Genomic DNA, 113,493 nt, shown 5'->3' on the forward strand with positions numbered 1-113,493 from the left:
GGGGCACTGCCGCGGGAAGGGGCACTGCCGCGGGAAGGGGCACTGCCGCGGGAAGGGGCACTGCCGCGGGAAGGGGCACTGCCGCGGGAAGGGGCACTGCCGCGGGAAGGGGCACTGCCGCGGGAAGGTCAGGGTGAGGCGAAGGCATATCGGTCGCGGTCGGCCAGTCGCCCACGCCGGTCTGCGCGGTCTCCGGGTGGGGCCGACCGGCGCGAGGCATGGCGGCGGAGGCGTTGCCCATGTCCGGGGAGGCCCCCCACGGGCCTTCAACGCTGGGCAGGTCCGCGGCGGACCTGGTGGTCCAGGAGAAGTTGGGCCGGGAGTCGTCCACCTCTGGCTGGGGAGCCTCGTCAGGCCATGGAGACTCCGCCGCGTCGGGCGAGGTCCACCCCGAGCCGGTGCGCGGTGCCTGGTCTTCGACGCCTCGGGCGGGAGGTTCGGCCGGCCAGGAGACGTCCAGCTGCGCGGACCGGCCGGGATCACGATCCGCCGCGAAAGCAGGGGCCGCGAGGTTATGGGCCTCGGAAGCGGGCGCGGCGAGGTTGTGAGCCTCGGAAGCGGGGGCCGCAAAACCATGAGGCGCGGGCTCGCCCGAGATGGGGGCCGCGCTGTGGACAACCGTGTCGGCGGGAAGCTGCGTCTCTTGTGGATCTTGACCGGTAGCCCTGGCGTCGCTACTCGCGGTGTCCTGCGCGGGGAGGAGGCCGCCCACCCAGCCGCCGCCGGTGGAGGAGCCCGGGATCCGGGTCGGGCCGAGCGCGGGGTGGGGCATCGCCTCGTCGCCGAGGCCGCTCACCCACTCGCCGATGCTGGGCTTGGGGCGTCGGGTCGCCGGGGCGGGATCCGCAATCTGTGACGCCGTGGTTGCGGCGGGTGAGGGTCCGTCCTCAGGGGACGATGCGCGGAGCGGGCCGCCGGGGGCGCCGTCGTCGGTCTCGTCGGTGATCTTCGGGATGAAGGCCGTCTGGGCATCCCCGTCGGGGGCCCGGTGGCGCCCCGAGTTGTGCGGGACGGTCACTGTGCGGCCCGCACGGATCGGAGGTCACTCGACCCTTCGTAAGCCCGCACTGTCACGTTCCTCTCGGTGGTTTCCGAATACCCGAGGCCGAAGTCGGCGACCGCATCGCGGAACTGCTGGACGCCCTCCGCGGACTCCAACGCGCGATGCATGGCTGTGGGTTCGCCGATCGCCGTGATCTTGAAAGGTGGCGAGAAGGGCCGGCCGTGCAGAAGCAGAGTGTTGCCGACGCATCGTACCGCGCTGGTCGAGATCACGCGGACATCCATGATCGACATTGCCTCGGCCCCGCCGGCCCATAGCGCGTTCACCACGGCCTGCACGTCGCCCTGGTGAACGACCAGGTCATCGTTCTTCGGGTTGTTCGGTGAGCCGTCGCCGACGCGCCGGGGGGAGTCGTTCAGGACGACGGTGAGGCCCGGTCCGCGCAGGTCCGTGAAGCCGGCCGCCTGCTGTCCGCCGTCGGCCCTTCGCAGGGCCTCCCGGACAGGTGCGTCGACCTGGGCCAGGCGGGCCGCGTCCTGGTCTCTCTGGGTACGCAGCTGAGCAGCCCGCGCCTCCCGCCCCTGGAGCCTCTCCCGCTTGTCCGTGATGAGCTGTGTCACCTGGGGCCGCCGGTCGTCCCGGAGTGCCGTACCCCCGGCTGTTGTCGCGGAGGTGGTGAACAGCAGACCCGCCGCCAGCGCGATCAGCGGAACCCCGATCGACCAGCCTCGTTGTTTCTGATCGCGGACGCGTGGCCGCAGGCCGCCGAGCGCGCGACGCAGCACGATGCGCCACGAAGGCGCGCCGGTGGTGTACTCCACGCGCTACCCTCCGACGTCGTAAGTGGTCCAAGCGGAACGAAAGTTACCCCGGCGGGTGCCGGTTCGCGTGCCGCCTTGACTACGCTAGCTGTCGAACAGTATTCGCCACGGGCAGCATTCGGGGTTCCCGGAGCCGCTCAGCGGTGGGTTGTTCACCACTTGTTGCCCTCAGGAGAGCACCGTGCCGAAGTCACAGGTTCGCAAGAAGAAGGTCTACACGCCGCCGACGGATGTTCGTCCGGCCGCGAACGCCAACAGCAAGAAGCCGAGCCCGGTGTGGTTGCCGGTCAGCGCGGTGACGCTGATCGTGCTCGGCATCGGGTGGCTGGTGGTGTACTACCTCTCCGAGCAGCAGTACCCGGTCGAGGCGTGGCGCTACTGGAACCTGGCGGTCGGCTTCGGTGCGATGGTCGCGTCGCTCGCGATCCTCGCTCGCTGGCGCTAGACACGCCCGGCGCCGTTAAGCTGCGTAAACGCACCCTGAAGTTTTTGCACTCAGGGTGCGTTTATTTTGAACTTACCGACGGGTAACATAACGCCATGGGCACTGCTCAGATCATCGCCACCCTGCTGGCCGCGGCCGTCACGGTCGTCGCCACCGTCCTCGCGGTGCGTGCCGTCCGCCAGATGACCTCGGTCATCCGGCTCGGCAAGCCTGACCCGGCGCGCACCACCGACAAGGGCACCCGGACCAAGACGATGCTGGTGGAGATCGCCGGCCACACCCGGATGCTCAAGTGGGGCGTGATCGGCGCCGCCCACTGGTTCGTGATGGTCGCGTTCATCGTGCTGTCGCTGCTGGTGCTCGAGGCGTACTTCGAGGTGGTCGACCCGGAGCTCGGGCTGCCGGTCATCGGGCACTGGACGATCTTCGGGTTCGCCACCGAGTGGATCGGCGTGCTCGGCACGGTCGGCATCCTCTACCTCGTCTACCGCAGGCAGCGCGACAAGAACAAGAAGCGGAGCCGGTTCACCGGGTCGACGATGTGGCAGGCCTACTTCGTCGAGGCGATCATCGTGGCCGTACTCGTCTGCGGGTTCCTGATCCGCGGTTTCAAGGTCGCCACGGGGCACTTCGAGTACCCGGTCTGGGCTACCCCGGTCAGCCACGCCATCGGCAACGCGCTGCCGGACTGGGAGAACGGCGCCACCTGGGTCGCCCTGGTCAAGATCTACATCTCGATGGCCTGGCTGATCACCATCGCGTTGAACGTGACGATGGGCGTGGCCTGGCACCGCTTCCTGGCCTTCTTCAACATCTTCTTCAAACGCGCGCCGGAGAAGCCCGCGGGGTCCGGCCTGGGCGCCCTGCGGCCGATGATGAGCGAGGGCAAGCCGCTCGACTTCGAGGAGGCCGACCCGGAGAAGGACCAGTTCGGCGTCGCCCAGGTCGAGCAGTTCACCTGGAAGGGTCTGCTGGACTTCAGCACGTGTACCGAGTGTGGCCGGTGTCAGTCGCAGTGCCCGGCCTGGAACACGGCCAAGCCGTTGTCGCCGAAACTGCTGATCACGAGCCTGCGCGATCACGCGTACGCAAAAGCCCCTTATCTTCTGGCGGGCGGCGGCAAGGACCTCACGGGCGAGGAGAAGGCCACCGAGGCCCAGCTCGCACACATGGACGTGCTGGCGCTGGCCGAGGGCAACCGGCCGCTGATCGGCACCGAGGACGAGCAGGGCGTGATCGACCCCGACGTGCTCTGGTCCTGCACCACCTGCGGCGCCTGCGTCGAGCAGTGCCCGGTGGACATCGAGCACGTCGACCACATCATGGACATGCGCCGCTACCAGGTTCTGATCGAGTCGAGCTTCCCGGCCGAGGCCGGTGTCATGCTGCGCAACCTGGAGAACAAGGGCAACCCCTGGGGCGCGCCGCAGAACACCCGCGAGGACTGGACCAAGGGCCTGGACTTCGAGGTGCCGCGGGTCGGCGAGAAGGACTTCGAGTACCTCTTCTGGGTCGGCTGCGCGGGCGCGTTCGAGGACCGGGCGAAGAAGACCACCCGGGCGGTGGCGACGCTGCTGCACGAGGCCGGCGTCGACTTCGCGATCCTGGGCGAGGGCGAGACGTGCACGGGCGACCCGGCGCGCCGGATCGGCAACGAGTTCGTCTTCCAGATGCTCGCCCAGCAGAACGTGGAGACGCTCCAGGAGGCGCAGGTCAAGAAGATCGTCGCCACCTGCCCGCACTGCTTCAACACGCTGGGCAACGAGTACGAGCAGCTCGGCCTGAAGGTCGAGGTCGTGCACCACACGCAACTGCTGGCGCACCTGGTCGCCACCGGGAAACTGACGCCGGTGCAGCCGGTCGACGGCGGCGTGACCTACCACGACCCCTGCTACCTGGGCCGGCACAACCGGGTCTTCGACGCGCCCCGCGAGGTGCTGACCTCGGCGATCGGCGACGAGATCACCGAGATGCCGCGCAACCAGGAACGCTCCTTCTGCTGCGGCGCCGGCGGCGCGCGCATGTGGATGGAGGAGAAGATCGGCAAGCGGATCAACGTCGAGCGCACCGAGGAGGCCCTGGCCACCGGCGCCAAGACCATCGCGGTCGGCTGCCCGTTCTGCTACACCATGATCGGCGACGGGGTGACCGGCAAGGGCGAGCAGGACAACGTCGAGGTGGTGGACGTGGCCACGGTGCTGCTCAGGTCGCTGAAGCAAGAAGCCTGACCCGGGTGTCGAGTCGGGCGTCCTGCTGATCGTCAGTTGATCATGCGCGGCGGCCCGGCCGAGCCGGGATAACGCCGATCTGACAAGGTTTACGTCCCCGGCCGGGAGCCGCTCCGCGTACGCATCAGGTCGTGGCACCTCGAAGCGCACCCCGCGCTCGCGCAAGCGACGCTTGGCCCGGACCAACCGCTGAGCCATCGTCGCCGTGGGCAGCAGAAACGCCGCGGCGATCGCCTCGGCCGGCAGCCCCGCCACCGCGTTGAGCGTCAGCGCCATCTGGGCCGGCTCGGGCAGCTCCGGATGGCAGCACGCGAAGATCAACGCGAGCCGGTCGTCGGCGGTCGGCTCCTCCGGCGGCGCGTCGGCGAGCGCGGCCATCTTCGCCCGGCCGTTGGCCTCGCGGCGCAGGCGATCGACGGCCTTGCGCCAGGCGGTCACGACCAGCCACCCGCCAAGTCTGCCGAATCGGCCCGGCCGGGGTAATGGCTGTGTTTGCCTGAAGTCGATGATCACCTCGACCCGCCGGTTGCGGATCGTCGCCGCGGCGGCGTTCGCGCTCCTCGTGCCGGCCACCGTCACGCCCGCCCACGCCGCTCCCGGCGACGACACGTCGACGCTGGCCAAGGCGCTGACGTTGCAGGCCCAGCTGTACAAGACCAAGAAGATGGGCACCGCCGCGCTGGACGAGGGCGACGTGGGCGGCCTGCCGGTCGCGGCCGGTGGCGGCATGTCCTGCTCGGCAGGCATACAGGAGGTGTTCTGCTGGGGTTCCGGGGACGCGGAACCGAAGCCGGTGGGCACGCCGCGGCTGGTCAGCGGCCCGGTCGCCGCCGGTCGGGCGCACCTGTGCGCGGTGGAGTACTCCGAGGACAGCGACGGCGGCGACCTCTACTGCTGGGGCGACAACACGTACGGCCAGGTCGGTGACGGCACCACCACTGCCCGGACGGCACCGGTCAAGGTGCACGACGACGTGCTCCAGGTGGTCACCGGCGCCGACCACACCTGCGCGGTCCTGACCGACCAGACGCCGCTCTGCTGGGGCCGGGACGATGCCGGTCAGGTGGGCCAGGGCGCCGCCGGCCCGCCAGTGCTGACACCGCAACCGGTGGCCGGTCTGACCGATCTGACCGAGGTGGCCGCGGGAGGCGACAGCACCTGCGTGATCCAGGAATCCGGCGCGACCAAGTGCTGGGGCTCCAACTCCGACGGGCAGATCGGCGACGGCACCGCGGGGGTGACACCGGTGGCCACGCCCACCGCCGTCGACACCAGCCCGATCGGCGACGACCTGATGCAGATCGAGCTGGGCGCCCGGCACGCCTGCGCGGTGACCGAGAACCTGGACGTCTGGTGCTGGGGTGCGGACGATCACGGCCAGCTCGGCGACGGCGCGCCGTTGACCGGGCAGAACCTGCCGGTCGACACCGGGATGACGGACGTCTACGCGATCAGCGCCGGTGGCGACAGCTCGTGCGTGGTGGACGAGGACGGGCACGTCTGGTGCTGGGGCGACAACACCGAGGGTCAGCTCGGCACCGGTGACACCACCGACCAGCCCGAGCCGGTGAAGGTCGACCAGAGCGGGGTCGTCACGTCCGGGCTCTACGAGGATGCCCTCAACACGTCGGGTGGGCTCCTCTTCGCCGTCTCCATGGGCGAGCGGCACGCCTGTGCGATGGACGTCTCGGGCAACCCGTACTGCTGGGGCGACAACGCGGACGGCCAACTCGGCGACGGCACCACCACCGACCGGTACAAGCCGACCGCGACGCTGCTGCTGCCGGGCACCGCGGGTGACGTGGTCGCGCAGGCACGGGACGCCGAGATCGGCGTCGACTGGAGCGAGCCGGACGAGTTCGGCGCCGGTTCGCCGATGGGCTACCGGGTCGTCGGTCTCGCCGACAGCGGGTACGACGTGTGCTATTCGGCGAGCTCGACGGACACCGGCTGCACCATCACCGACCTGACCAACAACGCCGAGTACCGGATCTTCGTCACCACGATGACCTCCGGCGGTGCCGCCACCGCGGCGAGCGTGCGCGCCACGCCGCGGGGCATGGCGACGCCGGCGCCGGACGACGGCAGCGACGACATCGCCGTCGGACTGCCGATCACCGGCGCGGCGATCTCACTGCTGGTCGCGATCGGCGGGGTCATGGTCCTGGGCGGAGTGCTGCTCCGCCGGAAGGCCCGGGAGCGCTGATCAGCTGCTGCCGCCGGATCCGGCCGTCGCGGCCGAGCTGCTCGCGATGATCGAGGCCATGACCGCGGCCCGGACCTCGTCGATGGCCTTCTTCACGGCGACGGCCGCCCACTCGCCCTTGCCGATCTCCTTCAGCCGCGCCTTGACCTGCCGCCGCTCCAGGTCGGCGAAGACCTTCTTGTCCAGGTCGGTGGCCGCCAGCAGCGCACAGAGCGCAGCGGTCCGCGGCTCGACCTGGCCGTTGCCGGCCACCGCCGCGCGGACCCGCTGCCGGGCCTCGGTCTCGGCGACCGGCTCGGCGCCGTGGGCTGCCGGATAACGGGTACGCGGGAAGAGAAGCAGCACCTTGCCCTTCTCCTCGCGCACCACGCCCTGCGCGACGAGACCGGCCATCACCTGTTCCCGGGTGCCCTTGCTGAACTTGGACACCCAGTACTTGGGCTTGCGCGGCTTGTCCCGCGCGATGCGGTCCAGGGCGGCGTCGAGCACCGCGTTCCCGGTCGGCGCCGGATCCCGGACGACCACCCGGTTGTCGTCCACGTCGACCTTCTCGAACAGCGCCAGCTCGAGCAGTACCGCGCCGCCCAGCCCGTTGTCGAGGTGCAGGCCGTCGGTCGCCGGCCGGCCGTCGTCGTGGTAACCGATCAGGGCGAGTTCCTCGGCCAGGTTCATCAGCCGACGTTAATCCCCGGCGTGACACTCCGAAACCGGCATGTAGCGGAAAAGTAGAGTGAAGCGAGTGCCACGGTGAGGTGTCCCGGTCCGGCACAATGAGGGCCGAGGTGAACCGATCATGGACGGCCTGTTCCTGACCGCGGTGCTCCCGTTGGTGGTGTTTCTGCTGCTCACGGCGGGCAACGCGTTTTTCGTGGTCGCCGAGTTCGGTCTCGTCACCGTCGACCGGGCGGAGATCGACAAACGTGCCGAGCAGGGTGACCGCCGTGCGCGTACGGTCCGTCACGCTCTGCACGAATTGTCCTTCCAACTTTCCGGCGCGCAGCTGGGCATCACCATCACCGCGCTGCTCACCGGCTACCTCGCCGAGCCGGCCCTGTCCCGGCTGATCACCCCGCTCGTCGAGCCGCTGGCCGGCAGCGTGACCGACACCGTGGCGCACGTCCTCTCCCTGGTCCTGGCCACCTTGGTGTCGATGCTGTTCGGGGAGCTCGTACCGAAGAACGCGGCCCTGGCCCGCCCGATGCGCGCCGCCCTGGCCACCGCGGCGCCACTGCGCACCTTCGCGCGGCTGTTCGGCTGGCTGATCGGCGCGCTCAACGGCTCGGCGAACTTCCTGGTCCGCCGCCTCGGCATCGAGCCGCAGGAGGAACTGGCCAGCGCCCGCAGCCCCGAGGAACTGGGCCTGCTCGCCGCGATCAGCGCCCGCGCCGGCGCGCTGCCCACCGAGACCGCGACGCTGCTACGCCGCACCATCCGGTTCAGCGAGAAACGCGCTGCCCGGGCCATGACTCCCCGCGTCGACGTGGTCGGCCTCCAGGAGACGGCCAGCGTCGCCGACCTGCTCGCGCTGGCGCGCGAGAGCGGCCACACCCGCTTTCCGGTGTACGAGAACACGCTCGACCTGGTCACCGGTGTGGCGGCGGTGCCGGAGGCGCTGGGTGTGGCCCCGGCGCAACGGGCGTCCACCGCGGTTTCGGCGATCGCCCGCGAACCGGTCTACGTGCCGGAGAGCCTCGACCTGGACAAGGTGCTCGCCGCCCTGAGGGAGGCCGACGCCGACCTGGCCATCGTGGTCGACGAGTACGGCGGCACGGACGGCGTGGTCACCGTCGAGGACCTGATCGAGGAACTGGTCGGCGAGATCTCCGACGAGTACGACGAGGACCTCCCGGAGACCGCCACCCAGGTGCTGACCGCGCCCGACGGCGAGAAGACCTTTCTGGTCGACGGGCTGCTCCGCGAGGACGAGCTGACCGAGCTGACCGGCTTCGTGCTGCCGGAGGGCCCGTACGAAACCCTCGCGGGTTATCTCCTGGCCCGCCTCGGCCACATTCCGGTGCCCGGCGAGTCCCTGAGCTCCGACGGGTGGGAGTTCACCGTGACGCAGGTCGACCGGCACCGCATCGAGCAGGTCCGGATGGTCGCCATGGAGGAGTCGCTCGATGGTTGAGCTGCTGGTCACCGCACTGCTGCTGCTGGGCAACGCGCTGTTCGTGGGTGGGGAGTTCGCGCTGATCGCGTCCCGCCGCACCGCGCTCGAACCGCTCGCGGCCACCTCGCAGCGGGCCCGCTGGGCGCTGGCCGCGATGAGCCAGATCCCGCTCATGATCGCCGGCGCTCAGCTGGGCATCACGATCTGCTCGCTGGGCCTGGGCGCCATCTCCGAGCCGGCGCTGGCGCATCTGCTGGAGGGCCCGTTCCACGCCGCCGGCCTGCCCGACAGCGCCGTGCACCCGGTGGCCTTCGTGCTGGCCCTGGGCGTGGTGGTCTTCCTGCACACGGTCGTTGGCGAGATGGTCCCGAAGAACATCACCCTGGCCGGCCCGGAACGTTCGGCGCTCATCCTCGGCCCGTTCATGCTGGCCTTCTGCATCGCCACGAAGCCGGTCCTGACCGCGATGCGCTGGGCGTCCCGGATGGTCCTCAGCCTGTGGAAGATCGAGGCGACGGACGCGGTCAAGACCGTCTTCACCGCCGAGGAACTCGCCGGAATGGTCACCCAGGCCCGCACCGAGGGCCTGCTCGGCACGGAGCAGTACGAGCGCATCCACGCCGCCCTCGGCCTCAACGACCGCACCGCAGCCGACACCCTCCTCCCGTGGGCCCGCGTCACCACGATCGCCGACGACGTGACCCCCGCCGAACTCGAGACGGTGGCCACCAACAGCGGACGCTCCCGTTTCCCGGTGGTCCAGCGCGAGACGCGGCGCGTGCTCGGCTTCGTCCACATCAAAGACATCCTGGGGTACGACGACAGCCAGCGCCGCAGTCCGATCCCCGCCGAGATCGTCCGCCCGTTGGCGGTGGTCCCGCCGGACCGAACCCTTGCCGACCTGCTCCTGACAATGCGCCGAGACCGCCGCCACATCCTCCTGGTCAGCGACGGCCGCCGCCCCTTGGGCGTGGTGACTTTGGACGACGTCCTGCACGCCGTGGTCGGCGAGCCCCGCCGAGTGGCAACCGCCCCAGCCATCTGAACGGGTCAGGCCGTTCACGACCGCGACCGACGCCTAGCAGAGCCGCTTTCGAGAGTTGGCCCTGCCATTCCGGATTCGCTCACGTCGCGTCCGCAAGAGGACAGAGACCTCGAACAACCAGCTCGGTCGCCCCAACGGCTATACCAGCCAGTCATCCGCAGACCTACTCGGCGGCGTCAGGAAACGCAGAGAAGTAAGGTCTTACTACATCCAGGGTGACCTCCGAGCCAAGCCGCCCGATCCCTGGAGACACTTCGATGGCGGTAATAGGCGAGACGTATCGGCGCGGCCTTGCCGTACAAGATGGGGAAGTTGCTGCCGTCTAACGCTGGTGGTTGATGCTCAGGGTGGCCTGGAGTGACCTCCGTTTGCCTGTCGTAATGGCCCGCCAATGGCCCGGAATCTGGTCGGTGGATCCACTCATTCGGGGTCGGCGGTGCGGCTGATTGTCGATCATCGTCGCAAAGTGTCTGTTTGTTGTCTGCTAGGACGTCGGTGACTGGTGTAGTCAGATCTGATGGATGTCGATCTGACTCAGACTGCTGCTGCGGTCATGCCCTACATAACAGCCGCGGTGACCGCGTACGGCGTGACCACGCTGGACAAGGTCCGTGACGCCGTGGTGGATAAGGCGTCCAACGCAACCGTGGGGGTCGGGCACCGGCTGCTGAACCGGATCCTGGGCCGAGCGGAGTCACAACAGGCGATCGAGGGCGCGATTCTCGACGTCGCTGCCGGCGAGGAAGACAGCGGGGCCGCATTGAAGCTACAGATCCGCAAGGCGCTCGCTGCCGACTCGGACCTGGCCCGCGACGTGGCGCAGATGCTGCCCGTTGGCACAGTGCACAACGAAGCCTCCGGGACGAGGTCTATCGCGATCGGCACGAACTCCGGCATCGCCAACACCGGCGACGGCGCCACCTTTCACCGGTGACCCGCGCGGCCGACGGTTCAATCGCATCAGGTGAACGGCCCATCGGGATCGGAACCAACACCGGCATCGCTAACAGTGGCGACAACCCGAGGTTCGCGCACCTCGACGCGGGGGCGCTCAAATCTCCGCACCAGGTGCCGCCCGACGGGTTCTGGAGTGTGCCGAGGCGTCCGTCGCGGGTGTTCGTAGGCCGCGACACGGTCATGGGTAATGTCGCCGCGACGCTGGGCACTGGTGTCCATGGCGTGATCGGCCAAAGCTTCGCCGGGCTTGGAGGCGTCGGCAAAACCGAGGTCGCGCTTCACCATGCACACTCCTGCCGCGACCGATATACGGGAGTGTGGTGGGTCGGTGCCGACAGCCGGGCCAACCTCACCACTGGCTTAGCTGCGTTGGCGCATCGGTTGGCGCCCGTGACCAGTTTGCTTCCTGATGAGCAAGCTGAGGAGTGGGCAAGGGCGTGGCTGCATCACCACTCCGGCTGGCTGCTGGTTCTCGACAATGTCGAGGACCCGAACGACATCGCTTCATTGCTGAGCGGCGTAGTCGGCGGGCATGTCCTGGTCACGACCCGCCGCGAAGTCGACTGGGACATGCACGGCCTTACCCCAATACGGCTAGGCGTCCTTAGCGAAGCGGAAGCAGTCCAGATGATGTTCGAACGCACCCGGCAACGCGACGATGCCGCTGCAACTGCAATCGCTAGCTATCTGGGATGTCTCCCACTGGCGCTAGAACAGGCTGCTGCCTTCATCAACCATCACCACCTCTCGATGGCCGCCTACCACGACCGGCTGGAGGCCCAAACCGGCGCCCTACTGGCCGTTGTGGCGCCAGGCATGGACGCGCAGCGCGCCGTGACACGAGTCTGGGAGATCACCCTCGAAGCCCTGACCATTAGTAACCCTGCTGCCATCGAGATTCTGCGCGTTCTGGCCTGGCTCGCCCCTGACGATGTCCCCCGCGACATGATGACGGCATTGATCGGCGGCGACACCGCTGCCGACGTGGCGCTCGGCCTACTCTCCTCATACAGCATGATCACCCTGGATGCCCGTACGGTCAGTATCCATCGGCTCGTGCAAACCGTCCTACGCCTCGCACCTACACCATCCGCCGATCAACTCGCCATGACACCCAGCGACCAGGCCATCCAGCTCATCAACAACGCCATCCCTGAGAACCCGGACAGTGATCCGGTCGGATGGCCTCGCTGGCGCGATCTTCTGCCCCATGTCACCGCCCTGAGCGACCACCTGCGCTGCTCCGCCGGTACCACACTCGGCCGGCTGCTGAATCAAACCGCTCTGTTCGAGTCAGGGCAAGGTCTGTTCCAGCAAGCCGAAGTCCACAACAGCCAAGCGTTGGCGATCACGGAGGCAGCACTCGGCCCCGACCATCCCGACGTCGCTATCTGCCTCGTTAACCTTGCCGGCAGTTACTCCGCCCTGGGACGGCCCGCGGAGGCGGTACCTCACGAACAGCGGGCGTTGGCGATTACGGAGGCAGCACTCGGCCCCGACCATCCCGACGTCGCTATCTGCCTCGTTAACCTTGCCGGCAGTTACTCCGCCCTGGGACGGCCCGCGGAGGCAGTACCTCACGAACAGCGGGCGTTGGCGATTACGGAGGCAGCACTCGGCCCCGCCCACCCTTCCGTCGCGACCTGCCTCGGCAACCTCGCCAGCAGTTACCGCGACCTGGGCCGACCCGCAGAGGCCCTGCCCCTGTCCCAGCGGGCGTTGGCGATTACGGAGGCAGCGCTCGGCCCCGACCACCCCGACATCGCCATCCGACTGGGCAACCTCGCCAGCAGCTACCGCGACCTGGGCCGACCCGCAGAAGCGGTACCTCACGAACAGCGGGCGTTGGCGATCACGGAGGCAACGTTCGGCCCCGACCACCCCGACATCGCCATCCGACTAGGCAACCTCGCCAACAGCTACTCCGCCCTCGGCCGAGCCGCGGAGGCCCTGTCCCTGTCCCAACGGGCATTGACGATCGCCGAGGCAGCTCTCGGCCCCTACCATCCCACCATCGCGACCTGCCTCGGCAACCTCGCCGCCAATTACGCCGCCCTGGGCCGGCCGGCAGAGGCTCTGCCCCTGTCCCAGCGGGCATTGACGATCACGGAGGCAGCACTCGGCCCCGACCACCCCGACGTTGCCATCTGGCTGAGCAACCTCGCCCGCAGCTACCGCGACCTGGGACGGCCCACGGAGGCGGTTCCTCTGTTCCAACGGGCGTCGGCGATCGCCGAGGCAGCACTCGGGCCCGACCACCCCACCATCGCCATCCGGCTGAGCAACCTCGCCAGCAGCTACCGCGACCTGGGACGGCCCGGAGAGGCAGTACCTCACGAACAGCGGGCGTTGGCGATTACGGAAGCAGCGCTCGGCCCCGACCACCCCGACGTTGGCATCTGCCTCGTTAACCTCGCCGCCAACTACGCCGCCCTGGGACGGCCCGCAGAGGCAGTACCTCACGAACAGCGGGCGTTGGCGATCACGGAAGCAGCACTCGGCCCCGACCATCCCACCATCGCGACCTGCCTCGGCAACCTCGCCGCCAACTACGCCGCCCTGGGACGGCCCGCAGAGGCAGTACCTCACGAACAGCGGGCGTTGGCGATCACGGAAGCAGCACTCGGCCCCGACCACCCCGACATCGCCATCCGACTAGGCAACCTCGCCAACAGCTACTCCGCTCTCGGCCGACCCGCGGAGGCTTTGACGCTCTGCCGCAAAGCCGTACGGATCGCTGGTCAGGCAATGCCAAACGTCCACCCCATCGCTATGTCGCTCAATGAATTTCTGTGGCAACTTCTGCGAGAGGCCAAGGATCGAGACCGAAGTGGGTGACAGGAATCGGACCCGCACTGTCAGCTTGGGAACCGTAGAGAGCGGCACCCCTGGATGCTGGGGCTCACAGGTTGATACGGCCGCCAGCGGCCTGGAGTGACCTCGGCAAGCCTGCCGGACTGGCACGAAGTGGCCGTAGCCGGCACGAGCGACGAACTGCCTCTGACGGAGCCGCAGAGCGGTTACGATCTGGCTGATATACCAAGGGCGGTATACACTCGGCCAGGTGAGTGGCCGCTACGACATCGAGCTGGAGCCCGAGGTGCGGGACTGGCTCGACCAGTTACGGCTCAAGGACTACGCGAAGGTCGAAGCCATGGCCGACATCCTTGCCGAACGAGCCGAAACGCTCGGCGAGCCCTACTCGCGGCACCTCACCGGCAAGACTCGTGAGCTGCGATTTCATCTTGACCGGTCCGCGGTCAGGATCAGCTATTGGCTGGCGCCGGGTGCGCGGGCGGTGTTGCTGACCGTGTTTCGCAAGACTCGGCAGATCGAGCGGGCTGAGGTCGCCCGTGCGATCGCAGCCCAGCAGGTTTGCGAGTCAGGGCATGAGGTCCATGCTCCTGCGACCGAGATCTACGATCGGAAATGGCTCTGAGGAACCGGAGGGACAGCTGATGACCACACGTCACGCCCGTTGGGAACGCACCGGTGCCGACGAGCACGCGGCCGCGTACGAGGAAGCCCGCGCGGCGCTGCTGCTCGGGCAGATGGTTCACGACCGGCGCACCGCACTCGCGATGACCCAGGCCGAACTCGCGGAGCGCGCAGGTATGACCCAGCCCCAGCTCTCCCGCCTGGAGTCCGGCGGAGCCACCCCGACCGTCCCCCTGCTGGCCCGCCTCGCAGCGGCACTGGACGCAGACCTCGACATCGCGTTCCGCCCTCACAACTCAATCGCTGCCTGATCGAGCCCGAAATCCTTCAGCGGCACCATGCGGATGCGGAAGCAGACCACCCATGGCACGAAGGCAGCTGACAGTAGTCCCGAATGACGGACGCCTGGTCTCGGCATCAAACCGTGACCAGGCGTTTCTCTCTTGAGCGGGTGACGGGAATCGAACCCGCACTGTCAGCTTGGGAAGCTGATGTTCTGCCATTGAACTACACCCGCGAACTAAGGCCCCGTCACTGTACCCGATCAGCTGGGCACCAGTGAACGCCCTAAGTGGGCCGCCGGGTCGTGCCACTTCTGGGTGATCGGGGGCACTCGGGTGGCGAACGGCAGGGCGCCGGACGCGCCGTGGTGGCGGAGCATCGCGGTGTCGATGGAGAGCTCGAAGACCCGCCAGTCGATGACGGGGGAGGCGTTGAGGGCGGCGGCCAGGCGGGCGATGACCACCGGGTCGTCGACGGGTGTGGCGATGCCGCTGATCATGGCTTCGTCGTCGCTCTCCTCGGGTGGGTAGGAGTGCAGGGCGTAGCGGCCGTCGCGTTCGAGGTCGTGGCGTTTCGGGGAGGCGACGATGAAGCAGTACAGGGCGTCGTCGGTGATGACGGGTGAGACGGGGTGGACGCGGGGTGCTCCGTCGGGGCGCACGGTTGCCAGGTAGCCGAGGCCGGGACCGTACTGCTGCAGCAGCATGCGCACGCCGGCTGACAGGGCCGGCGCGGCCGCGGCGAAGGTGGACCAGGTAGCCATCGTCCGATCATATCGAACACACGTACGAGAGAACCACCGAAGTATGGTGTTGCGATGCTGCTCTCCGACCGTGACCTGGTCTCTGAGATCAAGTCGGACAATATGTCCCTCGAGCCGTTCGCACCGGAGCTGATGCAGCCGTCCAGCATCGACGTGCGGCTCGACCGGTTCTTCCGGGTGTTCAACAATCACCTCTACACGCACATCGACCCGTCGGTGCAGCAGGACGACCTGACCGCCGTCGTCGAGGTGGAGGACGGCGAGCCGTTCGTGTTGCACCCGGGCGAGTTCGTGCTGGCCTCGACGCTCGAGGTGATCACGCTGGGCGATCAGCTGGCCGGGCGTCTGGAGGGTAAGAGCAGCCTGGGGCGGCTCGGCCTGCTCACGCACAGCACGGCGGGGTTCATCGACCCGGGCTTTTCGGGGCACGTCACGCTGGAGCTGTCCAACGTGGCCAATCTGCCGATCAAGCTGTGGCCGGGCATGAAGATCGGGCAGCTGTGCATCTTCCGGCTGTCGAGCCCGGCCGAGCACCCGTACGGCTCGGCCGTCTACGGCAGCCGTTATCAGGGCCAGCGGGGCCCGACGCCGAGCCGTTCGTCGCAGAATTTCCGCACCTGGCCGACCGCCTGACCGAAAGTCGCCCGCCCCGAAGATATGAGGCGGGCGACCGGTCACGAAGTCGGTCAGCCGGCGAGGGTCACGCTGAAGCTGCTGACGTTGGCGTTGTCCGTCTGGGGCTCAGCGGCGCCGTTGGCCAGGTTGACGCGGGTCGTGGCGGTGCCCAGCGGGCCGACGGGCGCGTCGGCGGGGGCGGTGAGCAGCCACTCGAGGGTGCGGGACTCGCCCTCGTGAAGCTTGCCGTCGAACGAGCACGACGCGTCGGCGCCACCGGGCGGGGTCGGGAGGCTGGAACCGGGGACGCAGACGCCGTCCGGGGCGTAGGGGAATTCGTCAAGGCCCGCCGGGATGGCCAGTTCCGAGCCCAGGTTGTTGTGCGGGGCGTCGTTGTTGTTGCGGACGGTCACCGGGAGCGTGCCGGCGAACGTGCCGTCCGCCTGACGGGTCAGGGTGACGTCGTCGTCGGTGGTCGCGGTGAGGTTCTGGGTGGTCTGCGGGGTGTACGGCACCGGGTTGTCGACCGAGCCCGTCGTGGAGCGGAACAGGGCCGGGTAGTCCTTGGTGACGTCACCGATCTGGATGCTGCCGAGCTGGGCGGAGATCCGCGCGAACGGTTTCGGCGCCGCGGGCGCGTCGAACCGGTAGGCGACGGTCGTGCTCCCGCCGGCCGGGATCGACGACGCGAGGTCGCAGAAGAATTTCGCCCGTCCGTCGGGCAGGGCGCCGCTCGCACAGATGAGGTCGTCGGTGGTGTCGAAGATCCCGGCCACCGGCTCGGTGAACCAGATCGGACCGGAGAAGTCCTCGTCCGTACCGTTGAAGATCTTGACCTGAAGACTCCCGGTGTGTCCGACGTCGCCGGGCTCGAGGATCACCGGGCTGAGCGAGAAGTCCACGCCGGCCGTGGGCGCGGCCTGGGCGGCGACGGCACCGGTGAGCAGGACTGAGCTGGCCGCGAACGCGATGGCGCCCGCGCGCAGGAAGGTGCGCATGGAGGTGGTGGCTCCCTCTGATCGATCCCCGTTGCCGGCCGGGGCACACCTGCGTCCCGGCCATCGATGACGGTGAGAGCTTATCTCGATCTACTTCAGACGATGGCCTGGTATCGGCTCCGACCGCTTCCACCTGATCGCCATACCGGAGGTATCTCAGATACCAGCGGTATATTCGCAAGGTGAACAACAGTCGAGAACGACGACGAGCAGAGACCCATGAAGCGATCTTGTCGGCGGCGTACGACCTGTTCTGCGCGAAGGGGTATGCGGAGTGCTCGGTCGCGGAGATCGCCGCAGCCGCGGGCTTCACGAAAGGCGCGGTCTACGGGACTTACGAGAGCAAGGAAGATCTCTTTCTCGCACTCACCGAGACCCGCACGTCTCTCCTCGCCGCGGAGGCAGCCGCCATCTGGGAGGCGGCAAAGCCGCCTTTGCATCCGTTACGCGCCCTCGCCGCGTGGATGCGTGAGCGGCTCCAGCAGGACCGGGACTGGTTCCTCGTGAACGTCGAATTCTCGGCGCTTGCCGCACGGCGTCCGCACCTTCGAGCGCGCAGGCGGGCGGCACTTTCCGGCTCCGTTGATGAGATAGCGCGGATCTTTCAGATCGGATCGACGCGAGGCGGCGCCAGCGCCGCGCGGTCCGTCAGTCATGCCGTGCTCGCGCTCGCTGATGGGCTCGCCCTGCAGTACGCCATGGACGACACGATCGACGTCGAGCTCGTGTTCGCTGAGTCCGCGTGGAAACTACTTCGGGCGGAAACAGGCGCGAATGAGAGCGATCGGCCGTGAGCACGGACAGTGACACCTCAGTGGAGATGCAACCGTCCGCGGGCTTCTCGCGCAGGCAGGCGCTGACGGGCATCGGTGTCGGCGGATTGCTGGCGGCAGCGGCGGGCTTCGGTATCGCGACGTCCCCCCGACTCCCCAAGGGGGCCACAGCGGCGTTGGTCGATCATCATCTGCACATCCAAGGGCCGGCGGTCACGGCGCATTTGCAGAAGCTCCTCACCGAGGATTCGAAGCTGGATGCGTTCTCCTTGCTGAACAAGGGGGCGTTCGCTGAACGTACTGGTGTGGATGCCCTTCGCGCGCTGGATACGGCAGGGATTGGGCGTGGGGTTCTTCTGTCGGAGGCGTACATGCTGTCGTCGGCGGATCTCGTCCGCGATGAGAACGCGTTCAATGTGGAGGCCGCGCGTACCTCGCGGGGCCGCCTGAGCGCGTGTGTCGGTGTGAACCCGTTCCGTTCGGAAGCGATCGATGAACTGCGCTATTGGGTGGGGCGGGATGGCGTGGTCGGGGCGAAGCTCCACCTCGCGAACAGCGAGTTCGACCCTCGGTCGTCGGACATGGTCGATCGTCTCGCTGCGGTCGTCCGCGAGTGCCGCGCCCTGGGCCTTCCGTTGGTAATCCACCCGCGTCACGCGGCCGACTATTCGAGGGAAGACGCGGAGACCCTGATCGACCAAGTGCTTTCGCAAGCTGAAAGCCTGCCGATTCAGATCGCCCACGCCGGCGGTTGGGGCGGACTCGACGACGCAACTTTCGCCGCGCTCGGGGCGTATCAGGACGCGATCAAGGCAGGGCGGCCAGGCATGAGCAAGTTGCAGATCGATCTCGCCGTGCTCGTGCAGGCCCCATGGGCAGATGGCGCACAGCTGCACCGTCTCGTCGACCACATGCAACAGATCGGGCTCGATCGATTCCTGCTGGGATCGGATTGGCCGGCGATCGGCTCGCCCGGCGACTACAACCGGCTGCTCTTGGGGCAGCTGCCCCTGACGCACAGGGAACAAGAGACGGTTCTCACGAACGTCGCGTACCACCTCGAGGCAGACAATGGCTGAGCCGGCTCCCGCGCCGGACTCGCGGGCTCCCCGCGTCACGTTCGCACGGCCGGCTCTCCCGCTTGGCGTGGTGACGGCAGTTGTTCTGCTGGTATCGATGCCGTTGGCGGGACTGGTGTGGTTCGTCGTCGTTCAAGCTCTGTGCTCGGTGCTGATCGTCGCGATGCTTGTCGTGGTCCTTGTCCGCAGGCGATGGTCGTGGACGATCGTTCTCCTGCCTGGCCTGGCCCTGCTTCAGCCGGTATGGCCCGTGTCCGCCGACTGGACGACGCAGACGGTGACAGCACCCGTGAGCGCGCTCTTGGTCCTCGTCGTTGGGGTCATGGTTCGCGTGCCGAAACGACACCGACAGCGCGGACGGAGAGCACTGACCGACTCGGTCGCGCCCTAGGTGGCTGGTGTAAGTCAACTACCTATGTCGAGCACGGCGGTCAGCTGCCGGGTGGTTGCGGCGCGCACGCGAGGATTGGTTCTGGCGTACGCCCGATGCGCGATCACGCCGCCGGTCAGGGCGTACCCGCGCCCCCGCGCCCAGGTCGCGTCGTCGACGCCGAGCTCGGCCCGGAACACCGCACGTGCGGCCGGCGTCATCAGCGAGAACGCCATCATCAGATCGGGCGCCGGATCCCCGTAGCCGAGCCCGCCGAAGTCGATCACCGCGCTGAGCCGCCCGTCGACCGTCACCCCGGCTGCTCCCAGCGCCGCAGCGGCAGTTCCGCCCACTCCGGAAACCGGTCGTCCACAAGCTGCCGGGCAAGCGCCTCCCCGACCTCTATGGTGTCGTTATGGGCGCGTTGAAACCGTGGCATCTCCTCATCATGCTGTTCTGCCTGATCGTCGTCGCGGGCGGAGCCGCGGGCGCGGTGGCGATCATCCGCGCCACCAACAAGAAAGACCGCTAGCCGGTTCAGGCGATCGCGACGAAGACGTTGTCGACGAGTCCCGCGAACTGGTCGTTCCCCCGGTTGGCACCCTTGCCCCCCACGCGCAGCGGTTCCGCGTTGGCGATGGAGAGATTCGCAGGCACGGGTACGGCCGCACGCTCGGCGCCGTCCACGACGATGGCGAGCCGTTCCGTGCCCCGCACACACGTCACCTGATGCCAGTTGCCGTCCGCGACATCCATCAGCGGCTCGGCGCGGTAGATCCGGGCGCGGCCGGCGATCACGCAGCTCGGATGCCCCTGCCGGTGGTCGACCTGCAGCTTGAACTGGCTGACCCCGCCGACCGAGTACCCCTTCTGGAGGACGTTCGCCCCGTCCGCCAGATCCGCGTGCGTCATCAGGATCGACGCCCCGTACCGCAAAGATCGTGTCCCGGGGTTGAGCGTGTCGTCCCGATCACCCTCGAGGATGGCACGCGGGCAGTCCCGCTCCCGAGGCATCGTGCACCGATCGGGATATTCAACGGCAAGACCAAGCCCCTGCGGTACGAGACTGAGCGTCCCGCCGTTCTGCCCGACCGCCCGCAGCTCATGGCGCCCCTGCGTGTCGAGGATCGGCCGGTCGGCGCCCCCGTCGAAGGTGTACCTGACCGAGGTCGGCCGCTCGGCGACGGCAATCCGCCCAGGCTCGCCAGGTCCGTGCAGGGACGCGCTCCCAGCGTTGACGAGCACCCCCGCGGAGGGTTCGGCAAGCACAGCGGTCGCCGGCATCGGAGCGACCGCGGGCATGGCTTCAGCCCGGGACAGATGCAGAGCGCCGACCACTCCCGCGCTGAGCACCAGCGCCGCACCAACCGCACCACCCAGGCGACGAGCATGAGACATGCGGTTATTGTCCGGATTGACGAATCTGTCCGCCCAGCAGGGTCGGCATTGTCCGAAACATGCCCGCCTGCGTGCGCCGCCCGCTTGGGGTCAGGCCGCCGGGAGCTGGTTGATGCGGACCATGGTGCCCGCCGGGTCGCGGAAGGCGCAGTCGCGGATTCCGTACGGCTGGTCGGTGGGCTCCTGGACCACCTCGGCGCCGGTGGCCTGGATGGTGTCGAAGGTCTTGTCGACGTCTGAGCTGGCCAGCACGATCGTGGCGTAGCTGCCCTTGGCCATGAGTTCGGCGACGGTCTGCCGTTCGGTCTCCGTGACGCCGGGGTCGGCGTTGGGGGGATACAGCACCACCGACGTGTGGGGCTGGTCCGCTGAACCCAGCGTGATCCAGCGCATGCCGCCGTATCCGACGTCGTTGCGGACCTCGAAGCCGAGGGCGTCGCGCCAGAACGTGAGGGACTTCTCGGGGTCGTCGGCGGGGAGCAGGGTGTTCGCGATGATCAGGCTCATGTGAACCACGTTAGGACGAGGGCCGGGGCGGTGCTTCTCGATTCCTGATCGGTCTCGTCACCTTCTTGGCCATGCAGGCGGGGATGCCCGCGGCCTGGTCGGTGGCCAGCCTTCGGTATGCGCTGGGTGACATTCCCACGAGCTCCGAGAAGCGGGTGCTGAACGTACCCAAGGATTGGCAGCCGACCGTGAAACAGACGTCGGTGACGGACAGGTCGCCTCGCCTCAGGAGGGCCATCGCCCGTTCGATGCGGCGGGTCATCAGGTAGCTGTAGGGGGATTCGCCGAAGGCCGCTCGGAACTCGCGGCTCAAATGACCCGATGACATGTGTACGCCTCGGGCCAGCGCCTCGACGTCGAGGGGCTGGGCGTACTCGCGATCGATGCGGTCCCGGACCCGGCGGAGCAGGGCCAGGTCGCGGAGCCTCTTCGCGTCAACAGCGGCCACGGGCATCAGCCTGCCTGGTCAACCGGCACGATGGAAGGCATGCGGATCGATCACACCCGGGCCGGGGACGCTTTCGACGCCGGGCTGGACGCCACCTGGGCGGTGGAGCTCGCCGTGCATCATCTCGACCTGCGGACCGGCAGCCCCGATCAGAGGGCTCTGCGCCTGGCCAGGGAGACCGTCGAAGCGCTCGCCGAGGAGAACGTGCCCCGCGAGTGGGACGACATCGAGGTGGTGCTGCGCGGTACCGGCCGTACGCGGCCGGCGCTGGCTGTGGGCTGGGCGGTCTGACGGGTCCAACCAGGACGGGAGATCAGGTTGATGATCGCGATGTTGAGCAGGTAGCCGGCCAGCACGCTGGTGATCAGCATCGGGGTCGTCAGCCAGCCGTCGCCGAGCAGGTAGATCGGCGCGAAGATGATCGACACCGGCGAGGTCAGCGCGATCAGCAGGACGCCCGCGGAGCCGGGTGCGGCGAGCGCGCCGATCGCGGACGCGCACACGGCGACTGTGTACAGGCGAGTGATCCAGGTGCCGACGAAGACGTTCATGGCGACCATGCTTGTTTCGACGGCCGCCGATCGAATGAGTAGCGGTACCTAGTAGCCCGCCGTCAGGAACTCAGATCGTCGCCGGTGATCAGGCCTCGGATGCTCACGTTGCGTTCGCACTCGTTGACGATGACCGCGGTGCCCACCGGGATCGCGCCCAGCTCCGCCACCAGCTGGTAGATCGCGCGGCTCTGCGAGCCGGTGGTCGCCCAGTCGTCGACCACGAGCACCCGGTCGGTGGGACCGAGCAGGCGGGAGCGCACGCCCAGGCGTTGCGGCTCGCCGCGGTGGTCGGCCGGCACCTCCGCCCAGGTCATCGGCTCGGCGATGGGTCGGCGGGCGCCGTGCCGGTACGCCTCGACGAAACCGACACCCAGGGCCCGGGCGGCGAGCGGGCCGACCAGGAAGCCGGTCACCTCGGGCGACACGACCACGGTGGGGCGTTCGTGGGCGAACAGGGCACCCAGCGCGGGGCCCAAACCGTCCAGAATGTGCGGATCTCGCCACCAACCGGATCGATCACTGACCAGCACCTCGCTCTGCGGTCCGGGGTCGGTCCAGCGGAAGGCGGCGATCAGGCGGTCACGGAGATCGGATGTCACCGGCACATCCTGACATCGGGCCTTGGGGGTATCACCGCCGACTGAATGAGGCCGATCTACCAGGTGGTCAGAACCTCATCAGACTACGGGTCAAGTTGGTGCGGTTGCCGGGTTCGATCAGGCATGCTGTCCGCGTAACCATGGCTAATTTCTTCGCGTCGGGCCGCCGCCCGCTGAGCCCAGGATCCCGCGCCGGACTCGGCGCGGCTCTCGTGCTGCTCGTCGCCGTGTCCGGCGTGGAGCTGATCGACACCAGCCGGCCCAACTTCATCGGGCTGTTCGCGGCCGTGCCGTTCCTGGCCGCCGTCTTCGCCGGCTGGCAGACCACGCTCGGGGTGGGCGCGCTGGCCACCGTGGTCGGCATGGTGTTCGCCAGCACTGACACCGAGCACAGCGTCGCCGGGCTGGTCAACGTCGTGGGGATCATGCTGGCCACCGGCATCGCCTCGGCCGTCGCGACGATCCGGCAGCGGCAGGCCGACCAGATCGCCGAGCTCACCCGCCTGGCCGCGGTCGCTCAGCAGGCGGTGCTGCGCCCGCTCGGTCCGCAGGTCGGCGCCCTCGCGGTCGCCGGTCGCTACATCTCGGCGACGGCCGCGGCGGACATCGGTGGAGACCTCTACGAGGCCCTGGACACGCCGTACGGGGTCCGGATCATCATCGGCGACGTCCGCGGGAAGGGCCTGGACGCGGTCCGGCTGGCGAGCATCGTGCTGGGGTCGTACCGGCATGTCGCGTACGAGAGGGCCGATCTCCGCGCGATCGTGACCGATCTGGACCGTGCCGTGGCGCGGAGCGTGGGCGACGAGGATTTTGTGACCGCGGCCCTGGTCGAGGAGCGCGGCGGGACGCTGACCATCGTCAACTGTGGACATCCTTCGCCGCTGCTGTTGCGTCGCGGCGAGGTGATCCCGCTGGATCCGCCGGCGACCGCGCCGCCGCTGGGCTTCATGCCGGTCGCCCAGCCGCGTGTGGAGCGGCTGGAGCCGGGCGACCGGCTGTTGCTGTTCACCGACGGGCTCGGTGAGGCCCGCCGGGAGGGTGAGTTCTTCCCGACCGCGGACCGGGCGTGGCGGCTGCTCGGTCACGGGACGGTGGGCGACGGCCTGGCCTCGTTGGAGACCGCGCTGGTCGACTGGGTGCATGGCCAGCTGGACGACGACATCGCCCTGGTGCTGCTGGAGTACACCGGCCCGGGCGTGGAGGCGGCTCAGCCGATGCCGAGCTGGGAGGTCGGGGCGGCCGGCTCCTAGACCGTCCTCATACCGTCGCGGTCTGGGTCTCGGCGGTCGGCTCGGGGGTGGGATCGGGTGCCGGGACGGGCTCGGGCTGGCGGTGCTTACCCACGTACTTGCGCGGCTGGTCGGCCTGGCGAGGCTCCGGAATCAGGCTCTTGATCGTGGCGAACACTATGACCTCCTGGGCCGTGGGCGTACGTCCCTCACGTACAAACGGAGCAACGAGTCGATCCGGCGGTCGATACGTCACCTACGGCGCGGCAGCTTGCAAATGGCCGAACGGTTGTCCCGCTTCCCACCCGATCGGAGACGTTTAGCTCGCGGATCGACGGAGTCCGTCCCCCAGGGCGGGTCTTGGTCACAGATCGACTGGCCGCTTGTCGCCTTTACCCGTGGGTAATACAGTGTGTGTTACTGACGGGTAACTCGCGTTCCGGGAGACGGGCCAGGAGCAACATGACTCACTACTTGAGCAACCTGCGCGACCTTGAATTCAACCTCTTCGAGGTGTTCGGGGCCGACAAGGCGTTCGGGCAGGCGCCCTACGACGAGATCGACATGGAGACCGCGCGGGACATCCTGCACGAGGTCAACCGGATGGCGCGGGAGGATCTTGCTCCCAGCTTCGCGATCGCCGACCGCAATCCGCCGGTCTTCGACGCCGCGACGAACACCGCTCCGCTGCCGGTGGAGTTCAAGGAGGCGTACGCGAAGTTCATGGCGTCCGAGTTCTGGCGCCTGGACCTCCCGACTTCGATCGGTGGAACGCCGGCGCCGCGGGCGCTCTGGTGGGCTCTCGCCGAGAACGTGCTGGGCGCCAACCCGGCCATCTGGATGTACGGCAACGGCCCGTCCTTCGCGCGCGTCGTGAAGGAGGAGGGCACCCCCGAGCAGCAGAAATGGGCCGAGCTCTTCGTCGAGAAGCAGTGGGTCGCCACGATGGTGCTGACCGAGCCGGACGCCGGTTCGGATGTGGGCGCCGGGCGGACCAGGGCTATCCCGCAGGAGGACGGCTCCTGGCACATCGAGGGCGTCAAGCGCTTCATCACGTCGGGTGAGCAGGACCTCACCGACAACATCATCCATTACGTGCTGGCCCGCCCGGTCGGCGTCGAGGGCGCCGGCGGCCCGGGCACCAAGGGCCTGTCGCTGTTCATCGTGCCGAAGTTCCACTTCGACCCGGAGACCGGTGAGCTGGGCGAGCGCAACGGCGTCTACGCCACCAACGTCGAGCACAAGATGGGCCTCAAGGTCAGCAACACCTGCGAGCTGACCTTCGGCGAGCACGGCACCCCGGCCCAAGGCTGGCTGCTGGGCGACGTTCACCAGGGCATCCGGCAGATGTTCGAGATCATCGAGTACGCCCGGATGATGGTCGGCACGAAGGCGATCGCGACGCTGTCCACCGGTTACCTCAACGCGCTCGAGTACGCGAAGAACCGGGTTCAGGGCGCCGACCTGGTGCAGAACACCAACAAGGCCGCTCCGCGGGTGACGATCACCCACCACCCCGACGTACGCCGCTCGCTCATGCTGCAGAAGTCGTACGCGGAGGGTCTGCGCGCTCTGGTCGCCTACACCGCCACCTGGCAGGACAAGGTGGCCATCGCCCAGGCGGCCGGGGACATCGAGACGGCCAAGGCGGCGAGCAAGGTCAACGATCTGCTGCTGCCGCTGGTCAAGGGCGTCGGGTCGGAGCGGGCGTACGAACTGCTCAGCCACGAGTCGCTGCAGACGTTCGGTGGCTCCGGCTTCCTCCAGGACTACCCGCTCGAGCAGTACGTCCGAGACGCCAAGATCGACACGCTGTACGAGGGCACGACGGCGATCCAGAGCCTGGACCTGATCTTCCGCAAGATCGTCAGGGACCAGGGTCAGGCGCTGGCGACGCTCGCCACCGAAATGCAGGGCTTCATCGAGTCCGAGGCCGGCAACGGGCAGCTCAAGGAGGAGCGGCTGGCGCTGGGCCGGGCGCTCGGCGAGCTCAACACGATCCTGGGTGTCACGATGACCTGGCTGGCGGCCGCGCAGGGCGGCGACGAACGCGAGCTGTACAAGGTCGGCCTGACGTCGCGTCGCGTCCTGCTGGCGCTCGGCGACGTCATCGTCTCGTGGCTGCTCATGCGCCAGGCCGAGGTCGCCCTGAAGGCGCTCGGCGGCGAGGTCAAGCCGGCCGACAAGAACTTCTACGAGGGCAAGGTCGCGGCGGCCCGCTTCTTCGCCCGCGAGGTGCTCCCGCGGATCGGCGCCGACCGCCGCATCATCGAGAACACCACGCTCGACCTGATGGATCTCCCCGAAGAAGCTTTTTGATCTAGCTCTTCACACGGCTCGCGGATCTCTATCCGCGGGCCGTGTGGCGTTTGATCAGGTCCATCGACTGGGGCTGGGTCTCGGACCAGAGACCCCGATTCTGGTGTACGGCCAGGCCGCAGGTTTTGAGGCCGGTGAAGTCCAGGTCCTCGTCGTCTGGTCGCAGCAGGACGGACACATCGGACATTGTGGGGTTATGGCCCACGAACAGGACGGTGGTGACGTCGTCGGTGACTCTGCGTAGCAGGTCGATCACTTCGGTGCGGCCGCCCTCGTAGAGCCCGCTCTCGTAGTGCACCTCGGGAGAGGTCGCTGACGGCGCCGCCTGGGCCAGCGCGACGGCCACGCCGTGCCAGGTCTGCCGGGTGCGCGCGGCCGGCGAGCAGATCACCAGGCGCGGCACGATGCCCTCGTCGGCCAGCCACGCCCCGGCCGCGTCGGCGTCCGCCGTGCCCTTCTCGGTGAGCCTCCGGTCGAAGTCGAGTTGATCACCGGGAGTCTCCGCCTTGGCGTGGCGCAGAAGCACGAGCGTCCGCTTTTCCGTCATCTGATCAGCTTGCCTGATTGAGGATTCGGTCGCCGGGGTAAACACGCCATCGACGTATGACCGTGCAACACCGTGCCGCCCACCACTCCTGGCGGCATCCACCTAGGAGGGCCCGATGGGCATCGGCGGAAGCATCTTCCTACTCGCGCTGGGGGCGATTCTCGCGTTCGCAGTCAACGCGGAGATCAGCGGCCTCGACATCAACGTTGTCGGCTACGTACTCATGCTCGCCGGTTTGGTCGGGCTGATCGTGACCGTGTGGTTCTGGAACAGCCGGCGGCGGACCGTGGTGCAGCAGTCGCAGCCGGTCATCCGCAGCGACGGCCGGGTGGTGGACGAGGTCCGCACCGTCCGCCGCGAGGACCCGCCGCCGCCCCCCGGGTACGGCGCCTGAGTCACGCTGGTGCGTATAGGTAAGCAGAGCCGCTCTGCTTACCTATACGCAGCGAGCTCGTTCTACAGGGCAGCTCGGATCGCGTCGGACACCGGCGTGGCCGGGCGGCCGAGCAGTTTCTCCAGGTCGGCCGGGCTGGTCTCCAACTGGCCGAGCGCCGCGCCGCGGTCGGCGTCGGACAGGACCGCCGCGCCGCCCTCGGGCAGGCCCACCCCGATCAGGAACTCGGCGTACTTCTCCGGCGACAGGTCGGTGTACGTCACCGGCTTGCCGGCCACCTTCGAGATCTCCTCGGCCAGGCCAGGCAGCGTGAATCCGGGGCCGCCCAGCTCGTACACCCGGGCCTCACCGTTGATCACCGCGACCGCCGCGGCCTCCGCCAGGTCGGGCCGGGCCGCGGCGCTGATCCGGCCGTCGCCGGACGCGCCGAACAGGCCGTTCTCGACGGCGCCGGCGAAGTCGTAGTTCTCGTAGTACCAGCTGTTGCGCAGGAACGCGTGCGGCAGACCGGACTCGGCGATCAGCTGCTCGGTCGCCTGGTGCTCGCCGGCCAGGATCAGGTCGGAGGTGCCCGCGTTCACGATGCTCGTGTAGGCCAGCAGCGACACCCCGGCCGCCTTGGCCGCCTCGACGACGTTGCGGTGCTGCGGGACGCGCTTGCCGGGCTCGCTGCCCGAGACGAAGAGCACCTTCTCGGCACCCTCGAACGCCGCCCGGAGCGTCGCCGGGTCGTCGTAGTCGGCGTGCCGCACGCGTACGCCGAGATCTGCGATTTTTTCGATCTTGCGACCGGTGGCCACGATCTGGTCGGCCGGCACGCCGCGCGCCAGCAGCGACTCGACGGCGTGACGTCCGAATGGTCCGGTGGCGCCGGTGACGACGATGGTCATCTCGAAACTCCTACGGTCTTTCGGGGTGAACGATGTCTAGGCTGATAACCGACCAGGTCGGAGATCACTTCCCGTTGGGTAGTGGGCACCTTGAAGTGCTATACGTACCTGATGGATAGTGTGCAGGTGCAACCCGATGTGTTCGCCAAGGACTGCCCCAGCCGCCAGGTGCTCGACCGGATCGGTGACACCTGGAGCGTGCTCGTCGTCAGCCTGCTCGCCGACGGCCCGCAGCGCTACACGACTCTGCAACGCCAGATCGAGGGCATCAGCCCCAAGATGCTGACCCAGACGCTGCGCGCTCTGGAACGGGACGGTCTGGTCACGCGTACGGTGCACGCCGTCGTCCCGCCGCGGGTGGACTATGCGCTGACCCGGCTGGGCGAGAGCCTGCTGAGGCTGGTCGCCGAGCTGGAGAAGTGGGCCATGACACACATCGAGGACGTGCTGACCGCCCGCGCCGCCTACGACAGCGTCTGATCCTCGCGGGTCGCCGTCACCGCACCGGTCATCCGGCGCACCACCGCGACCGCGCGCGCCAGGTCCTCGGGCTCGAGGTCGGCCGTCGCCGCGCTCATGCGAGCCCCGAGCGGCGTGAAGAAGTCGGCCGCCACCTGCCGCGCCGGCTCATGCATGGTCACCGTCACCCGGCGGCGGTCGCGCGGATCCCGGGTGCGCCCCACATGCCCCGCCGCCTCCAGCCGGTCCACCAGCGCGGTCGCCGCGGCCGGGCTCAGGCCGAGACGCTGGGCGAGCTCGCCGACCGTGATCGGGTGGCCGGCGGCGTCCCCGGTGCTGATCCACATCACCGCGTTCAGATCGGTGCGCCCCAGGCTGTGCCGCCGGGCGAACGTGTCGACGAACACGTCGCTCTCGACCGTGAAGACGCGCAGGGCGTCGATCAGGTCTCGGAGTAACTCATCGCGTTCGGGTTGCCGCGGCACGGCCGACATCATATCTTTTCCATCATCGAATATTTCGACGGTGGAAGGGTCTGGACGCGCGCATGTGGTTCCTCAGCCGGATCGGTGCCGGGCTCATCCTGCTCGCCACCATCCTGATCACCGGGCTGGCATTCGCCTTCTCGCCCTCCCAGCCCGACGCCTCGCCCACCGACGGCCTGCCCGCCGGCGCCCAGGCGACCGAGGTCACCGCGCTCGCCGACCGCTTCCCCAGCGGCCGGGTCCTCACCGCCATCGTGGTGCTCGAGCGGAGCTCCGGGCCGCTGACCAGCGCCGATAACGCCGTTGTGACGTCGCTCAGCGCCTCCTTGAAGTCCCGGGCGGTGCCCTCGGCCGACGGCAAGGCGGTGCTCCTGCCCGTCACATTGCCGTCACGTGAGTCGGTTGACGAGATCAGAGCGTCGGTACGCGCGGCGAACCTGCCCGCCGGCCTGACCGGGCAGGTCACCGGCGGGGCGGCGTTCGGCCGGGACATCGCCGCCGCCTTCGAGGGTGCCGACGTCACGCTGCTGATCGCCACCGCCGCCGTGGTCGCGGTGCTGCTGCTCATCACGTACCGAAGCCCGATCTTGTGGGTGGTGCCCTTGATCGTCATCGGGCTGGGCGATCAGGTGGTGGCCAAGCTGCTGCCCTGGGTCGCGCGGCTGGTCGGCGAACGCACCGACGCGTCAGTCGCCGGGATCGTGTCGGTGCTGGTCTTCGGCGCGGGCACGGACTACGCGTTGCTGCTGGTCTCGCGCTATCGCGAAGAGCTCCGGCGTACGCCCTCCCGGCGCGAAGCGTTGACCGCGGCGTGGCGTGCGGCCGCCCCCGCCATCGTCGCCAGCGCCGGAACCGTCGTTCTCGCCCTGGCCACGCTGCTGGCGGCGGTGCTGACCAGCAACCGGACCCTCGGCGTGGCAGCGGCGACGGGCGTACTCGTGGCCCTGGCCTTCGGGTTGTTCGTGCTGCCGGCCGCGCTGGTGCTGCTACCGCGCGGGGTGTTCTGGCCGCTCGTGCCGCGGGTGGGCAGCGCGGACCCGACCGAGACCGGGGTGTGGTCGCGCGTCGCCCGGTTCGTCGGCAACCGCCCCGGCGCCGTCCTGCTGGCCGCGATCGCGGTGCTCGGCGTGTGCTCGCTGGGCCTCACCAAGATCGACATCGGTTTGGCGCAGACCGAGCAGTTCCGTACGAAAGTCGAAGCGGTGACCGGCCAGGAAACGCTGTCCCGGCACTATCCGGCCGGCGCCGCCCAGCCCGTGGTGATGGTCGTCGACTCGCCTGACCTGGACGCGGCGTTAGGTACGGCCCGCACGGTGCCCGGCGTGGCGGCGGTGCTGCAGCCGGAGAAATCCGACGACGGCACGCTGACCAAGGTGACGGTGCAGCTCACCGACGACGCCGGCACCCCGGCGGCCGACACCGCCGTCAAGCGCCTGCGCTCGGCGTTGCCCGATGCGCTGGTCGGCAGTCAGCCGGCGGCCGACCTCGACGAACGCACCGCCAACCTGCGCGACGACCGGGTTGTGGTGCCGCTGATCCTGGGCGTGGTGCTGCTCGTCCTGATCCTGCTGCTGCGGTCGCTGGTGGCGCCGGTCCTGCTGCTGGTCACGGTGGTGGCGAGCTATGCGGCCAGCCTCGGGGCGGCGGTGGTCGTGCTGCGAACGTTCTTCGACCAGCCCGGGTTGGACAGCAGCGTGCCGTTGCTGAGCTTCCTGTTTTTGGTCGCGCTGGGCGTCGACTACAACATCTTCCTGGTCACCCGCGCCCGCGACGAGACGTCCGCCCGGCGCGATACCCGGGCCGGCACCCTCCGCGCGCTGGCCGCGACCGGCGGGGTGATCACCTCGGCGGGCATCCTGCTGGCGGCGGTATTCGCCGTTCTGGGAGTGCTGCCGGTGATCGTCCTCACCCAGATCGGGGTGATCGTGGGCCTTGGTGTTCTGCTCGACACGCTTCTTGTCCGGACGATTGTGGTGCCTGCTCTGGCCCTGCTGCTCGGGGATCGGTTCTGGTGGCCCGCCCGGCCTGCCGTGCCCTCGCCGACGACGGCTTCTCCCGCCGCGCCGGATCTCGCCGACGCCGAGTCCCGCTGAGGCTGGCCGCTTTTGGCCCGCCTGACCTGGAAGGACAGGTTGATCATGGAGGTGGGTTGCCGTCAGGGCTTGACTTTCACCTTCGGTGAGGGCCCAGCGTGATCCGTGCCGGTCGCCACGACCGGCACGGGCACGCCTCGTCGTGCACGTCGGATTCTGGGCGAGGGACTGCGCATGAACAGCGAACTCGAACGACTGGCCGAATCGCTCAACGGCTCTGCAACCCACCGCCGCCGGCGCGACGCGCGGCCACGCGGATCGCGTGAGGTAGCCCGTCGCGTGCGCCAAGCCGAAGAACGCCGTCTCCTGCTCGGCGGCGACCGGTAAGGCATGCGAGCCGATCAGCAAAGCCGGCACGGACGACGGGTCAAGCCCCGCCGCACCAGGCTTGACCCGAGAAGGCGTCTCGAGACGGCCGAGCGGCCCGACGAGATGAGGGCGACCCGTTCGGACCGCGATCCCTGGCCAGGCCAGGGGAATCCGGGTTGGGCTACGAGGAACCGGGGCAGTCAAGGGGACCGGCGCCGCGCCTCGGGATCCGAGAGAGGCCAAAGGGATCCGGTGAGGCCAAAGGGATCTGGGTCGCGCCGAGGTTAGGCGAGGGGTTTGGGTCGGGCCAGGGATCCGGATCACGCCGGGGGCAGGCGGAGGGATTCGGTCGGGCCAGGGTAGGCGAGCGGATTCGGGTCAGGGCCGGGGGATCCGGGGATCGCTGTGGTAGGCCTCTTGCGCCCGCTCCAACGGCCCGCCGGCAGCGCTTACCGCGGCGAGTGAGTCCAGCAGGGTGACATCAGCGGCCGGCAACTCGTCGTAGTGGATCGGGATGAGGCCCCAGTTGTCCCAGGGGAGGGATTCGACCGAGTTGAGGGCGGCCAGGTCGCGGATCACGTTGCCCTGGATCTCCCACATGCCGCTCAGGCCGGCGGAATGGACGCCCAGCGTGGACGAGTCTCGGGTGCCGGCTCGGCACTCCTGCCATGCCTGGCCGCCGACCAGGAAACCGTCTCGGGGCACATCCAGTGGGTCGACCTTGTGGTCGGTGTAGGTGCCGGGGTCGGCGCTCAGGATCTGCGCGTCGACCAGGCGCCACTCGTCGTCCGCCCAGATCTCGGCGACCCAGTGGTCGTCCGCGAAACCGTCGGCGAAGTAAGTCGAGAAGCCGGCGCGTGCGCGAGCGGGGCGGCCCTGGGAACGCAGGATCGAGACGAGCAGCACGGCGAAGTCGCGGCACGTCCCGGCGAACCGTTTCTCCGGCGCGCGGGGCGCCAGCGTGCCCAGGTGGCCGAGAATTGCCGCCACATCGCGGGTGTCCGCCTCGGACCGGCGTGACGACGGCAGCGTGAAACCGAACGCCGCCGTCCAGTCGCGGTGGACCATCACGCCGCCGATCACCCTGGCCAGCTCGGTGAGATCCGACGGCAGACCCTGGAACAGGGCGCTGCGTGCGCCGGGGTCGGTCACCGCACTGTGACGTCGATAGAAGTCCATGCGACGACCCTAGGACAGAGGTACGACAGTTCAGGCGTACAGCGAGAAGTAGATCGCGATCTGGTGGCAGATGGCCGCGATGAGCGTGCAGGCGTGGAAGAACTCGTGGTGGCCGAAGACCGTGGGCCACGGGTTGGGGCGGCGCAGGGCGTAGAAGACCGCGCCGGCGCTGTAGGCCACGCCGCCGGCGCAGAGCAGGACCAAGGGGACGACGCCGCCGTTCCGCAGGACCTGCGGCATGATCGCCACGGCGCCCCACCCCAGGGCCAGGTAGAGCGGCGCGCTCGCCCAGCGGGGCAGGTGCGGCCAGATCGTCTTGAGGGCCACGCCGCCGAGGGCCCCGCCCCAGATCAGGCTGAGCGTGAGCACGGCCTGCGAGGTGGGAAGCAGCAGCACGCAGAACGGTGTGTAGGTGCCCGCGATGAAAATGAAGATCATCGAGTGGTCCATGCGGCGCATGATCTGGTAGCCGCGTTCGGACCAGACACGGCGGTGGTAGAGCGCGCTGATGCCGAAGAGGCCGCACACCGTGATGCTGTAGATGAGGACGCTGACGAACGGGGCGATGCCTGGCCGGGTCGCCGCGATCGAGCAGAGCACGATGCCGCACACCAGCGCGACGAAGAAGGCGTACTGGTGAAGCCGGCCGCGCAGCCGCGGCTTGCCGAGGTCGGCAGGCTTCATCCGGAAGGGCGCGGAAGTGGTCACGCAATCCAGGTTACGTTGGCGTAGGTTACCTGCAAGTAGGGCTAAGTCACATAGTCATGCGTCAAGGCCGCGCAGGACCAGTGGCAACCGGACATCGCCGTCGGAACCGACCACGATCGGCACACCCCAGTCCTGCCGGGTGAGGTGGCAGGCGGCGTGTTCCACGTCGGCGTCGCAGGTGGCGGCCTGGGCCACGACCTGAAGCACGCCCGTACCCTCGGCGAGAACGAGGCGGCGGTTCAGTTGCGTCGTCACGCCTCCGCCCTCGACCAGCAGGGACGGCGGCGAGGCCGAGACGGTCAACCGGGTGGACGGGCCGAACTGCTCGTCCAGCTTCTGGCCGGGCGCCGGCGTGAAGATCACGTCGAGCGTCACCGGGCCGGCCGCCAGGTACGACGGTGGACGCTCGGTCTTGTGCCGTTCGCCGCTGACCTGGCTGCTCACCGCGCCGGGCGCCAGCCGCACGAGGCGGTGCGCGCCGGACTCGACGACAAGCACCTGACCGGCCGTCGTGACCAAGATGTCGCTGGGTTCGGAAAGGCCGGAATCGATCGTGGAGACCGCCTTTGACAACGGGTCGTAACGGCGGATCGCCCCGTTGTAGGTATCGGCGATCAGCACGTCGCCGTCCGGCAGCGCGGCCACCCCGAGCGGGTGCTGGAGCAACGCCTCGGCAGCCGGGCCGTCGACGTGGCCGAAGTCGAACAGGCCCTGGCCGACCGCGGTGTGCAACTCGCCGTCCTCGATCCAGCGCAGCGCGGACGTCTCACTGTCGGCGATCCACAGCCGGTCGCCGGCCGCGGACAGGCCGGACGGCTGCGCCATCCAGACATCCGGGAGAGGTCCGTCGCGGAGGGACTCGACGGTGGTTCCGGCATAGACCCCGACGGTACGACGGACCGGGTCGAACCACCACAACTGGTGGATGCCGGCCATCGCGATGATCACCTTGTCGTCGAACCAGGCCAGGTCCCACGGCGAGGAGAGGTCGGCGGACAACGCGTCGTGCGCGTGATCGTCCACCGTGGAACGCCACGGCTTCCCGCTGCCCGCGACCGTGATCACCTCGCCGGTGTCCAGCTTGAGCCCGCGCAACAGGTGGTTGACGGTGTCCGCGACCACCACGTCGTACCCGGCGACCTCCGCGGTCTTCTCCGGAAGAAGCAACAGCCCCTGTGGCTCGGCGAAGCCGCCCACGATCCGGCGCACCTCGTCGAAGGAAGGCGTGAGCTCGACGATCGCGTGCCGGGCCGAGTCGGACACCAGCAGGTTGCCGCCGGGCAACTCGATCGCCTTGCCGGGGAAACGCAACATCGTGTCGGCGGGCGCCGGCGGCACGTACGGCGAATCACCGTGCCGCAGCCCACCCTCCGCGACCAGCTCGTCGATCAGGCGGGACAGGCCCTCGGCGTGACCCTCGCCGGCCATCGACGCGACCAGGTAGCCGCGCTGGTCGACCACCGCGAGCGTCGGCCACGCCTTGGCCGCGTACTGCTGCCACATCGTCATGTCGACGTCATCCAGCACCGGGTGGTGCACGCCGTAGCGTTCCACCGCCGCGGCCAGCGCCTCCGGGTCGCGCTCGTGCTCGAACTTCGGCGAGTGCACGCCGATCACGACTAGCACGTCGCCGTACTTCTGCTCCAGCGGCCGCAGCTCGTCGAGCACATGCAGGCAGTTGATGCAGCAGAACGTCCAGAAGTCGAGCAGGACGATCTTGCCGCGCAGGTCGGCCAGCGTGACCGGCTCGCCGCCGGTGTTCAGCCAGCCGCGGCCACGCAGCTCCGGGGCCCGCACTCGCGGGCCCAGCTCGATCGCCATCAGCTGCGAGGCTTGAGGCAGAGGACCTGGGAGCGGCCGTCGCTGGTCGGGTTCAGCACGTACGGCTGGCCGGGATCGGCGCACTTCTCCTTGGCGTCGGTGACCGACACCACCTCGAACGAGCCCGAGTCGCTGCAGGTCGCCTTGACCGCCTCGTCACCGTCCCGCTTCACGCACTCGCCGGCCTTGACGTCGAACCCGGCGCCGGCGCCGTCGTCGCCGCCACCCGAGAACAGGTAGACCAGCCCGAACACCAGGCCCAGGCCGAGCACACAGACCAGCACCACGATCAGCACGATCGGGAACATCCGCACCTTGCCCGGCGCGGGCGCGTCCGGCTTGGCCGCGGCCTCCGCCTCGGGCCGGAACTGTTCGAAGCGGCCCTGGTCGTCGTCGGGCACCGACCCGGCCGGCGTCGGCCAGTTGGTGGTCTGCTCCGGTCCCGGTGGCGTCACCGTGCCCGAGGTCGACTGTCCCGGGTAGACGCCACCCATCCGCGGGCGGTCACCCTCCATCCCCGGCGGGGGTGGCTGGGCGCCGGGCGGCGGGAAGCCGTCCACGCGCGGCGGAGCGGCGTGCATCTGCGGCAGGGCGCCCGGCGGAACGTACTGCTGGCCGCGGCCGGAGATGTCCGTCGTGTGCTCGCCGTAGTGGTCGGGCGCCCCCGGCGGTCCGGCCGGGTTGTGCGGCAGGCCCGGCGGTGGTCCGGCCGGTCGGCCGCGACCGGCCACGTCGGTGGTGTGTTCCGAGTACGGAGTACCGCTCGGCGGCGCATCCGGCTGACCCGGCGGCGGGCCGCTCGGCGGGGTGACCCGGGCGCTGGCCGCAGGTCGGGGCGCCTGTCCCAGCCCGAGAGCTTGACCCATTCCGGGCGCTTGGCTCTGGCCTTGGCTCTGGCCTGGCGCCTGGCCGAAGCCGGGGTCCTGGCCTGGCGCCTGGCCGAAGCCCGGCCCCTGGCCCGGTGCCTGGCCGAAGCCCTGGCCCGGTGCCTGGCCGAAGCCTGGCCCCTGGCCCGGTGCCTGGCCGAAGCCCTGGCCCGGCGACTGCGGCGCGGCCGACGGCGGTCCGCCGGGGCGCTGGTACATGCCGTGGTCCGGCGATCCGGCCGGGCCCGCCTGGTCCTCCGGGTCGGACTTGGAACGCTTGTCCCACGGCCAGGCGCCGTCGTCCTGCGGCTGGTCGTCCTCCGGCGGGGTGGGCGCGGCCGGGCGGCCGTACACCCGGGCCTGCGGAGCCGGGGCCTGCGGGACTTCTTCGCGGGACACGGCCTGGCCGCTCACCGGGACGGAAGCGCTGGCCGAGACCGGGCGTGCGCTGCCCTTGGCGGGGCCATTCTGGTCGGCAGAGTCGCGCGACTGCGGAACACCGCCGGGGTCGCGCGGCTGTGGAACACCGCTGGAGTCGCGCGGCTGCGGGACGCCGCGGGGTTCGCCCGAGGTCGGCGCGGCGGCGAAGGACGCGCCTGCCGGGAACGCGCCACCGGCAGCGGCCGCCGGCGAGCCGGGCGGCGCGTCGTAGGGGTCGGCTCCGGGGGCACCCGACGGCGGGGTGGGGGGTCCGCTCGAGGCAAAAGAGGCCCCGGGTACGCGCTGAGCGCCGAACGTGTTGCCGGGCTGGCCGCCACGGGACTCGGGGCTACCGGGCCGTGCGCCGAACGGCGACCCGGACGAGGGCTCGTCACCGGGACGCCCACCAAAGGGCTGCTCCTCGGAGCGCCCGCCGAAGGGCTCGTCACCCGGGCGGGAACCGAAAGGCGACTCGCCGGCGCTGAACGGGCCGTCGGAGGACGGCTCGCTGCCGGGGCGGGTGCCGAAGGGGCCGCCGGACGAGGGCTCGCCGCCGGGGCGGGTGCCGAAGGGGCCGCCGGACGCAGGCTCAGAGCCGGGGCGGGTGCCGAAGGGGCCGCCGGACGCGGGCTCGGGGCTGTTGCCGAAGGGTCCGCCGGAAGACGGGCCCGGGTGAGCACCGAAAGGCGGTTCAGATGCGGGGCCCGCGCCGTAGGGCTCGGGGGCGGCACCGAACGGCTGCTGCTGGCCCTCGCCGGAGCGGGGTCCGAACGGTGACGCCGACGCGGCCTCGCTGCCGGGTGGCTGGCCGTAAGGCGAATCGCTGGGCGGCTGGCCGTAAGGCGAATCGCTGGGCGGCTGGCCGTAAGGCGAATCGCTGGGCGGCTGGCCGTAAGGCGAATCGCTGGGCGGCTGGCCGTAGGGCGAATCGCTGGGCGGCTGGCCGTAGGGCGAACCGCTGGGTGGCGGGCCGAAGGGCGAATCGCTGGGCGGCTGACCGTAAGGCGAACCGCTCGGCGGCGGGCCGTAGGGAGAACCTGCGGCCGGCTCGGAACGCGGGCCGAAAGGCGTGGCGGCTGGGTCTTCGGGCCGCGCGCCGAAGGGCGACGCCTGGTCGGCGGACTGGTCGTCGGTGCCGGGACGCTGACCGAAGGGCGGCTGAGCGGGCGGCGGGTCGAAGGAGCCGTCGCCGGGGCGCTGACCGAACGGCGACTGGGGCGGCGGGCCGAAGGAGCCGGGGCCGTCGTCGCCGGGGCGCTGGCCGAAGAGCGCGCCCGCGCCGGGCGCGTTCCCGGGCCGCGGACCGAACGGTCCGTCGCTGTTGGACTGGTCGTCGGCTGCGGGGTCGGCGCCGTTGGGCGCGCCGAAGACGGTGCCGCCGGGGCGGCCGAAAGGTGATCCGCCGGCGGACGGCTGGTCACTGGGAGTAGCCGGGGAGTCGAAGGCGGATCCGCTCGGTGGCGGTCCCTCACCACGGCGAGTGAGACCGAACACACCACCGCCGGGCTTGGGGGGGTCGGCGGGGCGGCTGGCGTTCGAGAAACCGGAGAACGACTCCACCTGGTTGGGCATGGACGGCTGGCGCTGGGGCAGCGGGCCACCACCGTCGGCCACCTGCGGCGGCTCCTGCGGCTGGCGCTGCGGCAACGACCCGCCGAACGGCGAGCCGGACCCCGGCGGCGGACCGAACGAGGAGTCCCCGAACGGGGAATCGCCGGGCGGCGGGCCGAACGACGAATCGCCGGGCGGCGGACCGAACGAGGAATCGCCAGGGGGCGGGCCGAAGGGTGAGTCGCCGGCGGGCGGGCCGAAAGGGGAGTCCGCGGACGGCTGGCGGACCGGGAGTTCGCCGCCGGCCTGTCCGCCGCCGAGTCCGGAACCGGGCTGGCGCGATGGCATGCCCTGGTCACTCGGCGGGGTGCCCTGGTCGCCCTGCGGGGTGAAGGTGCCGTCTGACAGGTGGGTCAGCGTGGCGCCGGGAACCCGGGACTGCTGGTCGCCGAAGGGCCGCTGGTCAGCAGGCTGGCCCTGGCCACGGTGCGGCGAACCGGCCGCGAAGCCGGTGTAGTCACCGGTCCGCGCGCCGGAGCGGTACGGGTGCTCGTCCGGCTCGTCGGCAGCCGGGGAACCGGCCGCGGGACCTGCCGTGGGCACGCCGTAGCGATTGCCGGGCGCCTCGGGAAAGGACCTGCTCGCGGGCGGTGGGACGGCAGGCACCACGAAGGGCGACCCGCCGTTCGGGGTGCTCTGCGGCGGCGGGCCGTAGGTGTGCGGCTCGCGCTCGCCGTCGGAGTCGGGCGGGAAGCCGTCCGGGCCCGGACCGCTGTTGCCCGACGTGGCCTCGGCCGGTTGCCGACCGGCGTGGTGCCCCTCGGACGTCATATCCGCCTCCTGAAATCGACTTCTGGCCGGACAGCATCGCGAGGGCGCTTACCCCGTCGGTGTGCGCGCACACCGACGTGACCGCGCCCATCGACCGGCCTTGCCGTGCGAGACCGTCGGCCCGCGGGGAAGAGGGCGCCGATCCCGGTCGCGGCCCCGAACGGTACCGACCGGGCTGGCGACCGTGCCCAACCGTACCGGGCGTTGCGGCTAGTCGGAACTCCGGTGTACGTCCATGGGCGTCACATTCAGTACAGATCGGAACCCCGAAAAAAGATGGCCCGCCCGGTGGGAACCGGGCGGGCCTCTCTGGGGGACAGGTCGGTCTAGTAGAAGCGTCGCTGCGCGAAGATCGCGATCTCGTCGCGCATGGACTGGGTCGGAGCCGACTGCCACGCGCGCTCGAGAGCGCGGTTCTCACGGGAGATAACGCGGCGGCGGCGGATGCGGTCGATCATGCTCACGGGTGCTCACTTCCTCGTCTTAGGTGCACCCCTAGTGTGCGCCCACCCAAGACGAGGAACCAAACAATTCGATGGTGATCCCGAGCACTCGCCTACGATTCGTAGGTTGAGATACCCGGTTGCCTTACGTCCATGAGAGGAGGGCCTCCTCGGGGTCCTCCAGGAACCGGCCGATGTCGCGCAGGAACTTCGAGCCGAGCTCGCCGTCGACGATGCGGTGGTCGAAGGAGAGGCCGAGCGTGGTGACCTGGCGAATCTTGATCTTGCCCTTGTGCACCCAGGGAGTGGGACGGATCGCGCCGAAGCAGAGGATCGCCGACTCGCCGGGCGGCAGGATCGGCGTGCCGGTGTCCACGCCGAAGACGCCGACGTTGGTGATCGAGAACGTGCCACCGGCCATGTCGGACGGCGGCGTCTTCCCGGACTTCGCCACCTGGACCAGGCCGTTCAGCGCCTCGGCCAGCTCGCGCAGGGTGAGCCGGCCGGCGTCCTTGACGTTCGGCACGATCAGCCCGCGCTCGGTGGCCGCGGCGATGCCCAGGTTCACGTAGTCCTTGACGATGATCTCGCCGGTGTCGCCGGACCAGGTGGAGTTGACCATCGGGTGCCGGCCGATCGCGACCAGCACCGCCTTGGCCACCAGCAGCAGCGGTGAGATCCGCAGGTCGCGGAACTCGGGGCGGGCCTTGAGCCGGTCCAGCACTTTCGTCGAACGGGTGACGTCCACGGTCAGGAACTCGGTGACGTGCGGCGCTGTGAACGCCGAGGCCACCATGTTCGCCGCGGTCAGCTTGCGGACGCCCTTGATCGGGATGCGCTGCTCGCGAGCACCGGACTCGACCGCCGCCGGCGCGGTGGCGGACAGGACGTCGTCACGCGTCACGGACCCGGACGGGCCACTGCCGGCCAAGGTCGCCAGGTCGATTCCCAGGTCCTTCGCGAGCTTCCGGACCGGGGGCTTGGCGAGGACGCGGCCGTTGGTTCCGGCGGTAGTCGTAACCGGGACGTCGCGAGGCGGCGGGGCGGGCGAAGGGCTGGGCGCCGGCTGAGGACGAGCAGGCGGTGCTGCGGTTGTGGACGCTGCGGGCGTACTCGAGCGGGGTCGTCTCTTGGCAGTTGTGGTTTTCGGGCCGTAACCCACCAGCACGGCGGTGCGGCCGCCGGGCGCCGGACCACCGATCAGGCCGGGCTCGATCGCACCCTCCGCCGGCGCGATCTGCACCTCGGCGAGCGTCTCCTCCGACGGCGTCGGGCCCGCGGACGGATCCGTGTCGATCGAGACGATCGGGGCGCCGACCTCGACCGTCGTGCCGGCCTCGACGAAGATCTTCGCGACCCGGCCGGCCCATTTCGCCGGGATCTCGACCGCCGCCTTGGCCGTCTCCACCTCGACGATGATCTGGTTCAGCTCGATCAGGTCGCCGACCTTGACCAGCCAGGACAGGATCTCGCCCTCGGTCAGGCCCTCGCCCAGGTCGGGCAGCGTGAACTCCTTGATGCGCGACATCGCTTTCACCACCCGAACGATCGGTCGAGGGCGTCCAGGATCCGGTCCAGGTCGGGCAGGTACTCCTCCTCGACGCGGGCGGCCGGGTACGGGATGTCGTAGCCGGTCACGCGCAGCACCGGCGCCTCCAGCGAGTAGAAGCACTCCTCGCTGACCCGCGCCGCGATCTCCGAGCCCAGGCCCAGGTTGCCCGGCGCCTCGTGCACCACGATGCAACGCCCCGTCTTCCGTACCGAGGCGAAGACCGGGTCAAGATCGAGGGGCGAGAGGGTACGCAGGTCGATGACCTCCAGTTGCCGGCCGTCCTCGGTGGCCGCCTCGGCGGTCTCCAGCGCCGTGCGGACCATCGGGCCGTACGCGATCACGGTGGCGTCGGTGCCGTCGCGCACCACCCGTGAGGCGTGCAGCGGCTGGTCCGGTGTTGCCTCCAGCTCGACCGGGCCCTTCTCCCAGTAGCGGCGCTTGGGCTCGAAGAACACGATCGGGTCGTCGGAGGCGATCGACTGCTGGATCATCGCGTACGCGTCGGCCGGGTTCGAGCAGGTCACCACCTTGAGGCCGGGGGTGTGCGAGAAGAGCGCCTCGGGTGACTCGGAGTGGTGCTCGACCGCCCCGATGCCGCCGCCGTAGGGAATCCTGATCACGATCGGCAGCGCCACGTTGCCGTTCGACCGGTAGAACATCTTCGCCACCTGGGTGACGATCTGGTCGAACGCCGGGAAGACGAAGCCGTCGAACTGGATCTCGCAGACCGGCCGGTACCCGCGGATGGCCAGGCCGATCGCGGTGCCGATGATGCCGGACTCGGCCAGCGGGGTGTCGATCACCCGGTCCTCGCCGAAGTCCTTCTGCAGGCCGTCGGTGATCCGGAAGACGCCGCCCAGCTTGCCGACGTCCTCGCCCATGACGATGACCTTGCGGTCGTTCTCCATGGCGCGGCGCAGGCCGTGGTTCAGAGCCTTGCCCATGGTGAGCGTCTCGGCCATCAGTGGGCGCTCCCTTCGAACGAGGCGTGGTAGTCGGTGAACGCGGCGCGCTGCCGGTCGATCACGGCGGAGCCGGTCGGGTAGACGTTGTCGAACATCGAGACCGGCTGCGGGTCGGGCATCTCCAGCACTCGTTCGCGCAGGTCGAGGGCGAGCGTCTTGGCGAACTCGTCCACCTCCGAGAGGAAGGCGTCGTCGGCGATCTGCTGCTTGGTGAGGAACGCCCGCATCCGCGCGATCGGATCCTTGGCCTTCCAGGACTCCATCTCGCTGGCGATCCGGTACCGCGACGGGTCGTCCGAGGTGGTGTGCGCGCCCATCCGGTACGTGTACGCCTCGATCAGCGTCGGGCCCTGCCCGTTGCGTGCCTGGTCGAGGGCCGTCTTGGTGACCGCGTAGCTGGCCAGCACGTCGTTGCCGTCGACCCGGACGCCCGGGAAGCCGTAGCCCATCGCCCGCCGGTACAGGGGTACCCGGGTCTGCCGTTCCAGCGGCTCGGAGATCGCGTACTGGTTGTTCTGGCAGAAGAACACGATCGGGGCGTGGAAGACACTCGACCAGACGAACGCCTCGTGCACGTCACCCTGGCTGGTCGCGCCGTCGCCGAAGTAGGCGATCGCCGCCTCGCCGTCGGGGGTGCCGGTCTTGCCGTCCATGGTGATGCCCATGGCGTAGCCGGTCGCGTGCAGGCACTGCGCGCCGATCACGATCGTGTACGTGTTGATCCGGAACTCCAGCGGGTCCCAGCCGCCCTGGTCGACGCCGCGGAACAGGCCGAACGGCATGATCGGGTCGACGCCGCGGGTGTAGAGCACGCCGTGCTCACGGTAGGTCGGGAACGCCATGTCGTTCTTGCGCAGCGCCCGCCCGGAGCCGACCTGCGCCGCCTCCTGGCCCAGCAGGCTGGCCCACAGTCCGAGCTCGCCCTGCCGCTGCAACGCGACCGCCTCGGCGTCCAGCCGGCGCACCGTGACCAGGTCGCGGTAGAGCCCCCGGTACTCGTCGTCGGTGAAGTCGACCGAGTAGGTGATGCCGTCGTCGGTGGTGACGCTGTCGACGCGTTCGCCGTCCGGGGTGAGCAGTTGGACGAAGCCGCCGGCCGGAGCGTCCGCGCCGACCTCGCTATCGCCGTTCGCCATCTGTGTCTCCCTGTTCATCTCGTGCCCACGGCAGGGGTTGCCCGTCCGCGCGGCGGAACCGCTGGGGTGGCCGCGCCTGACCCTGTTGAGGCTGCCGCGCGGCTCGGCGGCAGGAATCGCGACCCCTGCCTGGGGAGCGACGGCCCGCGCCTCGCCTCGCTGTTCGGCGAATGCGACGGCGGCGGTGCCGTCGTCCCCATCCTGGCAGAGAACGTGAGTCCCATTACAGGTCGGGCTGATCACACTAAGGAAATTCTGCTGTTACGTCGCGGCGGCGCTTTGTCCGGGTACGCCGCTTTTGGGCTCGGCCTTCCGCGCGAAACGTTCTTGGCCGCCGATCCCTCCCCGTCCCGCCGTCGTTCACCTCGTCAACAGGCGGATCAATGTTGATCATTCTCCGGGAGGGGTACGGGTGCCGCAGGAACCTGGCGACGACGGGCTGGTACCCCCGATCAAGGTGCTCCGCCGGCGCCTGAACGGGGTGTACCGCGCCGATGGGTTCCGTGGCCCGACCCGCCGGTACGTGCTGCTGGTCGCGCTGCTCGTCGGGCTCGCGTCGCTGCCCACGCTGGCCGCGATCACGGCCGGCTCCAACGAGCTCGACGACGGCCGCACCGGCGCGATGGACGTGCCGCTGCTGCCGCTGCCGTCCTCCGGGCCGGTTGTCCCGATGCTGCCCGATCCGGTCACCTCGTCCTCGACAGAGCCTGTCACCCGGCCTCCGTCGACCGGCGCCGGGCCGTCCGGCGCCGAGCCCGAGAGACCCAAGCCGGGGTACGCCCAGAGCACGCCACCGCGGCCCCGACCGCCGACGGTGGTGCCTCCGCGCGCCACGCCTCATCGTCCCGAGCCGCCGAAGAAACCACAACATCACCAGGACGAGTGGACCTGGCTGCCCGCGAAGCCGGGCGGCGGCGACGGGAAGCCCGGTGGATCCGGGAAGCCGGGCGGCAGCGATAGGCCCGGTGGCGGGGCCAAGCCGGGGGGCTCTGATTCCGACCGGCCCAACCGCCCTGCACGACCGGATCGCCCTGCTCGGCCCGATCGACCGGATCGCCCGGCACGACCGGATCACCCGGCTCGGCCCGATCGACCAGCCCCGCCCGATCGACCGGACCGGCCCACGGCGCCTGATCCTTCCGACGGTGATGGCGACTCGGGTGACGATCACTCCGTTGAGGAGCCCGACTCGGATCGGCCGCCTGCTCACCACGGCCATGGTCACGACCGTCCGGATCGGCCTCGTCACCGGCACTGCGACGACGGTCCGCACCGGGACCGGGACCGGCACCAGGACCGGGACCGGCACCACGACCGGGACGACACGGCCGCCGAGCGGCGTGCCCGGAAAGCGCTGAAGGAATTCGTCACCTCGATCGACCGGTCGCCAGACCGGTCCGAAACCAGCCGGAGGTCCGCCGTGGCCGAGCGCCCGCACAACATCCGACCCGCCCGCACCGCCGAGCGCACCCACAACAGCCGGCGGTACCACGTGGCCGCCGACACCCGCCCGGACGAGCCACAGTCGGGCAGCCGCTCCTACCGCGGTCACCACCACGCCGAGACGCAGCACCGCGCCGACGACTCGTGGGCGGTCAGCCACCACGGCCGGCACCACGCCGACCGCGCCCGAAACCGATGACGAACCGCCGGCATCGGCCCTCGGCCCTGCGGAACCGGTCGCGACCGATCGGTCAACCACGGTGGGCGGCTCAACAACGAGAACGAACGTTCTTTCTCGTTGTTGACGTCAGTCGCCGTTGAGGCGGTGACGGTTCTGGTCGATCCAGGCGTCGATGGCGTCCGTGTCGTTGGGGTCCACGCCCTCGGAGATGAGCTGGGCCACCGCCGCCGTCGCCGGGCTGCGGCGCTCGCCGGTCGCGTAGAGCCGGGCGAACTCCGGGATCATCTCCTCGACCACGTCGTCGATCTGCTCGGCGGCGGACGCAGGCAGGCCACGCTGCCGGACGGCGTACGCCGACCAGGCCCGGGTCACCCGCGGGAGCATCGCCGCGTCGTCCATGTCCAGCACCGCGCGCCGGTGCACCCAGTCGAGCAGGAACAACCCGGCCACCGCGGGGCTCCAGCGCAGCGGGTCGGCGTCCGGCAAGCCACTCGCGTGGTCGGTGAGCAGGCTCAGGCAGAAGTGCAGGCTGGCCAGCTCGTCGTCGGCGCGTACGTCGGAAAGGCCGAACCGGGCCGCCTCGGGTGAGGCCAGGAAGTCCCGGATCAGCTCCGGCACACCGCGGGCCGGCGGCTCGGGCAACCGGGGCGTCGTCGAGGCGGGCAGTGTGTGCAGCCGGGAGACGGCCAGCGCCCGATCGGTGGCCAGCGAACCCTCGGCCGGCAGGTCGGTCAGCCCGTCGGTGATCTCCAGGTGGCGGTCCACCTCGTGCCGGAGGCGGCCGGGGTCCTCCTCGCGGAACCAGGTCAGCTCATCGCCCGCGCACATCTCCCGGACCTGGCCGAGGATGCGGGACGCCGGACTGCCCACGTACAGGTCCTTGGTGATGCCGATGTTGTGGTCGACCAGGGCCACCAGTGCGTGGTCGGAGCCGCCCGCGGTGCTGTCGTCGTACGCGAAAGTCACCAGGTAGGAGGTCTGGTCGCCGTACACGTCGCCGTAGGCGTAGCACCCGGTGGCCCGGACCCGCCCCACCTGCTCGGTCCAGGTCGGCGCCTGCGTGCCGGGCCGCACCTCGCCCGCGCCCGTCGCCTCGGGCACCAGCTTGGCGAACACCGAACGGATCGTGGTCGCCGACGCCGTCCGGCGGCGGTTGGTCGCACCGAGGAAGCTGCCGACGAAGTCGCGCACCGCGGAGGCCCGGTCGGTGTCCGCCACCGCGTAGACACTGCCCAGCAGCGCGGTGGCGAGCATCTCGGCGTCCAGGGCGCAGTCGAGCTTCGCCACGTCGCGGGCCGCGTGAAGGACCGCTTCGTACGGAGTCTGAGGGGGCGCCATGCCGCGAGCGTACCCGTCGCCTGGCCCGCGGGAACTACTCAGAACGGACGGCGGCCAGAGCTTCACGCGCCTGTGCGTACGCGTTCAGCACTTCCCGAACCGGCGCGACCACATGTTCGCGTGCCACCCCGGTGACCGCGGCCTGCAAGCGCTGCTCGGCCCGCCGCCGCCTCCGCTTCGCCGCCCAGTTGATCAGGGGTTTCAACAGCAGCCAGAGGAGGATGCCGAGGACCAGCCCGCCGACCAGCAGGATCAGCGGCAGAGCGAACCCGCCCACCTCGATCGCGTCCAGCGGCGCCAGCCCGAAAGCGCCGGCCACCACCCAGCCCAGCCCGGCCACCGCGGCCACCACCAGCAGCCACTGCAGCCCGCCGACGACGCGCCACCAGATCGGCGTACGGCTCATCCCCAGATCGGTGGAACCGACCGCGCGGTCGAGCGCGTCCGGCAGATCATCCGACCGGGACCGGGCGGCCGTGTTCAGCGCCGGCGCCCAGACCTCCGGGATCGGCGCCGCGGCCCGGGCGGCGACCGCCCGCACGCAGAGCCCGACCGCCGACTTCTGCGCGGCGGTCGCCGGCGGCAGCGACGTGCGTGACACGACCTCGACATCGGTGCCGGGCGTCTTGGCCTCGGCCGGGGTGAGGTGCAGCCGCTTCAGCGGATCCGGACGAAGCTTGCGCAGGCCCTTGACCAGCGGCCAGCCGGTCGCGGAGGCGGCCCGGTGCCGGTACGCGTTACCGGTCGCCTCGGCCACCGCGGGCACCCCGGCCGACGCCGCCAGCGCCTCCGACAACTGCCGCACGGTCGCCCGGTCCACCTCGTCCTCGGCCGCCGGCGGCCCGATCATCTCGGCCAGCTGCTCGCTCACCGAGTCCAGGTCACCGGCCAGCCGGCGCAGCGAGGCCTGCCGCTCGGCGACCGTCTTCTCCAAGGACTCGCGAAGCTCGTTGAGCATCCCCGGCTGCTTCGCCGAGGTGGCCATCACCGGCGCCGTCTCCAGCCCGTCCTCGTCCAGCAGGCGGCGCAGGTCGGCGAGCACGATCTCGGTGTCCGCCGCGGACAGCCGGTCGGCCTGGTTGAGCACCACCACGGTCACGTCGGAGTGCTGCTTGAACTGCTTCAGGTACGCGTTGTGCAGGATCCGGTCGCCGTACTTCTGCGGGTCGACCACCCAGATCACCTGGTCGACCAGGCCGAGCAGCCGGTCCACCTCCAGCCGGTGCCCGCGGTCGACCGAGTCGAAGTCGGGCAGGTCCAGCAGCACCAGCCCGCGCAGCGAGGCCTCGTCGTCGCCGTCCAGGGCGCTCTCCCGCACGTACCGCTGGCGCGGCAGCACCCCGACCCAGTCGAGCAGCCGGTTCGCCTGGTCCAGTGGACCCCACACGCAGGCGTGCGCGACGCCGGTGGTCGGCCGCCGTACACCCACCGGCGACAGCTTCAGCCGGGCCAGCGCGTTGAACAGGCTGGACTTGCCGCTGCCGGTGGACCCGGCGAGCGCGACCACGGTGTGGTCCTGGGACAGCTTCAGCCGGGTGCCGGCCCGCTCCACCAGCGTGTGCGCGGCGACCAGGTCACCGTCCGGCAGGTACGGGTCGGTCACCCGCAGGAACCGGGACAGCGACTCCAGCCTGCCGACCAGCCGATCGGCGTCGATCCGGCCGTCGTCGCCGGTCAGGGATTCGCGCACCTTTTCCACCAGACTCATCGGTCACCGTCCGCGGTCAACGCGAGCTCTCCCCGTGAGCGTTCCACATCGGCGGCCGCCTGGCGCAGGGTCGCCCCCGGCTCCAGCTCCAGGCCCACCGCGGAGGTCCGGTCGGTGTACCGCGCCGCCTCGGCATCCAGCAGCTCGTCCACACGGGACAGCAGGTTTTCCCGGGCCCGCTCGGCGAGCGTCCGGATCGCCTGATCCCCGAAGATCGCCTCCAGCAGCTTCTGCGCGGCGACCGTGGTGCCCGCACCGACCGCCACCTCGGCGCCAGTGGGAATGAACGCCGTCGAGGTGAAGACCGCGATCATCACCGCAAGACCAAGACCATTCACCGCGTACGCCCCGGCGCGCGCCACGAACCGCTTGTCGCCGGCTTCCTCCCGCACCAGGTCCAGCACCCAGTGCTGCCAGTCGCGAACCAGCCGATCCGCCCGGGCGGCGAGATCCGCGGACGGCTTCTGCATGGCCGGCTCGAGCAGCGCGGAGCCGGCCGGATGCGCCTGCCACGCCGCATAGGCCTGCTCGGCGGCGTCCGACGACACCCCGCGCAGCAGCGTGACCAGCTGCGACTCCAGGGCCGCCTGCAGGTTACGCCCCGGCGTGGGACGCCCGGTCACGACCGACACGATCTTGTCCCGCAGCTGACCGACCCGCGACTCCAGCGCCCGCAGGAACTCGCCCGTCCCGACGAACTCCTGCCAGCGCGCCAGCACCTCGCCACGCAGCAGCCGCCCGTCCTGCAGACCGTCGGCGACCACCCGCTTGGCGGTCCGGTACGCCGCGGTCACCCGCTCGTCCAGCGCGGACGCGGCCAGCGCCTGATCGTCGGCGGCGTCGGCCAGCCCCTCGACGGCCGGGCCGAGCGCGGCCAGCGCCCCGTCCAGCGTCTGCCGCACCACCGCCGACCGGGCGCCGGAGTCGGCGGCCAGCTTCTCGAACCAGTCGTGCAGCGGCCGGGTCACGTCCTCCGGCAGCAGCACCTGCCCGCCCAGCGCCACCTCGGGCAGCACGAACAGCGGCGCCGCCGACATGTCGTGCTCGGCCAGCATCTCGCCCAGGTGCGCGGAGATCTCCCCGGCGGCCTCCGGCGGCACCCGGTCCAGCACCAGCGCGATCACGGTGCCCCGCAGGCGGGCGGTGGTCAGCAGTTCCCAAGGCACCGCGTCGGCGTAGCGCGCGGCGGTCGTCACGAACAGCCACAGATCGGCGGCGGCCAGCAGTTGGGCGGCGAGCTTGCGGTTCCCCTCGACCACCGAGTCGATGTCCGGCGCGTCCAGGAACGCCAGCCCCGGTCCCAACGCCGGCGCCGTGACCAGTTGCAACGTCCGTGGGTCGGCACTGGACACGGTCGTGCGCACCAGCCCCGGCAACAGCTCGCCCTTGCGGAACCAGGGCATGTCGTCCGGGTGGCCGACCAGCACCGGCGACCGGGTGGTCGGGCGCAGCACCCCCGCCGCGCTCACGGGAGCCCGCACCAGGCTGTTGACCAGCGTCGACTTGCCTGCGCCGGTGGATCCGCCGACGACCACGAGCAGCGGCGCGTCGAGCCGCGCCAGCCGAGGCAGCAGATAGTCGTCCAGCTGCGACACCAGGGCCCGGCCGATCCGTCGCGCTTCCTCGGCGGAGGGCATGACCAGCGGGTACGCGGCCGCGCCGATCGCCGAGCGCAGCCGGTCGAGCGCGGTCGCCAGCTCGCTGACGGAGGCCGGCACCTCAACCGGCACACCCGGAGCCGCGGGCGGCGCCGCCGACGTCTTGGCCGGTGCGGCGGGCGACTTGGGCGGTGCGGCGGGCGATTTGGGCGGTGCGGCGGGCGACTTGGGCGGCGCGACCGGAACCTTGGGCGGCGGGCCGTTTCTCGGTGGCAGGGCCAGCTTGAGCGGCTCCTGGACCGTCGGATCCGGCTTGAGCACCGGCTCCGCCGGAGCTTCGGTCTTGACTGTCGGCTCGTCCGAGTCGGCGACGTCGGCCGTCTTCTCGTCGGTCTTCTCGTCAGCCGGCGGCTCCACCAGGGTGGGCTCGTCGGCGGGCTTCACCTCGGTCTTCTCGTCGGTCGGCGGTTCCACCAGGGTGGGCTCGTCGGCGGGCGTGGGCTTGCCTGCGGGCGTGGGCTTGCCTGCGGGCGTGGGCTCGGCCGCCACCTCGGCGGTCGGCTCCGCCTCATCGTCCGCGTCCCGCTTCGCGTCGGCGGTCGGCTCCGCCTCATCGTCCCGCTTCGCGTCGGCGGTCGGCTGCGGCTCGGCCTTCGCCTCCTCACCTCTGGCCGCGGCAGCGTCCGACTTGTCGGAAATGTCGGTCGTCGGCCTCTCGTCAGCCGCCGTTCCGGACAGGGGCGGCGTCTCGACCTCGGTCTTGTCGACCTTTGCGTTGTCGACCTTTGCCGCCTCGGGCTCGTCGGTGGGAGCGGATGTCTCGACGGGAGTCGATGGCTCGGGTGGCTGGGCGGCCACGGTGGGTTCATCGTCCGGCTCGGGGCTCGACCCACCACCACGTCCGGCGGCGGGCAACGGCCCGGAGCCGGCAGGTGCCGTCTGCTCGACCTGACGGGACTCTTCTGTCCGCGTATCCAATGGTTTTTCGCTCTGGGAAGTTGGTTGTCGCCCTGCGGAGGAGGACGTCGGAATGCCAGGCTCGGCGGAGGCCGCCGGACCCGCCGCGTCACCCTGCGTCGTCACGCGTAAAGCGTGCCCGATCTATACGACTCAGACAACAGGTACCCGTGTGCCGTGACCGGACAGGTATGTAGCCAACAGGACTTGCGTCGCATCCGCTCAACTTCGATTTGACGACGTGCATGTCCGTGGCATCATTGAGCCCGGTCCACTCAACTTGGGGACCGCACCACGTGACGAAAGAAGCGAGGACTACAACATGGCACGAGCGGTCGGCATCGACCTCGGCACCACGAACTCCTGCGTCAGCGTTCTGGAAGGAGGCGAGCCCACCGTCGTCGCCAACGCGGAGGGCTCTCGGACGACCCCGTCCATCGTCGCCTTCGCGCGAAACGGGGAGGTGCTGGTCGGCGAGGTCGCCAAGCGCCAGGCGGTGACCAACCCGGACCGGACCATCCGCTCGGTGAAGCGTGAGGTCGGCACGAACTGGAACATCGACATCGATGGCAAGAAGTACACCCCGCAGGAGATCTCCGCGCGGGTGCTGATGAAGCTCAAGCGGGACAGCGAGGCCTACCTGGGCGAGACGGTCACCGACGCGGTGATCACCGTCCCGGCGTACTTCAACGACGCACAGCGGCAGGCCACCAAGGAGGCCGGCGAGATCGCGGGCTTCAACGTCCTGCGGATCGTGAACGAGCCCACCGCCGCCGCGCTGGCGTACGGCCTGGACAAGGGCTCCAAGGAGCAGACCGTCCTGGTCTTCGACCTCGGCGGCGGCACCTTCGACGTCTCGCTGCTGGAGCTCGGCGAGGGCGTCATCGAGGTCAAGTCCACCTCGGGTGACAACCACCTCGGTGGCGACGACTGGGACCAGCGGGTCATCGACCACCTGGTCAAGACCTTCCGCGGCGCCAACGGCATCGACCTGAGCCAGGACAAGATGGCTCTGCAGCGTCTGCGTGAGGCCGCCGAGAAGGCGAAGATCGAGCTGTCCGCGGCGACCACCACCAGCATCAACCTGCCGTACATCACGGCCGGCCCGGACGGGCCGCTGCACCTGGACATGAGCCTGAGCCGGGCCGAGTTCCAGCGCATGACGCAGGACCTGCTGGACCGCTGCAAGTCCCCGTTCGAGCAGGCCATCAAGGACGCCGGCATCAAGGTGTCGGATGTCGACCACGTGATCCTGGTCGGCGGCTCGACCCGCATGCCCGCCGTGTCCGAGCTGGTCAAGAGCCTGATCGGCCGCGAGCCGAACAAGGGCGTCAACCCGGACGAGGTCGTGGCCGTCGGCGCCGCGCTGCAGGCCGGTGTGCTCAAGGGTGAGGTCAAGGACGTCCTGCTGCTCGACGTGACCCCGCTGTCGCTGGGCATCGAGACCAAGGGCGGCATCTTCACCAAGCTGATCGAGCGCAACACGACCATCCCGACCAAGCGCTCCGAGGTCTTCACCACGGCCGACGACAACCAGCCGTCGGTGCTGATCCAGGTGTTCCAGGGCGAGCGGGAGATCGCGGCCTACAACAAGAAGCTCGGCACCTTCGAGCTGACCGGCCTGCCCCCGGCGCCGCGCAACGTGCCGCAGATCGAGGTCACCTTCGACATCGACGCGAACGGCATCGTGCACGTGGCCGCCAAGGACATGGGCACCGGCAAGGAGCAGAAGATGACGATCACCGGTGGCTCCGCGCTGCCGAAGGACGACATCGAGCGCATGATGCGCGACGCTCAGGACCACGCGGACGACGACAAGAAGCGCAAGGAGGATGCGGAGACCCGCAACCTGGCCGAGCAGCTTCAGTGGCAGACCGAGAAGTTCCTGGCCGAGAGCGGCGACAAGCTGCCCGAGGAGAACCGCACCAAGATCTCCGAGGCTCTCGGTGACCTGCGTGGCGCGCTCGGTGGCAACGACATCGAGAAGATCAAGACCTCGCACGAGAACCTCGCGAAGGTGTCTCAGGAGGCCGGTTCGCTGCTGTACTCGCAGCAGCAGCCCGACGGCACCCAGGGCGCCCCCGGTGGGCCCGGTCCGGACGGCACCCAGGCGCCGGGCGCCGCGGGTGCGGCCGGTGGCCCGACCGCCGGCACGACCGGTGGCCCGGCCGGCGGCCAGGACGACGTGGTCGACGCCGAGATCGTCGAGGACGACAAGAAGTGAGCCGCGCGGAGGACGAGAACGACGGTCAGGCGACCGAGCGGGTCGTCATCCGTGATCGGCGCAAGATCAATCCGAACGGCAAGGTTGCAGGGGAGTCTGTGAGCGACGCCAAGGAAGCCAAGGCGAAGGAGTCCAAGCGGTCCGGCGGTGCGCACCGCGCCGCCGACCCCGAGGACGGCGCCGAGGTCACTCCTACCGAGAAGCCGGCGTCGGCGCCCACACCGGCGCCGGCACCGGCAGCAACACCGGCAGCGCCAAAGCCTCCGGCTCCGGCCCTCGGCGCCGAGCTCGAGGCGCTGCGTACCGATCTGGAGGAGCGCACGCTCGACCTCCAGCGGGTGACGGCGGAGTACGCCAACTACCGCAAGCGGGTCGACCGTGACCGGGGCACGGCCGCCGAGCAGACCACCGGTGCGGTGCTGTCCGCGCTGCTGCCGGTGCTCGACGACATCGACCGGGCCCGGGAGCACGACGACCTCAAGGGGCCGTTCGCGACGGTGGCCGAGACGCTGACGGCGGCCACCGGCAAGTTCGGGCTGGTGGCGTTCGGCGAGAAGGGCGACCCCTTCGACCCGACCCGGCACGAGGCCGTGGCACACCTGACGTCCCCGGACGTCAAGGAGCCGACCTGCGTCGAGGTGATGCGTCGCGGTTACACACTGGGCGAGCGGCTGCTGCGGCCCGCCCTCGTCGCGGTCGCCGACCCGGAGTGACTCCACACAAGATCCCGCCCGCCGGTAAGACGGTGGGCGGGACGTGCGGAAAAGCAGCGTCGCAGAGGAGGTGGATCAATTGAGTTCGAAGGACTGGCTGGAGAAGGACTTCTACGCCGTCCTCGGGGTGAGCAAGTCCGCCTCCTCGGACGAGATCAAGAAGGCGTACCGCAAGCTGGCACGCGAGCTGCACCCCGACCGCAACCCGGGCAACCAGGAGGCGGAGGACAAGTTCAAGGCCGCTTCCGAGGCGTACGACGTGCTCTCCGACGAGAAGAAGCGCAAAGAGTACGACGAGATGCGCTCGCTGTTCGGCTCGGGCGCGTTCCGCCGGGGCGCGCGCTCCGGTGCCGGCTTCGACCCGTCCGACCTGTTCGGTGGTTTCACCGGCGCGGGCGGAGCGGCGGGTTCGCCCGGTGACCGCCGGTTCGGTGGCGCCGGGTTCTCGGACATCTTCAGCTCGATCTTCTCGGGCGGGAGCGGCACCGGCGGGGCCGGCCCCCGGCGCAGCGGGCCGCAGCGGGGCCGCGACGTGGAGGCCGAGGTCACGCTCGACTTCGTACACGCGGTCCAGGGCACGACGCTGCCGCTGACGCTGCGGTCGCCGGGCGTCTGCGACACGTGTCACGGCAACGGCGCCAAGCCGGGCACCGTGCCGCGCACCTGCCCGCAGTGCTCCGGCACCGGTCTGATCTCGCGGAACCAGGGGTCGTTCAGCTTCTCCGAGCCGTGCCGCGAGTGTCAGGGCGCGGGGAGCATCGTCGACCAGAAATGCCCCGAGTGCCGTGGCAGCGGCGGCGTCACCAAGAACCGCACGATCAACGTGCGGTTCCCGGCCGGCGTCGGCGACGGGCAGCGCATCCGGCTCAGCGGCCGGGGCGAGCCGGGCGAGCGTGGCGGCCCGGCCGGCGACCTGTACGTGCAGGTCAAGGTCCGGCCCGACGACCTGTTCGGGCGCAGCGGCGACGACCTCACGCTGACTGTGCCGATAACGATGGCCGAGGCCGTGCTCGGCACCGACCTGCGGGTGCCCACGATGGACACCCCGGTCACGCTGCGCGTGCCACCGGGCACCCCGAGCGGACGCAAGCTGCGCGCGCGGGGCAAGGGAGTGCTGCGCCGCAACGGCGAGGCCGGTGACCTGATCGTCACGGTCGAGGTGCAGGTTCCGGCGCAGATCTCGGACGAGGCACGGGACGCGCTGGAGCAGTTCGCGAAGCTGACCTCGCCGGCCGGCCGGGACCGCATCGAGGCGCGTCTCCGCCGGCTCGGATAGGGCCGGCTTCGAAATGGGGCCGGCTTCGGACGGGCCGACTCGGACGGGCCGACTCGGACGGGCCGACTCGGATGGGCCGACTCGGATGGGCCGGCTCGGATGGGCCGGCTCGGACAGGGCGGATTCGGGTAAGGATGAGCGGGAACGAGCGACGGGCGGTGGCACATGTATGAAGAGATCAACATCTCGGTGGAGCAGTCCTCCGACGCGAAGGTCCTGATCATCTCCGTGGCCGCGCGCCTGGCCGGGATGCACCCGCAGACCCTCCGGCAGTACGACCGGCTCGGTCTGGTGCAGGCCGGCCGGGCCGGTGGCGGCGGCCGGCGGTACAGCGAGCGGGATGTCGCGCTGCTCCGCGAGGTGCAGCGGCTCAGTCAGGACGACGGCGTCAACCTGGCCGGCATCAAGCGCATCATCGGCCTGGAACAGCTGGTCGGCGACCTGCAACAGCGGGTCGCCGAGCTGGAGGCGGAGCTGAACGAGGCGTACACCCGGGTGGCGCAGGCCGAGGCGATGGCCGCTTACCCGGGACGTGACCTGGTGCGGCAGGAGCGCCCGTCGACGGCTCTGGTGGTCTGGCGGCCGCGCAAGCCGTAGGACGCTTTACCTGCGGTGGAAGAGGCCCAGCCGGCGGGGGTGGCGAACCAGGCCACCCTCGATCCACTCCTCGTAGTCGAAGAGCTCGGGGCGGGTCATCAGCACGCGGCAGTTGTGCGCCCAGATCTGCATCGGCTCGTCGCCGACCTCCTCGGCGCGCTCCACATACTTCTTCAGCCGGCGCTTACGCTGCGAGGACGCGTTCTGACGAACGCCGTCGGCGGCGTAGATGTGCATGCAGTGCAGCGCGAACCGGCGCGCTGGGCACTGCCGGTCCATCGCCAGCTCGAAGAGGGTCGGGCCGAGGACGTCACCCGCGATCAGGAGATCCCAATCTGGGGGCATCGAGTCCAGCGGCACCGACTCGGGGTGGTATGCCCACGACTGAAGCTCTTCCGGCCGCGGGTCCACCGGGTTCGCGAATCCCATGAATGTCGATTCACGCAAGCTCACGTCGCCACCCGAGTGTTCCAAAACACGAAACTGTCAGCGGAACGCTAGCGCGCACCCGCCGTCGAGCGAAAGGTCTATCCGTTCACATTCTGGTACTGACCAGTAGCTTTGTGCTGCTCGTCGGCTGGATGCGCCGTTATTCGGGGGCGGCGAGCGGTGCCGGCGGCCGGGACAAGGCCACCCGTCGCCGGATGAATGCCTTGAACCAGGGATAATCGGGCAGGCGGGCCAGCATGGGTCCACTGACCACCGTGATGAGGACGTACGCGGTGGCCAGCGGCGCCAGCTCGGGCTCGAGGCCGGACGCGACCGCGAGGCCGGCGATGACCACCGAGAACTCGCCGCGAGGCATCAGCGCCAGGCCCGCCCGCACCCGGCCGGGCAGCGCGATACCCACCCGCTTGGCCGCGACCCACCCGGTGGCGACCTTGGTCAGCATGGTGAGGACGGCCAGCCCCAGCGCAGGCAACAGCACCGGTGGCATGTCCGCCGGGTTGGTGGACAGCCCGAAGAACACGAAGAAGACCGCCGCGAAGAGGTCCCGCAGCGGGGACAGCATCTCGGTCGCCCGATGCGCGACGGCGCCGGACAGCGCGATGCCGACCAGGAACGCGCCGACCGCGGCGGACACGTTGAGCTCGGCCGCCACCCCGGCCACGAACAGGGTCAGGCCCAGCACGCTGAGCAGCAGCGCCTCCGGGTCGCGGACGGACATGAAGCTGGAGATCGCCCCGCCGTACCGGATCGCGACGACCAGCACCGCGATCACCGTGACCACCGCGACCGCCAGCGCCTCCAGGCCGCCGACCAGGCCCACCCCGGCCAGCACCGCGGTCACCAGCGGCAGATAGAAGGCCATCGCCAGGTCCTCGATGACCAGGACGGACAGGATCACCGGGGTCTCCCGGTTACCGAGCCGGCCCAGATCGCCGAGCACCTTGGCGATCACGCCGGAGGACGACACCCAGGTGATGCCGGCCAGCACGAGCGCCGCCTCCCAGCCCCAGCCGAGCAGGAACGCGAAGCCCGCGCCGGGCAGCGCGTTGAGCAGCATGTCGAGCACGCCCGACGACGCCGAGGCGCGCAGGTTGCCGACCAGCTCGGTTGCGGAGTACTCCAGGCCCAGCATGACCAGCAGCAGAATCACGCCGATCTCGGCGCCGACCTCGATGAACTCCTCGCTGGCCGAGAGCGGCAGCAGACCGCCGTGCCCGAAGGCCAGACCGGCCAGGAGGTAGAGCGGAATGGGCGAGAGCCCGAACCGGCGGCCCAGCCGGCCCAGCATGCCGAGCGCGAAGAGAAGGGCGCCGACCTCGATGAGGAGGATCGTCGTCTCATGCACGGGTCAGTCGTCGTCCTCGCCGGCCAGGATCGCGGTGACGCCGCTCAGCCCCTCCCGGGTGCCGACCGCGACCACCACGTCGTTCGCCTCGAAGGCGAAGGACGGCCCGGGGGAGGCGATCACCTCGCGGTCGCGCAGCACAGCGACGATCGAGGCGCTGGTCCGGGTACGTGCGCGGGTGTCGCCCAGCCGCCGGCCCACGAACGGCGACCCGGCGGGCAGCGCGATCTGCTCGGTGAGCAGCCCGGCCGCCTGCTGGCGCAGCCCGGCGAGCTGGCCCAGCATCAGGGACGCGCCGAGGACGTCGGCCAGGGCCTCCGCCTCGTCGTCGGTCAGCGGGATCGCGGCCAGGCAGGCATCCGGGTCGTCCACGTCGTAGAGGACCAGGTCGCGCCGGCCGTTGCGGTGTGAGACCACGCCAACGGTACGACCGGAGGACGTGATCAGGTCGTGCCGGACGCCGATGCCCGGAAGCGGAGTCTGTTCTACCCGTACGCGCACGTCATCAACGCTAACTCACGCGTGGCCGCACATTGGTGCGCATGACCATCAGCAACACCAGTCCCACCGCGCACAGGGCGGCACACATCACATAGGCCAGGCGGTAGTCGAACCGCTGCGCCACCCCGAACAGCGGCCCGGCCAGCATCGCCCCGATCGGGAACGTGTTGGTGAACAGGGTGGTCGCCCGGCCCGGTTCGGCGGGCAGAAGGTCCTGGACGAAGCTGATCGACGGCCCGGACACCGCGGCGATGAACAGCGCGTTCATCACCTGGGCGGCCAGCAGCATCCACACCTCGCCGGCCGAGAAGACGATCAGGAAGTAGACGATGCCGCAGGCCGCGCCGCCGATGATCACGGCACGGACCGGCACCCGGGTGGACAGCCAACCCAGCCCCAGCAGCAGCGGGATCTCCAGCAGGGCGCACAGGCCGAGCACCAGCCCGGCGTCGGACACCTCGCCGCCGAGGTTGCGGCTGATGTACAGGGGCAGGGCCTGCACGCCCAGGGTCAGCGGGCACTGCAGCGCCGTGAAGATCACCGTGATCAGCAGGAGCTTGGCGCGTCCGGGGACCGGCACCGGGTCGTCCGGCACGACGTCGTCCGGGGACGGATCGAGGGGACGCACGTCGGGCAGCGAGACCGCGGCCAGTGCCGCGGCCAGCCCGTACAGCACGGCGGCGGCGCCGTAGACGAGCTTGAAGCCGCCCGCCTCGATCAGCACCGCGGCCAGCGGCGGGCCGGCCACCCAGGCGATCGAGAACACCGTGCGCAGGCTGGTGATGCCCATCGCCGACCGGCCCGGCATCACCCGTTCCAGGACCTCCCGGGCGTACGCGAAGGATTGGGGGAAGAGCGAGCCCGCGACGGCCAGGATGGTGACCTGGATGGCGAAGACCGCCCAGTAGTCCCGGACGACCGTGAGCAGCCCGGCGCCGACCAGCCCGAACAACGCGGCGCCGATCAGCAGCTTGCGCCGGATCGGGCGCTTGTCGGAGAGCCGGCCGATCAGGGTGCCGGCCACCACGCCGGAGAGCGGTCCGGCGACCAGCATCACGGTGACCTGGATCGGCCCCGCGTCGACCTCGGTGCTGAGGAAGAGCGACAGGAACGGGATGACCAGGGCGACCGAGATGCCGACAGCGAGGAAGACCAGGCCGAGCGGCACGAACATGCGCGCCAGCGCGGGACGGGTGAGGGTCGGCATTCCTCAGACGTTACGGCGAAGGTCCGACATTGAGTCGACGATTAGGGTTGAGCGGACTAGGCTCAACTCTGCGAGTTCGTGGTTTGTCATCAGGGGAGCACATGAACGCCGAACGCCTCACGACCAAGAGCCGTGACGTCATCAAGGCGGCCGTATCCGACGCCGGACAGCGCGGCCACGCCACCGTCGAGCCATGGCACATGCTGCTGGCTCTATTGGACACCGGCGGGTCAACCGCCCCCGGCCTGCTGCGGGCCGTCGGCGCCAACCCGATCGACATCCGGCGCACCGCCGTACGCACCCTCGAGCAGATGCCGTCCGCCCGCGGATCGAGCATCGCCGAGCCCAGCCTGTCCCGCGAGTTCGTCAACGCGATCGGCGAGGCCGAGCTGCTCGCCAAGCCGCTCGGCGACGAGTACATCTCCACCGAGCACCTGCTGGCCGGCCTGGCCCGGGTCGGCGGGGCGGTGGGCACGGCCCTGCGCGACGCCGGCGCCACCGAGGAGTCGCTGGTCGCGGCGTTCCCCGAGGTCCGTGGCGGCGATCGCCGGGTGACCTCGGAGGAGCCCGAGGAGAGCTACAAGGCGCTGGAGAAATACAGCATCGACCTGACCGCCCAGGCGCGCGACGGCAAGATCGACCCGGTCATCGGGCGGGACACCGAGATCAGACGCGTCGTTCAGGTGCTCTCCCGGCGTACGAAGAACAACCCGGTCTTGATCGGCGAGCCAGGCGTGGGCAAAACCGCCATCGTGGAGGGCCTCGCCCAGCGCATCGTCGCGGGTGACGTGCCCGAGTCGTTGCGCGACAAGCGCCTGGTGTCGCTCGACCTCGGCGCGATGGTGGCCGGCGCGCAGTACCGCGGGCAGTTCGAGGAGCGGCTCAAGTCGGTGCTCGAGGAGATCCGCAACTCCAACGGCAAGATCGTCACCTTCCTCGACGAGCTGCACACGGTCGTCGGCGCCGGCAAGGCCGAGGGCTCGATGGACGCCGGCAACATGCTCAAGCCGATGCTGGCCCGGGGTGAGCTGCGGATGGTCGGCGCGACCACGCTGGACGAGTACCGCGAGCACATCGAGAAGGACCCGGCGCTGGAGCGGCGCTTCCAGCCGGTCGTGGTCGGCGAGCCGAGCGTCGAGGACACCATCGGCATCCTGCGCGGGCTCAAGGGGCGGTACGAGGCGCACCACCGCGTCCAGATCACCGACGGCGCGCTGGTGGCCGCCGCCGCGCTGTCCGACCGCTACATCACCGACCGGTTCCTGCCGGACAAGGCCATCGACCTGATCGACGAGGCCGCGTCCCGGCTGCGCATGGAGATCGACTCGCGGCCGGTGGCCCTGGACCAGCTCCAGCGTCAGGTGGACCGGATGCGGGTCGAGCGCCTGGCCCTGGCCAAGGAGACCGACCCGGCGTCCCGGGCCCGGCTGGAAAAGCTCGAGCGCGACCTCGCCGACCGCGAGGAGGAGCTGACCGCGCTGACCGCCCGCTGGGAGCGTGAACGCGGCGGCCTCAACCGGGTCGGCGAGCTGAAGAAACGGCTCGACGAGACCACCGCCGAGCAGGAACGCGCCCAGCGCGACGGCGACCTGGAGAAGGCGTCCCGCCTGCTCTACGAGGTCATGCCCGCGCTGAAGAAGGAGATCGAGGTGGCCGCGGCGGCCGAGAAGGACGCGCCCGCCGAGCCGCCGATGGTCAAGGAGGACGTCGGCGCCGACGACATCGCCGAGGTGATCTCCGCCTGGACCGGCATCCCGGCCGGCCGGATGCTCGAGGGCGAGACGGCCAAGCTGCTGCGCATGGAGGAGTCACTGCAGGCCAAGGTGGTCGGGCAGGTCGAGGCGGTGGCCGCGGTGTCCGGCGCCGTACGCCGCGCCCGGGCCGGTGTCGCCGACCCCGACCGGCCCACCGGCAGCTTCCTCTTCCTCGGCCCCACCGGCGTCGGCAAGACCGAGCTGGCCAAGGCGCTGGCCGGCTTCCTGTTCGACGACGAGCGGGCGATGGTCCGGATCGACATGAGCGAGTACGGCGAGAAGCACTCAGTCGCCCGGCTCGTCGGCGCCCCGCCCGGCTACGTCGGCTACGAGGAGGGCGGGCAGCTGACCGAGGCGGTGCGGCGGCGGCCGTACAGCGTCGTGCTGCTCGACGAGGTGGAGAAGGCCCACCCGGACGTCTTCGACGTGCTGCTCCAGGTGCTCGACGACGGCCGGCTCACGGACGGACAGGGCCGTACGGTCGACTTCCGCAACGCCATCCTGGTGCTCACCTCCAACCTGGGCTCGTCGGTCGTCTCCGACTTCACGCTCAGCGAGGACGCCCGGCGCGAGGAGGTCATGGCCACCGTCCGCTCGCATTTCAAGCCCGAGTTCCTCAACCGGCTCGACGACATCGTGGTGTTCCACTCGCTGACCTCGCAGGACCTGGCGGCGATCGTGGAGATCCAGCTGGGGCGGCTGCGTCAGCGGCTCGGCGAGCGGCGGCTCAGCCTGGAGGTCTCCGACGACGCGGTGCGCTGGCTGGGCGAGCACGGGTTCGACCCGATCTACGGCGCCCGCCCGCTGCGCCGGCTCGTGCAGTCCGCGATCGGCGACTCGCTGGCCCGGGCGCTGCTGGCCGGGGACATCGCCGACGGCGACACCGTGCTCGTCGATCTCGGTGCGGAAAAAGACACCCTTGGCGTACGCCGCGCATGAAAAAAGCCCCGGGCATCGTGCCCGGGGCTTTTCGCTAGTCGTTCGCCTCCCGTTGCCGGTAGGCGTGGGTCATCAGAATGTCCTCGAAGGCATGCTCGCCCTCGTCGGACCAGATCCTGATCCCGCCGCGGACGAGCTGATATCGCACGTCCTTGTAGCGGGTCCTCGTGTCGTCATGGTGAACGACGGTCAGAGTGTCGGCTTGTGGCATGGGACTCACCGGTCCTTTGCAGGTCTGGGGCGGCCGCGGTGTGGTCACGCGGCCGGCGCAATCGGGTGGGTGCCCGGATCCGGTCTGCCTGGTCCCCTGCGACGTAGGTGCGCGGGCGGCGACTCGGATGGGCACGGTGGGCCGCTGGAGGTCTCTGCTGCCAGCTGGGCGCCACGGGATGGAAGTGTAGGTGCCGGGATCGGTCGATGTCGCCCCCTGAAAGGGCGACTTAATCGGGCGGAAAGCACCATCCCGGGCGATGTTGCCACAGGGTCGCGGGTTCTGTACCGCGGTCGCGACCATGGCGCCCGACCGATACCGTGAACTGATCTACGAGGGGGGATCGTGACCAATCCGACGTACCCGGGCACGCGGCCGGCCACCGTCAGCGTCTCCACCTATCTGCTCTGGGCGACGGCGGCGATCGTGCTGATCCAGAGCGTTCTGACGCTCACCACGGTCAGCCAGATGTCCGAGGTCTACAGCGACCTCTACCAAGGCACCCCCATGGAGGGCACCGAGTCGATCGTGGTCGCCTCCAGCGTCGGCGGCGTCGTGATCTACGTGCTGGTCGCGGCCGGCCTGGCGATCCTCTCCATCTTCAACAACCGTGGCCGCAACGGCGCACGCATCACCACCTGGGTGCTCGGCGGCCTGATGCTGTGCTGCGGCGGCTTCGGCCTGCTCGGTACGGCCGCCAGCGGGCCGCTCAGCCAGCTCGAGTCGTCCGGCAACACCGGCGGGCCCACCACCCAGGAGCTGCAGTCGGCGCTCGACAACGCGCTGCCGTCCTGGTACCAGCCGCTGACCACCACGCTGAACATCGTGTGGGTGCTGGCCATCCTCGGCGTGGTGATCCTGCTCGCACTGCCCGCGTCGAACGCGTTCTTCCGCCGTCCCGCGCGAGGCTTCGACCCCTCGGTGCCGTACGCCGGATATCCCGGCGGCCAGCCGCCCTACCCGCAGTACCCCGGCGCTCCGCAGCAGCCCCAGCAACCGCAGTACCCGACCTACCCGGCCGGGCCCTATGCCCCGGGCCAGCCGCCGCCCCCGGCCGCTCAGCAGCCGCAGTACCCACCGGCCCAGCCTCCCGCGCAGCCGCCTCCGCCTGCTCAGCCCTCGTCGGACCCGTGGAGCCGCTCCGAGGACGAGCAGCGTCCGCCGACGGATCCGACCTCGCAGCCCTGATCGGACGATCACCCGGGTAGGTTCCCCTCATGTCCTACGCCGCCGCGTATCCCACCCAGGCGCCACCGCCGCCGACCCCGACGGACTCGCCGCGCAGGCCGGCAACGGTGCAGCTGGCCGCCGGGCTGCTGCTGGTGATGGCGTTCGTCGGCCTCGTCTACGCCGTGGTCACGCTGACGGTCACCCCCGGCGTCCTCGACCGCTTCCGGTCCGGCGCCGGCCAGGCGAGCAGCAGCGACATCGACGGGTACGTGACGGTGGTGTGGACGTTCGCCGCCCTCGGCACGGTGCTGGCGGTCGTGCTGTTCGCCCTCTACATCGTGCTGGCGCTCGCCCTGCGCCGCGGCAGTTCCGGCGCCCGCGTCGCGACCTGGGTGGTCTGTGGGCTGGGCATGCTGTTCGGCTGCGGCTCCGGCATCGCGGTGGGCGCGCAACGATCAGGCCCGAGTACGCCGGGGACGCTCGGTTTCGCCCTGTCCGAGGCGTACCCGGAGTCCTGGATCAGCCTCAACGTGGGCCTGGCGATCGCACAGACGGTGGGCTACCTGGTCGTGGCCCTGCTGCTCGTCCTCGGCCCGCGAGCGTTCTTCCGCAAGGGCGACGATCCGGCGGCCCGTCCCCAGTCCTATGTCGCATTGCCGACATACGGATCGGCCAACACGTATGCCGCGAATCCCGGCGCTCCCGCCGCGGCGCCCGGCTCGGGTGTGCCGGCCGCCACCGGATATCCCGGCCACGACCCGGCGGCGGCCTTCCCGGGCGCGCCCACCTTCCCGGCAGGTCAGGGCGCGCCACCCCAGGCCGCGCCGGCATTTCCGCCTCAGCCCACGTCGGCCTTCCCGCCTCAGCCCACGTCAGCCTTCCCGCCTGCAGCTGGGCAGGCCTTCCCAGCGGGTCAGGGCGCGCCACCGCAGGCCGGGGCTGCGCCGGCCTTTCCGGCGGGCCCGGGCATGCCGCCACAGGCAGCGGCTGGGCCGCCGTATCCGGGTGGGCCCGCGCCCTCGGCCGAGGACCACGCTTTCTGGTCGCGCCCAGCTCCTACTCCGCCTTCGGCCGCACCCGCGCCGCCCAACGCCGCATCCGCGCCGCCTGCGCCGCCCAACGTCGCTCCTGCGCCGCCCGCACCCGCAGCCTCTGCGCCGTTCGTGGCCGCGCCTGCTTCGGCCGCTCCCGCCGGTCAGGACCTGCCTCCGGGTGGCCGTCCCGCGTCGGAGGACGCCTGGTCAGAGGGCACTGCGACGATCCCGACCGCTGCCTCGTCGCCGACGCCTCTCGCGCCGCCCTACGCCGAGCCCACGCAGGCTGCGAGCTCCGCACCGGCCTCTACGCATCCCGCGACTCCTCGCCCGGAGTCCGATAGCGATGGCACCTCTACCAGCGATGGCACCCCGACGGGCCGCAGCTCCGACTGAGGCAACCGCAGGAACGTCGCTGACCACCGCCGTCCCCATCGGCGGCAAGACCCGTCCGAGCCGGCCACCCGTTTGCTCCTGCGCCCTGGTCGGGGTGCCCTGGTCGGTGTGCGGCCGGGTCGGGGTGCGGCCGGGTCGGGGTGCGGCCGGGTCGGGGTGCGGTTTGGTCCGTGACCGGCGCAGTGGTGGTGGCGGTGTGGGTCAAGGTGGGTCACCTACCGCACCCCGGCGGCGACAGGGTCGAGCTGGCCGGGTGACCGCACCCGTCGGCGGCGGCCGGTCGAGCCGGCCACCCCGTCGGCCGTGCCGCGGCGGGCGATCCGTTCACCCGCGGCTGTTGCGGCGGTGGCTGCGGTCGTCGCGCCGCCCGCGGGTTGCGGCGGTCGGGTTGTCCACTTAGCCCACTCCCGATGTCCTGACGGACGTGACGTCGCTCACACCCGGTCGGGCGGCCCGGTGGGTGGGTGATCGACGGTCGCCATTGCGTCGGTGGGCCATCATGGTGAGCTCACGGGGGCGTCGGAGGCGGTGCGGGGGAGTGAGTTGCTGCCATGGATGGCGATTACGGAGAGTTGTGGCGTGGGGGTCGCGACGTATGTCCTCCGAGGTGGGATGCCGTGTCCACGGTCACCCGTGCGAGGCAGGACATCGATGGTTGTGGGTCACCCGAACGGGTACCGTTGACCACCGAGGATGGGTGGGGTACGGCCGTCCGGCCAGCCTCGGGCCTGCCTTATCGGCGGGTGTTTCCTGACGTACGGCCAAAGGTGTTATCTCGCCTTGAACCGCGCTGTCGAAGCGGTGTTCCTGGCTTGATCTCCCCTGTGGGTCGGGGATAGGTGCTTTGAGCTGCGTCTATCCCTCACGGATCACCCTAAATCGACAGTCATTCAGTAAACAATACTTCCAATATCGCCGGGTAGCGGCGAGGGTCAATAGTTCCGTTTCCGCCCCGGCGGGGCGAAACGGTCCGGTTTTCAGCGGCCAGTACTCTCGAAGACAGGGAAGAGCGCTACGACCTGCGTAAATTCATCGACTAAAGGGTCGTTGCACAGCGTTGTGGCGTGCTTTCATCGGGTCGTGAAGCAAGGGGACGGCGAGGGTGCCGGCGCAGCACCTGGGTCGTGCTTCACCACACGGACGGCGGAGGGCCGCCGACGGCAACGCGGCCGGACGGATCGACGAATCGACAATGTGAAGCGTCTCACTCCGGGGTGGGGGATCGAGAGCTTGACGAAGTTGGACAGCGACCAGACGGCTGCTGAGGCGTTGCAGGAGGCAGAGACCGAAGTCGGTGCCGAGGAATGGACGGCCAACGGAACCCGCAGGGGCGCCGAGAAGTCGAACAGATAGACCAACCCGGTGATCGACGTCGACCTTACGGCCTAAAAGTCAGCCGGTTCGTTCCTGCATACATGCAGGAGAATCGATGCAGTTGGTGGAAGGATGGAGATCGTGGGAACTGCGTTGGCGGAAATGACAATGCCTCAGATCTCGCCCCTTGCGGGCGAGCCGATTGAACGTGCCGACGCCGAGCGTCTGGCGGGAGTGCTCAAGGCACTCGCCGACCCCGCACGGCTGCGGCTGCTCAGCCTTATTCAGTCCGCGACCGATGGCGAGGCGTGCGTCTGCGACCTGACGGCCCCTCTTGGCCTCTCGCAGCCCACCGTGAGCCACCACCTGCGGATCCTGACCGAGGCAGGGCTGCTCGAGCGTGAGAAGCGTGGTGTGTGGGCTTACTACCGCCTGGTGCCGACCGCGATCGCGACGATCGCCGACCTTCTGACCCCGCCGCGTAAGCGGGCGACGAAGAAGGCGCGCTGAGCACTGGGCTGGCCGATGAGGCGAGCTGCACCGCCTGGCGTCACCACGTCTGAGGCGTGACGCCAGGCCCGAGGACTGGAGTTTTTCGGGTGAACTACGTCCCCGGAGATCTGCGCGACCAGCTCGCGCATGTGGGATATGACGTGGTCCAGGCCGCTCTGGTCTGTGGTTCGGGCGGCAATCTGTCCGCGCGGATCCCGGATGAGGACGCCTGCTGGGTGAGCGGCAGCGGCGCCTGGCTTGACCGGCTCAGCCGCACTTCCTTCACGGCGGTGCGGATCAGTGACGGCGGGCCGGCGTCGGTCGGTGCTGTTCCGGCTCCACGGGCTGAGCCGACCAGCGAGCTCGCCCTGCACCTGGCGCTCTTCCGGGCCAGGGAGGACGTCAACGCGATCGTCCACCTGCACCCGCAGACGGCGCTGCTGCTGGACGCGCTCGGCGAGCACATCCGGATCGTCACCACGGACCACGCGTTCTATCTGCGCCGGGTCTCGACGGTTCCGTTCCGGCTTCCGGGCACCACCGAGCTGGCGGCGCTCACCGCGGCGATGGCCGCGGACGGGACCAACTGCCTGGTGCTCAGCCAGCACGGCTGTGTCGTCATGGCGGACAGCGTGGAGCTGGCGCACAAACGGGCCCGCAACTTGGAAGAGGCGGCGCAGCTGACCTATCGCGCGCTGACCGCGGGCCGCCTGGAGGGCCTCCGCGAGTGCCCGGAGGAATTCCTCGACCGCCTGCACGGCCCGGCGATCGTCAACGTCTGACCGCGCCTCCCGCGAGGTTCAGCGGCCGTAGTGCTGCGGATCCGGGTTCTGGCTGCCGCCATAGATCTGCCCACCCTGCTGCTGCGTCCCGTACGGCTCGGGCTGGTGAGGCTCGGGTTCGTAGGGCTGGGGCTCGTAAGGCTGAGGGTGGGGCTGGGCGGCACCGCCGTGGTGGTGGGGCAGGTGCTCCTCGACCTCGTCGTGGACCGCCTCGGCGATGCCCGCGACCGTGGCCGCCGCGACGACGCCGATCGCGGTCGCCGGACCGGCATCAGCCGCCGAGCCGGAGGCGGCCTTGAGCTTCTTCGCCTTCCGCTCGCGGAGCATCTCGATCACGATCGGCAGCACCGAGATCAGCACGATCAGCGCGACCACCGGCAGGATGTAGCGGTCGATGTGGTCGCCGACGATCTTGTAGATCGAGTCGGCCAGCAGGTACCCGATGAGCAGGATGCCGTCGGTCCAGAGGATGGCGCCGACGATATTCCACAGCAGGAACTGCCGGGCGGGCATGCCGAGCGTCCCGGCCACCGGGTTGAGGAAGGTCCGCACGATCGGGATGAACCGGGCGAGCACCACGGCCTTGGCCGGGCCGAACTTCTCGAAGTAGTACTCGGCTTTCTCCACGTACTCGCGTTTGAACAGCCGCGAGTCGGGGCGCTCGAACATCTTGCGCCCGTACTTGCGGCCGAGGAGGTGGCCGAGCTGGGCACCGAGGATCGCGCAGATCGGGGCGCCGATCAGCAGCCCGACGATGGAGATCTTGGTGCCGTCGCCGAACATGGCGTCGGCCACCGACGACGCCGCGACCCCGGCGAGGAAGAGCAGCGAGTCCCCGGGGAAGAAGAAACCGACCAGAAGGCCGGTTTCCGCGAAGAGGATCACCCACACCCCGTACAGCCCGAAGGTCTGCAACAGATCCTTCGGGTCGAGCGGGTTCAGGGCGAGTTGCTCGTCCAACGCACGGATGTCCACGGGGAGCCAGGGTACCGGCAGATATCTGGCACTTGCCTGTGTGCGGCCTGAGCGTTTACAACCTCGGGTCGACCGGTTCGGACTCGCAGGCCAGAACGGCGAAGACCAGCTCATGGATGCGCCACGTGGAGGCACCTTCGGCCAGCCGGTCCAGGGCCGCGAGGCCGAGGCCGTGCTCGCGCAGCGCCAGGTTGCGCTTGCGTCCCAGGTTGCGCCGGCGCAGCCCGGCCAGCTGGTCCGGCCGGGTGTACTCCGGGCCGTAGATGATCCGCAGGTACTCGCGGCCGCGGCACTTCACCCCGGCTGCACCAGGCGCCCCTTGGCGTCGGTGACCTTCAGGCCGGCGTACGGCTTGACGACCATCCCCTCGCCGCCCGCCTCGGTGAGCGCGAGCCACCACTCGGTCGCGGCCGCCTCCGACGCCTCGTCGCCCAGGTCGACCACGATCCGGCGGGTCGGCGTGAACAGGTCCCCGTCACGAGCGACCAGCCGGTCGGCCATGGCCAGGTGCCAGCCGTGGTCGCGGTCGGCGTACGAGACGCCCTCGCCGGCGAGCACCGCGAAGGGCGCGATCGTCACCGGCTCTTCCGTGGCGTAGGTCCGATAGGCCGCCGAGTAGCCGTCGATCTCCGCGGCCCGCAGCGAAAGCCGGTCGCGAAGAGCCGAGACATCCAGGCCCCGGGAGGCACCCGAGGAGACCACCGACAGCGCAGCGGGCAGCGCCGCGCGCCCGGCCGCTCCCACCCCGGCATAGCGGGTGCGGATCAGCCCGGCGGCCTTCGCCGACCAGGGCAGCAGCTCGGTGTCGAGCAGCAGCCAGTCCGTCCGCAACTCGTCGAAGAGCGGCTCGGCGGCCCGGCGGATCCGAGCCAGGAGTTCCGACGTGTCGGCGAAGAACGGCCGGCCGGTCCGGGTCCAGATCTCGCCACCGGTCCGGGACACCCGGACCACGGCGCGCGAGCCCATGTGCTTCTCCTCGCACACGACCTTGTCGACCCCGGCGGCCCGCAGATCACCGAACGCGGTGGAGGGGTGCTCGAGGTAGCCGTCCAGCGTCGAGGTCGAGCAGGGCGCCATGGTCGGCGGCAGCCACACCAGCGCCGCCGGGTCGATCGCGAACCGGCCCATCACCTCCAGCGCCGCGGCCGCGTTCTCCGCCGGGACCGTGGTCCGGCCGTACCCGTAGTCGATGTGCCGGCGCCCGATCACGTCCGCGATGTCCAGCTCGTCGGCCGGGCGGGACGGCGGGAGGAGCGGCCGGGTGGGCGCGTAGTACTCGCGGGCGGCCGGCACCGCCACGATCTCCCGGGACGGCCAGCGCAGCGCGGTCAGCGAACCGCCGAAGACGCAGCCGGTGTCCAGGCAGATGGTGTTGTTGATCCACTCCGGGACCGGCGTGGGCGTGTGCCCGTACACCACGGCGGCGGATCCGCGGTAGTCGCGGGCCCACGGGTAGCGCACCGGCAGGCCGTACTCGTCGGTCTCGCCCGTGGTCTCGCCGTAGAGCGCGAACGAGCGGACGCGGCCGGAGGCCCGGCCGTGGTAGGCCTCCTTGAGGCCGGCGTGCGCGACCACCAGGTTGCCGCCGTCCAGCACATAGTGGCTGATCAGGCCCTCGATGAAGCGCCGCACCTCGCTGACGAAGGACTCGTCGGTGAGCTCGAGCTGCGCGAGGGTCTCGGGCAGGCCGTGGGTGAGCTGGACGTTGCGGCCGTTGAGCTTGCGGGCCAGCTTCTGCTCGTGGTTGCCGGAGACGCAGAGGGCGGTGCCGTCGGCCACCATGTTCATCACCAGGCGCAGCACGCCCGGCGAGTCCGGGCCGCGGTCGACCAGGTCGCCGACGAAGACCGCGGTGCGACCGTCCGGGTGGTGGGCCCGATCGTCCTGTACGGCGTAACCGAGCTTCACCAGCAGCACGTCCAGCTCGGCCCGGCACCCGTGCACGTCACCGATGATGTCGAACGGGCCGGTCAGGTCGCGCCGGTCGTTGAACAGGCGCTCGTACCGGATGGTGGTGTTGTCGATCTCCTCCGGCCCGCGCAGCACGTGCACCTTGCGGAAGCCCTCGCGCTGCAACCGGCCCAGCGAGCGCCGCAGATCACGGGACATCCGGCCGATCACCTGCGGGCCGAAGTCGCGCTCCGGCCGCTGCTCGGTGCGCTCCCAGGCCAGCTTCTCCGGCACGTCCAGCACGACGGCGACCGGCAGCACGTCGTGCTCGCGGGCCAGCTTGATCAGCTGTGCGCGCCCGTGTTCCTGCAGGTTGGTGGCGTCGACCACGGTCAACCGGCCGGCGGCCAGCCGCTTGCCGGCGATGTAGTGCAGGGCCTCGAAGGCGTCGGACGAGGCGGACTGGTCGTTCTCGTCGTCCGCCACCAGGCCGCGGAAGTAGTCGGAGGACAGCACCTGGGTGGGCTTGAAGTGCTTGCGCGCGAACGTGGACTTGCCGGACCCGGAGACGCCGACCAGCGCCACGAGAGCCAGTTCAGGAATGTCGATCTCGGTCACGTCGTCGCCTCCTTCCGGAAAATCGCCATCTGGGTGGGCGTACCCGTGGTCTCGTCTGTCTCGCCCACCCCGCGGAACTCGACCGCGTAGCCGAAGGTCGCACCCACGTCGCGGGCCCATCCCTCGAACTCGGCGCGGGTCCACTCGAAGCGGTGGTCCGAGTGCCGCATCCCGGTCAGGCCCTCGTAGTGGACGTTGTACTCGGCGTTCGGCGTGGTCACGACGACGGTGGACGGCTGCGCGTGGCCGAAGACGTTCGCCGCCACCGCGGGCAGCCGGGGCGGGTCGAGATGCTCGATGACCTCCATCAGCACCGCCGCGTCGTAGCCACGGAGCCGGTCGTCACGGTAGGTGAGCGCGGACTGGAACAGCTTGATCCGGGCCTTCTTGCGTTCCGGCATCCGGTCCAGACGTAGCCGGCGCTCGGCCAGCTCCAGCGCCCGCGACGACACGTCCACGCCGACGATCTCCGCGAAGCGAGTGTCGCCGAGCAGCGCGCCGAGCAGGGCGCCACCACCGCAGCCGAGGTCCAGCACACGGGACGCGCCCGCCTCGCGCAGCGCCGCCACGATCGCGTCGCGCCGCTGCTCGGCCAGCGACAGCTTGCGCTCGACCGGCAGCTCGGCCTCCTCGTCGGTGGCGGTGTCGGCCGGCGCGTCCACGCTGTCCGGGTCGGCCCGGTCCAGCTGCTCCAGGGCACTCGCCGCCATCGACCGGCGATGCGCCAGGTAACGCCGGGTGATCAGCACCTTCTCCGGGTGCCCGGCCAGCCAGCCCTCGCCGGAGCGCAGCAGCTTGTCGATCTCGTCCGGCGCCACCCAGTAGTGCTTTGCGTCGTCCAGCACCGGGAGCAGGACATAGAGGTGGTTCAGCGCGTCGGCGACGCGCAGGCTCCCGATCAAAACCAGATTGATGTACGGGCTGGGCCCGGCCAGCGGATGCGACTCGGGAACGTCGTCCAGCGGGATCGGCGTGGCCACCACCTGCCAGCCGAGCGGGGTGAACAGCCGTTCGGCCAGCTCCGGCGTCCCGCGCAGGACGGGCACCCGCAGCTCCAGCGGCAGCGCCTGCTCAGCCAGCTCCGGACGGTCCTTGGAGCGCCCGCGCAGCGCCGACCGGAACACCTTGTTCAGGGCGCCGGCCAGCAGGCTGGAGGCGGCGTACGGCCGGTCGTTCACGAACTGACCCAGCGCGAACGCGTCCGCCCGCCCCCGCAACCGCTGCGGATCCACATCCAGCAGCAGGGCAGCCGTGCACCGCTCGTCGGTCGCCTCCGGGTAGAGCACGTACGCCGTGCCCGTGGGCAGATCGGCGGTGTGCACCTTGTCCGGGTGCTTGACTAGCAGGTAGCCGAGGTCGGTGGCCGGCCGATGCGTGGTGGTCAGGGTGATCAGCACCGGGACATGATCCCAGCGCGGCGTCCCTCCTGCCGACCGCTTTACCCGGATCCCCGATTTCCGATCTCTCCGAACGCTGGGGAATACTTCGCACCTGGAGGACAACAGTGCTTACTCGATGAAGAGCAGGTACGCGCGATCATGACCTCGCTCCGCTCGGCCATGCCGCTGTCCTGCCCTCTGCCGTACGGAAGATCTAAGGAGTAACCCCGATGCCCATCGCGTCCCCAGAGGTCTACCGCGAGATGCTCGACCGCGCCAAGGCCGGCGCGTTCGCGTACCCCGCGATCAATGTGACGTCCTCGCAGACTCTCAACGCCGCCCTGCAGGGATTCACCGAGGCCGGCAGCGACGGCATCATCCAGATCTCCACCGGCGGCGCCGAGTACGTCTCCGGCCCCACCATCAAGAACATGGTCACCGGCTCGGTGGCGCTGGCCGAGTTCGCCACCGAGGTGGCCAAGAACTACCCGGTCAACATCGCGCTGCACACCGACCACTGCCCGAAGAACAAGCTCGACGGCTTCGTCCGGCCGCTGCTGGCCGTCTCGCAGGAGCGGGTCAACTCCGGCAAGGCGCCGCTCTTCCAGTCGCACATGTGGGACGGCTCCGCCGTGCCGCTGGACGAGAACCTGCAGATCGCCGAGGAGTTGCTGGCGCAGTGCGCCAAGGCACACATCATCCTCGAGATCGAGGTCGGCGTGGTCGGTGGCGAGGAGGACGGCGTCTCCGCCGACATCGACGACAAGTTGTACTCGACCGTCGAGGACGGCCTGGCCACCGCCGCCGCCCTGGGCCTGGGCGAGAAGGGCGTCTACATGACCGCCCTCACCTTCGGCAACGTGCACGGCGTCTACAAGCCCGGCAACGTCAAGCTGCGCCCGGAGATCCTCAAGGAGATCCAGGAGGCGGTCGGCGCCAAGTACGGCAAGGAGAAGCCGTTCGACCTGGTCTTCCACGGCGGGTCCGGCTCGCTGCTGTCGGAGATCCACGGCGCCTTGGACTTCGGTGTGGTCAAGATGAACGTCGACACCGACACCCAGTACGCGTTCACCCGCCCGGTCGCCGACCACATGCTGCGCAACTACGACGGCGTCCTCAAGGTCGACGGCGAGGTCGGCAACAAGAAGGCGTACGACCCGCGCGCCTGGGGCAAGCTGGCCGAGGCCGGTCTGGCCAAGCGCGTCCAGGAGGCGTGCGAGAACCTGCGCTCGACCGGCACCACTCTCTCGAAGTAATCGCCCGGTCACGGCCGGTCTCCATCGAGGGGGCCGGCCGTTTCCGTGTTGCATGGTTACGCTCGGGTATAGGTACGATCGTCACCTTCTCCGGTGGTGGGAGGTGAGCGTGCTAGGGATCGACGGGTACGAACCCGTGTGGCATCACGACGCCGAGGCCCTCGCCGCGGTGCACCGCCACCGGTTCACCAAGCTCATCGGCCGTCCGCTGCGCTGCGGCTGGCTGATGTGGGACATCGCCGAGCGCGGCTGGTTCGCCGACGGCCCGGTCATCCTCGAGTTCGGGAAGACACGCGTCGAGATAACCCACCGTAAGTTCGACGAGTGCGCGATCACCTGGAACCAGATCGACCTGCACGTCCCGATCGACTGGTACGAGCACTTCGACTGGCGCCCCGACCCGCACGCGGCCCTGCGCAACGCCCGCGGCAAGGTGCTGCGCGCGGTCAACGTCATCGAGCTCGTCACGACGGCCGAGTGGCGTCCGCGCATCCTGCACGCCGTCGAGTTCCTCTTCGACGGCGCCCGCCTCGCGATCTACAACGGGATGGACGAGAACGGCCTGACGGATGTCCCGGAAACGGACCTTCCCGTCGCCAACTACCGCCGAGTCCATGTTGCCTAGTCGCTTCGCTTCACCGGGTCCTGTGGTGGCCTCAACTCAAAGCATCTACTGCCTCGTCGAGGGAGTCGGTGACCACGATCAGGTCGGACTGGTCGCCGTGGGGTGAGCGGGCCAGCAAGGGGCGGAGCAGGGCCTCCACCGGCAGCTGCGCCCAGTGCTCGACGCCCAGGAAGACGAAGGCGCCGGACGGGCCGTCCGTACGGTAAAAGGTCTTGGTCGCGGCCTGAAAAATCTCCTGCACCGTGCCCGCCCACCCGGGCGCGAAGACGATCCCGCCCCGCGACAGCCGCAGGATCGAGTCCTCACGCACCGCGTTGGAGAAATACTTGCCGATCTGACCGGCGAAGAGATTCGCCGGCTCGTGCCCATAGAGCCAGGTGGGCAGCGCGAGGCCACCGTTGGTCAAGCTCGCCTGCGCCGGGTACGCGTCCCGCACGGCGATCGCCGCCGCGGTGTACGGGTCGTGATCGAGGAAGTCCGGCGCCGGGGCCAGCAGATCGATCGCGCTGGACAACTCGGAAAGTTGACGGCCGGAGAAGTAGGCGCCCAGATTCGCCGCCTCCATCACGCCCGGGCCACCGCCGGTCACGATCAAGCGGCCGGCGCTCGCCAGCCGCCACGACAACTCGGCCGCGACCCGGTAGGCCGCCGACCCGCGCGGCGCGGCGTGCCCGCCCATGATCCCCACCGGCAGCGGCGCGTCCGCCGGGTGCCCAGACGCCCAGCCGGCCAGCGCCTTGCCCAGTGCGTTGTCGATCCCGGCGTCGTGCAGCCGCTGCGCGATCGCCTCCCGGATGTCCGGCGCGGCTCCGCCGTGGGCGAGGAAATGCTGGTAGACGAGGGTGTCGTACATCCCGGCGAAGCCCGCCCCGGCGAACCCGGCCGACAGATCCTCCGGCGTGTAGAGCACCGCCGGATGCGTCGGGTACGGCCGCGTCTCGAACGGCGGCACCACGTGCGCGCCGCGCCGGGTCAGATCGACCTCCACGTCGTCGGAGGCCATGTGACAGCCGAGGAACAGCGTCTCGCGCACGTCCACCTCGGCGAAGTCCGGCGGGTCGACGTCCAGCCGCAGACCCAGAACGACCAGCCCGGCCAGCGACCGTTTGGCGTGATGGGTGTCGAACTCGGCACGCGACTCGATCTCGTCGGCGGTCGCGTCGAACGGGATCTGTCCACCCAACACAGGCTGCAAAGGGTCACCAGGCATGCCGGTAGGTTACTGAGTCATGCACAACCTTCTCCCCGAACCGCCCGCCACCCGGCTGCCGGCCCAGGACGACGCCGACTCCGCGCTGGCCGAGGCGCGTGGGATCGGCACCGCCGACGCGTACACCGCGGTCGCCGCCCGCTACCCGACGTTCAGCGGCGCGTGGGCGGCGCTGGCCGAGCTCGCGCTGGCCGCCGGTCAGCCGGTCACCGCGTACGCGTACGCCCGCACCGGCTACCACCGCGGCCTGGACGCGCTGCGCCGCAACGGCTGGAAGGGCCACGGGCCGGTGCCCTGGTCGCACGAGCCCAACCAGGGTTTCCTCCGCTGCCTGCACGCCCTGTCCCAGGCGGCCGACGCGATCGGTGAGGCGGACGAGGCGGCCCGCTGCGCCCAGTTCCTCCGCGACAGCGACCCGGCCGCGGCGGACGCGCTCAGCTAGCCTTTTAGCAGCTCAGCTAGCCCTTCTCCGGAGCGCGTGCTTCTCCGGAGCGGGCCGAGCTCAGGAACTTGGCGAGCTCGGCGGTGACGAGTTCCGGCGCGGTGTGCGTCGCGAAATGCATCTGACCCGGCAGGACCACCCGGGTCGCCGCCGGCATCGCTGCGGCGAGGGCGTCCATCGTGGCCGGCATCGGCGCCCAGGTCTCCCCGCCCTGCATGATCAGGGTGGGGAGGCTGACGGCTGACCAGCGGTTGACGTCCAGGGAGTCGGCGGTCATCGCCTCGAGGTCGTGCAGGCATCCGACGGCCTCGCTGCTTCCGTCTGCGGGTCCTTCGTTGCTTTCGCCTGTGGGTCCTTCGTTGCTTTCGTCTGCGGGTTCCGCGCCGGTCAAGGCCGCCAGGATCGGCGCCGGGACGCGGGCGACCTTCTCGGCGAAGAGCAGGGCCGCCGCGCGGACTTTTCCGTCTTCCAGCAGGTCGCGGTAGGGACCAAGCACGCCTGCGGTCGCCTCGCCGGCGGCGAAGAGCGGTGGCTCGAACAAGGCCAGGCTCTGGACGGTCAGGCCCCGGACGGATTCCCCGGCCGCGTGCAGGGCGACCGTCGCGCCGTAGGACCCGCCGACCACGTGGGCTGTCCCGCCGGCAGCGGCGATGACGGCCCGCAGATCAGCGACATCATCCGCGTACGTCTTGGAGCGCCGGCAAGGGTCGCTGGGCGCATAGCCGCGCCGCGCGTAGACCCACAGCTCGTACCGGTCCTCCAGGAACGGCGCGACCGGATCCCACGAGTCGAGTCCGCCCGACGAGCCGTGCACCAACACGACGGCCGGGCCATTCCCACGCCGCCGCGCAGCCAGCCGAGTCCCGTCCGCTGACGTAACCGAGATCTCCACGCGCCGGAGTCTGTCACCGCCTCCGCAGGCGCGCACCCGCTTATCGCAGGCGCCGTCGAGACCGGCGGGAAGGAGGGGGCTGGCGGCGCCGCGGTGGGGTCAGCCGGTGGTGCGGCGGCGTTCGAGGATGGCGGCAACCGCGTAGCCGCCGCCTCCGGCGATGGCGAGCACCCAGAAGAGGCCGGGGGAGCCGAAGAAGAGGCTGGCCGAGGACACCAGCGCGAGCCACATGCCCAGGCCGTAGTGCAGGACGTTGCGGCGTACCGCGCCCTCGGCGAAGTAGAGGAGGCCGACCACCAGACCCGAGCCCGCCGGCCAGAGGACGGTCTGCAGCTCGGGTGCGTTCAGGCTCGAGCTGAGTCCGGTGATGGCCAGGAACAGGGCGACGAAGCCCACGATCCAGGCGAGGCCGAGCAGCTTGCCGGCGAGCTGGTCGGATCGGCCGGCGCCGCGTCGGGCCCGGCCGGCGGCGACGGTGGCGCAGACGGTGCCGGCGGCCAGGCCGGTGCCGAGGAGGGCCGTCGGCAGCCAGCCGGGCATGGCGACCAGCGGGTTGTCACCTTTGGCGAGGGCCGCGGCGCCGTGGCCGAGGACGTACGCGAGACCGAAGCTCACGTAGGTGGCGAGGTTGTCGGTGTCGCCGGTGCGGGTGCTGGTCATGGCGGGGGCGGGGAGTGCGGCGGTGGTCATGGCGGGTGGCCTCCGGTCGAAGAGATGGCGAGCTCACGGGTGATGGGCATCGAGCGACGAAGAGGGACTTAGCGGACGATGACGACCTTGCCGCTCACGGTGCGGGACTCGGCGAGCGTCAGGGCGGCCGCGGCGTCGGAGAGCGGGAACTGGGCGGCGATCTGCGGGACCACGGCGCCGTCGGCGACGAGCCGGAGGATCTGCGTGAGGTCCTCGCGCAGCCGGCGGCGGAAGCCCTCGATGCCGAAGCGGCGGCCCGCCCAGAAGTTGTAGAAGTTCGCCCGGCGGCCGTTGGGCAGCAGGTTCCACACGACGAGCCGGGCGAAGGACATCAGCACCGGCAGCTGCGAGTTGCCCTCGTCGTTCTTGGTCGCCGCGGTGCCGTACGAGACGAGCGTCCCGCCGCGGCGCAGCAGCCGCCACGAGTCGGCCAGCCGCGGCCCGCCGACGTGGTCGAAGACGGCGTCCACCCCGGCGGGAGCGTGCTCCCTGATCTGGCGGTACATCTGGTCGGGGTCGCGGTAGTCGACCGGGGTCACGCCGAGTTCGCGCAGGGCGGCGTGGTGCCGCGGCGACGCCGTGCCGATCACGCTCAGGCCGGCGTGCAGGGCCAGCTGGACGAGCAGGGAGCCGACGCCACCGTTGGCGCCGAGCACGACGACCGTCCCTCCCGGGCGCACCGTGGCGGACCGGTGCAGCATCTGCCAGGCGGTGATCCCGTTGACGGCGACGGTCTCCGCGGCGGCGGCCGGCACGGAGGACGGCACGGGCACCAGGTCGGCGGCCTCGACGAGCAGGTGGCTGGCCCAGCCGCCGATCTTGATGACCGCGGCGAACCTCTGGCCGATCAGACCGGCGTCAACATCCGGGCCGACCGCGGTCACCGTGCCGACCACGTCGTAGCCCGGCACGAAGGGGAAGGACGGCTGGTCGTAGTACTTCCCGCGGCGCATCTGCTGCTCCGCGAAGGAGACGCCGGTCGCGTCCATCCGCAGCACGACCTGGCCGTTTGCGGGAGCCGGGAGGCGGCGGGCGCGGACCTGGAGGCCGCTCGGCTCGACCTTGCTCGGCAGGACGATCTCGGTGGTGCTGGTCATGGTGTGCTCCTCGGTAGCCGTTGTGCTTACAGCCGTAAACATACGACCGTGAGTCCTTGGCTGCAAGGGCTAACGGCCATAAGTTTTCATGTGTAAGCTGACGGCATGACGGAGACCCGGACGAGGAACCGGCGCGGCGAGGGCGCCCGCCTGCGCGACGAGATCGTGGCGGGGGCGGTCGAGCTGCTCGACGAGTCCGGCGACCAGAGCGCGATCACCCTGCGGTCGGTCGCGCGCCGCGTCGGGATCGCGGCCCCCTCGATCTACCGGCACTTCCCCGACCAGCCGGCCATCATGCTGGCCGTCGTGCGGCAGCAGTTCGCCGAACTGGAGATGGTGCTGCGTGCGGCGGTGGAAGCCGCCGGCCCTGAGGCCTGGCAGCAGCTGTACCACCTGTGCGACGCCTACCTGGGGTTCGCCGAGCAACATCCCGAGCGGTACCGCGTCATGTTCGGCGGTCTCTGGAAGCCGACGCTCGGTGAGTCATCGGTGACCGCGGACGACCTGGCCACGCTCGGCGACGCCACCCTGGGCCTGCTCGCCGACACCCTCCAGGCCTGCGTGACCGCGGGCCAGGCGGTCAGCACCGACCCGCGGGCCGACGCCGTCGCCCTGTGGCTGGGCCTGCACGGCTTCGCACATCAGCGCAGCGTGTCGGCCGTCTTCCCGTGGCCGGCCGACATCGCCGAGCGGATGATCACGGCCCTGGCCCACATCAGGATCTGAGTTCCCCGGAGACCGGCTCGCGCCACGGAAGGAAGGCGACACCGGTCAGCAGGATCGCGGCCAGCGCCATGATCGCCGTCCCCGCGCTGGTGGCGGCGGTCAGCACCCCCGCCGCGGCGATGACGCCCGGCTGCACGATTCTGTTGGTCACCGACCAGGCCAGCGGGACGAGGGCCATGACGCACCCGCCGAAGATCATCGAATTCCAGAACAGCGCGGTCAGACCTCGATGCCCGAAGATGTACCGCCAACCGGCCGTCAGATCGCTCAGCCAGTGATGGTCGGCGGCCCGTTCCGGAGGCGGTGGCTCGCGGGTGCGCAGCCCGCGCAGCATCACCGCCGAGACCAGAAAACTCAGAGCGTCCAGGGCCATTGTCGCGGTGGCACCGAGCCAGGAGATCAGGACGCCGCCAGCCGCCGGTCCCACCGCGTTCGCGGTCCACACCGTGGTCTCGAACCGGCCGTTGGCCTCGGCCCGATGCGCACGAGGGACCAGCGTCCGCAACTGGGCGACACCGGCCGCGTCGAAGGCCATCCGCGCGGCCATCTGCACGACTGCCACCGCGGCGAGCTGCCAGTACGCCAGCACGCCGAGCAGTGCCGCCGCCGGTACCGACGCGATGGCGACGAAGCGGAGCAGATCCGCGGCCACCATCACGGGCAGCTTGCGGTGATGCTCGATCCACGGGCCCAGAGGCAGAGCCACCACCGCGCAGGCCACCCCGGCGAGGACGGGCAGCAACGACACCTGGAAATCGGGGACGTCGAGGACCAGGACCGCGACGATCGGCAGCGCCGAGTAGCCGAAGGCGCTGCCGAACTCACTCGCGGCGAAGGCCGCCCACCGGCGCTGGAGGTCCGGGCGCCACGTCGCCGAGGGCATCAGCTCGGGACGGTGACCTCGCCGCGGGCAGCCTTGAGGGCGATGTCCGTACGGTGGTGGGAGCCGTCCAGCGTGATCTCGTCGACCAGGGCGTACGCGGCCGTGCGCGCCGCCGTGAGGTCCTCGCCGGTCGCGGTCACCGAGAGGACACGGCCGCCCGACGAGATCAGGGCGCCGTCGTCGCGGCGGGACGTGCCCGCGTGGATGACGCCGGGGAGCTCGGCGCCGGTGATCACGTCGCCGGTGCGCGGGGTGCCCGGGTAGTTGTGGCTCGCCACCACGACCGTGATCGCGGCGCCGGGGCGCCAGGTCAGCGGCGGGTGGGCGGCCAGCGTGCCGGTCGCCGCGGCGCGCAGCAGGCCGGCCAGCGGCGTCTCCAGCAGCGACAGCACGACCTGGGTCTCGGGGTCGCCGAAGCGGGCGTTGAACTCGATCACCTTCGGGCCGTCGGCGGTCAGCGCCAGGCCGACGTAGAGCAGGCCGGCGAAGGCGGTGCCCCGCGACCGCATCTCGGCCAGGGTCGGCTCGACGGTCTCGCGCATCACCCGCTCGACCAGGTCGTCCGGCGTCCACGCCAGCGGGGCGTACGCGCCCATGCCGCCGGTGTTGGGCCCGGCGTCGTCGTCGCCGACCCGCTTGAAGTCCTGAGCCGGCATCAACGGCACGGCGGTCGTCCCGTCGGTCACCACGAACAGTGACACCTCGGGTCCGGGCAGGAACTCCTCCACGACGACGTGGCCGCAGTCGGCCGCATGCGCCAGGGCGTCGGCGATCGACGACGTGACGACCACGCCCTTGCCGGCGGCCAGGGCGTCGTTCTTCACCACGTACGGCGGGCCGAACTCGTCCAGCGCGGCCCGCACCTCGTCGGGTGCGGAGCACGCCCGGTAGCGGGCTGTCGGGACACCGGCCGCGGCCATCACGTCCTTGGCGAACTCCTTAGAGCCCTCCAGCTGGGCGGCCGCACCGGACGGGCCGAAGCAGGCGATCCCCTTGGCGCGCACCGCGTCGGCGACCCCGGCGACCAGCGGCGCCTCGGGGCCGACCACGACCAGGTCGGCCGCGACCTCGACGGCCAGGTCCGCCACGGCGGCCGGGTCGGTCGCGGTCACCGGGCGCAACGAGGCCACCTGGGCGATGCCGGGGTTGCCGGGGGCGGCGATGAGATGGTCGACGGCGGGGTCGGAGGCGAGGCTCACGGCGAGGGCGTGCTCCCGCCCGCCGGACCCGATCAGAAGGACGCGCACAGCGAAGGATCCTACCGAGGGTAAACTTCGTCAGTACCCGGGCATTCCCGCGTACGAGGTACGCGGACGGAAGGCGTTCAGAGAAGTGCCAGTGATCGTGTTGGTCGGCGCCCAGTGGGGCGACGAGGGCAAGGGCAAGGCCACCGACCTGCTGGGCGACCGCATCGACTACGTCGTCAAGTTCAACGGCGGCAACAACGCCGGTCACACCGTGGTCATCAACGGTGAGAAATACGCTCTCCATCTGCTTCCGAGCGGCATCCTGTCACCGGGTGTCGTCCCGGTGATCGGCAACGGCGTGGTGATCGACCTGGCCGTGCTGTTCGACGAGATCGACGGGCTGGAGGCGCGCGGCTTCGACACGTCCCGCCTGCGGATCAGCTCCAGCGCGCACGTGATCCCGTCGTACAACAAGTCGCTCGACAAGGTCAGCGAGCGTTATCTGGGCGCACGCCGGATCGGCACGACCGGGCGGGGCATCGGCCCGACGTACGCGGACAAGATGAACCGTCTCGGCGTACGCGTGCAGGACCTCTTCGACGAGTCGATCCTGCGGCAGAAGGTGGAGGCGGCGCTCTCCTTCAAGAACCAGGTGCTCAGCAAGATCTACAACCGGACGGCGATCAAGCCGGACGAGGTGATCGAGGAGCTGCTGTCCTACGTCGAGCGGTTGCGCCCGATGGTCGGCGACACCGCGCTCGAGCTGAGCCAGGCACTGGACCAGGACAAGGTCGTGCTCTGCGAGGCCGGCCAGGCGACGCTGCTCGACGTCGACCACGGCACCTACCCCTTCGTGACCAGCTCGAACGCGACCGCCGGCGGCGCCTGCACCGGCGCCGGCATCCCGCCGACGCGCATCGACCGGGTGGTCGCCGTGCTCAAGGCGTTCACCACCCGGGTCGGCGAGGGGCCGTTCCCGACCGAGTTGCACGACAAGTTCGGCGACTACCTGCGCGAGGTGGGCCACGAGTACGGGACGACGACCGGCCGCCCGCGCCGGATCGGCTGGCTCGACCTGGTCATCGGGCGGTACGCGCAGCGCATCAACGGCGTCACCGACTTCGCCCTGACCAAGCTGGACAATTACGACGAGCTCGACGAGATCCCGGTCTGTGTCGCGTACGAGGTGAACGGCGTGCGGCACGACGAGATGCCGCTCAGCCAGTCCGACTTCCACCACGCGACGCCGATCTTCGAGACGCTGCCCGGCTGGAAGGAGAGCATCACCGGCTGCCGGCGCTTCGAGGACCTGCCGAAGGACGCGCAGCATTTCGTCGAGTTCGTGGAGGCGCGGATCGGCGCGCGGATCTCCATCGTGGGCGTCGGCCCCGGTCGCGAGGCCGTCATCGAGCGCCACTCGGTGCTCTGATCACGGTGTACGACGTCGTGGTGTTGAGCATCGCCGAGGGCGGCGGCTGCGGTTCGTCCTGCTCGGGCTGCGAGAGCGCGTGCTCACCGCGTACCCCCGTCTTGGTTTTGGGGGACGCGCTCCGCGAAGCCGGAGCGCGCGTCGAGACCGTCGTGGCCTCCTCGGACGCGGAGATCGACGACGTGCTCGCGCGTTTCGACGGCCCGGGCCGACCCGATGGCCTGACCTGGCCCGACGCTGATTCGAAGCACCGGCTGGTCGTCGCCGCGGCCACCGACGGCCAGTTGCGCGCCGTCGTGCGACGGCTGGTTCGCCGGTACGCCCCACCGCCCAGCAAACGGCCTGACGACCTGGCCGCCGACCGCACCGTGCCGGACCTGCCGCCGCTGGCGATCCTGCCGCTGGACGCCGCCGCGACGAACGATCTCGCCGCGCAACTCGGTCTGCCGCGCACGCCGGACGAGGTCGCCGCGGCGGTCCTGCACGGCCCGGTGCGCCGCCTCGACCTGCTGCGCAACGACGGCGGCTCGGTCACGATCGACGGTGCGCTGGTCGGCGGCACGGACGATCAGGGCCGCGCGGTGCCGTGGCGTGGCCGCATCGAGGTCGATGACGCGGTGCTCTCCGACGGCACCGACCCCATCCTGGCCTGCGCGATCGGCAACGGCGCCGGCTACGCCGAGTTCGACGGCCTGCGGCTTCTCGCCGACGGCGACCCGACCGACGGCAGGGTCGAGGTCGCGGTGGCGGTTCCGGTGATCGCCCGCAAGAGATTCCGACCTTCCCGGGTACGGGTGGAGGTGCGTCGCGTCCGCGGACGGGCCGTGGCGGTGCTGCCCCGCGACGGCGAGGTGCAGTTCCTGGACGACGGCGTCGGCGGCTCGACCAGCCGGAAACGATCATGGTGGACCGAGCCTGGAGCGTGGGCGGTGTACGCGGCCGGAGCGGCTGTGCGAGGCTGAAGAAGTACTCAGGTATGCACGACGGGGAGGAAGTATCCGTGGAGGACGAGAACGCCGACCGCGTCTACGTCCCGGGCACGAGCAACGGCGCCACGCCCGACCGCGACGTGGAACCGTTCTGGCCGCCGGAGGAACTGGACGCCACCGCTCCGGTGCACGGCGGGCGACCCGTGCCGCACGACGCGCCGCCGCCGCGTCCGGTGACGTCGGTCTCCGTGCCGCCGCCACCGCCGCCACCGGTCCAGCCCGAACCGTCCCCGCCCGTGTTCGACAAACCGGCGCCCGCGCCGACGCCGACGCCGTGGGCCAGCCTCGGCGCCGAGGACGAGCCGCCGCCCGCGCCTGCTCCCGGGCCTGACTCGACGACTTCTGCCGGACCTGACTCTCCTGCTCCTGGACCTGATGGGAAGGCACCGTCAGACTCGCCCTGGGCTCAGCCGCCGCCGCATCGGAGTGCCCAGCCCGCCCCACCCGCGCCAGCGCCTGGGCCTCCCGCGCCACCCGCTCCAGCGCCCGAGGAGCACCGAGCCCGGGCGACCGCCAGCGTGCCTCCGCCTCCTGCTCCCCCGCAGCAGCGGACCCCGGTCGAGAACGGGACCGGACCGGTCTACCGGCCGCCCGGCCCGCCCCAGCCTGGCCCGCACCAGCCCGGCCCGCCCCAGCCTGGCCCGCACCAGCCCGGCCCGCCTCCGCCCGGCCCGCACCAGCCTGGACCGCACCAGCCTGGACCGCCTCCGCAGGTTCCGCACCAGCAGCAGCGGCCCGGCCCGTACCCGCCGCAGGTCGACCAGCGCCCGCAGCCCGCGCCCGATCAGCAGCAGCCACCGGCCGACCCCTACCAGCAGGTTCCGTGGGGCACGGACGGGACGCCGACCGCCGAGGAGTTCGCCCGGCGCCGGCTGGCGAAACCGGCCGAGCCGACCGCCACCATGGGCGCCCGGGCGATCCTGCAGAAGGGCACGATGGGCCTGGTCCGGCTGGCGCCCGGCAAGTACGAGCGGGAGTTCAAGCAGGACGTCGAGATGGTCCGCCGCAACTTCGGCGGCCTGCGCCAGGTGACCATCGTCAACCCGAAGGGCGGCGCCGGCAAGACCGTGGCCGTGCTGCTGCTCGCGATGACCTTCGGGCAGAAACGCGGCGGGTACGTGCTGGCCTGGGACAACAACGAGACCCAGGGCACTCTCGGCATGCGCGCCCAGCAGGACTTCCACGCCCGTACGGTCCGCGACATGATGCGCGACCTGCACCTGTTCCGCGGCTCGCACGGCCGGGTCGGCGACCTGTCGCAGTACGTGCGCGCCCAGGGCGAGGGCATGTTCGACGTGCTCGCCTCGGACGAGTCGGCGACCGCCGGCGAAATGCTCACGGCCAGCGCGTTCGCCGAGATCCGGGAGATCGTCAGCCGGTTCTACAAGCTGATCTTCGTGGACACCGGCAACAACGTCCGGGCGCAGAACTGGCAGGCGGCGATGGACGCCACCGACCAGCTGGTGATCACCATGTCGGCCCGGAACGACTCGGCCGAGACCGCCGCCCGGATGCTCGACCACCTGGAGCAGAGCGGCCGGCAGCGGCTGGTACGCCAGGCGGTCAGCGTGGTGACCATGCCGACCACCCGCAAGGACATCGACCTGCCGGCCATCCAGCGCCACTTCGCCGCCCGGACCAGGGCGGTGCTGCTGGCGCCGTACGAGAAGCTCATCGACTCCGGCGAGCCCATCCGCTACGCCGGCCTGTCCGCCGGCACCAAGGACGCCTGGCTGAAGATCGCCGCCGCGGTGGCCGAGGGGCTCTGAGCCTTCAGGTCGGCCAGGGACACGATCATCCGGTCCGCGATCGCTAGGCCCGCTTCCGGTTCTCCCGGCGGTCCGGCGCCTTGGGCCGGCCGGAAGCCAGCTCGCGCTCGGCCAGGAAGCTGTACAACAGTCCGTCGAGTTCCATGACGTCGTCGTCGGCGACGGCACACCCGATGTGGTGCTGGATGACGTCGGCGACTGCCTGTGCCATCGTCCACGGTGACTCGCCTGATCTCGGCCTTGACCAGGTGAGAGATGCAGACGGAGCGCTCGGAGGCCTCGACGGCGCCGTTCAGGTCACCACCGGCCGATTTGATGCGGGCCTCGTGTACTGCGAGCTCAGCGGTGTGCAGCCACCACGTCCACGGGGGGTCGTTCGTGCCGAGTTCACCTGCGAGCTGCCCGCTCGCCCGTTCAAGCTCGGCGAGAGCCGATGCCCCATCGCCGAGCTCGCCGAAGGCTCGCGCCCTACGTACGCGCATCATGCCGATGACGCGGCCGGAGCGCGGCTCGTCGGCGAGGACACGGTCAGCGAGGTCCAGCGCCTCCGCACCGCGGCCCTGGAAGGCGGCCTGCATCGACAGGTGCGAGAGAAGGAAGCGCACCATGTCCGTGTCGCCGGCCAGGTGGGCGACCACCATCGCCTCGGTGGCCACCGCGCGGCTGAGATCCTGGCGATCGGAGTCGTAGGCCAGCCAGGCTGCTACCTCGCCCAGCTCGGCCACCGAAGCATGAATCTCACGACGGAGACCCTCCTTGACGCCGGTCTCCGACAACCGGCGATGGGCGTTGCGGAAGGCCCGGACGCCGATCGAATGCGATCCCTCGGAGCCGTGCATGGTGTCCATCGCGACGAGATGTTGCACCGTCTCACGAACTCTGAGGAGGTCTTCCTCGTCCAGGGGCGCTGGTGTCGACATCGGCGTCAGGCCGATGACGGGCGGCTCGTCGGGCGGCGTGGGACAAATAAGGCCTGCGAGCGTTCCACTGGCGGACAACGCTTCGTCGAGCCTGCGTGCGCTGTCCGGATTGGGCCGCCGACGCCCGGTTTCCAGGTCGTTCACCTGCGACTTGCTGTACTTGACGATCCCAGACAGCTCACGCACGGACAGCCCGCGTCGCTGCCTCAGCTGGCGCAGCCTTGCCGCAAAAGCCCTCGCCGTGTCCATGGTCATCGTCACGTCCCGGAGAGGTGGCCAGGGGCTTGCAGATCCATGTTAGACAGCTAAGCCGATGGATAGACCGACGTTGGGGTGACCGCAGGACGCGGCGTTCGTCGTACAACGCAAGAAGGGCGGCGCCCGGAGAGTGCTCCGGGCGCCGCTGAGCTGGGACTTCTCAGGCCTTGGGGATGTCGAAGAGCTTGGCCACCTGGGCGGCCAGGCCGAGGTCGCCCTTGGCCTTGATCTTGCCGGTCATGAACATCATCATCGGGTTGCCGTCGCCGGAGACGACCTTGAGGAAGGTGACCGGGTCCATGGTCATCGCCAGCTTGGGCTCGCGGGCCGGCTGGTTGGTCACCGTGCAGGCGCCGTTCTCGATCACTGTCTCGTAGGTGTCGCTGCTGCCGCCGGCGCCGCCCGTGATGATCCAGTGGATCACGGCCTGGGTGCTGCCGGCCCGGTCGGCGCGGAACAGGGTGGGCATGCGGTTGAAGATCTCGTCGAGGATCTTTCCGCGGCTGTCGCCAGCCATGGCATCCGCAATCTGCGCGTCCGGGGTCGCCTTGACCAGCTGAGCGAACTCCTTCGGGCCGAGTGCGGCGAGGGACTCGGGGCTGAAATCAGTCATTGTCGGACCTTTCGGAATGAACGCCAGACCTACTCACCGGTAACTCTAGCGATAACGCATCAGTTCCGCGCAGTTTGCCACCCCCCAACAAGTGTTGGACAGTCGGGCTCCGGTCGTGCCATACTCCCCAACATGTCTTTGGGAGAAGAGGACGACAAGGCCGCGCTCCGCGCGATGGCCCATCCCGTACGCCTGCGGATCATGTCCCTGCTGACCGGAGCGTCGCTGACCGCCGCCGAGGTCGCCCGCGAGCTCGGCCTCACCCACGCCAACGCCAGCTACCACCTCCGCAACCTGCACGCCGGCGGCATGATCGCCCTCGCCGGCGAGGAGAAGATCCGTGGCGGCGTGGCCAAGCGCTACCGCTACCTCCCCAGCGAGGACCGCGGCCTGCCGAAGACGCGGGAGGGCAACCATATGCTCTTCACCGCCGCCGCCAACGAGCTGATCCGGCGGACCGCGGCGGCCCAGTGGGACGGTCCCAAGGTGATGGCCGACGCCGAGTTCTGGGTCGACCCGGCCGACTGGAAGCGGATCAAGGAGGCGGTCGCCGAGCTGATGATCGAGCTGCATCTCGCGGCAAAGCCGCCCCGGACCGCCGGCACCGTCCGCGCCTCCACCACCGTGGCGATGTTCCAGATGGAGGACGAGTCATGAACCGGGACGCGCTGGCCCCGCTGCGACTGCCCTCCTACCGTGCCTGGCTGGCCGGCCGGGCGACCAGCGCGTTCGGCAACAGCATCGCGCCCATCGCCCTGGCCTTCGCCGTGCTCGACATCAGCGACTCGCCCCGCGACCTCGGCCTGGTCGTCGGCGCGCGGACCCTGGTCAACGTCATCTTCCTGCTCTTCGGTGGAGTGCTGGCCGACCGGATGCCCAAGCACGCCCTGATGGTCGGCGCCTCCCTGGCCGCCTTCGCCAGCCAGGCGGTGGTGGCGGCGGCGGTGCTGACCGACACGGCCACCATTCCGATGCTGATCGTGATCGGCGCGTTCAACGGCATGGTCGGCGCGGTGGCCTTCCCGGCCTCCTCGGCGATCGTCCCGCAGCTGATCCCGGCCGAGATGCGGCAGCAGGGCAACGCGCTGGGCCGGCTCTCCCTGAACGCCGCCACCATCCTGGGCGCCCCGGTCGGCGGCATCCTGGCCGGCTCGATCGGCCCGGGCTGGGGCATCGCGGTCGACGCCACCACCTTCCTGCTCGCCGGGGTGTTCTTCAGCCTGATCAGGCTGCCCCGCAAGGAACCGGTGGCATCGACCGAGAAGCAGAGCATCGTGCACGACCTGCGGACCGGCTGGACCGAGTTCCGATCGCGGACCTGGCTGTGGGCGGTGGTGATCGGCTTCTGCGTGGTCAACGCCGCGATGGTCGGCGGGTTCGCCGTGCTCGGACCGGTGGTCGCCGACGACAGCATCGGGCGCGAGCTCTGGGGCTTCGTGCTCGCCGCCGAGACCGCCGGGATGATCATCGGTGCCCTGATCTTCCTGCGCCTGCGGGTACGGCGGTTGCTCCTTCTCGGCGTGGTCGCGACGGCCTTCGAGGCGGTGCCGCTCTTCGTGCTCGGCGTACGCCCGCATTTCGTCCTGATGGTCTTCGCCGGGTTCCTCGCCGGTGTCACGATCGAGCAGTTCGCGATCGCGTGGGAGACCACGGTGCAGGAGCACGTGCCGAGCGACAAGCTGGCCCGGGTCTATTCGTACGACATGGTCGGGTCGATGCTCGCGGTGCCGCTGGGGCAGGTGGCGGTCGGTCCGCTCGCCGAGGCGTTCGGGCTGGAGGCGACCCTGGTCGGGCTGTCCGCGCTGATCGTGCTGGCCGTGGTCGGCATGCTGTGCAGCCGCGATGTGCGTCACCTGGAACACGCGCTGCCCGAGCCCGAGGCGCCCGTCGTGAAAGAATCCGCCGCGTGACCATCCCCAATGTCCTGGCTGCCCGGTACGCGTCCGCCGATCTCGTCGCCCTCTGGTCGCCGGAGGAGAAGGTGCGGATGGAACGCCGGCTCTGGCTGGCCGTTCTGCGCGCGCAGGGCGAGCTCGGCGTCGAGGTGCCCGACGGTGCGATCGACGCGTACGAGGCGGTGCTCGATCACGTCGACCTGGCGAGCATCGCCGAGCGGGAGCGGGTCACCCGGCACGACGTGAAGGCGCGCATCGAGGAGTTCAGCGCGCTCGCCGGCTTCGAGCAGGTCCACAAGGGGATGACCTCCCGCGACCTGACCGAGAACGTCGAGCAGCTGCAGATCCGGGCATCGCTCGAGCTGATCCGCGAACGGGTGGTCGCCACGCTGGCCCGGCTCTCCGCGCTGGCCGTCGAACACGGTGACCTGGTGCTGACCGGCCGGTCGCACAACGTCGCGGCGCAGGCCACCACGCTCGGGAAACGTTTCGCCTCGGCGGCGGAAGAGCTGCTCATCGCGTACGAGAGAATTGATGATCTGATCGGCCGTTATCCCCTCCGCGGCCTGAAGGGTCCGGTGGGCACCGCCGCCGACCAGCTCGACCTGCTCGACGGCGACCCGGCCGCGCTCGCCTCGCTGGAGGCCAGCGTCGCGCAGCACCTGGGCTTCGAACGGGTGCTCAGCTCGGTCGGCCAGGTCTACCCGCGCTCGCTCGACTTCGACGTGGTGTCCGCGCTGGCCCAGGTGGTCGCCGGGCCGTCCTCGCTGGCCACCACGATCCGGCTGATGGTCGGGCAGGAACTGGTCACCGAGGGCTTCAAGCCGGGCCAGGTGGGCTCGTCGGCGATGCCGCACAAGATGAACACGCGGTCGTCGGAGCGGGTCAACGGGCTGGCCGTGATCGTCCGCGGTTACCTGTCGATGATCGGCGAGCTGGCCGGTGACCAGTGGAACGAGGGCGACGTCTCCTGCTCGGTGGTCCGCCGGGTGGCGCTGCCCGACGCGTTCTTCGCCACCGACGGGCTGTTCCAGACATTCCTGACCGTGCTGGACGAGTTCGGGGCGTACCCGGCGGTGATCGCCCGCGAGCTGGACCGGTTCCTGCCGTTCCTGGCCACCACCAAGATCCTGGTGGGCGCGGTGCGCAAGGGCGTCGGACGGGAGACGGCGCACGAGGTGATCAAGGAGCACGCGGTCGCGGTGGCGCTGGGCATGCGGGAGAAGGGCGCGGCCGACAACGATCTGTTCGACCGGCTGGCGGCTGACGAGCGGCTGGAGCTGTCCCGGGACGAGATCGACGCGCTGGTGGCGGACCGTGCCGCCTTCATCGGGGCGGCGTCCTCGCAGATCCACGCGATCGCCTCGCGGGTCGCCGCGATCGTCGCGGACCACCCCGGCGCGGCCGCCTACTCCCCGGCGCCGATTCTGTGATGATGCCGCCGGGGCGGGGCGGATCGTGGGTCACACCCTGCCCCGGCGGAGCTTTCAGACGCCCGCGATCTGAGTGATCCAGGCCCGGTTGTACGCGACGCTGCCGTAGTACTGGGCGGTGGTGCCGTTCGCGGTGGACGCGACACCGACCTGCGCGCCGTTGTAGGTCTGCGGGCCACCGGAGTCGCCACGCCAGGCGTTGCCGTTGATCCGGGTGCTGCCGATCGCCCGGCCGCCGTAGGCGTCGGTCTGGTTGGTGCTGGTCACCTGCACCGTCGCCGTCTTCAGCACGGCGGAGGCGTCACAGCCGGAGTAACAGGTCATGCCCCAGCCGTAGATGGAGTTCGTCGAACCCACCGGCGGGTACGAGCTGCTCAGCGGCATGTAAGAGGTGGAGACCGAGCTGCTCAGCCGCATCAGGGCCAGGTCGTACCGGGTGGAGGTGGAGGCGACCGTGCGGGTCACCCCGCCCGAGCCGCGGTTCACGCTGCCGACGCGTACCGACATCGTGCCGTTGATGCAGTGGCGAGCGGTGAGCACGTAGTTGGCCGAGATGATCGTTCCGGAGCAGGTGAAGCTGCCGTTGCTGAACACAGCGGCGGCCCAGGGCGCGGAGGAGACGGTGCCGCCTCCGATGATGTTGGGCGTGACCGGGTCGACGGCCGCGGTGGCGGCGGAGGGGACGGCGAAAGCGCTGGTGAGCGCTGCGGCCAGCGAAGCGACGAGGATGCGGCGGCGCATTCCGGGGGCTCCTTTGTAGGGGGATGGGGTGGTCCCCGGAACGTACTTATGGGTAACGACGCCTGCCTAGAACCCAAATCCCCCCTACTTCCATGTGATGGCCCTGGTTTGGCGATCATCACACTCCGGCCGCCCTGTTCGGCTCTAGCCCAGCTCAGAGCGTTCCGGGTCGGCTGGGCGACACCTGCCGACAGACCGGCGGCGAGGTCGGCAGGGTAGGCTTTCGGCTGCTCGCCCCTGATAGAAGGGGCACCCAACTGCGCACCTACACAGTCAGGAGTGCCCGTGGCTCGCGTCGTCGTCGACGTCATGCTCAAGCCGGAGATCTTGGATCCGCAGGGCCAGGCGGTCGCGAACGCGCTGCCGCGGCTCGGCGTCACCTCCGTGTCCTCGGTCCGCATCGGCCGTCGCATCGAAATCGAGTTCGCCGGCGAACCGGATCTCGAGACCGCCCGTGAGATCGCCGACAAGCTGCTCGCCAACCCGGTCATCGAGGACTTCCACATTACGGTCGTCGAGCAACCCGCCGCCGAGGTCGCGTAATCATGCGCATCGGTGTGGTCACCTTCCCCGGTTCACTCGACGACGGGGATGCGGCCCGCGCGGCGCGCATCGCCGGCGCCGAGGTGGTCCGGCTCTGGCACGGCGACGCGGATCTGCACGGCGTCGACGCGGTCGTCCTGCCCGGCGGCTTCTCGTACGGTGACGCGCTGCGCTGCGGCGCGATCGCCCGATTCGCCCCGGTCATGGAGTCGCTCGCCGACGCCGCCCGCGGCGGCCTGCCCGTCCTGGGCATCTGCAACGGCTTCCAGATCCTCTGCGAGGCGCACCTGCTTCCCGGCGCGCTGACCCGCAACCAGCACCTGCACTTCCGCAACCGCGACCAGTTCCTGCGCGTCGAGTCCACCTCGACCGCCTGGACCAACGCCTTCACCGCCGGGCAGGAGATCCTGATCCCGGTGAAGAACGGTGAGGGCTGCTTCGTGGCCGACGAGCGCACCCTCGACGAGCTCGAGGGCGAGGGGCGCGTGGTGGCCCGCTACACCCACGGCAACCCGAACGGCTCGCAGCGCGACATCGCCGCCATCACCAACGAGGCCGGCAACGTCGTCGGCATCATGCCGCACCCGGAACACGCCGTGGAGGCGCTGACCGGTCCGTCCCTGGACGGCCTCGGCTTCTTCACCTCCGTCCTGCGGGCCCTGGCCGGGGCGCCCGCCGGCGGTCAGCTCGCAGGGGGACAGAGCCGATGACGACGCAGCAACATTCCGGGTTCGCCGCCACCGACGTCCTGATCAACGAGTTCGGCGACGGTCCCGACACCGTCGAGCGTGCGCGCGACACCCCCGAGGAGCTGCAGCCGCACGCCGACCTCGGTCTCAAGGACGACGAGTACGACCGGATCCGGCAGATCCTCGGCCGCCGTCCCACAGCCTCCGAGCTGGCCATGTACTCGATCATGTGGAGCGAGCACTGCTCCTACAAGTCGAGCAAGGTGCACCTGCGCCAGTTCGGTGAGAAGACGCCGAAGAACACCCGGATGCTGGCCGGCATCGGGGAGAACGCGGGCGTCGTGCAGATCTCCGACGAGCACGCGGTCGCGTTCAAGGTCGAGTCGCACAACCACCCCAGCTTCGTCGAGCCCTACCAGGGCGCGGCCACCGGCGTCGGCGGCATCGTCCGGGACATCCTGGCGATGGGCGCCCGCCCGGTCGCGGTCATGGACCCGCTGCGCTTCGGCGCCGCCGACCACCCCGACACGGCCCGGGTGCTGCCCGGCGTGGTCGGTGGCATCGGCGGTTACGGCAACTGCCTGGGCCTGCCCAACATCGGCGGCGAGATCGTCTTCGACCCGACCTACCAGGGCAACCCGCTGGTCAACGCGCTGAGCATCGGCGTGCTCCCGGTCGAGCGCCTCCAGCACAAGGAGGCGGCCGGCGTCGGCAACGTCGTCGTGCTGCTCGGCGCCCGCACCGGCCGCGACGGAATCGGCGGCGTCTCCGTGCTGGCGTCGGCCACCTTCGACGAGGGCGCCGAGGCGCGCCGCCCGTCGGTGCAGGTGGGCGACCCGTTCATGGAGAAGCTGCTCATCGAGTCCTGCCTGGAGCTGTACGACGCCGGCCTGATCGTCGGCATCCAGGACCTCGGCGGCGCCGGCCTGACCTGTGCGCTCACCGAGACCGCCGCGGCGGCCGGCACCGGCATGCGGGTCTGGCTCGAACGCGTGCCGCTGCGCGAGGCGTCCATGTCGCCCACCGAGATCCTGGCCAGCGAGTCCCAGGAGCGCATGCTCCTGATCGTCGCGCCGGACAAGCTCGAGCCGGTGCTCGCCGTCGCCGAGAAATGGGGCGTCTGGGCCACCGCCATCGGCGAGGTCACCCCCAGCGAGACCGACGGCGTTCCCGGCCGCCTGGTGATCAGCTGGAACGACCACGTCGTCGTGGACGTCCCGCCCGGCTCGCTCGCCGACGACGGCCCGGTCTACGCCCGGCCGATCCGCGAGCCCGCCGACCTGATCCTGCTCCAGGCCGACCGCGCCGAGACGCTGCCCCGGCCGGCCACGCCGGACGAGCTGCGGGCCGCCGTCCTGCGGATGGTCGCGTCACCCAACCTCTGCGACAAGACATGGGTCACCGAGCAGTACGACCGCTACGTTCTCGGCAACACGGTGCTGGCCCAGCCGGAGGACTCCGGCGTGCTGCGCATCGACGAGCGGACCGGCCTCGGCGTCGCCCTGTCGGTGGACGGCAACGGGCGCTACGCCAGGCTTGATCCGTACGAGGGTGCCAAGCTCGCGCTGGCCGAGGCGTACCGCAACGTCGTGGTCACCGGCGCCGAGCCGGCCGCCGTCACCAACTGCCTCAACTTCGGCTCCCCCGAGGACCCGGCCGTCATGTGGCAGTTCGCCGAGGCGGTCCGCGGCCTGGCCGACGGCTGCCTGCAGCTCGGCATCCCGATGACCGGCGGCAACGTCAGCTTCTACAACCAGACCGGCGCGGCCGCCATCCACCCCACCCCGGTGGTCGGCGTGCTAGGCATCCTCGACGATGTCGCCCGCCGTACGCCGATGGGTTTCCCGCCCCCGCCCACCGCCGAGGGTGACCTGCTCTACCTGCTCGGGGAGACCCGCTGCGAGCTGAGCGGCTCCGAGTGGGCGTGGGTCGAGCACGCCCACCTGGGTGGCCGGCCGCCGCAGGTCGACCTGGCCCACGAGCAGGCACTCGGCAAGCTGCTGGCGCAGGCCTCCCGGGCCGGTCACGTCAGCGCCGCCCATGACCTGTCCGACGGTGGCCTGGCTCAGGTCCTGGCGGAGAGCGCCCTGCGCCGCAACATCGGCGCCCGGGTCGCCCTGCCCGAGGGGCACCCGTCGTTCGTCTGGTTGTTCAGCGAGTCGGCCGGCCGCGTCCTGGTCGCCGTGCCCCGGGGCCACGACAAGGCGTTCGAGGCGGCGGCCCGCGACCTGGGCGTCCCCGCCACGCCGATCGGCGCCACCTCGGCGGACCCGGTCCTGGAGTTCGTCAACGAGTTCACCATCCCTCTCGACGAACTCCGCGCCGCGCACACCGCGACCCTCCCGAGGCTCTTCGGAGGGGTCGCCGAGCTGGCCAACCGCCACGGCGACCCGGAGCACGCGGCCAACCCCGACCTGGACGGCGCTGCCGAGCCCGCGACTGCCCAGTCCGCGATCGCCGAGCCCGCGATCGCCGAGCCCGCGATCGCCGAGCCCGCGATCGCCGAGCCCGTGACCGCTGGGTCCGTGTCGACCGGGTCGGCAGCTGGTGGGTCCGTGACGACCGGGTCGGCAGCTGGTGCGTCTGCGACGACCGAGCCCGTAGCCGCTGCTCCTGCGGCGACCGAGCCTGCGGCGACCGAGCCGTCGGCCGCGGGCTCTCCGGTTGCCGGGTCCTCGACAGACGGGACGGGTGCGGAGGATGCTTCAACGCCTTCGGCGGCCGAGGCGTCGGTGGGCGCGGGCAACGGGTCTGAGTCAGCGACTCCGGCAGTAACGGAGCCGAACGGCACCGCGAAGCCCGATCCGGTCGCGGCCGAAAAGGTCGCCACCGGTGTGGCCCAGGTCCACACTGACCAGACTCCGCCCGAGCCCGGCAGGCCGACGGCCCCGCCGGACAATTTCCCCACGGCGGATCTCGACCAACGCCGAACCACGGAACAGAAGTAACCGACCGCGCCGCCCCACCGGGCGGCGCGGCCCTTTTCCGCGGCCAGCGCTGCCCCGACTTGGGCGGCGCGGCCATTCTGCGGCCAGCGCTGCCCCGACTTGGGCGGCGCGGCCATTCTGCGACCAGCGCTGCCCCGACTTGGGCGGTGTGGCCATTTCTGCGACCTCTGCCGCCGCCCGGGGGCGTCGCAGCCAGCGCCGCACCCGGGCAAGTGGTAGATCCGGGCGCTGTCCGCGGGCGACCGACGGCGTCTGGCCGACTCGTGACCGTGCCGGCGCAACAAACCAAAGGCCGGACCCCTCGCGGGATCCGGCCTTTGGTCAAGCCTTGCTGTTCAGAAGCTGCCCTGCTCGATCAGTCGTCCATCCAGGGGAGCCGACGCTGCCCTGGCCGGGCGGGCTCCTCCGACGGCGGGGGCCCTTGTCGCGGCGCTCCGCCGCGACGACCGGCCTGCTGCTGCTGCTCGCCGCCGTAGTAGCCGCCCTGCTCGTAACCGCCGCCACCCGCAGGAGCAGCACCGCCGCGCTGGTCGTAGCCGCCGGCCTCGTAGCCGCCGCCCTGGTCGTAACCGCCGGCGCCGGCGTCGTAGCCCTGCTGCGCCGGGTAGCCGCCGCCACCGTAGGCAGCGCCGCGCTGGTCGTAGCCGTTCTCGTACCCGGCGGCGTCCTCGTACCCGGCGCCGCGCTGGTCGTACCCGTTGTCGTAGCCGTTCGCGGGGGCGGCTTCGTACCCGCCATTGCCCGCGCCGTAGTTGGCCTGAGCTCCGCCGTCGTCCCACGCCTCGTACTGCTGCTGCGGCTGGGCCGCCGCGCCGTTCCCGTACGCGCCGCCCTGCTGGTAGCCGGCTTCCGCATAGTCCTCGGGCCGGTACATGCCGGTCGGCTCGTCGTAGCGCTGCTGCGGCGCGGCCGGCTGCTGGGGCGGCTGGGCACCGCCGTAGTACCCGCCGGCGGCCTGCTGGCCGTCGTCGTAGTACTCGTCCTCGTACCCGGCCTGGGCCGGTGCCGCGTACCCGGCCGGGGCCGGAGCCGCCGCCGCGCCGTAGGTCTGCGCGGGCGAGCCGTACTGGCCGGCGCCGCCGTACCCGGGCTGCTGGGCCGGCACACCGTACGGGTCGGGGAACTCGTCCTCCGGCGGCACCGCGCGCTGCAGCACCGTCGGGGCGTCCGCCATGCCACCGGCACCGGCCACCATGGTCGCGTCGTTGCCGCGGGCACCGACCGGCGCCGCGACGCGGGTGGCGTCGCCGAAGCCGCCGCCCCGGCCCGAGGGACCGGGAACGCCGCCGCCGGGCACGCCGTCCTTGTCGTCACCGCCGCCGTTGTTCTTGCGGCGCATCAGGACCAGCACGATCGCGCCGATGCCGGCCGCGACCAGCAGGCCGCCCAGGATGATGAAGAGCAGCGATCCGTTGCCGTCCTCGCCTGCCGTCTTGTCGGCGTCGAGGGCGTTCTGGCTGGCCCCGTCGGTCGCCTCGTCGGTGGCCTCGTCGTCGGCGGGAGTGCTGGCCTCCTCGGTGACCGAGGGGGTCGCGGACGGGGTGGCGGCTGCCGTCGAGGCCAGCGTCAGGGTGACCGTGACCGTCTTACCGGAGGCGCCCTGCACGTTCACGGCGGCGGACTCGAAGCCGTCCTTGCCCGCGCCGACGGAGATCGTGCCGACCGCGATCGGCTTGCTGTCCGACGAGTTGAAGGCGAAGCCGCCGCTGCCGTTGCTGGTCGTGTCGTACTGGTTGCCCGCGGTGTCCTTCATGATGACCTGGGCGCCGCTGACCGACTTGCCCTTGTTGTCGCGGACCTTGCCGGAGACCTGACGAACACTCTTCGGCTTGTCCGGGCCACGCACGGCGATTGTCGCGTTCGCGCTGGCCGGCTTGCCGCCGAGTGTCGCGCTGACCTTCACCGTGAAGTTCTTCGTCGCCCCGGCGTTGACCTCGGGCGCGGTGAGGGTGGCCGTGAAGGAGCGTTCTTTGCCGGCGTTCAGTTTTCCGGTGGAACCGCAGCCGGACTTGCACGCCATCCCGCCACCGGTGACGCTGATGCTGAAATCGCTCTGACCTGGCACATCAAGCTCGTCGGTGTTGCTGAGCGTGAACTCCACCGTGGCGTTGCCGCCGGACTCGACCTGATTGTCCGCGTTGTCGATGACAAGCGTTGGACCAGCCGCCAACACGGGTGAGGCGGTCGCCGCAATAATGCCGCCGACCAGCGCCAGTAACGCACCGGCCTGGGCCGCTCGGGCTCGTAGGTGCGTCGTCACGTCCACCGCCTCTCCGGTCGCACGGTCTCCGGCCCGCCTTGTAGTCCGGTAGATCCGGCGACGATTTACACCGTCGGCCACTATGCCCTGTCGCGGGTACATTGCGCGACCCAGGGCCGCCGCGACTTCTCTCAGTAACGAGTCGTATCGTCCCGACGTGTCCCCTGCGCACAATAAATCCGAGTCCGTGTCGAGCGCGCTGGACGCGCTGGACCGCGGCGCCCAACCTGACCGCACGGTGCTGCGCGACGCCGTCCGCGCCCTGCTCGCGACTCTGGCGGAGCAGGCTCCGGGCCGATCGGTGGAGGTCCGCGTTCCACCGTTCGGAGCTGTTCAGTGTGTCGCTGGTCCCAGACACACCCGGGGCACACCGCCCAATGTGGTCGAGACGGATCCGATGACCTGGCTGCTCGTGGCGACCGGTCGCCTGACCTGGACGGATGCCGTGGCCAGCGGCAAGGTCCACGCGAGCGGCATCCGCACCGACCTCAGCGAATTCCTGCCGGTGACCGGCCGGGGTGACGACCCGGCGGCTGGTCGGGGTGACGACCCGGTGGCCGGCCGAGGTGACGACCCGGCGGCTGGTCGGGGTGACGACCCGGCTGCCGGCCGAGGTGACGACCCGGTGGACAGGCCCGGGACGACGGCTGACTAGGGCCCGCTCCCGCCACCTCGCGTACACTCGGGGTCGAATAGCCCTGATCTGCACGAGGGAGCAAAGTCTGTGCCCCGAGGCGACGGCCGGTTGACCAACGATCTCGACCCGCAGGAGCGTGGACCCCAAGATGCCTGTGGCGTCTTCGGGGTGTGGGCCCCTGAGGAAGAGGTTGCCAAGCTCACATATTTCGGGCTCTTCGCACTCCAGCATCGCGGCCAGGAGGCTGCTGGCATTGCTGTGAGTGATGGCTCGGGTGTGGTTGTGTACAAGGACCTCGGCCTCGTGTCGCAGGTCTTCGACGAGCCGACGCTGGCGAGCCTCAAGGGCCACCTCGCGATCGGGCACACGCGCTACTCCACGACCGGCGGTTCGAACTGGGAGAACGCGCAGCCCACGATCCGCGCGACCACGGCCGGCACGACGATCGCGCTGGCTCACAACGGCAACCTGGTGAACACCTCGGAGTTGGCTCGCGAGGTCGCCGACCTCGGCATCGAGCTCGATCCGGGCCACACGTCGGACACCGCTCTGGTGACCGCGCTCCTGGCGGCCAAGCCCGACCTCTCGGTCGAGGCCGCGGCCATGGAGGTGCTCCCGCGGCTGCGGGGCGCGTTCAGCTTCGTCTTCATGGATGAGGGCACGCTGTACGCCGCTCGCGACGCGCAGGGGGTCCGGCCGCTGGTCCTGGGCCGGATGTACCGCGGCTGGGCGGTGGCCAGTGAGACCGCGGCCCTGGACATCGTCGGCGCCAGTTTCGTGCGGGAGGTGGAGCCGGGCGAGATCATCGCGATCGACGAGCACGGCCTGCGGTCCAGCCGGTTCGCCGCGCCGGAGCCCAAGGGCTGTCTTTTCGAGTACGTCTACCTGGCTCGCCCGGACACCACGATCGCCGGCCGCAACATGTACTCGGCCCGGGTCGAGGTGGGCCGTCAGCTCGCCAAGGAGCATCCGGTCGAGGCCGACGTGGTGATCGGTGTCCCGGAGTCGGGCATCCCGGCCGCGATCGGTTACGCCGAGGAGGCCGGCATTCCGTACAGCGCCGGCTTCATGAAGAACGCGTATGTCGGCCGCACCTTCATTCAGCCCTCGCAGACGATCCGCCAGCTGGGCATCCGGCTGAAGTTGAACCCGCTGCGCGAGGTGGTCCGGGGCAAGCGGATCGTGGTGATCGACGACTCGATCGTCCGCGGCAACACGCAGCGTGCGCAGGTTCGCATGCTCCGTGAGTCGGGCGCGCTCGAGGTGCACGTACGCATCTCGTCTCCGCCGGTGAAGTGGCCCTGTTTCTACGGCATCGACTTCGCCACCCGGGCCGAGTTGATCGCCAACGGCCTGGAGATCGAGGGCATCAGGCGCTCGATCGGCGCCGACTCCTTGGGATACGTTTCCCTGGACGGTCTGGTGCAGTCCACCGAGCAGCCCAAGACGCGGCTGTGCATGGCCTGCTTCGACGGGGAGTACCCGATCGAACTGCCCGCGGGCAACCTGATCGGCAAACACGTGCTGGAGGGCGTCGGCAAGCGTGCCGTCAACCAGCAGCAGGAGGCGGCGGTGGCCGAGCTTGAGGCGGAGTACGACCCCCGCGAGTCGGTCGTCGACGCGCTGCAGCGCCCGTAAACACCAAAGACAGCAACACCTTCTAAGGGGAGAACCGTGACGCACGTGTCCGAGCGCAGCAGTGCCGGATCCAGCGATGCCGAGGGGTCGGAGCACAAGCCATGGACGGCTGGCTCCGGCCGGACCGGCCGCAAGCGCACGGTGACCTACGCGGACGCCGGCGTGTCGATCCACGCCGGTGACCGCGCGGTCGAGCTGCTCAAGTCGAAGGTGAAGAAGACCACCCGGCCCGAGGTGATGGGCGACCTGGGTGGTTTCGCCGGCTTGTTCCGACTGAACACCTCGAAGTACAAGAGCCCGATCCTGGCCTCGTCCACCGACGGCGTGGGCACCAAGCTGGTGATCGCCCAGCAGCTCGACATCCACGACACGATCGGCATCGACCTGGTCGCGATGGTCGTGGACGACCTGGTCGCATGCGGCGCCGAGCCGCTGTTCCTGCTCGACTACATCGCCTGTGGCGAGGTCGTGCCGGACAAGGTGGCGGAGATCGGCGCCGGTATCGCGGACGGCTGCCGCTACGCGGGCTGCGCGCTGCTCGGCGGCGAGACCGCGGAGCACCCGGGTGTCCTGCGCCCGGACGAGTACGACGTCTCGGCCACCGGTGTCGGTGTGGTGGAGGAGAGCGAGATCCTCGGCCGCGAGCGGGTCGAGATCGGCGACGCGGTGATCGCGATGCGCTCGTCCGGTCTGCACAGCAACGGTTACTCGCTGGTCCGCCACGTCCTGCTGGGTGCCGGTCGGATGCGGCTGGACTCGATCGTCGATGACTTCGGCTCGCAGCGCACGCTCGGCGAGGAGCTGCTGACGCCGACCAAGATCTACGCGAAGGACTGCCTCGGCCTGATCGAGGAGACCGACGTACGCGCGTTCTCGCACGTCACGGGCGGCGGCATCCCAGGCAACCTGGTCCGCATCCTGCCCGAACACGTGGACGCGGTGGTGGACCGTGCCTCGTGGCGGCCGCAGCCGATCTTCGATCTGATCCAGGCGAAGGGCCGGATCGAGGACCATGAGATGGAGGCCACGTTCAACATGGGCGTGGGCATGTTCGCGATCGTCTCGTCGGACGACGCGGACCGTGCGATGGCCTACCTGACCGGCCGCGGCGTCGAGGCCTGGCAGGTCGGCGAGATCATCGACGGCACCGGCCAGGTGCAGATGGTGGGCCAGTACACCCGCGGCTGAGCCGGCCCCGCCGAACCGAAACATGTGTGAAATGATCGGCGTGTGTCGATTTGTCGACCGCGTCGATCTTCCCACCCTGGACTGGGCGACCTAGCCTGGCCTCAGTCGACGCACAGGGGTGGGGTCATGGCTTGGAGCGGGATGCGGGGGATCTCCGCCACGCCCAGCTACGTCGTGATGCAGCCCACGACGCTCTGCAACCTCGACTGTGCCTACTGCTACCTGCCGTTCCGCAAGCTCGACAAGCGGATGCCGGTGGAGGTGGCCGCCGCCGTGGCCGAGGCGATCGCGCCGTGGTCCCGTACCGGTCGCTTCTCGATCGTGTGGCACGGCGGTGAGCCGCTGGCGGCGGGCCGGGACCACCTGGCCGCGCTGCTCGCGCCGTTCGGCGCGGACGTCGAGCACCACATCCAGACCAACGCGACCCTGATCGACGACGCCTGGTGCGACTTCTTTCAAGATCATGGCGTACGCGTGAGCGTCAGTGTCGACGGCCCGGAGCACCGTAACGGCGACCGGGTCACCCGCGGTCACCGTCCCGCCTACGATCGCATCGCCCGTGGCATCCGCACCCTGCGCCGGCGCGACATCCCGTTCTCCGCGCTGTGCGTCGTCGGCCGCCCCGAGCCGGGCCTGGCCACCGAGCTGTACGACTACTTCCTCGAGCTGGGCTGTGAGGTGCTCGGCATCAACGTCGAGGAGCTGGAGGGCGTGAACGAGCGCACCAACCGGCACCCGGCCGCCGACGTGACCGCGTTCTGGTCGGAGCTGGTCGCCGCCTGGCGCCGTGACCCGCGGATCCACCTGCGCGAGATCGAGTGGTCGCTGCGCTACGCGGCGGCCGTGCTGGACGGCACCGCGGACGCCCTGCTGCCACGCCGGCTGGACCCGATCCCCACGGTCGCCCATGACGGCTCGGTGGTGTTGCTCTCGCCCGAGCTGGCCGGCTTCCACGACCCGCGGTACGGCGACTTCACCAGCGGCAACGTGCTGACCACGCCGCTGGGGGAGATCCTCGCCGGCGCCGACGGGACGCCGTGGATCGCCGAGTTCCTCGACGGGGTGGAGGGGTGCCGCCGGACATGCCCGTACTTCGGCTTCTGCGGTGGTGCGCACGCGGCGAACCGATACTTCGAGCACGGCCGGTTCGACGTCACCGAGACGGACCACTGCCGGAACAGCAAGATCCGCCTACTGGAGGGAGTCCTGGACCATGCCCGAGATCACGAGCGCGCACGGGTCTGAGCGCATGGCGGATGACCACGTGGCGGACGATCCCGTGACGGCACGGGTTCGGGACGCCGGCAGCGGGCTCACCGCGCTGCTGGCCGAGGCCGAGGCAGCACGGAAGCAGCGGTCGGAAAGCGCGCACGAAGATGCCCAGGATGGCGGCACGGCGGTGTGCGCCTGGAACCACTTCGAAAACATCCCCACGTTCTACAACTGGAACAACCGCCCACGCTGAATGGCGGCACCGGAACCCCACGCGAGGCTATCGCGTGGGGTTTCCTGTTGCCGGTGAGAAAACGGGATGCTCGGCTGACGAGTCACACGGGCGAGCACGCGGAGAGCCGCGTGCTCGGAAGTGCGAACGGGTCAGCCGTCAGCGCCTTGAAGGCGACCAGCGATCATCCTGGTCGTCCGCATCATCAGGCTCCTCGTCGTCGTCAACGACCTCGTCGTTGTCGTCGTCGAGGTGATGATCAGAATGACCAGCACCCGCCAACTCGCGCTGCAAGGCGGTGAGGTCGGTGTTCGGGGAGTGGTACTTCAACTCCCGGGCCACCTTCGTCTGCTTGGCCTTAGCACGGCCGCGCCCCATGGCTCGACCCCCTCGCACAGAATTCGGGGCAGCCCGAAGGCGGGCCCCGATGACGTCAGGCATCTCTCGTGGGTCTTACGGTACATGGATGACGCCGCCTTCGGCACCTCGGGTTGTGTGAGACACGACCGCGCGTCGCGGCGTGTCTCAGCGGAGATAGATACCGCGCAACCTGCCGACCTCCGTCATGCGTCGCTCGGCGAGCCGATCGGCGGCCACCGCCGGGGGTACGCCCTCCTCCCGGGCCAGCTCCAGGATGCGGCGAGTCGTCTGGAAGATCCCGGTCGCGCGGAGCTTGGCGCGGTCGAAGTTGAAGCCCTCGATCTCGTCGGCGACCTGGATCACACCGCCCGCGTTCACCACGTAGTCCGGCGTGTAGAGGATGCCGCGCTCCTCCAGCAGCTTCTCGATGCCGGGGTGGGCGAGCTGGTTGTTCGCCCCGCCGGTCACCACCTTCGCGCGCAGCAGCGGCACGGTGTCGTCGTCCAGCGCGCCGCCCAGAGCACAGGGCGCGTAGACGTCGATCTCCGAGGTGATCAGCGCCGTGGTGTCCTCGACGAGATCGATCTGCGGGTACGAGGTCCGCGCCCAGCCCCGCGCCGCCTCGCTCACATCGGTCGCCACCACCGCGGCGCCGTCCTCGATCAGATGGCCGGCCAGGTACTTGCCGACCTTGCCCAGCCCGGCGATGCCCACCCGGCGGCCGGCCAGCGTCGGGCTGCCCCAGGTGTGCTCGGCCGCGGCCCGCATGCCCTGGAAGACGCCCCACGCGGTGAGCACCGACGAGTCGCCGGCGCCGCCGTGCTCGACGCTGCGGCCGGTGACGTACCGGGTCTCGCGGGCGATGAGGTCCATGTCCGGCACGTAGGTGCCGACGTCGCAGGCGGTGTAGTAGCGGCCGTTCAGCGACTGCACGAAGCGTCCGTACGCCCGGAGCAGTGCCTCGCTCTTCAACTCCGCCGGGTCACCCCAGATGACCGCCTTGCCGCCGCCGAGGTCCAGCCCGGCCATCGCGTTCTTGTACGCCATCGCCCGGGAGAGCTGCAGCACGTCGGCGACCGCGTCCTCCTCGGTCGCGTACGGATAGAACCTGGTCCCGCCGAGAGCCGGACCGAGCGCGGTGGAGTAGATGCCGATGACCGCCTTCAGGCCGGTGTGCCGGTCCTGACAGAAGACGACCTGTTCGTGACCGGTGGCGTCAGTGCCCTCGGTGTGGAACACGCCCATGTGAGCTCCTCGGGAGATGCGGACCCTTGTGGGGTACGAAGTGGTGGGCCTGCGGGGTGAATGAGGCCCTCCAAGCGACTCTATGGCCGGATGGTGTGCCCTGGCGATCACGCGGGCTGCGTCGTGGGCCAGGCGCCGTCTGGCGTCGGCCGCAGAACGACCACATCCAACCCCGGTATGAGGCCGCTCGGCGGACGCCGCCGGACGACCCCTGGACCGCGCCTCGCTACGCGTGATCGCCAGGGCACACCATCGTGCGCCTCTCGTCAGTGGGCCGGATTGCGTGAAAGGATCGCGGCGTGCCGTCACTGTTCGCGTCGTACCTGCGGGTTTACGAGCCGCTGACCGCCTTCGACCGCGACCGGCAGGTTTATTGGCGCCGGTACGCACGCGAGGGCCGCGCGCTTGGTCTGGCCGAGGGGCCGGTCAAGCAGCGCACAGCCGTGCTCGAGGCGCTCGGCGCGGGCTGGACCCGGTTGCCCGACCTGCCCGACGAGGCGTACGTGCTGGAGTGGGGCGAGTCGCTGCTGGTCTGCCCCTGGAACCTGCGCCTGCGGGTGGCAGAGGCCGCTCTGAACGCCCGGGACGGTGTGCCCTCGGTGCTGGCCGACGCGTTCGTGCCGCCGGTGCTGGCCGGCCAGGCGAAGGCGATCGTGGACGACTGGCGCAGCGGGGCCAAGGTCCTGGAGCACGGCGTCCCGCGGGTGCACGAGCAGATCGCCACCTGGGGTGTGCCGCTGCGCTGGTTCGTCTTCGTCGACCTGGACGAGCGGGAGATCGTGCTGAACGGACGGCGCCGCACCCTGCGCTACCGGACCGAGATCTCCAAGGCTCGGCGGCGCGCGCACCGGGGCGTCTCGGTGCTGCGCAAGTCGCTGGGCGACGCCCCGATCACCGAGGCGGTGGAAGAGGGCACCAAGTGGCTCGAGGAGTTCCATCCGCGGTCGGTCGTGGAGCTGGACTACGGCGGCTTGACCAGCCTTCTTCCGGAGGATGACCTGCGCCAGGACGATTCACCCGGACTGGTGGCGGCGGGCCTCTCCGCGCTGTCCCGGGGCGACGCCGACGCGGCCACCGAGGCGTACGAGAAGATCGTCGCCCGCTGGCGGGCCGTCCAGCTTCTGGAACGGTGCAATTGAGCAGCCAAAATGCCGTCTGATCATCGATTCGGGAACGCTCCCAAGGCGAACACTCTTCGTGATCATGCCCTGTCGAAGCGTGATAATCGGTCCAAACGGCACACTATCTGGCGTAGAAAATGGGTAAAAATCGGACAAGCTTCATCCGTCTATCTAGGGACCTTCATCCGTTCGGGCCATGTCGGACATCGGGGACTAGCCGGACCATGAGAGACGCACCGGCCGGCGGGACCCCGGCCGATGTCTTTTAGGTACCTGTGGAGGAGTGACCGATGGCATCGCGTACGCACGACCCAGAGCCGCTACTCACGCCGGCCGAGGTGGCGTCGATGTTCCGAGTCGACCCGAAGACCGTCACCCGGTGGGCGAAAGCCGGCAAACTCAGCGCTATTCGTACGCTGGGTGGCCACCGTCGTTACCGGGAGTCGGAGGTTCGCGCCCTGCTGCAGGGACAGATTCCCACGCAGCGTCAGGGCGACTGACACCGCGTCGGCGGACGATCGTTGCAAGGGGCGAACGCTGGGGAAGGCGATCGCCCCTTCTACGTTCCCGGCTCCTGATCGGGCCGGCGCACCAGGATGATCACGGTGCCTTCCGCGCCGCGCCGGATGCGGCTGCCGATCAGCGTCAACTTGCCGAAGAGCCCGTACTTTCGCCTCAGCGACGCCGTGACCCGCTTGCGGTCGTCCCTGGTGCCGAAACTGGCCTGCCCCTCGACCACGTCGCCGTGGGTGTTGCCCCGGATGTCGCAGGCCTGCACGGTGACCCGTCCGCTGTTGCGGATCCGCTTCACCTTGCCGGTGTCCTTCGGCGTCCAGAACGCGAGGTGCTCGCCGTCCGGCATCACCCAGATCGGGGTGCCCACCGCCCGGCCGTCCTTGCGGAACGTGGTCAGGAAGACGTACTTCTCCGACCCCAGTTGCTGCAGCGTCGCCATGCTTGAAGAGTAGGCCCGGTGGATCAACCGGCTGTGGGCGACGTGATCGGCGAGATGATGCGGGACGCGTACGCCGTTCGTACCGGAATCGGGCCTCGGCCCTTGGCCGGTGGACGCGTGCCACGCCCGGTCATCGAGATCATCGAACGCGACGACGGCCTGATCAACGGCGCGCCGGCCGACCATTACCTGGGCGAGCCCGCCGAGTGGCAGCCGCACGATCACCGCGCCCTACGCCTCTGCCGCGGCCACGTGCTCGACCTCGGCTGCGGCGCCGGCCGTACGGCCCTCGAGCTTCAGCGGCGCGGCCAGGCCGTCACCGGCCTGGACACCTCGCCCGGCGCGATCGAGATCGCTCGGCGGCGCGGCCTGCGCGACACGGTGGTCACCACGATCGACGAGTACGCCCGGGCGACCGCCCGCTACGACACGTTCCTGCTGCTCGGCAACAACCTTGGCCTGTTCGGGGGCGCCGAGCGGGCGCCGGTGCTCCTGGCGGCGCTGGCGTCCCTGGCCAATCCCGGCGCCCGGATCATCGCCCAGGGCACCGACCCGTACGGCACCACCGACCCGGTGCACGTCAGCTACCACGAGCGCAACCGCTCGAGGGGCCGGCTCGGCGGCCAGCTGCGGCTGCGCTATCGGCTGCTGGCGACCGAGTGGTTCGACTATCTGCAATGTTCACCGGCCGAGTTGGAGACCCTCCTGAAGGGCACCGGCTGGCAGCTGAAATCGATCGACGACGCCGACCGCCCCTACTACCTTGCGGTCATGGAGTTGACACCATGACTCTGACCCGCGACCAGGTGCGCCTGAGCCGCCGGATGTCCATGATCCTGCGCCACCGCCCCGAGTCGGCGGGCATCACCCTCGACGCCAACGGCTGGGTGCCGGTCGCCACCCTGATCGCCGCGCTGGGCGTCACCCGAGCCGAGCTCGACGCCGTGGTCGCCGGCAACGACAAGTCCCGCTTCGCCATCGAGGGCGACCGGATCCGCGCCAGCCAGGGCCACTCCCGCCGGGTGAACGTCGACCTCGGTCTGGCCCCGGCGGAACCGCCGGCGACGCTGTACCACGGCACGCCCCGCACCAACCTCGACTCGATCCTGCGCGAGGGCCTGCGTCCCCGCAGCCGCGACCACGTCCACCTGTCACCCGACACGGAGACGGCCACCCGGGTCGGCGCGCGCCGCTCCACCGACGTGGCGATCCTGGTCGTCGACACGGCGGCGATGGCCTCGGCCGGCCACCTCTTCTACCGCAGTGCCAACGGCGTCTGGCTCACCGGCCTCGTCCCCGCCGCCTTCATCAGGACCTAGCGCCCATTGACATCCGTCTCTGGCGGGACGTTTGATGTTACCGGGAGGTAACATCATGATCACGGCGTTCGTCACGGCCCTGGTTCTGGCGGTTCCCCTGGTCGGTGGTGCTGCACCTGCGGCCGCCTGCGCGGCGCCGACCCCCAGCACCACCCAGCCGGGATATCTGGTGGCCGACCCGCGATGTGACCTCGACGGCACCCCGTTCGCCGCACTCGCCGGCGCGACCGTGCACACCGGCATCCACCAGGGCGCCGCCTACCGCATCGAGGTCCCCCGGCACTGGAACGGGGAACTGGTCGACTACGCCCACGGCTACCGCGGCGCGGGCACCGTCGTCTACGTCGACAACCCGGCGCTGCGGGCCCACTACATCGCACGGGGCTTCGCCTGGGCGGCGTCGAGCTACGCCACCAACGGCTACGACGTCGGCCAGGGCGTTCGCGACGCGTACGCGATGATCGACGTGTTCCGGCAGGTCACCGGGCGGCGCGCGAAGAAGGTCTACCTGAGCGGCGCCTCGATGGGCGGCCACATCACCGCCGTGGCGATCGAGAGGCACCCGACGGCGTTCGTCGGCGCGATGCCCTACTGCGGTGTGCTCGGCGACACCCGGCTGTTCGACTACTTCCTCGACGCGAACGTCACCGCCGCCGCACTGGCCGGCGTCCGCATCGGCTTCCCGCTCCAGCCGCCGGCCGACTACCCGGACCGGTGGCGCGGCCAGGTGAATCGGATCCTGCCCGTCCTCGGCGTCGCCACCGGAACACCGCCCACCTTGACCGCCGCCGGGCGGACCTGGTCGGCGGTGGTGGAACGGCGAACCGGCGGGGAACGGCCCGGCTTCGACGGCTCGTTCGCGTACTGGAACGCCGTGCCCTCCCTCGCACCGCTCAACGACCTGCCGTTCCTCTTCGGCCTCTATCCCGGACTCAGCGGTGGCACCTCGAACATCGCGGACGGCAACGTCACCGACAACCGGTTCACCACCTACCGCAGCACCGACCGGCTCTGGCCGACCCCGGCCGAGTGGCGGCTCAACGCCGAGGTGCTGCGGGTGCGCCGGACCGACGCGGCCGATCCCGGGCTCGGCGGCATTCCCCGCGTCAACGGCAAGCCGCCGGTGCCGGTGCTGTCCCTGCACGACATCGGCGACCTGTTCGTGCCGTTCTCGATGGAACAGGTCTATGCCCAGCGTGCGGCGGCCAATCGCCGCTCCGGCCTGTTCGTCTCCCGCGCCGTCCGCGGCGTCGGCCACTGCGACTTCACCCAGCCCGAGCTGCAGAAAGGCTTCGACGACCTGGTGTCCTGGGTACGCACCGGCCACCGCCCGGGCGGCGACGCCATCCTGAACCGGCGCGCGGTCGCCGACCCGCGCTTCGGCTGCCGCTACACGGTGGGAAAGCGCACCGAATTCGTAGCGCCGGCCTGCTGACACACGTGTCCTCGGCCGAGACGCCGTGCAAGGTTGAATTGACGGGTGTCCGACGACTTTCCCTACCTCTGGGTCTGGCGTGAGCGCACCTGGGAGTTCCCGGGCGCCCGGTTCAAGACTCCCTGGTTCGGTGACGGCATCGATCGTGCCGGCCAGTGCTGCCGGGTCCTTGTCCGTGGGAGCAGGAACTCCGCTCTCCTCGAATTCGAGGACGGCTACAAGGTGATCACCAGCCGGGGAGGACTGCGACGCCGCTGAGTGAGAGGACCGGCGGGGTCACTTCGACGAGATGATGCCGGCTGTCTCGTCCAGGAGTCGCAGCAAGTCGTGGGCGGCGCGCTCCACCTCCTTGTGGCGGATACCCGCCTAGGCTGGGCCGACCACGATGGTCGCCGATGGAAGGAACGAGAGATGGAAGCTCGCGGCCAGAACGGGACGATCACCTTTGACGGGGCGGTTGTCACGGTCACCCGGCACGGTTTCACGCCGCTTGCCGCCGTGCGGGCGGGGAAGCGGATTCCGGTCGGTGACATCGCGGAGGTCGAGCTGCGACCCGCGGGGGCGCTGGTCAGCGGGTTCCTTGCCATCCGGCCGGTCGGCGGCGGAGGACGGGCACGCGGCGCCGAGGATGCGATCGTCTTCAACCGGCGGCAGGAGCCGCAGTTCGCCGCGCTGCGCCAGGCGGTCGTCGGGCACCGGGCCGACGGCGGCAGGACCGCGATCGACGACGGCGGGACCGTGGCCGAGGGGGGCGAAACGGTGGCCGACGGCGGCGGGACCGTGGCCGACGAGCTGACCAAACTAGCCAAGCTGGTCGAGCTCGAGCTGCTCACCCGGGAGGAGTTCGACGAGCAGAAGGCGAAGCTTCTACGAGGGTGACCACTTACGCAGAATGAAGGGTGCGCTCAGCCGTTCTGGACGCGCCAGCGGCCAGGCTGAGTGGGCCCGGCCTCGGCGGGAGCGACGGTCAGCACCACCCACCGAGGCACGACATCCATCTCTTGATCTTGGTCTTTGTCACACGGCCGGCGGAAGGCCTCCGTCGCCGTCGACCACCGCGTCGGGAGTGCCGTCCTGGTCGAGGTCGACCATCGTGATGTCGACCTTGCCGTCGCCGTTCGTGTCGAACTGGAAAAGGTCCGGCTTGCCGTCGCCGTCGGTGTCCGCGACCCAGACGTCGGGCTTGCCGTCGCCGGTCGTGTCGGTGGCGATCAGGTCCACGCGGTCGTCGCCGCGGGTTTCCACGGTCTCCTGCGGCTCAGTCATGAGTTCTCCTCCAGCGATCGCGACGGTCCACCGAACCATAGGGTGCCCGTGCCAGCGGCGCGACCGGACAGCCACTAACGTCGGGCTGTGGATCAGTACATCGGGCCTGCGGGACTGCTCGGCGACCGGATGGGCATCGAGTTCCTCGAGGCGTCGCCCGAACGGGTGGTCGCCACGATGCCGGTCGAGGGGAACACCCAGCCGTTCTCGCTGCTGCACGGCGGCGCCTCGTGTGTGCTCGCCGAGTCGCTCGGGTCGGTGGGTGCCGCGCTGCACGGGCAGACCGTCGACCGGCCCGTCTCGTTGGGCATCGACATCAGTGCGACTCATCACAAAGCGGTCCGTTCCGGGGTGGTCACGGGGACCGCGACGCCGCTGCACCGCGGGCGGACGGTGGCCACGTACGAGATCGTCATCACCGACGAATCCGGTGATCGGGTGTGCACAGCGAGGCTGACCTGCCTCCTTCGTGCCGCTTGAACCCTGCACGTCTTGACGGAACGACGTACGTTCTTTGCGTGACCGAAGTACCACAGCATGCGCTCGACGACGCCGCGGACGTGTTGCACTGCGCGCTCAGCGGCGACAGCGATGCCGTGGTGGGCACGTTCGACGCCGTCGTCGACCGATCCGGGGTTCTCGGCGCCTACGACGTGGCGTGGTGCCTGGCCGCGACCATGGTCGGACAGAACGTTCCGCTCGGCGGCGCCTGGACGCTCGACTTCCCCGGCATCGACGACGCGCGCTACGACAAGCGCTGGGTGGCCCGGTTCGTCAGCGCCTACGTCAACGGCGACGTCTCCACCGGCGAGGCCCTCTTCAGCGCGGCCATCTCCGACGGTCAGCTGCCCGAGTGCCTGCTGGCGCTAGCCGGCTCGACCATCGCCACCCTGCGCCACCGGGCCGCATAACCGTCAGTCGTCGTCGTTCTTGAGGTAGAGCGCCTTCGCGTACTGCGCGGTCGCCGCCTGGTTGTACATGGCGGCCTGGCTCATGTACCACCCGTTGTCGGACAGCGCCTTCTTCGCCGCCGTCATGCCGGACCAGCGAATATCCGCGTCGACCTGGGACAGCCCGCGCGCCTTGAACTGCCGCCGCATCTGCGACTTGCCCGCCTGGAACGCGTCCGCGGCCTCCTCGGCCTGCCGCATGCAGGACATGCCCTTTTCACTGAGCGCCTCCGCCAACGTGTAGGCGGCCTGCTCGGCGGCGTTCTTGAACTTCAGCAACGTCGCTCCTCCCTGCGATGGCAACATGCTCTCTGATTGCCATACGTAACCGGAGTCCTGGACGACGGGCCTGCGCTCAGGGTGCGGAAAAGGGCAAACTCAGCGCGTTCTCAGTGAATGTTCAGTTACTCAGGGTGGGCTTTAGATCAAGATCAAGGGCTGGATGTCGTAGCGGGGCGGGTGGTGCTGACCGTCGCTCACGCCGAGGCCGGGCCCACTCGGCCTGGCCGCTGGCGCGTCCAGAACGGCCGAGCGCACCCTTCATTCTGCGTAAGTGGTCACTCTCAGAACTTCTTCGGTCCGGGCTCAGGGCGGCGGGGTTCATGAGGCGCGGCGCGCGGCGGCGTGGCCGGGGAACGCAGAGCCGGACGCGGTGGCGGGCCCTTGATCCGATCCTCCGATGAGTCCGGTTCCGGGTATTCGGTGATGGCGTCTTCAGTGATGGCGTCTTCAACGGCGGGTTCGGTCGCGGCGTGTTCGGCCACGGACGTCTGCGCCGCGCAGACCGTGCCGTCGACATCGAAGACGCGCGGCAGGGCGGTGACCTCGTGGAAGCTCGCCTCGAAGCCGCTGCTCAGAGCGCCACCCGTGCCGCTCAGCCGCAGCGAGTTTCCGTCCTGGGTCCAGCCTTCGCTCCAGCCCTTCACCAGCCGCTGGCCATCGGGAAGGTCGAACGAGAGGGACCAGCGCCGGGCCGGCCCGGTCAGGGCGATCAGAACGGTGGCGGAGAACCGGCCGTCGACGGCGTCGCGGATCGCATAGGCGACCGTGCAGGTCGCCGCCGCTGCCGCGGGTGGTGCTGCGGCCGGTGGCGCCACCGCCGCGGATGTCACCGCGGGCGGCGGGACCATGCGGACCACGCACCAACTCACGCCGACCAGGGCGCCGACCGCCGCGGCCACGCCGGCGACCAGCACGGGGCCGCGCGGGCGCCGACGTATGAACCGTCGCCGCCGGTGTGCCGCGGCCGCGGACGGAGTGATTGCGGCCAGAGCGATTGCGGCCACAGTGGTCGCGGCCGGGCCGGTTGAGGCCGGAGTGGCTGCGGCTGGGCTGATTGCGGCTGGGCCGGCTGGGCCGGCCGAGGGCAACTGCTGCGGAAGCGCCGCGAACAACCCGGCCGCCGCGGCCAAGGTGCCGGACGCCTCCGCCGCGGTGGGCCGTGCTCCCGGCTGTTCGGACAGGCAGCGCTCGATCAGGTCGGCAACCCCGGCCGGCAACGCGGCGCCGTCCGGTGCGGTCAGGATCTGTCGCAGCAGCAGGCCGAAGTCGCGCACGTCGGTGGCCGGGTCACCGTCCGCCGCCGAGATTCCGAAGTCAACCACCTTCACCCGGTCGGCGGCGACCATCACGTTGCCGGGCTTCACCTTGCGGTGCACGATCCCGCGGGCATGCGCGGCGGCGAGTGCGGCGGCCACCTGCGCGCCGACGGTCACCGCCGTGCGGTACGGCAGCGCGCCCTCGCCCAGCAGCGCGGCCAGCGACCGCCCGTCGACCAGCTCCGTGACCACGAACGGCAGTCCGGCCTCGGTCTCGCCGAAGTCGTACACCTCGCCCACATGCCGGAAACGCAACCGCATGGTGGCCCGCGCTTCGCCGCGGATCCGATCCAGCAGCTCCGGCCGATTCGCCGTGTCCGGCGACAGAACCTTGACGGCCACCGCCCGGCCGAGCAGCTTGTCGTGGGCCCGCCACACCACCGACGAGGTCCCGACGCCGAGCTGATCAAGCAACTGATATCGATTCGCAACCCTGGTCATCGCAACCATTATCGATCCCGTCGCGGCCGTGCCCCGAAATTTCAGGAGTTCTTCAGGAAGCCTTGTAACTGAACGAGTCGTTCAGCATCGGGGTCAAGGGATCTGGATGGTGTTGCGCCTGCCGTAGCGGCATGTGCTGTGGTGGAGGCACCACGGCACGAAAGGCTCTGTCTGCGATGTTTCCGTTCATCACGCCTCCCCGCCAGGTCAAGATCGGTGATGCGGCCGCGTTCGCCGGGACCACCCCGCGCGCCATCCGCCACTACCACGAGATCGGTCTGTTGCCCGAGCCCGAACGAGGCGCGGACGGCCGCCGCTACGGCTACGACGACATGATCCGCATTCTGTGGATCCGCAAGATGGCAGGGGCCGGCATCAGCCTGGACGACATCCGGGCGGCCTTCGACGAAACCCGGCCCATTGAGGAGATCCTCAGCAGGCTGGAGGAAACCTTGGCGGCGCGGGAGGCCGACATCAAACGGCAGCGCGCGGCTGTCCAGCGCCTGCAGGCGGTGGGCAGCCCGCTGGGTCTGCTCTCCGAACTGGTCACGGACCGGCTCAGCCACCTACCACCGAGCGCGCTGCGAGCGTCGGATCTGGAAAGCCTGCTGGTCACCGAACGGATCTTCGGGCCGCTGGGCGCCGCCATCCAGGCCAGTGTGTTCATCCTGCTGGCGACGCACCCCCATCTGAGGGCCGAGCAGGACCGTCTCGACGAGGCTGAGGCCGCCCTCGACGACGGCGTCGAGCCCGACGACCCGCGCGTCGAAGAGCTCGCCGTACTGCGATGCGCCCACCAGGTGGCACTGGATCAGGCCATCGAGGCAGCGGGGCTGGACAGGGCCGAGGAGAACCTCTTCGAGATCTACGACGCCGACCTGAAGGGGGAGGAGGACACCCGGATGAGCGTTTTCGAAGCGGCAACCAAGATGCCCTACGGGTTCTCTCCGGCTCGGATCCGCTGCATCGAACTCTCGGCGCAACTCCTCGCCGAGGTCCCCTCCGGAACAGCTGATCGCCTGTGCCTGGCACCGAATCATGACCCGGCAGCCGGTGACGTCTGACGCGCA

General features: G+C 70.1%; 105 protein-coding genes, 1 tRNA gene and 2 pseudogenes. 56 read left to right on the forward strand and 52 right to left on the reverse strand.

Going from position 1 to position 113,493, the window contains the following annotated elements; genetic code table 11:
- Positions 1-1,014: 1,014 nt before the first annotated feature.
- Positions 1,015-1,824: a DUF881 domain-containing protein gene (locus QSK31_RS32145; RefSeq protein WP_285688329.1), complete on the reverse strand. Its 810-nt coding sequence runs from the start codon at positions 1,822-1,824 to the stop codon at positions 1,015-1,017.
- Between the two features lie 181 nt (positions 1,825-2,005).
- Between QSK31_RS32145 and QSK31_RS32150 the strand changes: the two genes are divergently transcribed.
- Positions 2,006-2,269, forward strand: coding sequence for a cell division protein CrgA (locus tag QSK31_RS32150; RefSeq protein WP_285688330.1), 264 nt, complete (start codon positions 2,006-2,008; stop codon positions 2,267-2,269).
- Positions 2,270-2,319: 50 nt separating this feature from the next.
- Here QSK31_RS32150 and QSK31_RS49285 read toward each other — a convergent pair whose 3' ends face one another.
- Entirely contained in the window at positions 2,320-4,773 is a 2,454-nt protein-coding gene (locus QSK31_RS49285; RefSeq protein ID WP_502873044.1) for a hypothetical protein, read from the reverse strand.
- On the opposite strand from QSK31_RS49285, the gene QSK31_RS32165 reads away from it, so the two are divergent.
- On the forward strand, positions 4,703-6,703 hold the full coding sequence (locus QSK31_RS32165) for a hypothetical protein (RefSeq protein ID WP_502873043.1): 2,001 nt from the start codon (positions 4,703-4,705) through the stop codon (positions 6,701-6,703). The two genes, QSK31_RS49285 and QSK31_RS32165, sit on opposite strands and share 71 nt — an antisense overlap.
- Here the strand turns inward: QSK31_RS32165 and QSK31_RS32170 are convergent, their stop codons facing one another.
- On the reverse strand, positions 6,704-7,375 hold the full coding sequence (locus QSK31_RS32170) for a GOLPH3/VPS74 family protein (protein WP_285688332.1): 672 nt from the start codon (positions 7,373-7,375) through the stop codon (positions 6,704-6,706). It lies immediately after the preceding gene.
- Positions 7,376-7,496: 121 nt separating this feature from the next.
- Between QSK31_RS32170 and QSK31_RS32175 the strand changes: the two genes are divergently transcribed.
- The 6 genes from QSK31_RS32175 (at position 7,497) to QSK31_RS32200 (ending at position 14,564) form a co-directional block, all read left to right on the forward strand.
- Entirely contained in the window at positions 7,497-8,831 is a 1,335-nt protein-coding gene (locus QSK31_RS32175; protein WP_285688333.1) for a hemolysin family protein, read from the forward strand.
- Complete coding sequence (locus tag QSK31_RS32180; protein ID WP_285688334.1) at positions 8,824-9,858, forward strand: hemolysin family protein; 1,035 nt, start codon at positions 8,824-8,826, stop codon at positions 9,856-9,858. Before QSK31_RS32175 ends, QSK31_RS32180 begins: the two co-directional genes overlap by 8 nt.
- A gap of 517 nt (positions 9,859-10,375) precedes the next feature.
- A complete protein-coding gene (locus QSK31_RS32185) occupies positions 10,376-10,792 on the forward strand; it encodes a hypothetical protein (protein ID WP_285688335.1) in 417 nt (138 codons plus the stop codon).
- Complete coding sequence (locus tag QSK31_RS32190; protein ID WP_285688336.1) at positions 10,789-13,653, forward strand: tetratricopeptide repeat protein; 2,865 nt, start codon at positions 10,789-10,791, stop codon at positions 13,651-13,653. The genes QSK31_RS32185 and QSK31_RS32190 overlap by 4 nt, the downstream gene beginning before the upstream one ends.
- Positions 13,654-13,879: 226 nt before the next feature.
- Complete coding sequence (locus QSK31_RS32195; RefSeq protein ID WP_285688337.1) at positions 13,880-14,254, forward strand: type II toxin-antitoxin system RelE/ParE family toxin; 375 nt, start codon at positions 13,880-13,882, stop codon at positions 14,252-14,254.
- A gap of 19 nt (positions 14,255-14,273) precedes the next feature.
- Positions 14,274-14,564, forward strand: coding sequence for a helix-turn-helix domain-containing protein (locus QSK31_RS32200; RefSeq protein WP_285688338.1), 291 nt, complete (start codon positions 14,274-14,276; stop codon positions 14,562-14,564).
- 135 nt (positions 14,565-14,699) lie between these two features.
- On the opposite strand, the gene QSK31_RS32205 is transcribed toward QSK31_RS32200, so the two are convergent.
- Both QSK31_RS32205 and QSK31_RS32210 read right to left on the reverse strand, forming a co-directional pair.
- Positions 14,700-14,770: transfer RNA gene (locus QSK31_RS32205), tRNA-Gly, on the reverse strand.
- Positions 14,771-14,797: 27 nt separating this feature from the next.
- Positions 14,798-15,298, reverse strand: a complete 501-nt coding sequence (locus QSK31_RS32210; protein WP_285688339.1) for a pyridoxamine 5'-phosphate oxidase family protein — start codon at positions 15,296-15,298, stop codon at positions 14,798-14,800.
- A gap of 54 nt (positions 15,299-15,352) precedes the next feature.
- Between QSK31_RS32210 and dcd the strand changes: the two genes are divergently transcribed.
- Positions 15,353-15,931 carry a dCTP deaminase gene (gene dcd / locus QSK31_RS32215; protein ID WP_285688340.1) on the forward strand — a complete coding sequence of 193 codons (579 nt, stop codon included), beginning with the start codon at positions 15,353-15,355 and terminating at the stop codon, positions 15,929-15,931.
- A gap of 53 nt (positions 15,932-15,984) precedes the next feature.
- On the opposite strand, the gene QSK31_RS32220 is transcribed toward dcd, so the two are convergent.
- Positions 15,985-16,911: a hypothetical protein gene (locus tag QSK31_RS32220; RefSeq protein WP_285688341.1), complete on the reverse strand. Its 927-nt coding sequence runs from the start codon at positions 16,909-16,911 to the stop codon at positions 15,985-15,987.
- 182 nt (positions 16,912-17,093) lie between these two features.
- Here QSK31_RS32220 and QSK31_RS32225 point away from each other — a divergent pair, with 182 nt between their 5' ends.
- Together QSK31_RS32225 and QSK31_RS32230 are read left to right on the forward strand one after the other, a co-directional pair.
- Complete coding sequence (locus QSK31_RS32225; RefSeq protein WP_285688343.1) at positions 17,094-17,705, forward strand: TetR/AcrR family transcriptional regulator; 612 nt, start codon at positions 17,094-17,096, stop codon at positions 17,703-17,705.
- Positions 17,702-18,763, forward strand: coding sequence for an amidohydrolase family protein (locus tag QSK31_RS32230; protein ID WP_285688344.1), 1,062 nt, complete (start codon positions 17,702-17,704; stop codon positions 18,761-18,763). The genes QSK31_RS32225 and QSK31_RS32230 overlap by 4 nt, the downstream gene beginning before the upstream one ends.
- Before the next feature lie 405 nt (positions 18,764-19,168).
- On the opposite strand, the gene QSK31_RS32235 is transcribed toward QSK31_RS32230, so the two are convergent.
- The 6 genes from QSK31_RS32235 to QSK31_RS32260 all read right to left on the reverse strand — a co-directional run bounded on the left by QSK31_RS32235 (position 19,169) and on the right by QSK31_RS32260 (position 22,639).
- Entirely contained in the window at positions 19,169-19,447 is a 279-nt protein-coding gene (locus tag QSK31_RS32235) for a phosphotransferase (RefSeq protein ID WP_352244521.1), read from the reverse strand.
- 223 nt (positions 19,448-19,670) lie between these two features.
- Positions 19,671-20,531 (reverse strand): LamG-like jellyroll fold domain-containing protein, encoded by an 861-nt coding sequence (locus QSK31_RS32240; RefSeq protein ID WP_285688345.1) that lies wholly within the window; start codon positions 20,529-20,531, stop codon positions 19,671-19,673.
- Positions 20,532-20,621: 90 nt separating this feature from the next.
- Positions 20,622-21,038, reverse strand: coding sequence for a VOC family protein (locus QSK31_RS32245; protein ID WP_285688346.1), 417 nt, complete (start codon positions 21,036-21,038; stop codon positions 20,622-20,624).
- A gap of 10 nt (positions 21,039-21,048) precedes the next feature.
- Positions 21,049-21,486, reverse strand: a complete 438-nt coding sequence (locus tag QSK31_RS32250) for a helix-turn-helix transcriptional regulator (protein WP_502873038.1) — start codon at positions 21,484-21,486, stop codon at positions 21,049-21,051.
- 149 nt (positions 21,487-21,635) lie between these two features.
- Complete coding sequence (locus tag QSK31_RS32255; protein WP_285688348.1) at positions 21,636-22,037, reverse strand: SCO4225 family membrane protein; 402 nt, start codon at positions 22,035-22,037, stop codon at positions 21,636-21,638.
- Positions 22,038-22,099: 62 nt separating this feature from the next.
- A complete protein-coding gene (locus QSK31_RS32260) occupies positions 22,100-22,639 on the reverse strand; it encodes a phosphoribosyltransferase family protein (protein WP_285688349.1) in 540 nt (179 codons plus the stop codon).
- A 140-nt stretch (positions 22,640-22,779) separates the two neighbouring features.
- Here QSK31_RS32260 and QSK31_RS32265 point away from each other — a divergent pair, with 140 nt between their 5' ends.
- Positions 22,780-23,892: a PP2C family protein-serine/threonine phosphatase gene (locus tag QSK31_RS32265; protein WP_285688350.1), complete on the forward strand. Its 1,113-nt coding sequence runs from the start codon at positions 22,780-22,782 to the stop codon at positions 23,890-23,892.
- A 7-nt stretch (positions 23,893-23,899) separates the two neighbouring features.
- Here QSK31_RS32265 and QSK31_RS32270 read toward each other — a convergent pair whose 3' ends face one another.
- On the reverse strand, positions 23,900-24,049 hold the full coding sequence (locus QSK31_RS32270; protein ID WP_285688351.1) for a hypothetical protein: 150 nt from the start codon (positions 24,047-24,049) through the stop codon (positions 23,900-23,902).
- Between the two features lie 284 nt (positions 24,050-24,333).
- Here QSK31_RS32270 and QSK31_RS32275 point away from each other — a divergent pair, with 284 nt between their 5' ends.
- On the forward strand, positions 24,334-26,190 hold the full coding sequence (locus QSK31_RS32275) for an acyl-CoA dehydrogenase (RefSeq protein WP_285688352.1): 1,857 nt from the start codon (positions 24,334-24,336) through the stop codon (positions 26,188-26,190).
- A gap of 28 nt (positions 26,191-26,218) precedes the next feature.
- On the opposite strand, the gene QSK31_RS32280 is transcribed toward QSK31_RS32275, so the two are convergent.
- Positions 26,219-26,737, reverse strand: a complete 519-nt coding sequence (locus QSK31_RS32280; RefSeq protein WP_285688353.1) for a SixA phosphatase family protein — start codon at positions 26,735-26,737, stop codon at positions 26,219-26,221.
- Positions 26,738-26,852: 115 nt separating this feature from the next.
- On the opposite strand from QSK31_RS32280, the gene QSK31_RS32285 reads away from it, so the two are divergent.
- Positions 26,853-27,131, forward strand: coding sequence for a DUF6458 family protein (locus tag QSK31_RS32285; protein WP_285688354.1), 279 nt, complete (start codon positions 26,853-26,855; stop codon positions 27,129-27,131).
- Between the two features lie 62 nt (positions 27,132-27,193).
- Here the strand turns inward: QSK31_RS32285 and QSK31_RS32290 are convergent, their stop codons facing one another.
- Positions 27,194-28,021 carry an SDR family oxidoreductase gene (locus QSK31_RS32290; protein ID WP_285688355.1) on the reverse strand — a complete coding sequence of 276 codons (828 nt, stop codon included), beginning with the start codon at positions 28,019-28,021 and terminating at the stop codon, positions 27,194-27,196.
- A gap of 111 nt (positions 28,022-28,132) precedes the next feature.
- Between QSK31_RS32290 and QSK31_RS32295 the strand changes: the two genes are divergently transcribed.
- Positions 28,133-28,501 carry a winged helix-turn-helix transcriptional regulator gene (locus tag QSK31_RS32295; RefSeq protein WP_285688356.1) on the forward strand — a complete coding sequence of 123 codons (369 nt, stop codon included), beginning with the start codon at positions 28,133-28,135 and terminating at the stop codon, positions 28,499-28,501.
- On the opposite strand, the gene QSK31_RS32300 is transcribed toward QSK31_RS32295, so the two are convergent.
- The gene (locus tag QSK31_RS32300) at positions 28,486-28,974 is read right to left on the reverse strand and encodes a MarR family winged helix-turn-helix transcriptional regulator (RefSeq protein WP_285688447.1); all 489 of its coding nucleotides are present in this window, start codon (positions 28,972-28,974) and stop codon (positions 28,486-28,488) included. The two genes, QSK31_RS32295 and QSK31_RS32300, sit on opposite strands and share 16 nt — an antisense overlap.
- Before the next feature lie 53 nt (positions 28,975-29,027).
- Between QSK31_RS32300 and QSK31_RS32305 the strand changes: the two genes are divergently transcribed.
- Both QSK31_RS32305 and QSK31_RS32310 read left to right on the forward strand, forming a co-directional pair.
- On the forward strand, positions 29,028-31,058 hold the full coding sequence (locus tag QSK31_RS32305; RefSeq protein WP_285688357.1) for an MMPL family transporter: 2,031 nt from the start codon (positions 29,028-29,030) through the stop codon (positions 31,056-31,058).
- Positions 31,059-31,232: 174 nt separating this feature from the next.
- A complete protein-coding gene (locus QSK31_RS32310; protein ID WP_285688358.1) occupies positions 31,233-31,385 on the forward strand; it encodes a hypothetical protein in 153 nt (50 codons plus the stop codon).
- Positions 31,386-31,745: 360 nt separating this feature from the next.
- On the opposite strand, the gene QSK31_RS32315 is transcribed toward QSK31_RS32310, so the two are convergent.
- From QSK31_RS32315 to QSK31_RS32355, 9 genes are all read right to left on the reverse strand, one after another.
- Complete coding sequence (locus QSK31_RS32315; RefSeq protein WP_285688359.1) at positions 31,746-32,546, reverse strand: transglutaminase-like domain-containing protein; 801 nt, start codon at positions 32,544-32,546, stop codon at positions 31,746-31,748.
- Positions 32,547-32,576: 30 nt separating this feature from the next.
- Positions 32,577-33,254: a PAQR family membrane homeostasis protein TrhA gene (gene trhA / locus QSK31_RS32320; RefSeq protein ID WP_285688360.1), complete on the reverse strand. Its 678-nt coding sequence runs from the start codon at positions 33,252-33,254 to the stop codon at positions 32,577-32,579.
- Between the two features lie 54 nt (positions 33,255-33,308).
- Entirely contained in the window at positions 33,309-35,075 is a 1,767-nt protein-coding gene (locus QSK31_RS32325; protein ID WP_285688361.1) for an NHL domain-containing thioredoxin family protein, read from the reverse strand.
- Positions 35,075-38,743, reverse strand: coding sequence for a hypothetical protein (locus QSK31_RS32330; RefSeq protein ID WP_285688362.1), 3,669 nt, complete (start codon positions 38,741-38,743; stop codon positions 35,075-35,077). The genes QSK31_RS32325 and QSK31_RS32330 overlap by 1 nt, the downstream gene beginning before the upstream one ends.
- A gap of 326 nt (positions 38,744-39,069) precedes the next feature.
- On the reverse strand, positions 39,070-39,207 hold the full coding sequence (locus QSK31_RS32335) for a hypothetical protein (RefSeq protein WP_285688454.1): 138 nt from the start codon (positions 39,205-39,207) through the stop codon (positions 39,070-39,072).
- A 124-nt stretch (positions 39,208-39,331) separates the two neighbouring features.
- Entirely contained in the window at positions 39,332-40,714 is a 1,383-nt protein-coding gene (locus QSK31_RS32340; RefSeq protein ID WP_285688363.1) for a dihydrolipoamide acetyltransferase family protein, read from the reverse strand.
- 5 nt (positions 40,715-40,719) lie between these two features.
- Positions 40,720-41,703 carry an alpha-ketoacid dehydrogenase subunit beta gene (locus QSK31_RS32345; protein WP_285688448.1) on the reverse strand — a complete coding sequence of 328 codons (984 nt, stop codon included), beginning with the start codon at positions 41,701-41,703 and terminating at the stop codon, positions 40,720-40,722.
- Positions 41,700-42,839: a pyruvate dehydrogenase (acetyl-transferring) E1 component subunit alpha gene (gene pdhA, locus QSK31_RS32350; protein WP_285688364.1), complete on the reverse strand. Its 1,140-nt coding sequence runs from the start codon at positions 42,837-42,839 to the stop codon at positions 41,700-41,702. Before pdhA ends, QSK31_RS32345 begins: the two co-directional genes overlap by 4 nt.
- Positions 42,840-43,229: 390 nt before the next feature.
- On the reverse strand, positions 43,230-43,553 hold the full coding sequence (locus tag QSK31_RS32355; protein WP_285688365.1) for a hypothetical protein: 324 nt from the start codon (positions 43,551-43,553) through the stop codon (positions 43,230-43,232).
- Between the two features lie 251 nt (positions 43,554-43,804).
- On the opposite strand from QSK31_RS32355, the gene QSK31_RS32360 reads away from it, so the two are divergent.
- Positions 43,805-44,197 (forward strand): hypothetical protein, encoded by a 393-nt coding sequence (locus QSK31_RS32360; RefSeq protein ID WP_285688366.1) that lies wholly within the window; start codon positions 43,805-43,807, stop codon positions 44,195-44,197.
- Between the two features lie 62 nt (positions 44,198-44,259).
- Positions 44,260-44,481, forward strand: a complete 222-nt coding sequence (locus QSK31_RS32365; RefSeq protein WP_285688367.1) for a hypothetical protein — start codon at positions 44,260-44,262, stop codon at positions 44,479-44,481.
- 108 nt (positions 44,482-44,589) lie between these two features.
- On the opposite strand, the gene QSK31_RS32370 is transcribed toward QSK31_RS32365, so the two are convergent.
- Genes QSK31_RS32370 through QSK31_RS32380 form a run of 3 tightly spaced genes read right to left on the reverse strand, consistent with a single transcriptional unit; the run spans position 44,590 to position 49,239 of the window.
- Positions 44,590-45,801 carry a hypothetical protein gene (locus QSK31_RS32370; RefSeq protein WP_285688368.1) on the reverse strand — a complete coding sequence of 404 codons (1,212 nt, stop codon included), beginning with the start codon at positions 45,799-45,801 and terminating at the stop codon, positions 44,590-44,592.
- A gap of 34 nt (positions 45,802-45,835) precedes the next feature.
- On the reverse strand, positions 45,836-47,509 hold the full coding sequence (locus QSK31_RS32375) for a GTPase family protein (RefSeq protein ID WP_285688369.1): 1,674 nt from the start codon (positions 47,507-47,509) through the stop codon (positions 45,836-45,838).
- Positions 47,506-49,239: an ABC transporter gene (locus QSK31_RS32380; protein ID WP_285688449.1), complete on the reverse strand. Its 1,734-nt coding sequence runs from the start codon at positions 49,237-49,239 to the stop codon at positions 47,506-47,508. Before QSK31_RS32380 ends, QSK31_RS32375 begins: the two co-directional genes overlap by 4 nt.
- A 1,147-nt stretch (positions 49,240-50,386) precedes the next feature.
- Between QSK31_RS32380 and dnaK the strand changes: the two genes are divergently transcribed.
- The 4 genes from dnaK (at position 50,387) to QSK31_RS32400 (ending at position 54,874) form a co-directional block, all read left to right on the forward strand.
- Positions 50,387-52,288: a molecular chaperone DnaK gene (gene dnaK / locus QSK31_RS32385; RefSeq protein WP_285688371.1), complete on the forward strand. Its 1,902-nt coding sequence runs from the start codon at positions 50,387-50,389 to the stop codon at positions 52,286-52,288.
- Positions 52,285-53,001, forward strand: a complete 717-nt coding sequence (gene grpE / locus QSK31_RS32390; protein ID WP_285688372.1) for a nucleotide exchange factor GrpE — start codon at positions 52,285-52,287, stop codon at positions 52,999-53,001. Before dnaK ends, grpE begins: the two co-directional genes overlap by 4 nt.
- A gap of 79 nt (positions 53,002-53,080) precedes the next feature.
- The gene (dnaJ, locus tag QSK31_RS32395) at positions 53,081-54,277 is read left to right on the forward strand and encodes a molecular chaperone DnaJ (protein ID WP_285688373.1); all 1,197 of its coding nucleotides are present in this window, start codon (positions 53,081-53,083) and stop codon (positions 54,275-54,277) included.
- 165 nt (positions 54,278-54,442) lie between these two features.
- Positions 54,443-54,874, forward strand: coding sequence for a heat shock protein transcriptional repressor HspR (locus tag QSK31_RS32400; protein WP_285688374.1), 432 nt, complete (start codon positions 54,443-54,445; stop codon positions 54,872-54,874).
- Between the two features lie 6 nt (positions 54,875-54,880).
- Here the strand turns inward: QSK31_RS32400 and QSK31_RS32405 are convergent, their stop codons facing one another.
- The 4 genes from QSK31_RS32405 to QSK31_RS32420 form a co-directional block, all read right to left on the reverse strand.
- Positions 54,881-55,327, reverse strand: a complete 447-nt coding sequence (locus QSK31_RS32405) for a hypothetical protein (RefSeq protein WP_285688375.1) — start codon at positions 55,325-55,327, stop codon at positions 54,881-54,883.
- Between the two features lie 136 nt (positions 55,328-55,463).
- A complete protein-coding gene (locus QSK31_RS32410) occupies positions 55,464-56,669 on the reverse strand; it encodes a cation:proton antiporter (RefSeq protein ID WP_285688376.1) in 1,206 nt (401 codons plus the stop codon).
- A 3-nt stretch (positions 56,670-56,672) separates the two neighbouring features.
- Positions 56,673-57,170 (reverse strand): cation:proton antiporter regulatory subunit, encoded by a 498-nt coding sequence (locus QSK31_RS32415; RefSeq protein ID WP_285688377.1) that lies wholly within the window; start codon positions 57,168-57,170, stop codon positions 56,673-56,675.
- Positions 57,171-57,180: 10 nt separating this feature from the next.
- Entirely contained in the window at positions 57,181-58,377 is a 1,197-nt protein-coding gene (locus QSK31_RS32420; protein ID WP_285688378.1) for a sugar efflux transporter, read from the reverse strand.
- A gap of 101 nt (positions 58,378-58,478) precedes the next feature.
- Here QSK31_RS32420 and clpB point away from each other — a divergent pair, with 101 nt between their 5' ends.
- The gene (gene clpB / locus QSK31_RS32425) at positions 58,479-61,070 is read left to right on the forward strand and encodes an ATP-dependent chaperone ClpB (protein WP_285688379.1); all 2,592 of its coding nucleotides are present in this window, start codon (positions 58,479-58,481) and stop codon (positions 61,068-61,070) included.
- A 34-nt stretch (positions 61,071-61,104) separates the two neighbouring features.
- Here clpB and QSK31_RS32430 read toward each other — a convergent pair whose 3' ends face one another.
- Complete coding sequence (locus QSK31_RS32430) at positions 61,105-61,281, reverse strand: hypothetical protein (protein WP_285688380.1); 177 nt, start codon at positions 61,279-61,281, stop codon at positions 61,105-61,107.
- Between the two features lie 345 nt (positions 61,282-61,626).
- Here QSK31_RS32430 and QSK31_RS32435 point away from each other — a divergent pair, with 345 nt between their 5' ends.
- The 4 genes from QSK31_RS32435 to QSK31_RS32450 all read left to right on the forward strand — a co-directional run bounded on the left by QSK31_RS32435 (position 61,627) and on the right by QSK31_RS32450 (position 66,469).
- Entirely contained in the window at positions 61,627-62,469 is an 843-nt protein-coding gene (locus tag QSK31_RS32435; RefSeq protein WP_285688381.1) for a hypothetical protein, read from the forward strand.
- A 29-nt stretch (positions 62,470-62,498) separates the two neighbouring features.
- On the forward strand, positions 62,499-63,881 hold the full coding sequence (locus tag QSK31_RS32440) for a hypothetical protein (RefSeq protein WP_285688382.1): 1,383 nt from the start codon (positions 62,499-62,501) through the stop codon (positions 63,879-63,881).
- Positions 63,882-65,327: 1,446 nt separating this feature from the next.
- The gene (locus tag QSK31_RS32445; RefSeq protein WP_014440216.1) at positions 65,328-65,705 is read left to right on the forward strand and encodes an ArsR/SmtB family transcription factor; all 378 of its coding nucleotides are present in this window, start codon (positions 65,328-65,330) and stop codon (positions 65,703-65,705) included.
- A gap of 89 nt (positions 65,706-65,794) precedes the next feature.
- The gene (locus QSK31_RS32450) at positions 65,795-66,469 is read left to right on the forward strand and encodes a class II aldolase/adducin family protein (RefSeq protein ID WP_285688383.1); all 675 of its coding nucleotides are present in this window, start codon (positions 65,795-65,797) and stop codon (positions 66,467-66,469) included.
- An 18-nt stretch (positions 66,470-66,487) separates the two neighbouring features.
- Here the strand turns inward: QSK31_RS32450 and QSK31_RS32455 are convergent, their stop codons facing one another.
- The 3 genes and pseudogenes from QSK31_RS32455 to QSK31_RS32470 all read right to left on the reverse strand — a co-directional run bounded on the left by QSK31_RS32455 (position 66,488) and on the right by QSK31_RS32470 (position 71,349).
- Entirely contained in the window at positions 66,488-67,444 is a 957-nt protein-coding gene (locus QSK31_RS32455) for a VTT domain-containing protein (RefSeq protein WP_285688385.1), read from the reverse strand.
- Positions 67,445-67,499: 55 nt separating this feature from the next.
- A pseudogene (locus QSK31_RS32465) lies at positions 67,500-69,952 on the reverse strand (polynucleotide kinase-phosphatase).
- Positions 69,949-71,349: a 3' terminal RNA ribose 2'-O-methyltransferase Hen1 gene (locus tag QSK31_RS32470; protein WP_285688388.1), complete on the reverse strand. Its 1,401-nt coding sequence runs from the start codon at positions 71,347-71,349 to the stop codon at positions 69,949-69,951. The pseudogene QSK31_RS32465 and the gene QSK31_RS32470 overlap by 4 nt, the downstream one beginning before the upstream one ends.
- A gap of 212 nt (positions 71,350-71,561) precedes the next feature.
- Between QSK31_RS32470 and fbaA the strand changes: the two genes are divergently transcribed.
- Together fbaA and QSK31_RS32480 are read left to right on the forward strand one after the other, a co-directional pair.
- Positions 71,562-72,587, forward strand: a complete 1,026-nt coding sequence (fbaA, locus tag QSK31_RS32475) for a class II fructose-bisphosphate aldolase (protein ID WP_285688389.1) — start codon at positions 71,562-71,564, stop codon at positions 72,585-72,587.
- Between the two features lie 103 nt (positions 72,588-72,690).
- Complete coding sequence (locus QSK31_RS32480; protein ID WP_285688390.1) at positions 72,691-73,212, forward strand: hypothetical protein; 522 nt, start codon at positions 72,691-72,693, stop codon at positions 73,210-73,212.
- A 31-nt stretch (positions 73,213-73,243) separates the two neighbouring features.
- On the opposite strand, the gene QSK31_RS32485 is transcribed toward QSK31_RS32480, so the two are convergent.
- A complete protein-coding gene (locus QSK31_RS32485; protein ID WP_285688391.1) occupies positions 73,244-74,422 on the reverse strand; it encodes an LOG family protein in 1,179 nt (392 codons plus the stop codon).
- Between the two features lie 19 nt (positions 74,423-74,441).
- On the opposite strand from QSK31_RS32485, the gene QSK31_RS32490 reads away from it, so the two are divergent.
- Positions 74,442-74,864: a DUF3151 domain-containing protein gene (locus QSK31_RS32490; RefSeq protein ID WP_285688392.1), complete on the forward strand. Its 423-nt coding sequence runs from the start codon at positions 74,442-74,444 to the stop codon at positions 74,862-74,864.
- A gap of 16 nt (positions 74,865-74,880) precedes the next feature.
- Here the strand turns inward: QSK31_RS32490 and QSK31_RS32495 are convergent, their stop codons facing one another.
- The 3 genes from QSK31_RS32495 to QSK31_RS32505 form a co-directional block, all read right to left on the reverse strand.
- The gene (locus tag QSK31_RS32495; RefSeq protein WP_285688393.1) at positions 74,881-75,756 is read right to left on the reverse strand and encodes an alpha/beta fold hydrolase; all 876 of its coding nucleotides are present in this window, start codon (positions 75,754-75,756) and stop codon (positions 74,881-74,883) included.
- Between the two features lie 99 nt (positions 75,757-75,855).
- Entirely contained in the window at positions 75,856-76,446 is a 591-nt protein-coding gene (locus tag QSK31_RS32500; RefSeq protein ID WP_285688394.1) for an ABC transporter permease, read from the reverse strand.
- A gap of 68 nt (positions 76,447-76,514) precedes the next feature.
- A complete protein-coding gene (locus QSK31_RS32505) occupies positions 76,515-77,543 on the reverse strand; it encodes a medium chain dehydrogenase/reductase family protein (protein ID WP_285688395.1) in 1,029 nt (342 codons plus the stop codon).
- A 105-nt stretch (positions 77,544-77,648) separates the two neighbouring features.
- On the opposite strand from QSK31_RS32505, the gene QSK31_RS32510 reads away from it, so the two are divergent.
- A complete protein-coding gene (locus tag QSK31_RS32510) occupies positions 77,649-78,269 on the forward strand; it encodes a TetR/AcrR family transcriptional regulator (RefSeq protein ID WP_285688396.1) in 621 nt (206 codons plus the stop codon).
- On the opposite strand, the gene QSK31_RS32515 is transcribed toward QSK31_RS32510, so the two are convergent.
- A complete protein-coding gene (locus tag QSK31_RS32515) occupies positions 78,259-79,152 on the reverse strand; it encodes an MFS transporter (RefSeq protein ID WP_285688397.1) in 894 nt (297 codons plus the stop codon). The two genes, QSK31_RS32510 and QSK31_RS32515, sit on opposite strands and share 11 nt — an antisense overlap.
- Positions 79,152-80,399 (reverse strand): phosphoribosylamine--glycine ligase, encoded by a 1,248-nt coding sequence (purD, locus tag QSK31_RS32520; protein WP_285688398.1) that lies wholly within the window; start codon positions 80,397-80,399, stop codon positions 79,152-79,154. The genes QSK31_RS32515 and purD overlap by 1 nt, the downstream gene beginning before the upstream one ends.
- Positions 80,400-80,484: 85 nt before the next feature.
- Here purD and QSK31_RS32525 point away from each other — a divergent pair, with 85 nt between their 5' ends.
- The 3 genes from QSK31_RS32525 to QSK31_RS32535 are packed head-to-tail and all read left to right on the forward strand — an operon-like array spanning position 80,485 to position 84,526.
- A complete protein-coding gene (locus tag QSK31_RS32525) occupies positions 80,485-81,768 on the forward strand; it encodes an adenylosuccinate synthase (protein WP_285688399.1) in 1,284 nt (427 codons plus the stop codon).
- Positions 81,769-81,773: 5 nt separating this feature from the next.
- A complete protein-coding gene (locus QSK31_RS32530; protein WP_502873039.1) occupies positions 81,774-82,730 on the forward strand; it encodes a diacylglycerol kinase family protein in 957 nt (318 codons plus the stop codon).
- 38 nt (positions 82,731-82,768) lie between these two features.
- A complete protein-coding gene (locus tag QSK31_RS32535; RefSeq protein WP_285688401.1) occupies positions 82,769-84,526 on the forward strand; it encodes a MinD/ParA family ATP-binding protein in 1,758 nt (585 codons plus the stop codon).
- Here the strand turns inward: QSK31_RS32535 and QSK31_RS32540 are convergent.
- Together QSK31_RS32540 and QSK31_RS32545 are read right to left on the reverse strand one after the other, a co-directional pair.
- On the reverse strand, positions 84,454-85,701 hold the full coding sequence (locus QSK31_RS32540; protein ID WP_285688402.1) for a helix-turn-helix domain-containing protein: 1,248 nt from the start codon (positions 85,699-85,701) through the stop codon (positions 84,454-84,456). The genes QSK31_RS32535 and QSK31_RS32540 overlap by 73 nt on opposite strands.
- Positions 85,702-85,864: 163 nt before the next feature.
- Positions 85,865-86,317, reverse strand: coding sequence for an SCP2 sterol-binding domain-containing protein (locus tag QSK31_RS32545; RefSeq protein WP_285688403.1), 453 nt, complete (start codon positions 86,315-86,317; stop codon positions 85,865-85,867).
- Between the two features lie 132 nt (positions 86,318-86,449).
- On the opposite strand from QSK31_RS32545, the gene QSK31_RS32550 reads away from it, so the two are divergent.
- From QSK31_RS32550 to purB, 3 genes are read left to right on the forward strand one after another with little or no spacing between them, the layout of a single operon-like run.
- Positions 86,450-86,974, forward strand: coding sequence for an ArsR/SmtB family transcription factor (locus QSK31_RS32550; RefSeq protein WP_285688404.1), 525 nt, complete (start codon positions 86,450-86,452; stop codon positions 86,972-86,974).
- On the forward strand, positions 86,971-88,227 hold the full coding sequence (locus tag QSK31_RS32555; RefSeq protein WP_285688405.1) for an MFS transporter: 1,257 nt from the start codon (positions 86,971-86,973) through the stop codon (positions 88,225-88,227). The genes QSK31_RS32550 and QSK31_RS32555 overlap by 4 nt, the downstream gene beginning before the upstream one ends.
- Entirely contained in the window at positions 88,224-89,645 is a 1,422-nt protein-coding gene (gene purB / locus QSK31_RS32560; protein WP_285688406.1) for an adenylosuccinate lyase, read from the forward strand. Before QSK31_RS32555 ends, purB begins: the two co-directional genes overlap by 4 nt.
- 54 nt (positions 89,646-89,699) lie before the next feature.
- Here the strand turns inward: purB and QSK31_RS32565 are convergent, their stop codons facing one another.
- The gene (locus QSK31_RS32565) at positions 89,700-90,386 is read right to left on the reverse strand and encodes a S1 family peptidase (RefSeq protein WP_285688407.1); all 687 of its coding nucleotides are present in this window, start codon (positions 90,384-90,386) and stop codon (positions 89,700-89,702) included.
- A 285-nt stretch (positions 90,387-90,671) separates the two neighbouring features.
- Here QSK31_RS32565 and purS point away from each other — a divergent pair, with 285 nt between their 5' ends.
- Genes purS through purL form a run of 3 tightly spaced genes read left to right on the forward strand, consistent with a single transcriptional unit; the run spans position 90,672 to position 94,566 of the window.
- Positions 90,672-90,929 (forward strand): phosphoribosylformylglycinamidine synthase subunit PurS, encoded by a 258-nt coding sequence (gene purS / locus QSK31_RS32570; protein ID WP_285688408.1) that lies wholly within the window; start codon positions 90,672-90,674, stop codon positions 90,927-90,929.
- 2 nt (positions 90,930-90,931) lie between these two features.
- Positions 90,932-91,639, forward strand: a complete 708-nt coding sequence (gene purQ / locus QSK31_RS32575; RefSeq protein ID WP_285688409.1) for a phosphoribosylformylglycinamidine synthase subunit PurQ — start codon at positions 90,932-90,934, stop codon at positions 91,637-91,639.
- On the forward strand, positions 91,636-94,566 hold the full coding sequence (gene purL / locus QSK31_RS32580) for a phosphoribosylformylglycinamidine synthase subunit PurL (protein ID WP_502873040.1): 2,931 nt from the start codon (positions 91,636-91,638) through the stop codon (positions 94,564-94,566). The genes purQ and purL overlap by 4 nt, the downstream gene beginning before the upstream one ends.
- Before the next feature lie 355 nt (positions 94,567-94,921).
- Here the strand turns inward: purL and QSK31_RS32585 are convergent, their stop codons facing one another.
- Positions 94,922-96,832, reverse strand: coding sequence for a carboxypeptidase-like regulatory domain-containing protein (locus QSK31_RS32585; protein WP_285688410.1), 1,911 nt, complete (start codon positions 96,830-96,832; stop codon positions 94,922-94,924).
- A 181-nt stretch (positions 96,833-97,013) separates the two neighbouring features.
- On the opposite strand from QSK31_RS32585, the pseudogene QSK31_RS32590 reads away from it, so the two are divergent.
- The 5 genes and pseudogenes from QSK31_RS32590 to amcA form a co-directional block, all read left to right on the forward strand.
- Positions 97,014-97,334, forward strand: a pseudogene (locus QSK31_RS32590) (sterol carrier family protein); the annotation flags it as partial.
- A 216-nt stretch (positions 97,335-97,550) separates the two neighbouring features.
- Positions 97,551-99,101, forward strand: a complete 1,551-nt coding sequence (purF, locus tag QSK31_RS32595; protein WP_285688411.1) for an amidophosphoribosyltransferase — start codon at positions 97,551-97,553, stop codon at positions 99,099-99,101.
- A gap of 36 nt (positions 99,102-99,137) precedes the next feature.
- A complete protein-coding gene (gene purM / locus QSK31_RS32600) occupies positions 99,138-100,289 on the forward strand; it encodes a phosphoribosylformylglycinamidine cyclo-ligase (RefSeq protein ID WP_285688412.1) in 1,152 nt (383 codons plus the stop codon).
- 141 nt (positions 100,290-100,430) lie between these two features.
- Positions 100,431-101,534 (forward strand): cyclophane-forming radical SAM peptide maturase AmcB, encoded by a 1,104-nt coding sequence (gene amcB / locus QSK31_RS32605; protein ID WP_285688451.1) that lies wholly within the window; start codon positions 100,431-100,433, stop codon positions 101,532-101,534.
- Positions 101,503-101,754, forward strand: a complete 252-nt coding sequence (gene amcA / locus QSK31_RS32610; protein WP_502873041.1) for a multiple cyclophane-containing RiPP AmcA — start codon at positions 101,503-101,505, stop codon at positions 101,752-101,754. Before amcB ends, amcA begins: the two co-directional genes overlap by 32 nt.
- Positions 101,755-101,892: 138 nt before the next feature.
- On the opposite strand, the gene QSK31_RS32615 is transcribed toward amcA, so the two are convergent.
- Positions 101,893-102,111, reverse strand: a complete 219-nt coding sequence (locus QSK31_RS32615) for a DUF3073 domain-containing protein (protein WP_285688413.1) — start codon at positions 102,109-102,111, stop codon at positions 101,893-101,895.
- Positions 102,112-102,258: 147 nt separating this feature from the next.
- Positions 102,259-103,338, reverse strand: a complete 1,080-nt coding sequence (locus QSK31_RS32620) for a Glu/Leu/Phe/Val family dehydrogenase (RefSeq protein WP_285688414.1) — start codon at positions 103,336-103,338, stop codon at positions 102,259-102,261.
- 299 nt (positions 103,339-103,637) lie between these two features.
- Here QSK31_RS32620 and QSK31_RS32625 point away from each other — a divergent pair, with 299 nt between their 5' ends.
- Complete coding sequence (locus QSK31_RS32625; RefSeq protein WP_285688415.1) at positions 103,638-104,477, forward strand: DUF8083 family protein; 840 nt, start codon at positions 103,638-103,640, stop codon at positions 104,475-104,477.
- A gap of 272 nt (positions 104,478-104,749) precedes the next feature.
- The gene (locus tag QSK31_RS32630; protein ID WP_014687221.1) at positions 104,750-104,959 is read left to right on the forward strand and encodes a BldC family transcriptional regulator; all 210 of its coding nucleotides are present in this window, start codon (positions 104,750-104,752) and stop codon (positions 104,957-104,959) included.
- A 59-nt stretch (positions 104,960-105,018) separates the two neighbouring features.
- Here QSK31_RS32630 and QSK31_RS32635 read toward each other — a convergent pair whose 3' ends face one another.
- A complete protein-coding gene (locus QSK31_RS32635) occupies positions 105,019-105,414 on the reverse strand; it encodes a PPOX class F420-dependent oxidoreductase (RefSeq protein ID WP_285688416.1) in 396 nt (131 codons plus the stop codon).
- Between the two features lie 54 nt (positions 105,415-105,468).
- On the opposite strand from QSK31_RS32635, the gene QSK31_RS32640 reads away from it, so the two are divergent.
- The 5 genes from QSK31_RS32640 (at position 105,469) to QSK31_RS32660 (ending at position 109,047) form a co-directional block, all read left to right on the forward strand.
- A complete protein-coding gene (locus QSK31_RS32640; protein ID WP_285688453.1) occupies positions 105,469-106,203 on the forward strand; it encodes a class I SAM-dependent methyltransferase in 735 nt (244 codons plus the stop codon).
- On the forward strand, positions 106,200-106,733 hold the full coding sequence (locus QSK31_RS32645) for an RNA 2'-phosphotransferase (protein ID WP_285688417.1): 534 nt from the start codon (positions 106,200-106,202) through the stop codon (positions 106,731-106,733). The genes QSK31_RS32640 and QSK31_RS32645 overlap by 4 nt, the downstream gene beginning before the upstream one ends.
- Before the next feature lie 55 nt (positions 106,734-106,788).
- Positions 106,789-108,168: an alpha/beta hydrolase family protein gene (locus tag QSK31_RS32650; protein ID WP_285688418.1), complete on the forward strand. Its 1,380-nt coding sequence runs from the start codon at positions 106,789-106,791 to the stop codon at positions 108,166-108,168.
- A gap of 45 nt (positions 108,169-108,213) precedes the next feature.
- Positions 108,214-108,426, forward strand: coding sequence for a hypothetical protein (locus QSK31_RS32655; protein ID WP_285688419.1), 213 nt, complete (start codon positions 108,214-108,216; stop codon positions 108,424-108,426).
- 153 nt (positions 108,427-108,579) lie between these two features.
- On the forward strand, positions 108,580-109,047 hold the full coding sequence (locus QSK31_RS32660) for an SHOCT domain-containing protein (protein WP_285688420.1): 468 nt from the start codon (positions 108,580-108,582) through the stop codon (positions 109,045-109,047).
- 138 nt (positions 109,048-109,185) lie between these two features.
- On the opposite strand, the gene QSK31_RS32665 is transcribed toward QSK31_RS32660, so the two are convergent.
- The gene (locus QSK31_RS32665; RefSeq protein ID WP_285688421.1) at positions 109,186-109,434 is read right to left on the reverse strand and encodes a hypothetical protein; all 249 of its coding nucleotides are present in this window, start codon (positions 109,432-109,434) and stop codon (positions 109,186-109,188) included.
- Positions 109,435-109,521: 87 nt separating this feature from the next.
- Here QSK31_RS32665 and QSK31_RS32670 point away from each other — a divergent pair, with 87 nt between their 5' ends.
- Both QSK31_RS32670 and QSK31_RS32675 read left to right on the forward strand, forming a co-directional pair.
- Positions 109,522-109,914, forward strand: a complete 393-nt coding sequence (locus QSK31_RS32670) for a PaaI family thioesterase (RefSeq protein ID WP_285688422.1) — start codon at positions 109,522-109,524, stop codon at positions 109,912-109,914.
- Between the two features lie 38 nt (positions 109,915-109,952).
- On the forward strand, positions 109,953-110,345 hold the full coding sequence (locus QSK31_RS32675) for a hypothetical protein (protein WP_285688423.1): 393 nt from the start codon (positions 109,953-109,955) through the stop codon (positions 110,343-110,345).
- 3 nt (positions 110,346-110,348) lie between these two features.
- Here the strand turns inward: QSK31_RS32675 and QSK31_RS32680 are convergent, their stop codons facing one another.
- Positions 110,349-110,663 (reverse strand): hypothetical protein, encoded by a 315-nt coding sequence (locus QSK31_RS32680; protein WP_285688424.1) that lies wholly within the window; start codon positions 110,661-110,663, stop codon positions 110,349-110,351.
- Positions 110,664-110,947: 284 nt separating this feature from the next.
- Positions 110,948-112,423: a protein kinase domain-containing protein gene (locus QSK31_RS32685; protein WP_285688425.1), complete on the reverse strand. Its 1,476-nt coding sequence runs from the start codon at positions 112,421-112,423 to the stop codon at positions 110,948-110,950.
- A 176-nt stretch (positions 112,424-112,599) separates the two neighbouring features.
- Here QSK31_RS32685 and QSK31_RS32690 point away from each other — a divergent pair, with 176 nt between their 5' ends.
- A complete protein-coding gene (locus tag QSK31_RS32690; RefSeq protein ID WP_285688426.1) occupies positions 112,600-113,487 on the forward strand; it encodes a MerR family transcriptional regulator in 888 nt (295 codons plus the stop codon).
- Positions 113,488-113,493: the final 6 nt, after the last annotated feature.

The organism is Actinoplanes sp. NBRC 103695, from assembly GCF_030269485.1.
In the GTDB taxonomy this organism is placed as follows: domain Bacteria; phylum Actinomycetota; class Actinomycetes; order Mycobacteriales; family Micromonosporaceae; genus Actinoplanes.

What these genes read in the sequence shown, in the direction of transcription:
- QSK31_RS32305 (WP_285688357.1), top strand. Translation starts at nt 29,028, where the DNA reads ATGTGGTTCCTCAGCCGGATCGGTGCCGGGCTCATCCTGCTCGCCACC.
- amcB (WP_285688451.1), top strand. Translation starts at nt 100,431, where the DNA reads ATGCGGGGGATCTCCGCCACGCCCAGCTACGTCGTGATGCAGCCCACG.
- QSK31_RS32325 (WP_285688361.1), bottom strand. Translation starts at nt 35,075, where the DNA reads ATGGCGATCGAGCTGGGCCCGCGAGTGCGGGCCCCGGAGCTGCGTGGC.
- QSK31_RS32650 (WP_285688418.1), top strand. Translation starts at nt 106,789, where the DNA reads ATGATCACGGCGTTCGTCACGGCCCTGGTTCTGGCGGTTCCCCTGGTC.
- pdhA (WP_285688364.1), bottom strand. Translation starts at nt 42,839, where the DNA reads ATGGCGAACGGCGATAGCGAGGTCGGCGCGGACGCTCCGGCCGGCGGC.
- dcd (WP_285688340.1), top strand. Translation starts at nt 15,353, where the DNA reads ATGCTGCTCTCCGACCGTGACCTGGTCTCTGAGATCAAGTCGGACAAT.
- QSK31_RS32180 (WP_285688334.1), top strand. Translation starts at nt 8,824, where the DNA reads ATGGTTGAGCTGCTGGTCACCGCACTGCTGCTGCTGGGCAACGCGCTG.
- QSK31_RS32255 (WP_285688348.1), bottom strand. Translation starts at nt 22,037, where the DNA reads ATGAACGTCTTCGTCGGCACCTGGATCACTCGCCTGTACACAGTCGCC.
- QSK31_RS32245 (WP_285688346.1), bottom strand. Translation starts at nt 21,038, where the DNA reads ATGAGCCTGATCATCGCGAACACCCTGCTCCCCGCCGACGACCCCGAG.
- QSK31_RS32200 (WP_285688338.1), top strand. Translation starts at nt 14,274, where the DNA reads ATGACCACACGTCACGCCCGTTGGGAACGCACCGGTGCCGACGAGCAC.
- QSK31_RS32375 (WP_285688369.1), bottom strand. Translation starts at nt 47,509, where the DNA reads ATGAGTCTGGTGGAAAAGGTGCGCGAATCCCTGACCGGCGACGACGGC.
- QSK31_RS32210 (WP_285688339.1), bottom strand. Translation starts at nt 15,298, where the DNA reads ATGGCTACCTGGTCCACCTTCGCCGCGGCCGCGCCGGCCCTGTCAGCC.
- QSK31_RS32505 (WP_285688395.1), bottom strand. Translation starts at nt 77,543, where the DNA reads ATGACCAGCACCACCGAGATCGTCCTGCCGAGCAAGGTCGAGCCGAGC.
- dnaK (WP_285688371.1), top strand. Translation starts at nt 50,387, where the DNA reads ATGGCACGAGCGGTCGGCATCGACCTCGGCACCACGAACTCCTGCGTC.
- QSK31_RS32445 (WP_014440216.1), top strand. Translation starts at nt 65,328, where the DNA reads ATGGAGATCGTGGGAACTGCGTTGGCGGAAATGACAATGCCTCAGATC.
- QSK31_RS32265 (WP_285688350.1), top strand. Translation starts at nt 22,780, where the DNA reads ATGGCTAATTTCTTCGCGTCGGGCCGCCGCCCGCTGAGCCCAGGATCC.
- QSK31_RS32510 (WP_285688396.1), top strand. Translation starts at nt 77,649, where the DNA reads ATGACGGAGACCCGGACGAGGAACCGGCGCGGCGAGGGCGCCCGCCTG.
- QSK31_RS32310 (WP_285688358.1), top strand. Translation starts at nt 31,233, where the DNA reads ATGAACAGCGAACTCGAACGACTGGCCGAATCGCTCAACGGCTCTGCA.
- QSK31_RS32555 (WP_285688405.1), top strand. Translation starts at nt 86,971, where the DNA reads ATGAACCGGGACGCGCTGGCCCCGCTGCGACTGCCCTCCTACCGTGCC.
- QSK31_RS32630 (WP_014687221.1), top strand. Translation starts at nt 104,750, where the DNA reads ATGGCATCGCGTACGCACGACCCAGAGCCGCTACTCACGCCGGCCGAG.
- amcA (WP_502873041.1), top strand. Translation starts at nt 101,503, where the DNA reads ATGCCCGAGATCACGAGCGCGCACGGGTCTGAGCGCATGGCGGATGAC.
- QSK31_RS32660 (WP_285688420.1), top strand. Translation starts at nt 108,580, where the DNA reads ATGGAAGCTCGCGGCCAGAACGGGACGATCACCTTTGACGGGGCGGTT.
- QSK31_RS32615 (WP_285688413.1), bottom strand. Translation starts at nt 102,111, where the DNA reads ATGGGGCGCGGCCGTGCTAAGGCCAAGCAGACGAAGGTGGCCCGGGAG.
- clpB (WP_285688379.1), top strand. Translation starts at nt 58,479, where the DNA reads ATGAACGCCGAACGCCTCACGACCAAGAGCCGTGACGTCATCAAGGCG.
- QSK31_RS49285 (WP_502873044.1), bottom strand. Translation starts at nt 4,773, where the DNA reads ATGGCGCTGACGCTCAACGCGGTGGCGGGGCTGCCGGCCGAGGCGATC.
- QSK31_RS32515 (WP_285688397.1), bottom strand. Translation starts at nt 79,152, where the DNA reads ATGCCCTCGGCGACGTGGCGCCCGGACCTCCAGCGCCGGTGGGCGGCC.
- QSK31_RS32665 (WP_285688421.1), bottom strand. Translation starts at nt 109,434, where the DNA reads ATGACTGAGCCGCAGGAGACCGTGGAAACCCGCGGCGACGACCGCGTG.
- QSK31_RS32690 (WP_285688426.1), top strand. Translation starts at nt 112,600, where the DNA reads ATGTTTCCGTTCATCACGCCTCCCCGCCAGGTCAAGATCGGTGATGCG.
- QSK31_RS32220 (WP_285688341.1), bottom strand. Translation starts at nt 16,911, where the DNA reads ATGCGCACCTTCCTGCGCGCGGGCGCCATCGCGTTCGCGGCCAGCTCA.
- QSK31_RS32645 (WP_285688417.1), top strand. Translation starts at nt 106,200, where the DNA reads ATGACTCTGACCCGCGACCAGGTGCGCCTGAGCCGCCGGATGTCCATG.
- QSK31_RS32170 (WP_285688332.1), bottom strand. Translation starts at nt 7,375, where the DNA reads ATGAACCTGGCCGAGGAACTCGCCCTGATCGGTTACCACGACGACGGC.
- QSK31_RS32290 (WP_285688355.1), bottom strand. Translation starts at nt 28,021, where the DNA reads ATGACCATCGTCGTCACCGGCGCCACCGGACCATTCGGACGTCACGCC.
- QSK31_RS32430 (WP_285688380.1), bottom strand. Translation starts at nt 61,281, where the DNA reads ATGCCACAAGCCGACACTCTGACCGTCGTTCACCATGACGACACGAGG.
- QSK31_RS32440 (WP_285688382.1), top strand. Translation starts at nt 62,499, where the DNA reads ATGTCCTACGCCGCCGCGTATCCCACCCAGGCGCCACCGCCGCCGACC.
- purL (WP_502873040.1), top strand. Translation starts at nt 91,636, where the DNA reads ATGACGACGCAGCAACATTCCGGGTTCGCCGCCACCGACGTCCTGATC.
- QSK31_RS32300 (WP_285688447.1), bottom strand. Translation starts at nt 28,974, where the DNA reads ATGTCGGCCGTGCCGCGGCAACCCGAACGCGATGAGTTACTCCGAGAC.
- fbaA (WP_285688389.1), top strand. Translation starts at nt 71,562, where the DNA reads ATGCCCATCGCGTCCCCAGAGGTCTACCGCGAGATGCTCGACCGCGCC.
- QSK31_RS32640 (WP_285688453.1), top strand. Translation starts at nt 105,469, where the DNA reads ATGATGCGGGACGCGTACGCCGTTCGTACCGGAATCGGGCCTCGGCCC.
- QSK31_RS32280 (WP_285688353.1), bottom strand. Translation starts at nt 26,737, where the DNA reads ATGACGGAAAAGCGGACGCTCGTGCTTCTGCGCCACGCCAAGGCGGAG.
- QSK31_RS32500 (WP_285688394.1), bottom strand. Translation starts at nt 76,446, where the DNA reads ATGACCACCGCCGCACTCCCCGCCCCCGCCATGACCAGCACCCGCACC.
- QSK31_RS32315 (WP_285688359.1), bottom strand. Translation starts at nt 32,546, where the DNA reads ATGGACTTCTATCGACGTCACAGTGCGGTGACCGACCCCGGCGCACGC.
- QSK31_RS32240 (WP_285688345.1), bottom strand. Translation starts at nt 20,531, where the DNA reads ATGTCTCATGCTCGTCGCCTGGGTGGTGCGGTTGGTGCGGCGCTGGTG.
- QSK31_RS32635 (WP_285688416.1), bottom strand. Translation starts at nt 105,414, where the DNA reads ATGGCGACGCTGCAGCAACTGGGGTCGGAGAAGTACGTCTTCCTGACC.
- QSK31_RS32285 (WP_285688354.1), top strand. Translation starts at nt 26,853, where the DNA reads ATGGGCATCGGCGGAAGCATCTTCCTACTCGCGCTGGGGGCGATTCTC.
- QSK31_RS32540 (WP_285688402.1), bottom strand. Translation starts at nt 85,701, where the DNA reads ATGACCATGGACACGGCGAGGGCTTTTGCGGCAAGGCTGCGCCAGCTG.
- QSK31_RS32370 (WP_285688368.1), bottom strand. Translation starts at nt 45,801, where the DNA reads ATGGCGCCCCCTCAGACTCCGTACGAAGCGGTCCTTCACGCGGCCCGC.
- QSK31_RS32545 (WP_285688403.1), bottom strand. Translation starts at nt 86,317, where the DNA reads ATGACTGATTTCAGCCCCGAGTCCCTCGCCGCACTCGGCCCGAAGGAG.
- QSK31_RS32565 (WP_285688407.1), bottom strand. Translation starts at nt 90,386, where the DNA reads ATGCGCCGCCGCATCCTCGTCGCTTCGCTGGCCGCAGCGCTCACCAGC.
- QSK31_RS32330 (WP_285688362.1), bottom strand. Translation starts at nt 38,743, where the DNA reads ATGACGTCCGAGGGGCACCACGCCGGTCGGCAACCGGCCGAGGCCACG.
- QSK31_RS32420 (WP_285688378.1), bottom strand. Translation starts at nt 58,377, where the DNA reads ATGCCGACCCTCACCCGTCCCGCGCTGGCGCGCATGTTCGTGCCGCTC.
- QSK31_RS32685 (WP_285688425.1), bottom strand. Translation starts at nt 112,423, where the DNA reads ATGACCAGGGTTGCGAATCGATATCAGTTGCTTGATCAGCTCGGCGTC.
- QSK31_RS32620 (WP_285688414.1), bottom strand. Translation starts at nt 103,338, where the DNA reads ATGGGCGTGTTCCACACCGAGGGCACTGACGCCACCGGTCACGAACAG.
- QSK31_RS32175 (WP_285688333.1), top strand. Translation starts at nt 7,497, where the DNA reads ATGGACGGCCTGTTCCTGACCGCGGTGCTCCCGTTGGTGGTGTTTCTG.
- QSK31_RS32275 (WP_285688352.1), top strand. Translation starts at nt 24,334, where the DNA reads ATGACTCACTACTTGAGCAACCTGCGCGACCTTGAATTCAACCTCTTC.
- QSK31_RS32340 (WP_285688363.1), bottom strand. Translation starts at nt 40,714, where the DNA reads ATGTCGCGCATCAAGGAGTTCACGCTGCCCGACCTGGGCGAGGGCCTG.
- QSK31_RS32485 (WP_285688391.1), bottom strand. Translation starts at nt 74,422, where the DNA reads ATGCCTGGTGACCCTTTGCAGCCTGTGTTGGGTGGACAGATCCCGTTC.
- QSK31_RS32185 (WP_285688335.1), top strand. Translation starts at nt 10,376, where the DNA reads ATGGATGTCGATCTGACTCAGACTGCTGCTGCGGTCATGCCCTACATA.
- purQ (WP_285688409.1), top strand. Translation starts at nt 90,932, where the DNA reads ATGCGCATCGGTGTGGTCACCTTCCCCGGTTCACTCGACGACGGGGAT.
- QSK31_RS32550 (WP_285688404.1), top strand. Translation starts at nt 86,450, where the DNA reads ATGTCTTTGGGAGAAGAGGACGACAAGGCCGCGCTCCGCGCGATGGCC.
- QSK31_RS32490 (WP_285688392.1), top strand. Translation starts at nt 74,442, where the DNA reads ATGCACAACCTTCTCCCCGAACCGCCCGCCACCCGGCTGCCGGCCCAG.
- QSK31_RS32295 (WP_285688356.1), top strand. Translation starts at nt 28,133, where the DNA reads ATGGATAGTGTGCAGGTGCAACCCGATGTGTTCGCCAAGGACTGCCCC.
- QSK31_RS32400 (WP_285688374.1), top strand. Translation starts at nt 54,443, where the DNA reads ATGTATGAAGAGATCAACATCTCGGTGGAGCAGTCCTCCGACGCGAAG.